This window comes from Thiomonas sp. FB-Cd (assembly GCF_000733775.1).
In the GTDB taxonomy this organism is placed as follows: Bacteria; Pseudomonadota; Gammaproteobacteria; order Burkholderiales; family Burkholderiaceae_C; genus Thiomonas_A.
The window spans coordinates 1,427,782-1,543,124 of the sequence record NZ_JPOE01000005.1; the positions used below are offsets into that span (position 1 = coordinate 1,427,782).

Below are 115,343 nucleotides of genomic sequence, written 5' to 3' on the forward strand. Positions count from 1 at the left end.
GGGCCAGGCATTTCCGTGGTCGTGGCAAGGGCGTTCGTGTCTTGCATGAGTGCGCTCATGGCAACCTCCTAATGAATGCGCTAATTCTAGGCCGCCGACCAATCCGTGCGCGGCCTTGGCTGAAAACACCCACAAGCCTCAGGGCAGCAGTGCCAGCCCCTCCAGGCCAGCCGTCTCGGGCAGGCCGAACATCTGATTCATGTTTTGCACTGCCTGACCCGAGGCGCCTTTGGTGAGATTGTCCTGCACGACCAGGATCATCGCCGTGTCGGGCATGGGCCTGTGTACGGCCAGACGCAGCACGTTGGCGCCCCTCACGCTGCGCGTCTCCGGGGCGTTTCCCGCAGGCAGGACGTCAACGAATGGTTCGTCGGCATAAAAATTCTCATACAGCCCCTGCAGGTCGATCTTGGCACCTTGCGACGTCAGCCGTGCATACAGCGTGGCGTGCATGCCTCGGATCATCGGCACCAGATGTGGCATGAACAGGCAGTGCACGCGCTCGTCATCGTCGGTCAGGCCTGCAATCCGGCGCAGTTCCTGGTTGATTTCCGGGCCATGGCGGTGCCCGCTCACGCCGTAAGCCTTGAAGTTGTCAGCTGCCTCTGCAAAAAGGAGTCCCACTTCGGCCTTGCGACCAGCACCGGAGACGCCTGAGGCGCAATTGGCGATGAGATGGCCGGCGTCGACCAGGCCGGCCGTACGCAGTAGCGGCGCCAGACCCAACTGCACGGTGGTCGGGTAGCAGCCGGGGTTGGCGACAATGCGCGCCCGGCGGATGGTTTGCCTGTTGAGTTCGGGCAATCCGTACGCAGCCTCCTGGAGCAGATCCGGGCAGGCGTGCGGCATGCCATACCAGCGCTCGAACGCGCCGACGTCCCGCAGGCGGAAATCGGCTGCCAGGTCGATCATGCGCACGCCAGCCTCGAGAAGGCCGCGTGCCTGGCTCATGGCAACCCCGTGCGGGGTTGCGAAGAACACCACGTCGCACTGCGCCAGGGGGGCGGTGTCGGGGCTCGAAAAGTGGAGGTCGGTATGCCCACGCAGGCTGGGAAACATCTCCGACACGGCCAAGCCGGACTCTTTGCGTGATGTGATCGCCACAAGCTCGGCATGGGGATGGCGCACGAGCAAGCGCAACAGTTCAACACCCGTGTAGCCCGTGCCCCCAACAATTCCGATCCGCACCCTTTCCATCGATTTGCCTCCGCATTGCAGGCTTCGATGTTAATGCGCGCAGGCGCCTTACGCAGGACGGGTCAGGGGCACTCATCCTGTCGGGCTCGCCGGTCGGCGCCCAATTTGCATGACCGGGAGCGATTCTCGAAGAAAGGCGAGCGTCCAACGAAAAAACAAAGGCCCATCTTTTGGACGGGCCTTTGCGGATTGCGCCAGCTCGGGCTGGCGCAACACTCCATTGCGAAACTCAGCGCTTGGAGAACTGCTTGCGGCGACGCGCGCCGTGCAAGCCGACCTTCTTGCGCTCCACTTCGCGGGCGTCACGTGTGACGAAGCCGGCATTGGACAGTGCCGACTTGAGTGCTGCGTCGTAGTCGATCAGCGCACGGGTGATGCCGTGGCGTACCGCTCCGGCTTGGCCGGATTCGCCGCCACCGCGTACATTCACCTTGATGTCGAACAGCGCTTCGTTCTGCGTCAAGACCAACGGTTGCTTGACCACCATGATCGACGTCTGGCGACCGAAATATTCCTGAAGCGCCAAGCCATTGACAGTGATGTTGCCGTTGCCTTTTTTGATGAACACGCGGGCCACAGAACTCTTGCGGCGGCCGGTGCCGTAATTCCAATCTCCGATCATGGCCGCTCCTTAAAGGTCCAGGCTCTGCGGTTGCTGCGCGCTGTGCGGATGTTCCGCGCCGGCGTAGACCTTGAGTTTCTTAATCATGGCGTAGCCCAGTGGCCCCTTGGGCAACATGCCCTTGACCGCCAGTTGCAGGGCGCGCCCGGGATGCTTGGCCTGCATGTCCTTGAAGCGGGTGGCGTAGATGCCGCCAGGATAGCCCGTGTGACGGTAATAAATCTTGTCTTCCGCCTTGTTGCCGGTGACGCGCAGTTTGGAGGAGTTGACAACGATGATGAAGTCGCCGGTGTCTACGTGAGGCGTGTAAATGGGTTTGTGTTTGCCGCGAAGGCGACGTGCCACTTCGCTGGCGACACGGCCGAGGACCTTGTCCGTCGCGTCAATCACAAACCATTCATGCTTCACTTCGGCCGGTTTGGCGCTGAAGGTTTTCATGGATGTTGGTGCTGCTTGAAGCTTGTGGCCTTTTTGTCCCGCTCTTGGTGACGCTGGCGGGCGCTCCCGTATCTGCTCGCGGCTGTCTGAAGTGCCGGCCTGGAAGACCCCGGGGAGGGCGTGACCTTCCATTCATGCGGCAAACCACGAACTGCTGTTCCGGCGGCCCAAAAAACCGGAGCCCTTGATTCTAGCCAGAATACGTCATGCCTGCCAAGCATTTGGCGCGCCACGTGAGCGGGGGGCCGCTCCGTAGGGAAAACCCTTTTGTTTGCTTTGTGGGCTATTGCGCCTATATTTGTTGCATTGCAGCAAATGAGCGATCACTCCGTCCCCGGACCTTGCTCTCCAATCCAATGATGACATCCCGAGACTTCCCAGCGTTCGAGGGCGCGGTGCAGCCACGCCACGAACTCGATGTATTGCCGTATTTCAACCGGCGCAGTCAGCCGGTGGTTCCCATTCGTGCCATCGGCGTCGAGCACAAGCCGGAGTTGTTCGCCCACTTCCTTGCGCTGGGCGAGGAGGACCGGTATCTGCGGTTTGGGTATGTGGCCAGCGATGCGCAGATTTGCGCCTACGTCAATCGTATCGATTTCGCGCGTGACGAGGTCTTTGGCGTCTTCAACCGCAAGCTCGAACTGGTTGCTGTGGCGCACATTGCCGTGTCGTGCGCGCCCGAAAAAAGCTGTCAGGCCGAGTTTGGCGTTTCCGTGCTTCCGGCGGGTCGCGGCAAGGGCATTGGAACACGGCTATTTCAGCGCGCAGCCATGTTTGCACGCAACCGTGGCATCCAGGCCATGACGATGCAATGCCTGACGCAAAACGCGGCAATGATGGGCATTGCGCGCCGCGCAGGCATGGAGGTGCATGTGGCGGGTAGCGAGACCGAAGCGTATCTCGAGGTGCCGCATCGAAGCCTATTGAGTCATCTGGACGAATGGGTCGAAAACGCCACGGGCCAGCTTGATTTTGTGATCAAGCTTGGATTGCACCGCCCACAGCCAGCGTAAGGTCGAGCGGCTTTCTGAGGCGGTTGCTCCGCAACTCCGGTGCTTGGGCCGCCATCCACCGGCATGCGGCCGCTGGGCGCCGCTCGCGCGGCCCGTTCGGCATCGGCGACCAACACTCTGGGCGCATCGCCCGACTGTGGAGCGCGCCAGGTGGCGGCCAGCGCCGATGGCGCGGCCCGGATCGGCATCTGCGAGGGGTGGACGGCCGGCGACAAAGGCCCTAAGGGCGGTTCAGCGGTGCGTACGGCCACTGGCGAGCTTTAATGCGGCTCCCAGGGCAGCCCAGGTCGCCGGGTCGAAAGCCAGGCCCAAATGTCCCGCGTTTGCGACATGCACGGGCAGGGCGCCTGGAAGCAAGGCTGCCTGTTCAGGGTAGACGAGTTGGTCGCAGGCACTTGAGACGCACCATATCGGCGGCTGCCTCATTTGGCTTTCCCGGGACTGCAGACTCTGTAGCCAGGGGTTGGCCGGCCGCATCTGCAAAGCGTTGAACGTGGCGCCCCAGCGCGCGATCCAGGCTCCCCCATGTGGGGAGCCGACCGTAACCACGGCAGCCACGCGCTGCGCATGGGTTGCATCCTCGGCCAGCCATGCACGCACGGCGAGTCCGCCCATGCTGTGCGCGAGGACGACCGGCGCACGGTCAGTGGACGCCGCAAGCTGCGTGACGGCCGCGTCGATGATCGGGGCGTAGGCGGCGATATCGCCAAACATGGGCTCCAGGTTGACTGCCACCCAGGGCGTACGTTGGGCTTCCAGCCGCGCCAGCAGCGGGTTCCAGAACCCGCGGTTGCACAAATACCCGTGCACCAGGACCACCCCGGGGCCGTTCTGTGGCGTGCCTGGGGAGTCAGGCAGGGTTTGGGCGCGCCAGGGCTGCAGCCACATGAAGGCGCGCATCTGGAGCCACGATTCGGTCACCCACATCCGTGCGCGCGCCGCGCCCGCACAACCGGGCGTGGCGTGGCGGGCGCACCAGAGCGACAACAGCGCCACGTGCAACCCCGTGAGCACCAAATACGCGAGGGGCAGGCCGAACAGTGCGAGCAGGATGCCTTCGACTTCGTGGCCGACCGCAGCAAGGGCGGCGCCCGCGAATACGAGCAACGCAAGTTGGGCGAGCAGCAGGCGGCGTAGCCAGAGCGCTGTCATGAGCGCTCGGTCGTCAGCGCTTCATCATGGCGATCAGGCGCGCGAAGGCCTTCCCGTAGGGCGGGCGCACGAGCGCCGTCCCGGCCAGGCGCGGCTGATACAACACAGGCTTGAGCTTGGTGAAGGTTTCGAAACCCAAGCGGCCGTGGTATTGCCCCATGCCCGAGGGGCCGATCCCGCCGAAGGGCAAATCATCTTGCGCCACGTGGAACAGGGTGTCGTTCACCGTCACGCCGCCCGCGTGGGTGGCGCGCAGTGCCTGGCCTATGCGACGTTTGTCGCGGTCGAACCAGTACAAGGCCAGCGGGCGTGGGCGGGCGTTGATGTACGTGATGGCCTGTTCGACGTTGTCGTAGGGGACCAGCGGGAGCCAGGGGCCGAAGATCTCGTCCTGCATCAACGCAATATCGTCCGGGGGGTCAATGAAGAGGACAGGCGCCAGTCGGTGCTGCAGATCCATGTGCTGCGTGCCAGCGAAGAGTGGATGCAGCTTCACGCCAGCCGCATGCGCATGCGCCTGCAGAGCTGTCAGACGGCTGTAGTGGCGCATGTCGATGATGCTGCAATAGTCAGGGCTGCGCAGGCCTTGCGGGTACAGGCGGCGCGCCGCGCGCTCACATGCTGTGGCGAAGGCCTCGAGCGCATTGCGCGGCAGCAGCACGTAGTCTGGCGCAACGCAAGTTTGCCCGGCGTTGACGAGCTTGCCGTAAACAATTCGGTCCGCGGCAAGCTGCACATCGAACTCCGGGGTGAGCACGGCGGGCGACTTGCCACCGAGTTCCAGGGTGACCGGGACGAGGTTGGCACTTGCCGCCGCCATTACGCGCTTGCCCACGGCGGTGGAGCCGGTGAATAGCAGATGATCGAAAGGCAGGCTGGAGAACGCCGCGGCTTCGTCGGCTCCGCCGGTAAAGATGACCAGCTCGGCCGGGTCGAATGCCGCACGCACAAGGCGCGAAAACTGGGCGCCGAAAGCAGGACTGAACTCGGATAGCTTGACCATCGCCCGGTTACCCGCCGCGAAGGCGCTCGCCAACGGGCCGACCGCCAGGTAAAGCGGGTAATTCCAGGGCGCAATGATGCCCACGAGCCCAAGCGGCTGCGGCAGCAGTTGTGCGCGCGCCGGCCAGAACCAGATGGAGGTGGATGCGCGGCGCGGGCGCATCCAGCTCGCGCCGTGACGCAGCGCGTGGCGGATGGCCTCGAGCGACGGCACGACGTCGAGCACTTGCGTTTCAGCAGCCGAGCGGTGGCCAAAGTCGTCCGAGATGGCTTGGCACAACAGTGTTTCGTTGGCGCGGATGAGCGCAGCCAGACGGCGCAGACGGTCGCGGCGGATTGACCATGCGGGATAGGGCTCGGCGCGGCTGGCTGCGTGCAGGTGCTCGTAGGCGGCTTGCAAATCCGAGGAAAACAGGGGAGGTCTGTCCATGCCAATTCCTCACTTGGTGATTCGCCTTATGCTAAACGTCCGTGTGAACCCCCGCTTCGCTGGTGGCTACGTGCGCCGATAAGGTGTGGTCCACGCGCCAAGTCCACCCATGCCCATGACTGAGTTCGGCCGATGCCCATTCCTTTCCTGCCCGCCTCCGTCCACGTGCTCGAACGTGGATGGCTTTCTGCCAACAGCATATTGTTCCTCGACAACGACGACACGGCAAGCGTGGTGGACACTGGCTACGTGCTGCATGCGGCGCAGACCGTGGCGCTCGTGCGGCTTGCGATGGGCCGCCGAAGGCTGACGCGGATCGTCAATACGCACTTGCACTCCGACCACTGCGGCGGCAACGCCGCTTTGCAGGCAGCGGCGGGTGGAACGGCGAGCTGCACCATTACGGTGCCCGTGGGCGAACTTCACGCGGTGAACGCCTGGGACGAGGACGCGCTGAGCTTCCGGGCAACCGGCCAACAGGCAGCCGGTTTTTCCGCCGCAGCCAGTATTGGCGCAGGCGACAGCTTAGACCTGGGTGGGCTGCGCTGGCGTGTGTATGCGGCCCCCGGCCACGATCCACACGCACTGATGCTTTTTCAGCACGAGGCCCGGATTCTCATCAGTGGTGACGCGCTGTGGGAGCACGGATTTGGGGTCATCTTTCCCGAGATGGTTGGCGAGGCCGGATTCGGCGCCACACGCGAGACGTTGCAAGTCATCGAAGCGCTTGACCCCGCCTGCGTCATTCCAGGGCATGGTGCGCCCTTCGTCGACGTGGATGCCTCACTCGCGCGTGCGCGCTCTCGCCTGCAGGCCTTTGAGGCTGACCCCTCGCGCCACGCTCGTCATGGTCTGCGTGTCCTGTTGAAGTTTCAACTGTTGCAGCAGCCGAGCATTGCCCGCGAAGCCCTTCGCGCCTGGTTCGAGGACGCCGAACTGGTGACGCGCACGGCACGATGCTTCTGGCCAGGCTGCGACATGAGAACTCTGTTTTCGGAAACGTTGGACGGTCTCGTGCTCGCGGGTGCTGCACGACTCGATGCGGGGTTGGTGTGCAACGCAGAGGCGGGCTGAACGCGCCACTTTGTCGAAGAGGGGAAAGCCGGCAGCGACCTTGTGGGCTTGCAGCGCCGTATTGGCGCAGGAGCAAGCTGCAAAGGCGGGCGGCCTAATCGGTCGCGTGCGGCTGGTGCGCGCTGGCGTGACCGTTCACGCCGCCTGAGCGTGCGGTTCAAGTCCTGTTGTTGCGGCCTCCAGCTTGACCACACCGGGAAGTTCGCAATCCAGCACAGCGCGGCGCAACGCCTCAATGGCTTCGGTTCGGGTAAAGCTCTTGCGCCACGCAAGCACGACGCGTCGTGAAGGCACGGGATCGCAGAACGGCACGTAGCAGATCTGCCCTGGTCCATCGGGCGGAGCATTGCCGGGCTCAAACGGTACGGACATCCTGGGCAGAATGGTGATGCCCATGCCGGAGGCGACCATATGCTTGATGGTTTCCAACGAGGATCCCTCAAAGCTCTTGCGTATCCCATCAGACCCTGGAGAGAAGCGCGCGAACTCGGGGCAGACCTCCAGCACATGGTCACGGAAGCAATGGCCGGTGCCGAGCAGCAGCATCGTTTCATCTTTGATCGCCTCGCTCCGCACCGGCGCGCAGCGGGACAGCCGGTGCCCGTGGGGTACGGCAACCAAAAAGGGTTCGTCGTACAGCGGCGCAATCGCCAAGCCATGATCGGGAAAGGGCTCGGCAAGAATGGCAGCATCCAGCTCCCCATTGCGCAGCATCTCCAGGAGCTTGACTGTCAGCTGCTCCTGCAAAAGAAGCGGCATCTGAGGGGTGACCTGGATCACCCGCTTGACCAAGGGTGGCAGCAGGTAAGGGGCAACCGTATAGATCACGCCCAACCGCAGCGGACCTGCGAGCGGATCCTTGCCTCGCTTTGCAATTTCTTTGATCGACGCGGACTGCTCCAACACGCGCTGGGCCTGCTCAATGATCTCTTGGCCAATCGGCGTGATGCTCACCTCGTTGCCGCCGCGTTCGAAAATCCTCACGTCCAGCTCGTCTTCCAGCTTCTTGATGGCCACCGACAGAGTCGGCTGGCTGACGAAACAGGCTTCGGCCGCGCGACCAAAATGCAGCTCACGGGAGACAGCGACGATGTAGCGTAATTCAGTGAGTGTCATAGTTTTTGAAAATTGTATTACAGTTTTCATCAATTACAACTATGACGCGAGCCATGGAACGGGCGCGTGGACAGTGCGTGCTCGACTCAAGCGGCCAGCCAGTCCAAACGTCCACCAAGCCAGCGCTGCAAGTGCTCATGGGCCGCCCCCGGGTCGTGGTGCAGCAGCCACACGGCTGCGTCCCGCGCGGCCTCAAGCAAAGCGATGTCGGTATGCAGGTCAGCATGGCGCAGCATCTGCACACCACTTTGTCGCTGGCCGAGCAGCTCACCAGGCCCGCGCAGCTCCAGGTCCTTCTGGGCCAGCACGAAGCCATCATTGGTGTCGCGCACGGCCAGCAGCCGTGCACGCGCCATCTCGGATAACGGTGGCGTGAACAACAAGAGGCACTCGGAGGCATCAGCACCACGCCCCACCCGGCCTCGCAACTGATGCAGTTGCGACAAGCCGAACCGCTCGGCATGCTCGATCACCATGAGGGTGGCCGCGGGTACGTCCACACCAACCTCGATCACTGTCGTCGCCACCAGAAGGCGCAGCCGGCCAGCCGCAAAATCGGCCATGACTTGTGCCTTCTGCGACGCTGGCATGCGCCCGTGCAAGAGTCCAACCCGCTCGGCATCGTTGCCCAAGGCCGCCTGCAGCTCGGCATGCGTGGCCTCGGCGTTGCGCAGATCGAGGACTTCACCGCCGGCCTGGGTGAACGCCCTGCCGCGGCGCTCGTCGCTGCGTCTGTGGGCAGGCAGCGTGGCGGTTGGTCTCGCGGTTGACTCCTCGACAAGCGGACACACCCAATACACCTGCCGTCCCGCCGCGACGAGGGCACGCACACGGGCAATCACGGCGTCGCGCCGCGCTTCGTCAAACACACGCGTGCGAACCGGGCTGCGTCCAGGGGGCAGGTGCGCGATGGTGGAAACGTCCAGGTCGCCGAACACAGCCATGGCCAGCGTACGGGGAATGGGGGTGGCGCTCATCATGAGCAGGTGCGGCTCCCGCACGCCATCGCCCGCCCCTCCCTCAAGTCCCTCATCCAGTCCCTTCGCGCGCAGACTCAGGCGTTGGGCAACGCCAAATCGGTGCTGCTCATCGACAATGGCCAGCCCCAGACGGTGGAAGCGCACCTTCTCCTGGATCACCGCGTGGGTGCCGACGACGAGCTGCGCCGCGCCGCTCGCGGCGGCCTGCACCGCAGCATCGCGTTCGCGTCGAGTTTGAGCGCCCGAGAGCCACGCGACGCTCACGCCCAGTGGCTCCAGCCAGTCGGCCAGTTTGCGCAGATGCTGGGTGGCGAGGATATCGGTGGGCGCCATCAGCGCGCACTGAAACCCGCAATCAATGGACTGGGCCGCCGCGAGCGCCGCCACCACGGTCTTGCCGCTGCCGACGTCCCCTTGAAGCAGCCGATGCATGGGCTGCGTCAGTGCAAGATCCGCAGCGATCTCGGCTGCACAGGCCTCTTGGTCAGGCGTCAGCGCAAAGGGAAGCGCTTGAAGGAGTCGATCGCCCAGACTCTGGGGGCCATTGCGCGCCGGCAGCGGCCAGGCGCGTAAGGCGGCGCGTGCAAGGCGCGCTTGCTGCTGTGCGATCTGCTGTGCGAGCAGCTCGTCAAATTTGATGCGCTGCCATCCCGGGTGGCTGCGATCTTCCAGCGACGCCAAGGACACCTCGGGTCGCGGCGCATGCAGCACATCGAGTGTGCTGGCGATGTCCGGCAATCGAAGGCGCGAGAGCAAATCGGCGGGCAACCATTCGCGCGCGTCAAGCCTCGCACGCGCGCCCGTGATCGCCTTGCGCAACCAGGCCTGGCTGATCCCGGAGGCCGCTGGATAGACCGGGGTCAACCGCTCAGGCAAGGGCTCATCCGGCTGCGCCGCATGGCACGTTGGATGCACCATTTCCATGCCAAACAGCCCCGCGCGCGGCTCTCCGCGCACGCGCAACAGCTTGCCTGGCGGGTACTGGCGCTGCCAGTTTGGGTAAAAGTGGAAAAACCGCAGGTTAAGCGTACCGCTGGCATCCTGCACCTGGATGCGCAGTTGCTTTCGCACCCCTGCAGAAGCCTCCGCTTGAACAACGCGCGCCTGTACAACTGCCGCGACACCGTCGCGCAGTGAGGCAATTGCCGAAATGCGCGTTTCGTCAAGGTAGTGCAGTGGCAGGTGCAGCGCGTAATCCCAATCGCTTCGCAGCCCCAGGCGCTCGCCGGGTGATGGGCCGGACGAGTGCGTGGAGTCGCGTGGCTGGGCGGGGCCTGTACGTGCGCCACGGCGAGTGCTCTTTCGCGCAGGCCCCTCACAAGCCTGTACCGCAGGGGCTGAACGGCTGCGCGGTGAAGAAGTCATGCAAACATTGTAGAAAGCACCACTTTTGGGCGTCTTCCCGCCGTGCAACGTAGGCGGTGGCCGCTGGCCAAGGATGGGCCGACGGCCAAGGCCGTCCTGAGTGTTGACAGTAGCGTCCCCCTGGGGCAGGGGGGAGCCCCGATCGGCGCCAACACGGCAAGAAGCTCCGGGATGGCTTCAAGATCATGGCGCCAAGACCAAGATCGTCTGCGCGTGACGCCCGCATGCATTCAGTGGGCGTTATCCTCGGCGAGGTGCGGTGATGCATGGAGCGTTCCTCGCCGACGCGAACGCAGGCGCCCCGACTTTGGCGGGTTCCAGGTGCTGGGCCTTGCCGCCTGGCTCATGGCGCGAGAAATCGGCGCGCTTTGCGTGTCAACCGGGCGGCGCGATGTCAATCGACCTGGAGCGCCTGAGAATTTTTCACCTCTTCCATCACCGCATAGGTGTGGGTTTCGCGCACCCCAGGCAGACTGAGTAGAACGGTACCCAGAAACTCGCGGTAGGCGGGCATATCAGCCACGCGCGTTTTGAGGAGATAGTCGAAACCGCCGGCAACCATATGGCATTCCATAATCTCCGGCCGGTTGCGTGCGGCGGCTTTGAACTGCTCAAAGACATCAGGCGTGGTGCGATCCAATACAACCTCAATGAAAACCAGCAGTGACGCGCCCAGTTTTTGCGGGTTGAGCCTGGCCTCGTAGCCGAGGATGAATTTTTCGCGCACCAAGCGGCGCACGCGCTCGAGCACCGCAGTCGGTGAGAGGTGAACGGCCTGTGCCAACGCGAGGTTGGACATGCGGCCATCGTTTTGCAGCAGAGCGAGAATGCGGCGGTCGACGCGGTCGAGGGCGCTTGCGGAGTCTTTCATGGATCAATCTCCCAGTGTTTTGAACTCGAACTCGAATGATGTTCCAGCCGTCATCGAAAATGGGCTCCCTCGTGCGGTGATCCACCGGCAGTCATCAACTTTCGCTGCTTACTTCAGGTAGTCATGCACAACGGTGCCCAGGCCCAAGGTGAGATCGGACACGATGTGGACGCAAGACACGACTTCTCGCACGGGGAGTTGGGACACCGGCGCCAACGCGTGCGCGTGGAGTTCCAGTGCGGCGGGGCCGGTCCACGCGCCCTTCACAGAGACGTCTTCCAGTGAGTAGGTGACGAGCTCGCAAATGCGTGCCGAGCAGTCCACATCGGGAATGATCTTGAGCAGATAGTTCGGCGCCAGCAGGCCCTTGCGCACCTGTTCCGTATCCAGCACTACGTGCTTGTAGCCCATGGTGCCGGTGGCAATGCGTACCGACCCGTAATCCAGCGTGCCCAAGAGCGTGTCAGACTCCACACGCAAGCGCGGCTTGGCCAGCTTTTTGGGGAATCCCCAGATCTCACGACCGCCCGCCAGCGGTGCTTCGTCGTCGAGGAACATTGCGATCTGGTAGGTGCCGGGCTGACCTTTGTAAGTAATCGGCACGACTTGGCCGGATTCGGTGTAGTCGCCGAACCCGGTCGAGTCCGGCATGCGTATGAATTCAAACTTGACGGTGTCTCCGGCAGGCTCGAGCGGTTCGGGGATGATCTCACGCAGAAGGGCGGGGTCAGTGCGATACGTAATGATCAGGAATTCGCGGTCGATGAAGCGGTAGGGTCCCCGTGGATAGGCTGGACTGGACAGGGGCATGGAAAAGGCTGATTGCGCGACTCGTTGGGCTTGCATGGCACATCCTTCGTGGACACAGTATTCAGTCAGTGTTGCGCCGCACCGGAAAGTTCACGGGAGCCATGACGTTTTGCCGATTTTCCGCAGGAGTTGAGGCGGGTGATTCATCCGATTTCTTCCCTTTTAAACGCCTCACTGCATTTCAGTTCAGGGTGTCCAGACCGAATCTGCCACCAAATTTTGCCGATTAACCACAAGAGTTTCGGTCAAGACGATTGAAATGCAATACCGATCTTGGGGGGGGCTCCAGAATCACATGGTTTGCAAGACCGTGTCGGTCGAGAGGGGATTCGCACATACCCGGCTCACTCGCGTGGCGCTGACATGCTCGCATGCTTTAGCTGATTGGGTCGGGCGGCAGCAATGCGTGAGCGTGGATCTGCGCCTTTTGGCAAGCCAGGACTGTGCTTCGGATGCCGCGATAATGCACGAATGAACGTTCCCACTCTCGCTTTCATCGGTGGCGGCAACATGGCCAGCGCTGTCATTGGCGGCCTGATCCAGGCCGGGTCGCCGGGGTCCTCGATCATCGTGGTTGAGCCCTCCGAGGCTCAGCGCGCGCTGCTGCAGGAGCGCTTTGGGGTCTGCGCGTGCGCCGACGCAGGTCCAGAGTTGCGCTCAGCGGCTGTGGTGGTGTGGGCGGTCAAGCCGCAGAGCTTCGTCAATGCTGCAGCCTGCGCACCGCAGCTGTCGGACGCGCTCCATATCAGCGTGATGGCCGGCGTGCGTTGCGAGGCGATCGCGCGTCGAGCAGGGGCGCGACGCATTGTGCGTGCTATGCCGAACACGCCTGCACTCATCGGCCAGGGCATTGCGGGCCTGTACGCAAGCTCTGCCTGTAGCGAGGCTGATCGAGCCCAAGCCGAACAGGTGCTGGCGCCGACGGGAAGCCTGATTTGGGTGGAGGAGGAGGCGCAACTCGACGCGGTGACGGCCATTTCCGGATCGGGCCCGGCCTATGTGTTCTATCTGGTGGAGGCGATGCAGGAAGCGGGCGTGCGTCTGGGTTTGCCGGCGGACACCGCCAAGCGTCTGGCATTGGCCACATTCGCGGGAGCCGCTGCGCTCGCAGCGCAATCACCGTTGTCGCCTGCAGAACTTCGCGCGCAGGTCACAAGCAAGGGTGGAACCACGGCGGCTGCGCTTGCCGTTCTGGCTGAGCGTGAGGTCGCACAGGCTTTTGACCAAGCGATACACGCGGCCGCCCGGCGTGCCGTCGAACTTGGCGATGCGCTCGACGCGGATGGTTGAGCCATGCCGGAACGCGTTGAAAACCGAGCCTCAGGGTCCCACTAAATCTCGACTGGGGCTGTTACGATATAGGGTTGCCGGAGAGATGGATGAGCGGTTTAAGTCGCACGCCTGGAAAGCGTGTAAGGGTTAACAGCCCTTCGGGGGTTCGAATCCCCCTCTCTCCGCCAGTACATGAGACTAAGTGATTGATTTACTTAGTCTTTTTTCTTTTCGGCGTTCTCCGGTATGCCATTGGGTATGCCACGCCGAGTTGATTCTCTTTGGTGCCAAATGTGCGTCGTTGGCAGGTTGCACCGCTGTAGCTACGCAGTAGCTGCGATGAACGCGGGAAAACTTTCCCTCATCCTGTGGTGAATGTTCACCGATCCATAGGAGCCGATCATCATGACCACAGCTAAAGTCTCAGACCGCGGTCGCATCACCCTTCCACTGTTCGTTCGCCGCGTCCTCGGTTTGGAGCTCGGGGACGTCGTACGCTTCGTCGAGATCGAACCCGGCAATTTCGTGCTCAACCGAACGATTGGCAAACCCACTGGCGAGCCGATGTCAGCCAATGAGCTCATTGACGAGATGCATCGGGTGCTGCACGAAGCGCGTTGGAATCCGCCATTGCGCTTGCAAGACCAAAAAGCCAAGAATGCGGATTGATGTCCAAACCTGGGTAATTCTGGCCTGAAGCCATCCCCACTCGCACGTTCACGTGCGAAGGGCGCATTCTGTCCTATTCAACCCCAGCACAACGCAGTACATTTGCAGGACAATGAATCCGGGACTACGTCATGAAGCGCCCAAAGGACGAAACCCTGTCCATCCGTACATCGACAGACATCAAACAGCTTCTGCGCATGGCTGCCGAAAAAGAACACCGCTCCATCGCATCGATGATGGAAGTGCTGATCCTGAACTACGCGCAAGAGCATGGCCTGAAGGCCGATGCCGTCCAAGAAAAGCCGCCAAAGAAATGAAATGCAAGCCCGCAGTCAGCGGGCTTTCGGGAACGATACGGGCTGCTGCCCGGAGAAAAACAGAACAGAATGGATCATTCAGTACATAACAAGATCGTCAGCTTCATCTGGTCAATCGCTGACGACTGCCTCAGGGATGTTTTTGTGCGCGGCAAGTACCGCGATGTCATCCTGCCGATGTTCGTCCTGCGCCGTCTGGACTGCCTGCTGGAGCCTACCAAGGAAGCGGTGCTTGAAGAGGTCCGCTTCCAGCGTGAAGACGCGGAAATGGCCGATCTCGATCCGCACGGCTTGCGTGAGGCATCGGGCTACGTGTTCTACAACACCTCCCGCTTCACCCTGAAGTCGCTGCTGGGCAACCCCTCCCAGCTGGAAGCCAACCTGAAGAGCTACCTCGATGGCTTCTCCGACAACGTGAAGGAGATCGTCGAGAAGTTCGACCTGCGCAATCAGGTTCGCAAGATGGCGCAGTCGGACGTGCTGCACGACGTGATCGAAAAGTTCGTGTCCGACCAGATCAACCTCAGCCCCAACGAGCGCAAAGGCCCGGATGGGCGCACCCAGCCGGGACTGTCCAACCTGGGCATGGGCTACGTCTTCGAGGAACTGATCCGCAAGTTCAACGAAGAAAACAACGAAGAGGCCGGTGAGCATTTCACGCCGCGTGAAGTGATCGAGCTTATGACCAATCTGGTCTTCATCCCGGTCAAGGACCAGCTGCCCAATCCACTGACCATCTACGACCCGGCCTGCGGCAGCGGCGGCATGCTGACCGAGTCGCAGAAATTCATCACCGACCCCGAAGGCGTGATCAAAGCCAATGTGGGCGTGTTTCTGTATGGCAAGGAAATCAACCCCGAGACCTACGCCATCTGCAAGTCCGACATGATGATCAAGGGCAACGACCCGGAGAAGATCAAGTTCGGCTCCACGCTGGCAACCGACGATTTCTCCGGCACGCGCTTCGATTTCATGCTGACGAACCCGCCCTACGGAAAGAGCTGGAAGAGCGACCAGAAAAGCATCGTCGATGGCAAGGACGTGATCGACCATCGCTTTCAGGTCAATCTGTCTGACTACACCGGGCAGGAACACGACTTCTACCCAGCAATCCCGCGTTCGTCGGACGGCCAGCTGCTGTTCATGATGGAGATGGTCAACAAGATGAAGCGACGCAGCGACAGCCCGATGGGCTCGCGCATCGCTTCCGTCCACAATGGCTCTGCGCTGTTTACCGGGGATGCTGGCGGTGGCGAAAGCAATATCCGCCGCCGCATCATCGAGAACGACTATCTCGAAGCCATCATCCAGTTGCCGAACAACCTGTTTTACAACACCGGCATCACCACCTACGTCTGGGTCCTGTCCAACAACAAGGCCGATGCGCGCAAAGGCAAGGTTCAGTTAATCGACGCCAGCAACCTGTACCAGAAGCTACGCAAGAACCTGGGTGAGAAGAACTGCGAATTCACCGACGACCACATCCACCAGATCACCCAGCTTTACTTGGAAATGCCGAACGACGGCATTTCTAAAATCTTCAACAACCGCGATTTCGGTTACTACAAGGTCACGGTGGAGCGCCCGCTTCGACTGGCTGCGCAATTCAGCCCCGAGCGCATCGGCACTCTGCGTTTCACGCCGGGCATGCAGGACATCATGGAGTGGGTGTTCGACAAGTACGGTGACGAGGTCTACACCGAACTGAAGGCCCATACCGAAGCCATCGAAGCGCACCTTGAGCGCGAAGAGATCACCCTTTCACCCAAAAACCGCAAGGAACTGCTGTCCGAAGCCACATGGCGCGAGCAACGCGGCATCATGCAGGCCGCACGGCAACTGGCAGAGAGGATCGGCAACGGCGAATTCCTCGACTTCAACCACTTTGAGGGCATCGTCGATGACGCCCTCAAAGCACTGGGCCTGAAGCTGGCTGCACCGGCACGCAAGCAAATCCTCAACGCCGTCAGCTGGCGTGACGAGCGGGCCGAGAAGGTCATCAAGAAAGTCCACAAGTTCAACGCTGCCAAGCTGGGCGATCTGCTGTTCCAGCTGGGCACGACCCGCGACAAGCTTGGCGACTATGGCTACATGGCGACACCAACCGGCGAATACATCGAGTACGAGCCGGACAGCGAGCTGCGCGATACCGAGAATGTCCCGCTGGCGCTCGATACCAGCCTGTCGGCCTCCAGCGTGATCCATGACTACTTCATCCGCGAAGTGCGCCCGCATGTGGACGAGGCATGGATCGCCATCGACAAGACCGTGATCGGCTACGAGATCAGCTTCAACAAGTATTTCTACCAGCACAAGCCGCTGCGCAGCCTGGAAGAAGTCACGGCGGAAATCCTGGCGCTGGAGGCCGAGACGGATGGCCTTCTCAAGCAGTTGGTGAGCTTTGTATCGGGTGCCAAGCAATGAAGGAAATTCAGGCCAAGACGCGCAGCGTGCGCGAGTTGCTGAGCGACACCAAGTACGGCATCGACTACTACCAGCGCGAATACAAGTGGCAGACCAAGCAGATCGTCGAACTGGTCTCCGACCTCACCACGGCGTTCTTGGAAGAGTACCAGCCGCAGCACGAACGCAAGGACGTAGCCTCTTACGGGCATTACTTCTTGGGCTCCATCGTCATCAGCCAACCGGATGAGAAAAAGCAGATCGTGGACGGTCAGCAACGGCTGACCAGCCTCACCCTGCTGCTGATCTACCTACACAACATCCAGAAAGACCGGCCTGACGCAGTTTCGATCGAAAAGATGATCTTCTCCGAAGAGTACGGGGAGAAGTCTTTCAACCTCGACATCCCCGAACGCAACGAGTGCATGAACGCACTGTTCGATGGCACGCCCTATGACGCGGTAGATCAGGTCGAATCGATCCAGAACCTGATCGGCCGCTACAACGACATCGTAGAAGCCTTCCCCGCCGAGATTGCGAACGACAAGGCACTGCCGTACTTCGTGGATTGGCTACGTAACAAGACCCAACTGGTTGAGATCTCGGCCTATGCGGATGCCGATGCCTACACGATCTTCGAGACCATGAACGACCGTGGGCTGTCGCTCTCAAACACCGACATGCTCAAGGGCTACTTGCTGGCAAGTATCACCGACACTGCCAAGCGGGCCGAGGCTAACAAGGAAATCAAGCACTGGCTGCTGACATTTGCCAAGCGGGACAGCGAGCGCGACACGAAGGAAAGCGAAGCTGATTTCTTCAAGGCCTGGCTGCGTGCCAAGTACGCGCAGGACATCCGGGAGCGCAAGAAAGGCGCGAAGCCGGAAGACTTCGATCTGATCGGCACCGAATATCACCGCTGGGTACGCGCGAAGGACGATCTGATCGGCCTGAATGCCAGCGATGATTTCAACCGCTGGGTGCGCCAAGACCTCCGTTTCTTCGCCCGCGTCTACCTGGAATTACTGGAAGCGTCCGAGACCTTGAAGGAAGGGCTGGAGTCTGTCCGCTTCAATGCGGACCACGGGTTTACCCAGCAATTTCAGGTGTTGCTGGCCCCGCTGCTACCGACCGATGACGAAGCCACGGTCAAGGCCAAGCTCAAGCTGACGGCGGATTACCTCGACTGCTGGCTGAATCGCCGCCTGTGGAATTTCAAGTCCATCGACTACTCCACCCTGCAATACGCGACCTTCCTGCTCACTAAGGAACTGCGCAACCTGTCGCTGGATGCGTTGCGTGACAAGCTGATCACCCGACTGACCAACGATCAAAAGGAGCTGCCGCTCGACGACCAGCCCTACCTCAACAACTGGAATGCCAAGAGCCTGCATCGCCAGTTGGCCCGTTTTACGCACTGGCTGGAAGAGCAAAGCGGACAGCCAGGGCGGTATCTGGAATACATCGTTCGCTCCGGCAAGAACTCCTACGAGATCGAACACCTGTGGGCCAACCACTTCGAGCGCCACACCGATGAATTCGCCCATGCGCAGGAGTTTTCCACGCACCGCAACAAGGTGGGCGGCCTGGTTCTGCTGCCGAAAAAGATCAATGCGAGCCTGAATGACAAGGCCTACAGCGACAAGCTGGAGCACTACCAAAGTGAAAACCTGCTGGCCCGTTCACTGCATCCCATGTGCTACGTCCACAACCCCGGCTTCCTCAACCTGAAGGCAGAAACAGGTCTGCCGTTCAAGGCATTCACCGAGTTCAAGAAGGCTAACTTCGATGAACGATTTAGCCTCTACAAGGGCATTGCCGAACTGCTTTGGTCGGTTGATCGCTTGAAGGAGGTGGTGTGATGCAGCGCTACGAGAGCTACGCACCCAGCGGGGTGAAATGGCTCGGGGATGTTCCTGCGCATTGGGAGGTTCGCCCCGGTTTCACCTGCTTCAAGGAAAACAAGGACCGCAACAAGGGACTGGTGGAAAGCACTGTACTTTCGCTGAGCTACGGGCACATCGTCATCAAGCCAGAAGAGAAGCTGACAGGCTTGGTGCCGGCATCGTTTGAGGGCTACCAGCTTATCAAGCCTGGCGATATCGTCATCCGCACCACTGACCTACAGAACGATCAAACCAGCCTGCGAGTCGGTCACGCCAAGGACGAAGGGATGATCACCTCAGCCTACCTGGGCTTGAGGTGTAATCCCGAAATCAACCCAGAGTATGTGTTTCGATTGCTGGCGAGCTACGACGCACTGAAGGTCTTTTACGGTATGGGCTCTGGGCTTCGCCAGAACATCGACTTCTGGGATTTCAAGCGCCTTCCTATTCCACTGCCGCCGCGAGACGAACAAGACCGCATCGTTACCTTCCTCGACCAAAAAACCGCCGAAATCGATGCCGCGATTGCGAAGAAAGAGCGGCTGATTGAGTTGCTCGAAGTGCAAAAGGCAATACTGATCAACAAGGCTGTCACGCAAGGCCTGAGCCCTGATGCCCCCCAGAGTGAGAGTGGCATCTCGTGGATCGATAAGATTCCCTCGCACTGGCAAGTGAAGCGGGCGAAATACCTGTTTCGTGAGATTGACGAGCGCTCGGTCAGTGGCGAGGAAGAATTGTTGTCTGTCTCACACATGACCGGAGTCACACCTCGCTCCGAAAAAACAAACATCTACATGTTCATGGCCGAGGACTATTCCGGCTCCAAGCTTTGCCGCCCAAACGATCTGGTCTTCAACATCATGTGGGCGTGGATGGGAGCCTTGGGGGTATCTGATCGAACTGGAATTGTCAGCCCGTCCTATGGTGTTTACCGTCAGCTGAAAGAAGGTACTTTTAACAATTGGTATTTGGAACACTTGCTGCGTTCGACACTTTATGTGGCCGAGTACAACAAGCGCTCAACCGGACTGCATTCCTCACGACTGCGGCTCTATTCGCACATGTTTTTTGACATGGAACTTGGTTTTCCTCCACGCGAGGAACAAGACAAGATTGAGTACGAAACAAAAAAACAGATTTCGCAGGCAGACGCTGTGATCGCGGCAGTACGTTCAGAGATAGAGAAGCTTACAGAGCTACGCTCGACTCTTGTGGCAAGTGTCGTGACTGGAAAAGTGCGGGTGTAAAGGGGAAGAAACGTGAGCCAAACAGCGCAAATTGATTACCTCAAAAAGAGCGAGGCATTGCTGGTAAAGCAGATTGATAGCTCCCTTGAAAAGTACGTGGCAGCTTGTGGGCACAATTACGTCAGCTATCCCCCTCCGTCGACGGAACAAAACTTTCGTGACCTGGACAAGTACTGTGGAGATATTGTCGCGGCACTTAGCAATATTTCGGCCTTGGTTTTGGAGGTGAAGTACAACTCGAAAGGCCATTTGAACGACCTCAATCCGGACCAAAACAGTGGATTGGTCGAGTTGCGCTCCCGAGGAGTGCCTGTCTTCTACAGCTATAACGTCGACGAATTGAGTCGTTTGCCTAAAGGGGCAGCACAGCAACTTCTGGCCGTAACTGCGATTGAGCCCGCACATCAAAATTGGAAAACCGCAATTACAGACCCAACACGGAATCTCAAGAGTGCTGTTGATCAACTACTCAATGATCCACCTAAACATGATGCTTTAGCGCTGGCTCTGGCTTGTTTCATCGACGCAGAGCAGAGCATTGTCAATTCGGGCATTGAGAAACTGACGACAAAGGCATTGTTGATTGTCTACGACCGCCACACAGGGAAGCTAGCGACATTGAGCAAGAAAGCAGTTTTATATGTTGTTCAGAATGTAATGGAAAACGAATATCTTGCTGATAGCAAGAATGCGAGGCATTTGGCTGGAACGATAACCGATCTGTTATCGGCTTGGCGTAACGCACTTAGTGCCGCACGTGAAAATAACGACTCCAAAAACCAAGGCTTTGATTCAGGGTCTGGATTCTGAAAAGGGGAGCATATGGTCAGCCAAACCAACGAAGCAGCGCTAGAAACGCACATCGAAAACGCACTCGCCAAGGACGGCTACTGCATTGGCAGTCCGGCTGACTTCGATAGAGAGTTTGCCATCGACAGCAAACTTTTCTGGCAATTCCTTGAAGCCGCTCAGCCCAAGGAACTGGCGAAGCTGAAGGATCGTCCGAACTGGCAACGCCTTCTGTTGGAGCGGTTGAACAAGAAGATCAAGAAGGACAGTGTGCTGGCTGTCCTGAAGAAAGGGCTGGACATCGACGATGCCCACTTCGATCTGCTCTACCGGCTGCCCTACAACGACCTGAACCCGGACGTTGTTGCCAACTTTGCGGCAAACGTTTTCAGCGTTACCCGGCAAGTGCATTACAGCGAGTCCGACACCTTCAAGTCGGTGGACATGGTGCTCTTCGTCAACGGCTTGGCGATTGCCACGCTGGAGCTGAAAAACCCTTGGACCGGCCAGAACGTCCACAACGCCATCAAGCAGTACCGTACCGACCGCGACCCGCGTGAGCCGTTGTTTGAATTTGGCCGCTGTCTGGTCCACTTTGCGGTGGACCCAGACGAGGCCTACATGTGTGCCCAATTGGTCGGAAATGACAGCAATTTCTTGCCGTTCAACAAGGGCTTCAACTTCGGCAAGGGCAACCCGGTCAACCTGAACGGCCACAAAACGGCGTACCTCTGGGAAGGCATCCTCCCGCGCCGCAGTCTGACCAACATCATCGAGCAGTTCGCCAAGTTCACCGTCGAGAAGGACAAGAAGATAGGCAAGGAACGCAAGGCGCTGGTTTTCCCCCGCTATCACCAGCTGGGCGTGGTGCGAGGCATTCTGGCCGACGCCAAGCGTTACGGTGTTGGTCAGACTTATCTGATCCACCATTCTGCCGGTTCGGGCAAGTCCAACTCGATCACGTGGCTGGCCTACCAACTGGTGGAGCTGTACGACGCGGCAGGCACAGACAACGTGTTCGATTCCGTTGTCGTCGTGACTGATCGCCGGGTACTGGATACCCAGCTCAAGGACAATATCAAGCTCTTCTCCGAGACCAAGAACATCGTCGCCCATGCCGAGAGCGCCGCTGAGCTGAAGGCGCATCTGGAGTTGGGTAAGAAGATCATCATCACCACGGTGCAGAAATTCCCGTTCATCGTGGACGGGATCGACGATCTGACCGACCGCAACTTCGCCGTGATCATCGACGAAGCCCATTCTTCGCAGTCTGGCAGCGCCTCTGACAAGCTGAACATGACGCTGGGGGCGGAAGACGAGGAGGTGCCGGAAGACCTGCAGGACAAGATTCTTGCGGCCATGAAAGGCCGCAAGATGAGCCAGAACGCCAGCTACTTTGCCTTCACTGCCACCCCGAAACCGGCCACGCTGGAGAAGTTCGGGCGGCAAGGCCCAGACGGGAAGTTCTACCCCTTCCACCTGTACTCCATGAAGCAGGCCATTGAGGAGAAATTCATCCTCGACGTGCTGGAGAAGTACACGACCTACAAGAGCTACTACGAGGTCCAGAAATCGGTGCAAGACAATCCGCTTTTCGACACTGCAAAGGCACAGAAAAAGCTCAAGGCCTTTGTCGAAGCCAGTCCGCGCACCATCGAAGTGAAGGCCAAGATCATGGTCGATCACTTCATGAGCAATGTCTGGCAGGCCAAGAAGCTCAAAGGCAAGGCCAAGGCTATGGTGGTCACGCGCAACATCGAATGCGCGATTCGCTACTTCTTCGCCATCCGCACCGCCCTGCAGGAGGCCAATGCGCCATTCAAAGCGCTGGTGGCCTTCTCGGGCGAGAAAACCGTCGATGGCATCAAGTACACGGAAGACGGGCTCAACAGCATTTCCGCCCGTGACTTGCCCGAAGAATTCGAGAAGGACGATTTCAAGATTCTGGTCGTCGCCAACAAATACCTGACCGGCTTCGATGAGCCCATGTTACATACCATGTACGTGGATAAGAAGCTGCAAGGGGTACTCGCGGTGCAGGCTCTTTCACGCCTGAACCGCTGCAACTGGAAGCTGGGCAAGACCGACACTTTTGTGCTCGACTTCTACAACACGGTGGACGACATCAAGGCCGCATTCGACCCGTTCTACACGGCCACGACCCTGAGCGAACCGACCAACGTCAACGTGCTGCACGACCTCAAGGATGTGCTGGATAACTTCGGCATTTACGACTGGTCGGAGGTGACGACCTTCAACGAGAAGTTCTTCGCCAGTGCAGAGGCCGAGGAGCTGCACCCGATCATCGATGCCGTGGTGGCCCGATTCGATGCCGACCTCGACGACGAGCAGCGCATCGACTTCAAGATCAAGGCCAAGCAGTTTGTGAAGATTTACGCGCAGGTTGCGGCCATCATCCCGTTCAACAACGCGAACTGGGAAATGTTGCACTGGTTCCTGAAATTCCTGATCCCCAAGCTCAAGGTGAAAGACCCGGATCAGGACAAGCTGGACGAGCTGCTGAACAGCGTTGACCTTTCCACCTACGGGCTAGAAAGGTCTCGCCTTGAGGTGAAGATCGGCTTGGATGCATCAGAAACCGAACTGGAGCCCCAGAACCCGAACGTCCGGGGCCCACATTTTGGTCCAGGCGAGGCTGATCCGCTTGATGAGATCGTGCGAGCTTTCAACGAGCGCCACTTCGCAGGCTGGGAGGCCACGCCGGAAGAACAGCGGGTGAAGTTCATCAACATCGCCAAGCATGTGATGAACCATGCCGACTACAAGGCCCAGGTCGAAGACAACCCGGATAGCCAGAACCGACAGTTGGCGCTGGAGCGCCTGATCCAACAGGCGATCAGCGTCGAGCGGAGGCGGGAGCTGGACCTTTACAAGCGCTATGCGTCTGACCCGGATTTCAAGCGGGCATTTGACGCGAGCGTGTCGAGACTACTTGCTTCAGCTGCGAGCGAAATGCTCTTGGCTGGCACGTAAAGGCGAGGGGCATACACCGGGTCAGTTTTCGGTCGGTGCCAACAAGCAAAGGGAAGCGTTGCTCGCATCCGCCGCAATGCCGTTGCTATTTGCAGCGCGAAAAATAAATGGTGATCTCTATTCTGTTGGCGCTCAAGATGGATGGCAAAAAATGCAGGGCAATACCCCAGTTCGCCCATTGATCGACGTTGGTTGTCAAACAGTTATCGTGACTCATCTATTGGATGGTTCGCTTTGGAGTCTCCATGAATTCCCTGAGGTAACATTCATGGAGATTCGGCCCCAATCTGCAATCACAAGGGATAGCCTTCTCAAAGACCTTCTAGGTTTTGATTCACAGAAAATTCCCTTTTGGATCGACCAAGGCTATAAAGACTCCATGCATTGCATTGGGCGCATCATGAAGTCCATTAAATCCGTCTCGCAGCTTCGAGCTTCGGTAGCCTCGATCGCTGAGCCGGGGAGGGGTGAGAAACTCGATATTGCCGTGGAAAAACAGATGCGCGCGCTTAAAGGGGGGTTATGAATTGATGTTTGCGTCGTCGAAAATGGGCTGTTTAAATTTCTAGGCATTATAAGAATTAAATTATTTATTTTGCAATTAAACTGAAATAAAAATGAACGAACAAGATTGCATGACTGAGAAAGAGTTGTTCCGCAATGGCGATGATTTTGGCCTTGTTCTGAATGGTGATGTCGAGCTCATGCACGAAGATGATTTCTGGATTCTGACTGGGCGTGAGATCATGGCCGACACCCATAAAATGCTCCAAAGCATCTCGTGTGTAAATAATAAATTCAGCACCTATTACAAATTTGGACGCGGGCAAATTCCAGACTCTTCTGAGGAATATGACTTATATGTTGCTATATCGTTCTGTGTGCGCAGGGGTTTTGATCCGTCCAAGCCTATCAGGTGCATCACATCCGTTTTGCCATCCATTTCTGAGTCTTCATCCGTGAAGGTTACCAAGGATAATCTTTGGATCGAGCTTTACGCACCGGATCTGTTCAGGAAATTTCTTGAGACGCCATGGACAATTTATGGGTGAGGCGACAAGTCCAAATTTAAAAAGTTAAGGAGCGCGGCAGCAACGAGAACACGAGCGGCCTTCGTAAGCTCCTCCGTCAAGTGGACAACTCAGAATGAGAGACTTCCTGATTGAACACCCTGGGTCGGAACACCGCCCGCGGCATGCTGTCCAGGGATTCGTGTGGCCGATATTCGTTGTGGTCGGTCAACCAGTCGTCTGCGCTCAACAGCCAGATTGCCTCCATATCGCGATCAATCCCCAGCCGCCTCTGCCACCCCTTCCATGTCCCGCGGTGCAGTCGCCGCCAAATCCACGCCCAAGCTACGCAGCACCGCCAGAATCGTTTTCAGGGTCGGGTTTCCCTTGCCGCTGAGCGTGCGGTACAGCTGCTCCCGTGACAAACCCGATTCCCGAGCCACTCGGGACGGTCCTCGCAAGCGCATCACCACACCGAGAGCATACGCAATCAAGCCAGCGTCATGCGTGGCAAACGCCTGAGTCAAGAAGTTCAGAATGTCCTCATCCGTGCGCAGGTGCAGCGCCGGATCGAACGGCAGTTTGTTCACCATATCTTGTCCTTTCAATGCTCCAAGCGCGGGCCCATCGGAATGACCGAGTCCCCGCGCAGAAATCCGAGGCACCCCCAGATGCAGTGCGCCTCGAACACGACACCACCGCCTCACCAAGGAATGTTCACATCCCATTCGGGCTCGCTTGACTGCTGCGGGGCAGTCTGCTGCGGCTGCGACCACGACTGCGGGCTGCCAGAGCTGCGTGGCTCCCTGCGCTGAGACTGGGGCTGCCCCCAGGAGGAGGATCGTGCTTGCGTGCGCGGCTGCTGCTCACCCCAGGCCTGCGGTGGCGCTGATCTGGGTGCCTGCGGCATCGCAGTGGGCGGATTCATCAGCTTGGCGCTTTGCATCATCTTGGGCAGCGTGTCTGCCGTGCACATGGCGTTGACCGCGTTCTCCCGACGCGGATCCCACGCCTCGACCTGCGACACCAGATTGGTTCCGTGGCACCGATAACAGTGAGTCCAATTTTCATCGCGGTAGGGCGCGTCCTTCTTGTAGTACAAGGGCATGCGCATCCCGCAATTGCGGCAGTAATAGACCTTCAACGGCTTTTGGCTCATGATGGAAATCCTCAAAAAAGAAAAAAGGAAAACCCGACGACAGGTTGGCGATCGGGACGACGGGATGGCGTGAGCCTTCCCATCTGATTAGGGGGATTTCCGTATTTTTTTGACGACAGGCGCGCAGACACGGGGGATCCCCGTGTCTGCGTCCTAGCGCGTCAGTGCGACTGCAGGATCGTCCGCTGGCTCGGTTGGGGTATCCGCTAGTGTGTGCCGCCTGGGCTCGCTTTCGCGGCCAGCTTGGCGCCTAAAGAAGACGCTGCGGCCACCTCCCCACCGGCGGACCCAGGCGACACGTCCGTTTGGAAGAACTCCTCCACCACCGCCGCGCCTTCCTCCTCGCCATCCTCGAAAGCGCCATTGGCCAGACCTGCTGCCGCTGCCTTGTCCAATGCCTCCTGATCCCAGCCCGCCTCACATCGCTCCTGCAACGCCTGCCGCGCTTGGAGTAGCGCATCCTCCAGCGTCATCCCGTCGCGCACAACCAGATCCACGAAGTACACCGCTGATCTGTGGCTTTGCGTCGTGCTCTTGGCGCGCAGCTTCAAGGTCAACGGCAAACACGGCAGCGCGTCTCCTGCCAGTGCCTGGTAGTACGCCAACCGGGCTGACAGCGTGCGAATGCTGTTGTACCCCGTGGTGCGAAAGATGAAACTCCCAAGATCATCGTCCTGCCCCTCGATCTGCACATTCAGCCGTCCATACGGTTTACAGCCATTGACTTCTCCAAACGCACAGTCCTGCGGCGTGGGGCATGGCAGGGTGGTCAACCCGTCAGGCGTGCGCCGCTTGCACGTGCGCCCATCGCCCGAGCACACGGGCCGCCCATTGACCCGGTTGAACGCTGTGTACTCCGCCCGGAAACTCAGGTGTGGATCGGCAAACAGCACCCTCACCGGAATCGCCCGCAGCTTCGTGTCCGCTGCACTCTTGCGTAACACCGCATCGAGCGGATGATTGACCCAGCCTTCACGTTGTTGCACAAGGCTGGTCACGGTAAAGGCATCGTCCTTCTCCGGCAGTCGCTTGCCGTTCTTTTCCACCACCTTGCCAATCGAAATCCGCCCCAGCACTGGGGGCGTGATCGCCAGTCCTTCAATCATGATTTTCTCCGTCAAAGTAAAACGAACCGACGCGAACCCGGTCGGTGCTTCGGGTACCGCGACAAGAGTTCCGGCTGGGCGTTGAGCAAGGCCACCGTATCCAGCGTGACGCTGTCCTTGGCCTTCTTCCAACTCACGGCACCCACGTCGAACTCCGCCTTGGTCGCTTCGCCCATGGCCTGCTGCAGGGTGTGCTTGCACTGACTCTCCTGCACGTCGAGCTGCTCCAGCTTGGCCCGTACTGCCAGCCAGTCCTCGAACACCCCATTGAGCGCAGTGTCACCCCGTAGATCGACCGTGGTTCCCGCATCCGCAGGAAACAAAACCGATAGCGCTAATCCAGCCGACTCAGAGCCATCAGCAGGCGGAGGTGTGTCCGACTCCACGTAGCGCCAGAACCGTGTTTCCAGTTCCATGAGGTTGGCGATGAGCGCCTCGTCACGGTGAATGCGATGCACCTGCAAATCCTGACCTCCCAGAAGCACAGCCACATCGGCTGCCAGTTTCCCCGTCACGGCCAGTTGGTGTTGCACCTGAATTTGCACATACTCCGGCACGCCGTCTTTCCACAACCTCGAGCCATGAATGCCAGCGGTCTTGCATTCCAGGACGGAGACCTCCGTGCTTCCCAGCACTTCCCGGTCGATGTTGGCCAGCATCCAGGGCAGGGTGGGATGCTGCAGTACCGCGTTGATGCGCCGCACCCTGTGTCCGGTGCGCTTGACATAGTGCGCAGCCACAATCGGCTCCAGTAGCGTTCCCCAATACATCGGCGAGCTCTCATCCTCAAAGGCCACTTTGGGTAAACCGACATCCCGGCCGGTTTTGATGAGCCAGAGTTCGAGCGCGCTTTGATAGGGGTTCAAACCGACCGCCGCAGCGGCATCGCTGCTGCCGATCCCCTTTTTGCGGACATCGAGCCAGTCGTCCCGGCTCAGTTCCTTGGTCGACACCAGGCGCAAGGCCGGGCGCGTGACACTGCGTTGTTGCACAGGCATGATGGATTCCTCCAAAGACAAAGAGAGCCCGGTCGGCGCACGCTGCCGGGACATTGAGAACACACATGGCTTCACGCCACGAGCTTGACGGCTTCGTTCCAGGCGGCCTGCTTGAGCTGGGCACCCGGGCCGAACCAGGCCGAGTCCAGCCGGTGATCAACACTGCGGGCGCGTTTGCCGTGATCGACATAGCCAGTCACCGCATTGACCAGTCCCCACGCAGTGCCTTTGGCAGACGACAGATCGGCGCCTTGACCGGCGCGGTATGCCTCCAGCAAAGCCTTGAGCGCTTTGTCCGTGGACGGCACCACACCTGATGCGCCCAACACCCGGTTCACGAAAGCCTCGGCTTGGCTGTCTGTCACCTTGCGCTCGGCCAGCGCCTTCATGCGGATGAGGAAGCCGTCCCAGGAGGACACGGCAATGCCCAGTTGACGCTTGACCGCATCGGCATCGAACGCCGTGCGGTGTGACACCTTGACTGCACCGTCGTTGTCGCCCAGGGCAATGTGCAGGGTGTTGCCGCACACAACACGAACTGAGGTGAACTGCGCCGTGGTCGCCAGCGTGCCATCACAGGCCGTGGCCAGAAGCAGGTAACCGTTCACCCGGTCGTTGCCTTTGAGCAGAGCGGACTGTCCGGTCTTGGCTAGCGCCCAGAACTTCCGGCCGCCTTTGAGAACGCCTGCAGTTTCCAGCGCAAAGCCGGAAACCTCAGTGAGATCCCGGTAGAACTCCAGAATCTCGCGCGGCTGCACCACCTGGAAGCGCGAACTGACGACCGCCAAGGGCGCATGCGAATCCGAGCGATGCAGCACGAGCTGCTCCGGGAAGCTGTGCAAGGTGGCCGAGCCGTTGAAAAAGCGCACAGGTGACGCTTCGATCTGCCAGTCCATCCCAGCAGCGTGTTGCCAGACGTCGATGGGCTGATGCGGGGTGAGCCTGTTGCCCAGGCCGTGCCACGGTTCGGCGCCGACGTAGGCCATATGGTGAATTTCGTGAGCCATGGTGAATCTCCAGAAAGAAAAATGCCCCGCCGCTCACGTTGAGCAGGCGGGGCAGGGGGATGACAGAAATCAAAAAGGATGCAAGGCCAGCAAGCCGCTGGATCAAGGCGTGAACGCGTGGCCGCAGTTCTGACAGGCGTGTGTGCCCAGGTAGCGTTGATCGACGACTTCGCCGACCTTGCTGCCTGCAGCGCACCCGGCTGCGCCACCGAACAGACCGCCGAGCACCGCACCGGCAAGCGAGCCGAGCGCAATGCCGACCGGGCCACCGACGGCACCCACCAGCGCACCGGCTTCGGCGCCAGACAGCGCACCCGACGCGCCGAGGGCAGCGCCTGCGACGCCACCGGCAACACAGCCTGTGCGTTGACCGATGGCGCGACGCTCGACGTTAGGGGAATGACAGACAGGGCAAAACTGATCAAAAGGTTGAGGCATGAGAGTCTCCGAGTTGAGCAAAGAAACCGATTTCTCGGGAGCGCCTTGGGATTGCATTCGCCAAGGGGTCTCTACTTAATGATGTGTGATTAAAAATTATTCAGATCGAGTTTTCTCTTCAAAGTAATGCGCAAAGATGTGATTTTTAAACGGCATTGATGATTATCTTATGGAACTAACTCGATTTTAATGTTGCTTGCCAAGGACGCTTGAAATAAAGGGTGAGATGGGGGCGAGGCAATAGGTTTGAAGGCTTATTCTAATGTCTGATATTCAGGATTACTTATATGTAAGATCAATAAGATCAAATCCGGCCTCTGTTTCTGTGGTGTTGATTCAAGAAAGATGACGATGATCTGCTTGGCGTTAGGACGGGCAAGCTTTCAGAGTTGCCATTCCATCTCCCGTCTGCACTCCAGATAACGTAATACATCAAGATTACGAGCCAATTCGCTTCTATCAAAAGATCGAAGCGTGCCCATGCGCAAGTGGAATTCAATCAGGAAGAATAGGTCAACGGCCGAGTTGGACTTTCTTCATCAAGTCAGATCGCAAGGATGATTGAAAAATTCGCAGAAATTTTTCAATCGATCCAGCGCAGCGATTTTTTTATTTCTAACAGACGCAGCCTGAGGATGTTCTCACGATTGAGCACATCGACTGCTGTCATGATGTAAAGGATGCTCGATGCAAACGCTTGGTATTACGCAATCAACGCAGGTTGAGAACGATGCTCTACAAAAGGAGAACGCTGATTCTCCAGGGTTCAGAGCAAAATTGTTTTTATTGGAAGAGGACATCGAACGCCATGCGGCGAATTTACCGCGGGCTCTCTACGATTTTCCGCAGACGATCCATGAGCGCGCTGTGCTGTCTCAAGTGGTCGATGGTGTGCTGGAAGATTTAGAGACTGCGGGTGCAGACTCAGTTTCGAGGACGTCGATCTGGAATGCTGCCCGTCAGCTCACGAATGTGCGCAAGATGGTCGAGCTCTTATCCGGAACTGAAGGCGATCTGTTTCGCGTCGATCAAGACACCTGGGGGTTTGTCATTCGATCCTATCGACCCTTGGCAAATCGGTTGCGGTTTCTGCTCTCCACCACGGATCCGCGCGTTGCGCAGATTTTTCCGTTCTGTGAACTCGAACCCCATGTCGAAGTGTTCCTGGGATGCTTCCGGGATTTACTTGGAGAGCCAGTCATTGATCAGTATTCGAAATTTGAACATGCTCAAGAGATCGTCATCAAGTTGAATCAAGGTGTGAAGTTTCTAAGAGAACGGGTCCGGTCGGAGGAGTTTTACCGAAAAATTGATGCGCTTCGCCGTAGTTTGCAGAAGAATTCAAAGAGCTTACTGGATTATATCGACGCGCTTTTTGCTGTTTATTCGAAATTGTTGGTTATCCGCTTGGATTTGACCTACAAAAATGCAGGGAAAATAGCGAGTACCGAGGTGGCACACCAGGAGGTACTGCAGGCGATCGTCGATCGTGAGGCGCTTTTTCGCAAACTCGAAGGGCTACCGATCTGCAAATCGCTCGTGGGGTTTGCTTGGAAGCTCGAGTACGGCTTGCATCGCGGTCCGCATTTTCACGTCATGCTCTTTTTCGACGGGCAAAAGTCCCGCCAGGACGGGTCGCTCGCCAAAGCGGCAGGGCAACTCTGGCAGGTGGTGACGCAGGGGAGGGGAGACTTTTTCAGCTGCAACGCGCACAAGGCGCGCTACGGCACGGCACTGGGGATCGGCATGGTCGAACATGATGACTTGCCCAAGCGCGCGAGGTTGCAGGTGGCGGCGCGCTATCTGGTAGACGTCGACTTTGTCCGCCGACTGGTGCTGCGTGGAGCGTATCGCACCCTGGGGCGTGGCGTAATGCCGAATGTGGGTGACAACAAGCTTGGACGGCCGCGTGCAGGTTGATCACCATGCCACGGCAAGGGAGGTGCCCGCGTGCGATGGTTCGTGTGCTTCCTCAAGGAGACGTCGCAAGTTGAACTATCGCATTGCGCTGCGCACTGGACTCTTGGACCGGCTTTGACCGTGTGCGCCCGTTCAGAATGTCCCCTTCATGGTTGTGCCAAGTGCGTTGTACGGATCGCATCGTGAAGTCGCTCGACGGTACGCGAGCAGGCTGCCGCTCTAGCCGGTTGAAGATCGGGCAGGTGCGTTCTTCTCTCCACAGCCAAGCCCAACTTTGCAACAGGCTCCCGGTCGCGCAGCCGTCGCGCCGAGCACTTTGTGGGTGCGTTTTATGAGAAATCCAACAGAGCGTGGATGGGGTGATGTTTATTTACAACATTAACTCATCTGCTTATTGTGCGCGGTTGATCGTCTTTGTTCGATTACAAAATGCGACCAAAGTGACTGCGAAAAATTGCGCTTCACAGGCCATGCATCGGGTGGAAAAATCGATGATGTCGATGCAACAGGGAGGGCAAAACGGGCTTGGAGTCCGCGTAGGGAGTACTGGATTGGAAATTACGGAACGGAGAAGGAAACTTGGCGCGAATATTCCGCGCTAGGTGTCGCGAAATGGGTCGATGTAATTCGACTGAACTGCTCCGTGACGAGAAAGGAATCGAGGGATTTAAATTTTACTGGAGAGATGGTTAATTTGACGCATGAAATAACGGATGGCGATATTCTTGTCGCGCGTGCGCTGCATTATGAAAGGGAGGGCGAAGCACTTGTCATTGACCACGAATTCAACATCGCTACGAGTTTAGTGTCCATCAAGTCAAAACTGACTGAACTGGTTGCATCTGCAGAACCGGCGTGCGTGCATTCATTCGATCGTGCAGGGCAGGGGTTTTACCGAATTACATCTGCCGGAAAAGTCTTTTTGTATTGCATCAGGTTAATTTCAAACAACTTAATTAATAGCAATGGTAGGGCCTATGCGCCAATTTTTAACGTGACGATGACTTTCATTGATGAATTAAGGCCACTAAATGCCTATCGTGATGGCCAATGCACGCTCGAATACGGCCTGAATTTGAGCCGTGTTTTTGAGGAGTTTAAAAAAATATGTAGATCGAAAAAATATTGCGACGACCGAAAAATATATTACAGAAGTGTGCAGGCCAACATTAAAAGTGTGGGAGAGTATGTTAATTCCTTAATTTTTAAATACAAGGATTTTGATGTTATCAGGATCGATTTATATTACAAAAAGTCTGCTTACGAATCCTGCAAGAATGAAAAATCAAATATCTTGGCTCGATTGATTAAAGATCGCTCGCTTTTGGTCAGTCGAATGCGACGCCACAAAATCTTCAAGGGCTTGCTCGGGTGGGTTATGAAACTGGACTTTTCCAATTGTGATGTTTATTGCGTTAGAGCAGTATTTTTCTTCCATTCAAATAACGAACTCAGCAGGGACGAGATTTTAAATAGCATCGGTAATTATTGGACGATCGGAGTTACAGGCGGTGATGGTGATTTTCTCTCTCGGCATAATATGCCGATTCCGCACAGACGGTTTAAAGCGATTCTAGAATTTCCGGTTCAGTCTGTGGCGGAAGACGATCAGGGGAGCATCGATCGATGTTTGGTGGGGATCAATTCACTATTTCGTGGTGATTATTACGCGAAGATAAAAAACGGCAATGGGAATCGCATTTTTTTGCGTGGAGATATGCCCAATTCGGCGACAAAAGAATCCAAGCAGCGAGATTTTTTCTTGAATTCGAATGTGATGGAGTAGCAAGATGATGATCACAGATTTTGCCCTGCAACGCAGTCCGGCGACGTTCCCCCTGACCGATATGCCCGACCTCATCCGCCATGCTATTCAAGCCTTGGCCGATGCTGAGCAAGTGGCCGTCGAGGCTGCAGCTACGGTTGTGCTCGGCATAAATGCGGCCGTTGCGCAAGCGGTTGGCGATGTGGTTTCGCCCGTTGGTCGAGACATCCCCTTGGGCCAGTTCACGATCGTGATCTACCCCTCGGGCCAAAGCAAGACGCCTCTGATCAACGCGTTCCTGGAACCGTTGCGTGCTCTGCAGAACGAGTTTGCCCACGATGGGGATATGCGACGCAAGAAGCACGCTGCTGCGCTCGACGTCCACCGGGAAAAGGCGGAGTACCTCAGACAAGAGCTGCGGCGCGCGCTAAATGAGAAACGCTCTGCCGCTGTTATTGAACTGCAAATCGAGGAATTGGCCGTCCGACAACCGATGCCACCGAAGGTGCCCACTTGGATCCTTGAGGATGTCACCCTTCCATCGTTGCAAAAACATTTGGCAACTGCATGTCCGTTTGCGTTATGCGCGAGTGAGGAGGGCTATAGGGTGCTGGACGAGTTGGTCGGGCGGCAACCCACGCAGGTCGCCGCAGCTTGGGGCGGACTCCCACCACAATCCTTGCGCATGGAGCGCTCGTATTCAGGGAGGGATCCCATTCGGCTGTCAATTTTGGCCATGGTCCAGGGACAACAGTTTGGCAAATTTCTTCAGCGCAGAGGGGACGACGTTTTCGGTTCGGGTGTCATGTCGCGCTTTTTCGTCTGCGAGCCCATGCCAACCGCCGGGTATCGCGACTGGAATACGGCAAGGCAGGTTTCGCGCGAGCCCATCAATGCATTGGTCGAGCGGTTGTTGACGTTGGCGCGACGTGCGGGCAATCGGCTCGTCGCGGGAGAACCACTTCGAGATCGGCTCAAGCTATCGGACCAAGCTAAATTGGTGTGGCGTCAATGTTCTCTTGATTACGAACAATGGATCGGCCCCGGTCGTTGGCTCGCTGCACTACCAGCGTTTGGTTCGAAGTGCGCAGAACACGTCCTCCGGGTGGCGGGTGCGATAGCCGTAGTCGAGTCGGATGATCGGATCGTCAGGGAGCAGCACATGCTCGCCGCATCCAAAGTGGTCTTCTTCTTCGCGCAAGAGGCCCTGCGCTTGTTCGGACCACAACCGCAGGTGCCCCTTCAAGTCCAATGGGCGTCCGAGCTAGAAAATTTTTTGTGGAGTCGCATGCAGTTGATGGGCGGTGTACCTCAGCCCATTGCTGCGAACGATATTCTGAGAAATGGGCCAAAAAACCTCAGACGACGTGAAAATCTGGATGCGGCCACGTCAGTCCTGCAACAGCAAGGCAGGATCATTGTCGCTCCGCGGCCGCATGGCAGTTATGCCGTACAGTTCTACGATCCAGCGGCTTTCATGCCCGCCGCAGTGATGCCAATGGCACGGTTCCCGGCGTGATGAGCGGGTTGATGACTTTGCGGATGGCGCTGGTGTGACGGGGCGGGTAGAAACGCAGTGCGCGGTCGAGAAAGTGTGCGGCCGAATCTGTTGCGCCGATGCAGCCGATTCCATCGTGGCAGTGCCCGCAGCAATACCGCGTGCTAGTGCTTGACCTGTGCCGAGGCATTGAGGATAAAATAAAACTAAGCAGAGAGTCATCTGCGCGTCTGGGCACCAGCATCTTACGGCTGGACAGGTCGCCGCACGCCGTGCTAAATATGCAGCCTCGCCGAACGCTGCTGCCCTCTTTGGGCTTAGATTATGGGTACACCCACCACCGGGTCACCCCTTCATATTCCGGCAGTTCCGCCACCCAACACGGACTTGCTGAGCCACACGAAGCCGTGTGGCGACATAAGCTGCGGTGCCGTAGCGGGCGCACGGGAGTGCTGCTGGCCTAATTGGCTCGTGCAGTCAGTGGCATTGCTCCGACGCAAATTCAAAATATACCGATTTATTATTCAGCCGTTTGACGGCCATGCGGGCTGCGCCCGAGCGAGTCGTGCCAACGATAAAGGGCGCGAAATGTTTCAAAATACCGAAGAAAATCAGTCAAAACCTCACGATCCACTCCACATGCGGCGTCGCCTTGATATCATGGAAGTCGCGAAGCTTCTGGGATATAAAAGTAGAACGACGGTACGCAACCGGATGAATGAAAATCACCCTAGTTATGATCCAGAGTTTCCAAAGCCTGATTATTTCGATTTCGGCACAAATTTCTGGGAACTGGGGGGTATCTTGGCGTACTTGGACTTGAAGCGCGGTCGCTCGGGTCCAAGCCGCCAGGTTCCTCGCCGTTCAACTGGGGATCATTAGTCGTCGATATAAAATTGACGATGGCGATGACTCGGTCTTCGTGAGAAAAGAAGCAAATTTCCTGCTGGAGACTTGTAAACTTTCGAATCAGAAAAGGTGAAGATTGTTGAATGCGCACTTCAGGGCGCATTCCTTTTCGACCTGTGCAGTTATCGTACGCGCTTTTTCTGTTTCAAATGAAAAGACCTGGAAAATCGCTTGTTTGGTTGCGTGTTCTGGCATTTCGGACGGTGCAAACGCCATTTAAGTTTCCATCGCGCGCCACCTTCGACCGAGCGGAGTCATGTGAGAATGCGCTAAATTTTAGTCAAAAAATTAACAAAGGTATTATAATGTCCTACAATTTTAAATATCAATTCCGCAATTGGATTGAGTATCGAAAGTTGGCGAATCTCGTGGAGGTTGATTTTCATCCGCAAGAAGGGGGAAATGGGTTGCCCTATTGGGAGCGTATGGAAGAAGCTAGCAGTCGGACAATTTCGGCATTACGAGAGGCTCAGAAAGCAGGAAAACAGTATGTGCTTTTCACACACGGCTCGTCGACATCGCACAGGGGCAAAACGACGTGCAGATCGCAAGTCCGCTCTGTGATGCGAAGCAAGGAGGCGACGGCGCTCATCATGAGAGGCGCTTGCATTCAGCAAGACAGTGTCTTCCTTGCCGCAATCAGGCCATTAGACAATTCTGAGCAGGAATTGACAGAAACTTCCGATGCTTCTTTCTAACCGCGTTTTGGTGCCGACGCCATATTGGGGCGGCTCAGGGTAATGTGCCGACTGGGCCATGAACCGCCACGATCGGTTGGAGTGCAGGGCGTCTCTTACCAGGTTGGCGCTGCAAGCGGCTCAGTACAAGGTCAAAATGGCAGCTCACGCCGGGCTCGGCGCCAGCAGTGCAGCGGCACATCGAGCAGATCGGAATGCCACCAAACGGCAATCTGAGTCTGCTGCGAGGTGTGTATGGAGTTGCGCACTAAAGGGCGGGATCTGCCAAGTCGTATCCAACCAAGTATTCCAGGCAGCTCTTTGTTCTTTTGAGCAACTCGGTGTTGATTCAGACGGCTTCCAGCTTAAACGTTGTCCCTAGAAGACCCAATTGAGGAAATGCGCAAACTCACTAGGAGTAGTGCTCAGCACGACGCCGAGGGCGAGCCAGATGACTCCCGCTGCATCAATATGAATTCCTAAGACGCCAAGGGCTGTTAGCAGGCGCCGTAGCTCCGCCTCCTCGTGAATTCTTGCTTCGCGATCTTTCGCCACCGAAGCTTGTAGCTTTCCGTGCTCTGCCTTGAGAGTGTGGGTGGTCTGGTCCAGCTGGATCCGGAGCTCTTCAACATTGCCAATGAGGGCGACCACGCGTTCCTCGAGCGTTTTGTCTTGCTAGCCACGCCACTGAAACGCAGTCCCGTTAGCCTCGATCCCCATAGTTGCGGAGCCAGTCGCAAAGTTGATCTTTTCGGAGGCACCCCACTTCGGAAAATCGACGATTGAAGTATGGATCATCTCCCGAAAGCGCGGCAAATTGAAGATGACGCCCTTTTCTTCCAGATTTTTTGCTACGGTCCAGATTCCAAGCAACTGCAGAACCAACCCGGCATAGCGGATTTTGTCGGACTCTTGACCTAGAAGAAAAGGCCCAAGGAGTGCTAGCCCCAGAACTGGCGCCATCGTCAGCCAAACAGATCTAGCAAGGCGATCAGACTGGCACCAACGGGCAATCTTCTTGAGGTAGTCCCCAAGTCGCCTTCCGAAGTCAAAAATTGCTGTGGCCATCGCCATCTCATTTCCTTCAGTTTAGCCGCCGAGGCCACTGACTGCGATCCCAAATCCGTGGTGCAACGCGAAAAAAATAGTAATAGGAGGGAAGTGCAAAGGCGACGATCGCGAATGCTTTGAAATGTTCACAGCCACACCCCAAAGCTAGGGTGTCAATTCTGCGGTTGGCGCGGCGGCAAAACGCTCACGAATGTGTCGGAAGTCCGGAATCCGTCGAGCACGCTTTTGCCATCGAGGAGATCTCCGACGGCGTCTAGAAAATTGGCGGCTGTCTTGCAGGCCCAAGTCGCGCAGTCCGCACTCAGAATCAAGTGAGGGTAAGCACTGAGCCCCGGATCCCTGAACGGGGGGCGGCGAAAGCTCTTGGCTTGCAAGAGCGGGAGAAGGTTGGGTCGGCGTTCGCTCGTTTCCCCACCCCAGGCTGATTTGAAATGGGTGATCTCATTGCGCAGATCAATTAACAGGCGGACGTCGTTTTCCAGCGGGAGCAGTTCGCCGGCCGTCAGCACTCCTGCTTCTGTGAGCACAGTGGTCCAGCCATTTAACGCTCCAGGTTTGCTGGATTTTCCTTTTTGACTTGCCTTCCGTGCATTTTCCTGGGCTTGTGTAGCCGTCACTTCCCAGGCGGAAACGTCTTCCCACTGGCGATTGGCCGTGAGCTTTGTCCACGATGCATACTCAATAACCTCCCACAGTTGGGCTTCAATTGCACCCGCTGATTGGGTGATGGCACCGACGACCAAGGCCATGTGCTTAATTTCTAGCTCTGGAGTCGGTCTATCCAGAGCTTCTATGCCCTGAGCCTCACGCGCGAACAACACTGCCCCGGCAATGAACTGCACTGTGAGTTGTGCTCGAACGCTGGCAGTACTGCAGTCGTTTGCGTGACCTGACTCTGTTTGTGATGCTTCTTGCTCAGTCATCCCCAGCCGTTCTCCATGAGCTCAGATATTCACGATCCCTTTGCATCCTGGGTATCGCTTACAACCCCAGAACGATGTGCCCGCATGCTCTCCCTTTCGTGCGGTGCGTAAGACCATGGACGAGCCGCAGCGGGGGCAACTTGGCGTTCCTGGTGCCTTCAAATCGGGAATCGTCACCGGCGCCAGTGCCGGGCTTTCTTTCATGGCGCGTCGGATCATCGCGTGCAGCTTTTTGCCATCCAGGAGCTTGATGTTTCGGCCTTGCGCAAACGCCATCGCCTCGGATGTGAACGTGCCAGAGGTCACGACGAAACCACCAACAGCGCCCTTGGCAGCCATGACACCGTAGAGCTCACGGACAACGTCAACCCCGACCTTGAACGCCTTCCATTGTTTGCACTGCACCAGGAACTTCTCACTGGCTCGCCGCAGGACAAGATCAATACCTCCGTCTGCACCGCCGCCACCCGTCTCGGTCACGCGGTAGCCATCCAATTCGAAGGCCTTGCCGACAAGCCGTTCAAAGTCCTGCCAGGACATGTAGTCCAGTGCGTCAGCAGCACTGCTGGAAGCCACCTTCTGGAAGAGCTGCGTGCGATGCTTGCGTTGGAAGATTGAGATACCGGCAGCGACAAGGCAAAGAGCCGGCAAAAGGTACTGCCCGAAGATGGCCCAGGTCGAAAAGAACGCGTGTGTGATGACTTGTGCGGCTTGATCGGGACGCGTGGCAACAGGCGCCTTGGAAATCGCATACGTATGGAGCACGACGTAGCTCACCAGGGCGAAGACGAGACTGAGCCACCAAGGGAGCAGGGCGAGCAGGCTGACGAGGTCTTGAAAGGCACTGGACTTGCGGCGGCGGGACATGGTGGAAGTTGGGAAGTGGCGAGCGGGTTCAGTCTGTCACGGTGACGGGAGCTCCTTCACCTCTTGGTTTAAGGGTCGGCGGTAATTTTTGATGCCCGATACGACGGAAGTGAGGTTCCTTGTGACGCGTCTTTGAAGCTAGGCCGAGTAGTGACCTATGCGAAGCCGAGCCCAACCTAGCCGCAACGGTCCCTTCGCATATACCAGGAGATTTGTTGCTGGGTACAAGGGGCCGAGCAATAGCCCGCTCAGGCCCCACCAGGTGCCGAGTAGGGTGACGACTTCAAATTTGGGGAATTTGCGGGACATGCACGGGAAACACAGGTACTCGCATAGTTGGCGATCGCGCCGACCGAAAAAGTAGCTCACATTTGAGCGGAATAACACGAGTTGCGTTGGTCGAAATTTTCCGCATGCTGCACAGGCGTACTGTTTCAGTGGAGGTGTTTCACAGCACGTCTCAGTGCCTCGGGCCAGCAAGAATCCAATTCCGCCGAGCGTGATGGCAAAGAGCCATTCGATCAAAAGCAGTAGCGCGTCAATTCGCGACAACTGCGGCAAATCAAGAATGAACCCATAGGTACTCTCCAGCCGATTGCCGTAGCCGACCTTCAACGGCGGGAATAGCAGCATCACGATCAACGCAGCGGCTGCTAGTTTCAAGATTCGACGCTGTAGATGGTTCATGGTGCCGCTGCCGATCAAGATCACCGAAGCATCGTAACGGAGAGCAGATTTCTACCGAGTGGTGATGGCCCACCATGGCGCGCACGATGAGCAAACGGCACAATGTGTCACCTTCCAGTCCTCAGACATGGCCACGACTAAATCACCACCTCGACGAAAAACGATCAAGAACGTCTATCAATTGCATGTCCAACTGCTCTACGTAGAGCCGAGGGTCTGGCGGCGGCTGTGGGTCCCGGACAACCTGACCCTTACTGACCTGGACCAGGTCATTCAGACCGCCATGGGCTGGACTAACAGTCACCTGCACGAATTCGAGATCGACGGTCAGCGCTATGGCATGAGCCTTGACGAGTACCCCATAGACAAGCCTGCCAAGCTCGATAAGGACTACCGGCTTTCGGAAGTCTTGAGTCAGCACGTCAAGACCTTTATCTACACCTACGATTTTGGCGATGACTGGCGGCATGCTGTAACCGTCGAACAGACCCTCAAACCCGATCCCGCGCTCAATACCTGGCCACAGTGCCTTGAAGGAGAAAACGCCTGTCCGCCAGAGGACGTTGGTGGAGTGCCTGGCTACATGGAATTCCTGGAGGCTGTTGGTGATTCCACGCATGAGGAACACAAGGCCATGCGGAGATGGTTCGGTGGTTTGTTTGATCCAAAGGGTTTTGACATCAACGCGGTCAACATTGCGTTGCGAGACGTAGAGATCTGAGGATGTGGCCGGCAAGGCGGCTCACGCAGAGCTGGGCGCCAACACGGTAGGGCGTATGAATGGAATAGCGTGGGGCCTGACAGGTATTCAAGACATCAAAATCCAATCTCCGGATCGCCCATATGCCCCCATCAATGGGAGTGACGCGCAGTTGTGCGTATTCCAGACCAATCCCGCCACGGGTTCCAGTTCAAACCCATCACTGGCTCCAGCACACGCGACGACGCCCGGGTGTTGCCTACAGGCCCGGAGAGCCGATCATTGACCACGGAGGGGCAGGTCCGCAGGACCCGCTGACCGGTACGCGGCCGGAGCGGGCACTCTCGCCGCAGTAGCGAGAGGCCGGTGTCGACCCACAGGAGTCAGTCGCCGTATTGATTCTGTTGAAAAACTCGGTTCTCGCTGTACGTGGCCTCAACGGCATCAAGGGCGACCTCGCAAATCGATCCAGGAGCGGCGATCGGTGTCCCGGGAAGGGTTGGAGGACCCACTGAAAAGTGGCATCGGACCGCGACTGGGAGTTTTTCAACACAATAGTATTAGAAGCAGTCACTCGTAACTGCCGCCGCTTCTCGAAACTCACCTGGCGTTGCACGAGGCAGCCACCCTCAATCAAGACCGGATAGCGAGAATGCCAAACCGTTGAATCACGGTTTTGTCCATCTCAATTGCTTCAGTTCTCAAAAACGGTGGTTTTTGGTCGCTGCACTTGAGATTTAAGGCTGCTGCGTTTTATATCTTTTTTTCACGCGATTAGATCGTATCAGGTAAGCAGTTACCGCGCCAATAGTTATAAACGAAATGAAAAGCGACATCAATATGTCGTCGGCCGCGACATTAAACAATTTAACATAGTTATCGTAAGAGCCAAAAACTAGCGTTGGCTCAACCGCAATAAAAATAACACCAACTGCGAAGTTAAACCAAATTATTATTATAGTATATTTTATAGCTTTACGCGTTTTTCCATAAATAAGAATTATTGCTGCAATGCAAGCAAGAATGCCGCCGAATGCAGCTCTTAAAAATAGCCAATTAAGGTGTTGTAAAAACTCCGGATCAAGATAATTAAGGGTTTGCTGGGGGAGCGATGATTGAATAACATCAATACGTGATTGGACACCACCGACTGAAAACAATGCAAAAGGCAAAGACAAAAACAACAATATCACTATAAACAACAGCCAACCTCTAATTTTATCATCCGATATAGTGCGCTCTAGTTCATTGTTTAAAGGAGGCTCGAAGCTGCTGAGAAATTTGCGCGTTTCTCTTGTTCTGTTCGCGACTGACGGGGCATTATAAGGCGGTGATGCAAAAGAACTTTCGCTGCGTACTATCTCTGCCTGCCTGTTTGTGTCAGGTAGTTTGGAGAAATCGTTGAATTGCTTAATTTGATTTAATCGTTCTTTCGCTTTCTCGTGTCCGAGTTGCGCTGCCTTTTCATACCAAGCGGAGGCTGCTGTTAGGTCTCTATTTACGCCGAGTCCATATTCGTATAACATCGCTAAATTGAATTGCGATGGAGTATGCCCGGAATCGGCTGCCTTTTGGAACCAATAGGCGGCTCGCTGGAAATCTTTCTGACCATCTTCGCCCTTGATGTAACTTGCACCAAGTCGAAACTGTTCATCGGCCGTTTCCATGTAATATGCCTTTCAATGAAAGCGAAAAATGGCAAGTGATCCGATACGCGCTGAACGGCGGCGGCATTCTCAGAACCCGCAAACTCAGCGGTCTTGTCGCGACGTTCTCGTTCACACCGGATTCTCAGAAAAGGTACTATGCGGAACGTAAAAGTCACCGGCGCTGCGCGGCATTATCGCGCAGCGCCCTGTGGGCTGTAGTGTTAAACCTTACCACCTTGGATTGCCTGCGAACGAACACGAGCACCGACGGTGGCCTCGATGACTTTGTCACGGAGAGTTTCGACTTTGTCTTGCTTTGATATTGGGATATCGAGCTTGCGAGCGATTGGCTCAACAGATTTTCGTGTGGAGAAGTTCGCATCAAGAAACTGCTGCGCCTCTTCTCGGTTCCGAAAAGCCGTAAGTCTTTCGATCACGTTTGCTAGATTGGCATCATGCGTTGGTGTACTCGACTCTTCCTTACTGCGCTTGCGGGTAAGGCGAATTTCGATGTTGAAGGATTCGTCTCCGAGCTTGGAAAAATCATCTTCACTTAATCGCTCAACGGCATCAACGAGCCGCTGCAAGGCGCGGGAGAATTGGAATTTTCGACTAATCATATTTTCCGTTCCTCACAGCACAGATTCGAATTCATCAACAAATTTCTCGATCTCGTTGACTACGTCGGAGTGAGTGCCGTTCGAGTACTGATTCAAAACTACCGGCATTAGATTTTGCGGCGCATCAGCAAATATTGTCTTATTCTCGCGGAAATAGTTCTTGAACGTAGAAACGCCAAGTCGCTTTGTTTGAGAGATGAACTGTCGCTGGGCGGAAATTGGCTGACCGCTCGTAATCTGAATCATCGTAAAGATGACACCCAGAATTTTCGGCGCGATGGTTTCTGTTTCCTTATCCAGCTCGGCGTACTCGTTGAATTCCTTGACGAGTTCATTGACGCTTCGATGCAAGTAATCTATCCCAAGCGTCGATAGATAGTCTGGCTTCGCGGGAATGAGTATCTTCTCACTCGCAACGATTGCATTTTTTGTCACGATGTTGAAGTTCGGGGGGCAGTCCATCAGAACAATGTCGTAGTCCGTGCTATCAGCAAGTGATGCAATAGCCTGCCTAAGTTTTCCGTGAACCTTGATGTAGTTGCGCTTTGCCTGTTGAAGATTGACCCCGCTAAGAAGTGTGGCCAATTCGAGGTCTACGTTTATAAGCCCGAGATGGGAGCAGATAAGATCAATACGTCCGCCGTTGTTACGTGATTTCAAGAAGCGATTGACGCTTGATGGCGCAATGACGAAGTCGGTAAGAGGGGGCGGCTCCGTTCCTTGACTGATCGCATCAAACCAAGACTTGATGGTTCGTGATGCCTTGTAATCGGTATCCCATTTATCTGGAGTAACGAACGAAAACGTCAGACTTGCTTGAGCATCTGTATCGATCAATAGGACCTTCTTCCCGCGATAGGCTAGCTCGCCAGCAAGGTTCGCGGTAACCGTGGTCTTACCGACGCCACCCTTGTAATTAATGACGGCGACAATTTCCATGAGTGCTCCTTAAAAGGTCTAACGTAATGCATCCAGCAAAGTCTGCGGGATAGGCGGGGACGTGATGGATATTCTTGGCATTTCATGCTTCGCAAAGTGGCTTGCAGTTTTGGGTTCAAACTGAATAACTGCATGAAAGCCGCCGGTATAAAAACGCCGTCAAACCCCGCACACTTGTTGTTCTTGACGCGCGCCGCACAACTGAGCTCAAAATTGGACACTTTGCGCCATTCTGTCTCATCACCTGAATTCAGTGCCTCGTCGAGCGGTTGATAGGTTGATCCTAACTGCGATTCTGCTCCACATCCATGGCGTACCTTCCGGCCGCAACGACAGATCTGGAGCGATTTCGCCAATGACAGCTCCTGGCCGACTCCGGCCTTTCGATCAAATCGTGCTGAACGACCGCTCCGGCCAACGACCCGTTTTCCAGGGCGCAGATCAGCCCCATCTCCAGCGCGCCGCGCAGGGCGATCGGCATGCCGGCGCCGGTGGCGGCTTTGGATCGGAATCGCTGGCGGGTTTGAAATGGAACCCTTGAAAGGTTTGATCAGACTACGCACAGTTGTTGGTCTCCAAATTTGCCGATGTTCCGGATGTGACAAACGCCGTCCACTTCTCCATCATCGGCCGACGTTGATCGAGCAGGTCGGTACGGTGATACGCCGCCTCCACCTTGTTGGCCACCGTGTGCGCCAAGGCGCGCTCGGCCAGATCACGCGGATACCCCTGCTCGCTGCACCAGTCCCGGAATGATGAGCGAAACCCATGCGCCGTCGCACAACGACCTGGCGTATCACTCGGTGCATTCACTCGGCGCAAAAAGCTGGTGAGCACCATGTCCGACAGCACGCCCTCCGCATAAGGGGCCGGGAATACGAAGCATTGCTGATAGCCTTCCTGCCCACGAAGAATCTCCAATGCGCGATCCGTGAGCGGTACCCGGTGCGGCATCTTCGCTTTCATTCTGGCTGCTGGAATCGTCCAGATCGCTTTGTCAAAATCGATCTCATCCCACGTCATTCCCCGCAACTCCCCAGATCGGCAGGCCGTGAGAATCAGCAACTCCAGCATGGCGCGCGATTGATCCAATCGCGCACGCCGTCCCAAGTGCTCTGCGACGAATTTCGGAATGTCCCGCCATGGCATCGCAGGTTGATGCTGCACGCGAACCGCCTTGCCCGGTTGTTGTGGCAGCAGGTGATGCACCACGTCCACCGGATTCGATGTGCAAAAACCATGCGCCCATCCCCATGCAATGACTGCATGCAGCCGTTGCTTGATCCGGCTGGCGGTCTCTGCCTTGTCGATCCAGATCGGCCGCAGCACATTGGCGATGTGTGCCGGTTGGATCGTGTCCAGCATCATCCGCCCAATCTCAGGAAACGCATACTGCTCGAGGGTGTTGATCCATTGCTGCGCATGCTTGGGATTCTTCCAGCCTGGGCAAAGCTCCTCATGCAGGATGCGCGCGGCTTCCTCGAACGTGGGTGGTTTGATTTTGCCCTTCGCTGCTTCCAGTGCTTTGAGTTCCAGGGGGTCACCGCCAGCGGCAATCTGTTCGCGCATAGTCAGAGCCCGTTTGCCCGCTTCGGCGATGCCCACCTCGGGATACGAACCCACACCAGCGTTGCGCCGCTTTCCGGTCACCGGACTGACGTACCGGAACACCCATTTGCCCTGGCCTTTGACCGTGGACGGATGCAGGGTCAGGCCCGTGACGCCACCATGGGCGATAGGGCCGTCAGCGAGCTTGAGGTTGCGCGCTTTGAGTTCGGAAATCACAGCCATGATCAGTATCCATCAAGGGGTGGCGGAGTGCATTGGGTATGCCATCCAGTATGCCACGAAGTGCTGATTTCTATTGATCAAATTTGTGCGTTAATGATGCTGTAGGCGATCTATCTTATTGAAAATACTTGGATAAAATGATCGTTGTTGGACGTGATTGATTGCGAAAAAAGCAGACCCTCTCTCCGCCAAAATCATCATGTAAGTTTTGATTTAAAAGTGCCCTTGTAGATTAAGGGCTTTTATTCACACAAAACCTACTGCAGTGCGTTTGCCTTGGTAGGTCATCCGTTGCTTATATGGATGCCTCCCGGCGATCAAGAGCAATCGGCGTTGTGCTGTGAAGAGTCGGCTGCCGCCTTATATCCGGCCTCGATCGCGGGTTGTCTGGTTGCCCAGACGCGCCGCCGGCCCCGATGTCATTCGCGGACAAGCGCCTCATCTCCTAGAGCGGACTGTTGAAGTCCGACAACGGATTCAGGTTTGGCTTGCCCCGGTCCGACCGGTTCACATCACGCTGCGTCTTGCTGCCTCATCGCCTACAAAGGCGGTCCATTCCTTTCATCAAGTAAGAGTTGATCCATGGTCACCGTTCGTTCAGGCCGCTTGCGGCCGCACGCTGCGGTGGCCCCTCTGGTAATCCTGTTGTCTGGCCGTGACGGCCCAGATCGTCCGCGCCATCTTGGCCGCCTGGGCCACGATGACCACGTTGGCCGGGCGCCGCTGCCGGATCTGCTCCAACCATGGCCCCGGTTCCTTGGCGTGCGTGAGCACGGATCGCGCGCCGTGGATCAACAGCGTTCGCACGTAGGCGTCGCCGCGTTTGGAGATGCCCTGCAGGCGGATCTTGCCGCCCGTGCCTCGCTGTGCGGGCACCAGGCCCAGCCAGGCGCAGAACTGGCGCGCCGAGCCGAAAGCGCGGGCGTCGCCCATGGTGGCGATCGCCGCTGTGGCGGTGAGCACCCCGACGCCGGGGATCTCGGCAATGCGCCGCATGTCCGGATCCTGGCGGAGTTGCCATGCCAGACGTTTGTCAATGGCGGCAATGTCCTCGCCCAGCGCCTTGATGCGCCGCACCTGCTCGCGCAGACTGTCGGCCACCATCTGCGGCAGCGCCGTCGAGAGTGCCTCCAGCGCCGCCTCGACCTCGCCCAGCATGGCCCGGCTGCCCTTGGCGAAGACGGTGCCGAACTCGTACAGCAATCCGCGCAGCGCGTTGGTCTGCATGACGCGCATCTTCATCAGCAGCTCGCGCTGGCGATGCAGCGTCAGCGTGGCCTGCTGCGCCAGCGACTTGACTCCGACGAACTTGGTGCCCGGCTGCTGCACCGCCAGCCAGATCGCTCGCGCGTCCGTCGCATCGGTCTTGTTGCCCGACACGAACGGCCGCACCGCCCGGGCGTGCAGCAGCCTCACCTCATGGCCCAGCGCGCGCAGCTCGCGCGCCCAGTGGTGCGCCCCGCCGCAGGCCTCGATGCCGACCAGGCACCGCGCCCGGTTGGCGAAGTGCTCCAGCACCTTGGCCCGCTTGATCTGCACATTGGCAATCTCGCCCGTGAACATGTCGACCGTGTGCATCTGAAACACCAGCTTGGCGATGTCCAGCCCCACCACCTGCAGGCCGTCCATCGTGCCGATGATTTGCCCTGCGCTCATGCCTGTCTTACGATTCATGTCGGGTCTCCGAGGGTGTTTGTGAAGACCGTGGTCTATCACGTCCTGGGCACATCGATGCCGTATCCACTCGGGGACCCACCCCGCCACCCTAGCGGCCAGGTCGACTCCGAACGGCCTCGCGTTCATCTCCATACTCCTGTCTCAGTCCCCGCAGGGAGGGAGGCATCCATCACATCTCCGAGAAACCCCGCCGTTTAGGGCGGGGAGGAAAGGAGCGCCGATCGAAGATCGGTGCTGTGTTGACAATTTACACGGAAAAAGCATAGCATGTGAGGCATGCAGGTCAAGCGCGCCTATCGCTTTCGCTTCTACCCGACGCCCGAGCAAGTTGACGCACTGGCTCGAACCTTCGGGTGCGCACGCTTCGCTTACAACCACATGTTGCGCATGCGCAGCGACGCCTGGATGCAGCGGCGAGAGCGCGTGGGCTACCACGAAACCTCCGCGGCGCTGACCATGCTCAAGAAGACGCCCGAGCATGCGTGGCTGAACGAAGTCAGCAGCGTGCCCGTGCAGCAGGCGCTGCGGCACCTGAACACCGCGTTCTCGAACTTCTTCGCCAAGCGAGCCCGGTACCCGTCCTTCAAGCGCAAGGACGGGCCGCAGGCGGCCGAGTACACCACCAGCGCATTCCGATGGGACGCGGGCCGGCGCGAGTTGCGTCTGGCGAAGATGGACGCGCCGCTGGACATCCGCTGGTCGCGCACCTTGCCACAGGCGGCCAAGCTCACGACCGTGACCATCTCGCGCGACACTGCGGGGCGGTACTTCGCCGCGCTGCTGTGCGACGACGTGGTCACGTCCAGGAAGGCCGCATCCGGCCAGGTCGGCATCGACCTGGGGCTCACCCACTTCGCGATCCTCTCCAGTGGCGAGAAGGTCGCATCCCCCAAGGCCTTTCGCCGCTGCGAAGCGCGACTGGCCGTGCGCCAGCGCCGGCTGGCGCGAGCCAAGCTCGGCTCGAAGAACCGGGCGAAGTTGAAGTTGAAAGTTGCTGCGCTGCATGCGCACATCACGGACGCGCGCAGGGACTTCCTGCACAAGCTCTCGACCCGGTTGATCAACGAAAACCAAGTGATCGCCGTCGAGACGCTGTCCGTGTCGAACATGCAGCGCAACCACTGCTCGGCGAAGTCGATCAGCGATGCAGGCTGGTCAGAGTTCGTCAGGCAGCTTGAGTACAAGGCGCAGTGGAATGGGCGCACGCTGATTGGCATTGACCGCTGGTACCCGAGCAGCAAGACCTGCTCGGCCTGCGGCCGTGTGCAAGGCAGGATGCCGCTCAGCGTGCGCGAATGGACGTGCCCGGAGTGCGGCACGCGCCACGATCGCGACGTGAACGCAGCGCGCAATGTATTGGCCGCAGGACTTGCGGTAGCAGCCCATGGAGAGACTGTCAGTCCTGTGTTGCTGTAAAGCGGCATGGGCAGGGCTCTGTGAAGTGGGAATCTTCGGCCTTCAGGCCGGGGAGCAGTCAATCTTGCCCGTGATTTGTCGCCTCAAGACAGCACCCGCACCAGCTTCGCGCGGTCTATGGGACGACGACTCCGGTAGCCATTCTGCTGAACGCCGAGCGCGTCCCAGCGGGTGTCTGGTGAGCTGCCTCTCGACGTGCTCTATCACCCACCTTCGCCAGGCGCCGCGGGCCGCTTCCCGACGACGGGTGCCTGAACATAGTCCTCGACTTCCTGCCGAGGGGCAACGGCTACGCAGGCTACCTGTACCGCCTTGAAAAGGCCACTTGGACGCGCCGCGCTGGAGGCTTACGTGGACCGGCTTTGCGACTTACGCGAGTACGTCGAGCACCAGGGTCTGCCCCCGAACCCGAATGAATGAGAGCTGCTGTAGGAGTGCGACCGGGGCGAGGAGTGTTATAGATAAGGCCCAATAACATATGAACTTTCAGCAAGTTTTTTGATCCATTGATGATGGAAAAGGAAAACGCAAGGAAGCAAACACTGGAGCAACTTCACGAGCGGCGCAAGCAAGTCGTGAGGTTGCACAAGCGGGGCGTCAAGATCATGCAGATCGTGGACATGACGGGGCTGAGCTACCCGCCCGTTCGAGCGGCCATTGACTTGTACGAGGCTGGCGGCTGGAGCGCCATCCGGCCGACTCGGCGCGGACGCGCCAGAGGCGACGGTCGGGTGCTCAGTCAAGCGCAAGAAGAGACGATCCAGCGCCTGATCATTGACACGCGTCCCGAGCAACTCAAGATGGACTTCCATCTGTGGAGCCGCGCTGCAGTGATGCAACTCATTGAACAGGAGTTCGACATCAAACTGCAGGTGCGCAGCGTTGGAAAGTACCTCACCCGCTGGGGCTTTACGCCGCAAAAGCCCATCAAGCGAGCCTATGAGCAAAGCCCCGCGGCGGTGCAGGCTTGGCTGGAGGGGGAATACCCCGCCATCGAGCAGCGCGCCAGGGCTGAGTAACCGTGTTGAAAGTCAAGCAGTGAAAGGCTGATTTTGAGCGTTCAGATGGTCCCGGGTGATGGCGTTGAGGTGGGTGATCAGCTTGCGCATGCAGGCGATCAAGGCCACTTTCTTGAGCTTGCCTGCGGCCACCAGACGCTTGTAGAAGGCGCGAATGGCGGGGTTGAATCGTGTGGCGGTGAGCGTGGCCATGTACAAGGCACGTCGCACCTCGAAGCGCCCGCCGGTGATGCGTCGTCGGCCTCGGCTGGACCCGGAGTCCTTGGCGTAGGGGGCCACGCCGACCAAGGCACAGATCTGGCGCCGGTTGAGCCGCCCCAGTTCAGGCAGTTCAGCGATCAGGGTTGCGGCAGCGATGCGGCCGATCCCGGCCACGCTTTGCAACAGCTTGGCCATCACGGCATGATGCTGTTCGACATGGCGGACCATTTCGGCATCGACGTCGTCGAGCTGGCGGGCAATCGCCTCGAGCAGGGCATCGATACTCGGGCGCGTCACCGGGCGGGCCAGGCGCAAGCGCTGGCGCTCGGACAACTGCATGGCCACGAGCTGGCGCCTGCGGGTGACCAGGGCTGCGAGATCCTGCTGCTCGGGCTCGCTCAGCGGACGCACGAAGCGCTCGCAGTCGGGGCGCTGGGCCAGCACGGCAGCGAACTCGGCCAGGGTGGCCGCATCGATGCGGTCGGTCTTGGCCAGGCGCTGCATCGCACGAGCGAAGTCACGCGCCATGCGCGGGTTGATGACCGCCACACGCAGACCCACTGCTTGCAACGCGCACGCCAGCGCCGCCTCATAGCCACCGGTGGCCTCCATCAGCACCAGCCCCGGCTGCAGCTTCACCAAGGCGTCGGCCAGAGCGGAATGCCCCTCGGCATCGTTGCTGACATGAGCCAGCTCCGATGGCAAGACTGCTCCCAGGCAAGCCACATCGACATGCGCACTGGCAACGTCGATGCCCACCATCACGGATGATCCAGACATGGTCTTCATATCCCTTCCTTGTGCATGCGAGCAGGCGAAACGCCGCTCAACTAACCGTTCGGGCGTCAGGAAGACCAGCACGGGGTCCGTGCGCAATCGACTCAGCCACGAGCTGGCGAGCACGCTCGCCGACTCCAGGGCGTTTCAGGCTGCACGATCCGGTCCGGTCACCTCAACGGTGATTAGACTGCACCGCGCTGATCTGGTTTAAACATACAAGGGCGGGGAAATTCACTGGGGAGACGAAACCGCGCTGGTCAACACGGACGTGCGCGGCAGAAGCTTTGCCCCTGCGGGCAAAACCCCGGTGGCCATGGCCGTGGGCGGAACGCGCCAGAAGCTCTCGATGATCGCCACGGTGACCAACCAGGGCAAGACCCGCTGGATGATCATCGACGAGGCGTTTGATGCCGACAAGTTGATTGAGTTCTTGCAGGCCTTGATCAAGGATGCGGGCAGGAAGGTATTCCTGATTCTGGACAACCTGAGGGTGCATCACAGCAAGTTGGTGAAGGCGTGGGTCGCCTTACACAACGCGCAGATCGAGCTGTTTTACCTGCCCAGCTACAGCCCCCAACTCAACCCTGAGGAGAGGCTCAACGCCGATCTCAAGCAGGAGATGGGCAAACGCGTGCCGGTGCGAACCAAGGCCAAGTTACGCGAAGCCGCCAACGACCACATGGCGATGCTGGAACAAAACCCGCAGCGTGTGATGAGCTACTTCCAGGACCGGCGCGTTCGCTATGCAGCTTAATACTTCACAGGGCCGGATCAATAGGCCGAGGAGCGGTGCTCCGCGTGGGAGGCGGCGTAGTGCGTCTGGGCAGTGCCCGGGGCTGCATGCCGATCTTGCGACACGCGGCATTGCCGTCCACCGTGCTCGCACACTGCGAAACGGCCCGAGCCGGGATCCACTGCCCGGCGTATGCCGAAGGCCGAGGCCGGATGGTCGATTGCCTCAGCGCGCAGTGGTTCGAAGACTCGATGAGCGCCACGCCAAGCTGAGCCTTGCCGTGACGCTGCATCATCAGACCGACTTTTTCGAGAAATACCAGTCGGTCACTTCCATGCCCTGCTTCGGGCCCTCGGCGATGCGCTCGTTCATCGCCTCGACGGTCTTGGGCGGAGGCACGATGGCCTTGTCGCCCGGACACCAGGCCTCGGGCGTGGCCACGCCGTACTTGTCGCTAGTCTGCAGAGCCTCGAGCAGGCGCACAAATTCGTTGATCGAGCGGCCGTTGCTCATCGGGTAATAGACCATCGCGCGCAGGACGCCGTTGGGGTCGATGAAGAAGGTCGCACGCACCGCCTGGGTGTCGGCGGCGCCGGGGTGGATCATGCCGTAGGCTCGCGCCACCTCCATCTTCAGGTCTTCGATGATGGGGAAGGGTATGTCGACATCGAAGTTCTGCTTGATCGACCGCACCCACGCCAAGTGGGCGAAGATCGAATCGATCGACAGCCCGAGCAGTTCGCAGTTCATCGACTTGAACTTGTCGTGGTTGCGCGCGAAGCCCATGAATTCGGTGGTGCACACCGGGGTAAAGTCCGCCGGATGCGAGAACAGGATCAGCCACTTGCCCTTATAGTCCGCCAAGGTGCGGTCGCCGTGGGTGGTCTTGGCCGAAAATGCGGGGGCCGGCTCGTTCAGGCGGGGAAGGCCGTAGGCAATGGATTCGGTATTCATGTCCATGATGCTCCTTGAAACGGAACCGCTGGCGGGATTGCCAACATCTTTCAAGCATACCGAGGCCGAGTGTCTGCCGCCAATTGTTTTAATCAAGTTGGCTGATAGCCTTTCTCCATGTCATAAAGGCGTAGAAATCAAGACGCTTATGTGACCATTGCCTTGTGATAGATCAAGTCTTCCGTGCCTCAAGCAAGACACGTTCATCCGTTGCTTATATGGATGCCTCCCGGCGATCAAGAGCAATCGGCGTTGTGCTGTGAAGAGTCGGCTGCCGCCTTATATCCGGCCTCGATCGCGGGTTGTCTGGTTGCCCAGACGCGCCGCCGGCCCCGATGTCATTCGCGGACAAGCGCCTCATCTCCTAGAGCGGACTGTTGAAGTCCGACAACGGATTCAGGTTTGGCTTGCCCCGGTCCGACCGGTTCACATCACGCTGCGTCTTGCTGCCTCATCGCCTACAAAGGCGGTCCATTCCTTTCATCAAGTAAGAGTTGATCCATGGTCACCGTTCGTTCAGGCCGCTTGCGGCCGCACGCTGCGGTGGCCCCTCTGGTAATCCTGTTGTCTGGCCGTGACGGCCCAGATCGTCCGCGCCATCTTGGCCGCCTGGGCCACGATGACCACGTTGGCCGGGCGCCGCTGCCGGATCTGCTCCAACCATGGCCCCGGTTCCTTGGCGTGCGTGAGCACGGATCGCGCGCCGTGGATCAACAGCGTTCGCACGTAGGCGTCGCCGCGTTTGGAGATGCCCTGCAGGCGGATCTTGCCGCCCGTGCCTCGCTGTGCGGGCACCAGGCCCAGCCAGGCGCAGAACTGGCGCGCCGAGCCGAAAGCGCGGGCGTCGCCCATGGTGGCGATCGCCGCTGTGGCGGTGAGCACCCCGACGCCGGGGATCTCGGCAATGCGCCGCATGTCCGGATCCTGGCGGAGTTGCCATGCCAGACGCTTGTCGATGGCGGCGATGTCCTCGCCCAGCGCCTTGATCCTTTGCACCTGCTCGCGCAGACTGTCGGCCACCATCTGCGGCAGCGCCGTCGAGAGTGCCTCCAGCGCCGCCTCGACCTCGCCCAGCATGGCCCGGCTGCCCTTGGCGAAGACGGTGCCGAACTCGTACAGCAATCCGCGCAGCGCGTTGGTCTGCATGACGCGCATCTTCATCAGCAGCTCGCGCTGGCGATGCAGCGTCAGCGTGGCCTGCTGCGCCAGCGACTTGACTCCGACGAACTTGGTGCCCGGCTGCTGCACCGCCAGCCAGATCGCTCGCGCGTCCGTCGCATCGGTCTTGTTGCCCGACACGAACGGCCGCACCGCCCGGGCGTGCAGCAGCCTCACCTCATGGCCCAGCGCGCGCAGCTCGCGCGCCCAGTGGTGCGCCCCGCCGCAGGCCTCGATGCCGACCAGGCACCGCGCCCGGTTGGCGAAGTGCTCCAGCACCTTGGCCCGCTTGATCTGCACATTGGCAATCTCGCCCGTGAACATGTCGACCGTGTGCATCTGAAACACCAGCTTGGCGATGTCCAGCCCCACCACCTGCAGGCCGTCCATCGTGCCGATGATTTGCCCTGCGCTCATGCCTGTCTTACGATTCATGTCGGGTCTCCGAGGGTGTTTGTGAAGACCGTGGTCTATCACGTCCTGGGCACATCGATGCCGTATCCACTCGGGGACCCACCCCGCCACCCTGGCGGCCAGGTCGACTCCGAACGGCCTCGCGTTCATCTCCATACTCCTGTCTCAGTCCCCGCAGGGAGGGAGGCATCCATCACATCTCCGAGAAACCCCGCCGTTTAGGGCGGGGAGGAAAGGAGCGCCGATCGAAGGTCGGTGCTGTGTTGACAATTTACACGGAAAACGCATAGCATGTGAGGCATGCAGGTCAAGCGCGCCTATCGCTTTCGCTTCTACCCGACGCCCGAGCAAGTTGACGCACTGGCTCGAACCTTCGGGTGCGCACGCTTCGCTTACAACCACATGTTGCGCATGCGCAGCGACGCCTGGATGCAGCGGCGAGAGCGCGTGGGCTACCACGAAACCTCCGCGGCGCTGACCATGCTCAAGAAGACGCCCGAGCATGCGTGGCTGAACGAAGTCAGCAGCGTGCCCGTGCAGCAGGCGCTGCGGCACCTGAACACCGCGTTCTCGAACTTCTTCGCCAAGCGAGCCCGGTACCCGTCCTTCAAGCGCAAGGACGGGCCGCAGGCGGCCGAGTACACCACCAGCGCATTCCGATGGGACGCGGGCCGGCGCGAGTTGCGTCTGGCGAAGATGGACGCGCCGCTGGACATCCGCTGGTCGCGCACCTTGCCACAGGCGGCCAAGCTCACGACCGTGACCATCTCGCGCGACACTGCGGGGCGGTACTTCGCCGCGCTGCTGTGCGACGACGTGGTCACGTCCAGGAAGGCCGCATCCGGCCAGGTCGGCATCGACCTGGGGCTCACCCACTTCGCGATCCTCTCCAGTGGCGAGAAGGTCGCATCCCCCAAGGCCTTTCGCCGCTGCGAAGCGCGACTGGCCGTGCGCCAGCGCCGGCTGGCGCGAGCCAAGCTCGGCTCGAAGAACCGGGCGAAGTTGAAGTTGAAAGTTGCTGCGCTGCATGCGCACATCACGGACGCGCGCAGGGACTTCCTGCACAAGCTCTCGACCCGGTTGATCAACGAAAACCAAGTGATCGCCGTCGAGACGCTGTCCGTGTCGAACATGCAGCGCAACCACTGCTCGGCGAAGTCGATCAGCGATGCAGGCTGGTCAGAGTTCGTCAGGCAGCTTGAGTACAAGGCGCAGTGGAATGGGCGCACGCTGATTGGCATTGACCGCTGGTACCCGAGCAGCAAGACCTGCTCGGCCTGCGGCCATGTGCAAGGCAGGATGCCGCTCAGCGTGCGCGAATGGACGTGCCCGGAGTGCGGCACGCGCCACGATCGCGACGTGAACGCAGCGCGCAATGTATTGGCCGCAGGACTTGCGGTAGCAGCCCATGGAGAGACTGTCAGTCCTGTGTTGCTGTAAAGCGGCATGGGCAGGGCTCTGTGAAGTGGGAATCTTCGGCCTTCAGGCCGGGGAGCAGTCAAGTTGAGATGAAGGAGGCAGCGCGCAAAAGTATCGCCGGCTACCTGTGGACTGGCTTAGCCGTGCTGGTCTGTCCATGTCATTTGCCGATCCTGGTCGGCGCTCTGGCTGGCACGACCGTTGGCGCCTTGGTCAGCAATCACTGGGTCGTCGCACTGTTCAGCTTGGTGGCTTTGTTTTTCTTTTCTGCGACCCGAGCGTGGATGGCTTTGTCGGAAGGCTCATGCGGTTCTCGGTGCGAGGAAGCGCGTGGCCCCGCGTTGGGAGCAGACAAGGCGAAGCGGCGCACCGTTAAACTGCGTGACTCGTCCTGAATGGGCAGGGCTCTCGTATATCAAGCTTGTACGGCAATGGCTCGACCGAGCGGCTCTGGCACATGTTTTAACCCCTGGTTTTGCATTTCTGCACGGGGTCTTGCCTTCGTCCAGTTTGCGAATGGACGGCGTCAAGCGAAGCCAACGTCGTACGCTCGTTGACAACGCGAGCCCGAAGGCGCCAGCCGCGAACTTTCCGATCGGAAATCACCGACGACGGCATCAATAACCCAGGGCCAATCCCGCAGGGCGGCGGCGATCGTTAGCGCCCTCGATGGCATGCGTAAGGGGATTGCGCAGGATCGCTTCATCTGCGCCCCAGGCCGGAACTGGTTTGAGCGTGTAGCCCATCAATTCCAGTGCCTTGGCGGTTGTTGGTGTCAGATAGCCAGGCTCAACGAACAGTTCATCAGGAAACCATTGCATGTGCAGGCGTGGCGCGTCAACGGCCTGCTGCATGTCCATGCCGAAATCGATCACGTTGACGATGCTGCTGAGCGTCGTGGAGATGATCGTCGAGCCGCCAGGGCTTCCCGTCACCATGAACACCGTGCCATGCCTGAGTACGATGGTTGGCACCATCGAGGAAAGTGGACGCTTGCCGGGTTCGATCGCATTGGCATGACCCTGAACAAGGCCGAATAAGTTGGGCACTCCGGGCTTGGAGGTGAAATCGTCCATCTCGTTGTTCAGAAAGAACCCCGTATTGCCGGCCATCATGCCAACGCCGAACAGGGCATTGATGGTGTAGGTCACGCTAACGGCGCACCCCTTGGCATCCAGCACCGAGTACTGCGTGGTGTGCATGCCCTCGGTCGCCCCCAGGCTGCCCTTAACCTCAGAGGATGGCGTGGCGCGTCCGGGTTGGATTGCAGCGCGGATTCGCGCAGCGGTGGTGTCCGACAACAGGCGACGGGTGGGGTTGTGGACGAAGGCGGGATCGCCAAGGTATGTATTGCGGTCGGCAAACGCGTGGCGCTCGGCTTCAGCAAAATCATGCGTTGCCTGCACGGAACCGTAACCGGACTGGGCCAGGGAGTAGCCGCTGAGGACGCGAAGGACTTCACACAGTGTCACGCCCGATCCTGGTGGGGGTGCCGTGACAACCATGTAGCCTCGATACCGGCATTCGACGGGCTTTGCCCACACGATGGTGTAGCGGTGGAAGTCCCGCAGACGAAGGATGCCGCCATGCCTGTTGCTCGCTGCCACGATCGTCCTGGCGATGGGGCCGGCGTAGAACGCACGCGTGCCATTTTTCTCGATCAGCTCGAGCGTTCGACCGAGTTGCGGTTGTTTGAGTACTTCGCCGGCGTTCCAGGGCCGTCCGTGGTTGAGGAATATTGAAGCCACGTTGGGGTGTGCAGCAAAGTCCTGGGTGTGCGCCCGCAGGATCGTGATATCGCCTGGCTGCAACCTAAAACCGTCGCGCGCCAATTTGATCGCCGGAGCCATCACCTGTCTGAGGCTCATGGTGCCGTATTTGCGCAACGCTGCGTTAAGGCCCATAACCGTTCCCGGAACGCCCACACCCAGGTAAGTCTTGGTGCTTCGACCTGGTATGACATTGCCGTGCGCGTCCTGAAACAACGTTGAGGTGGCCTTGAGCGGAGCCTTTTCGCGGAAATCGAGAAAGACATTGGTCCCGTTCGCGAGGTGAATGGTCATGAAGCCGCCGCCACCAATATTTCCGCAGCAAGGATTGACCACGGCCTGTGCATAACCCACCGCGACCGCAGCATCGACGGCATTGCCTCCTTCACGGAGGATCTCAAGGCCGACCCTGGTTGCGTAATGCTGGTCGGTCACCACCATGGCGTGCCGCGCCATGACGGGCTTCGAAGGCGCTGCCGGTGCATGTGGATTCCCGCTACCCCCGTTGTTCCATGTCGCGATCTCAGGCACCGGCCGAGGTTCGGACGCGTGCGCGGGAACGCCCGCCTGCACGGCCCCATGGGACAACCCGAGGGTGAACAGGCTGATCAGCAATGCATGATGCGCTGCTCGCATGTGATGGCTCCCCGCAAGGATGGCTGCAAACCCGAAAAGCAATGACAACCTGGGCGAAAAGGCTTCGGCTGCGCAGGCTTATATCGCCAAGCATCTATCGGTATGAAAACACTGTACTTCGGTTTTGAGCGGTTCGTACCTAGCATTTGCCAACGTTCAAGCGATCCCATCCATGCACATCCCAGCCACGATCATCGGTTTTGCCCAAGCGCCCCACGCGGGTCAGTCGTTTCGTGGGAGCGTTGACGAGCGGGTCGCGCCGGCGTTCCTGGTGCAGCCTGCTCCAGAAAGTCCGCAACGAGCGCATTGGGCGCAGCTCGTGTCGGGCGCTGTGCGGCATGCAATGGCGGCCTTCAGCAATGTGCGGGCCGCTCCCAGGACCATGGTCTGATCCCCATGTACGCCTATACCGACTTCGACAGACGATTCATCCGGGCACGCGCTGCGCAGTATCGCGATCAGCTTGAGCGGTATCTCGCGGGCGCCCTGGGAGAAGAGGAATTCAAGCCCCTGCGCCTGCAAAACGGCTGGTATGTCCAACGCCATGCGCCCATGCTGCGCGTGGCCATCCCGTATGGTGCACTGACCAGTGCGCAACTGCATGCCCTGGCCGCCATCGCCGAAGAATTCGACAGGGGCTATGCACACTTCACGACCCGCCAGAATATTCAGTTCAACTGGATCCCCTTGGTACAAAGCGCCGACGCGATGGATCGGCTGGCGGCGGTCGACATGCATGGCATCCAGACCAGCGGCAACTGCATCCGCAACATTACGAGCGATGTCTTTGCTGGCATCGCACCGGACGAAATCATCGATCCACGCCCCTTTTGCGAGATCCTTCGCCAATGGAGCACGCTGCATCCGGAGTTTGCATATCTGCCGCGAAAATTCAAGATCGCCGTTGGGGGGGCGCAGGAAGACCGGGTGGCTGCCAGTTGGTATGACGTCGGCCTGCAGGCTGTAGCCGACGACACGGGCCAGGTTGGGTTTAGGGTGCGGGTGGGCGGTGGCATGGGCCGCACGCCCATGATCGGGGCAATCATTCGCGAGTTTCTGCCCTGGTCGCAACTGCTCCTGTACATCGAGGCGATCCTGCGCGTGTACAACGCCTATGGGCGGCGCGATAACATCTGGAAGGCGCGCATCAAGATCCTGGTGAAAGCTGAGGGCGCTCGGTTTGCTGAGGCCGTGGAGCGTGAGTTCGCCGATATCGCGCAGCGCGATGTGGGCGGCGCAGCTCACCTCATCACGCTGCGGGACTTCAACCGTTTTGCGGCCTTGTTCGCACCTCCTCCCGGCATTGACCTGAGCCCGAGTCCGGCTGCCCCCATTGGGATCGTGGAGTCGGATTTGCAGCCCGCATTTGAGCGTTGGAAGCAGCGCAATGTGCATGCGCATCGCCTGAACGGCTACCACGCCGTAACCCTGTCGCTCAAGCGCCCAGGACAGGCGCCAGGCGATGTCACCGCAGCCCAGATGCGCGCGGCGGCGGCCTTGGCCGATCGCTACAGCCAAGGGGAGTTGCGCGTGAGCCACGAGCAAAATCTTGTCTTGTCCTGGGTGCCCAAGGCGAGCCTGCACGCGCTGTGGCGGGATGCGCGCGAAGGCGGCTTCGGCACGCCCAATATCGGTCTGCTGACCGACATGATTTCCTGCCCCGGTGGAGACTTCTGCGCGCTTGCGAATGCCCGTTCGATCCCGATTGCGGCGGCCATCGCCGAGCGGTACGCCGATCTCGATGAGCTCTTCGACATTGGTGAGATCGACTTGAACATCAGCGGGTGCATCAACTCCTGCGGGCATCATCACAGCGGGCATATCGGGATCCTCGGCGTCGACAAGGATGGCGCCGAGTGGTACCAGATCAGCATCGGCGGCTCCGATGGCTCAGGGGTTGGCGGAGCGGCCTTGCCGGGCAAGGTCCTTGGCCCGTCATTCGCCGCCGAAGAGGTGCCCGATGTGATTGAGGCGTTGGTCTCGCTCTACCTGCGCCAGCGCATGCAGGGCGAGCGCTTCGTGGACTTTGCCCGCCGCATTGGCCTCGCCCCCTTGAAGGAAGCGGCCGATGGCGTGCGGCGGACGACCGCGGTCGACGAGGAGTCCCGGGTATGAGATTTGTTGATTCCAAGGCGGACGTTTGGGCCGGCGTCGATGATCCCGACGCTGCCATCGCGCCGCATCGTCTCCTGACCCCCGAGCAATGGCAGGCCGTGCGCCTGTCCTGGCCTGCGAACCTGCCCGTTGGGCTCATTCTTTCCAACAGTCACGACGTGCGTACGCTGGAGGGATCGTTGTCGTGCTTTGCCGCCGTTGCGTTGCAGTTTCCCAAGTGGACGGACGGCCGTGCCTATAGCCAGGCCAGGCTTTTGCGTGTGCGGCTGCGTTACACGGGGGACATTCGCGCCATCGGCGACATCCTCGTGGACATGGCGCTACCGCTGGCGCGAACCGGATTTGACACCGCCGTTCTCCGCGCAGATCAGGACCTGGAAGTGGCGCAGCACGCACTGCGCTTTTTTGACGGCCTTTTATCGTTTCCCGGCACGGACATCAGGCGTGGCGGATCGGTGTATTACCAGGGCGACGCGCTTGACCCTGATCCTCTCTTTCGCAAGGCTGTCGCATGAAGAGCACCGTTTCCATTGATGTGCGGGCAGGCTCGGCAGTCGCCGTGCACGCCAAACCCAGTCAGGGTTTCGATCAGCGCGCCGCTGCCGCTCTGGCCATGCTCAGCGCGGCAGCGGCCGAGTTCCCCGACGCCATCGTGCAAGCCACGAGCCTGGGCGCAGAAGACATGGTCATCACGGATCTGATTGCACGGCACGAGCTTCCGATTGCCATCGGGATGCTCGACACAGGCCAACTGCACGACGAGACCCTTGCCATGGTCGGGCGCACGCAGCACCACTACGGAGTGCAAATCGAGGTCTGGCGTCCGCAGGCCACGGCAGCACGTCAGTTCGTTGCAACCCATGGGGCCGACGCCATGCGCAAGAGCGTCGAGTTGCGCCACGCCTGCTGCGCATTGCGCAAGCTAGAGCCACTTTCGCGCATGCTTGAAGGCCGCCAGGGCTGGATTACGGGCATGCGTCGCGAGCAGTCGCAGCAGCGAAAGCAGATTTCGCTGCGCGAGCGCGACAAGCAGGGCCGTGCGAAGTTGAACCCATTGATTGATTGGACATTGGGCGATGTGTGGCACTACATCAGCCTGGAGTGTGTGCCCTACAACCCGCTGCACGACCGTCATTTCCCCAGCATTGGCTGCTCGCCATGCACCCGCGCCGTGACCGCTGGCGAGGACTTCCGGGCCGGGCGCTGGTGGTGGGAGAGCGACGGTGCCAAGGAATGTGGCCTGCACGTTCAAGGGCGCTCGGCCAGCAGCGAATCGCAGCAGTCTTCCCAGCGAGATACCGGAGTTCACCCATGAATGCCCCACTGAATTTGGAACGGCTACGACCGCAAATCGATCATCGCCACCTCGATGCCTTGGAGGAAGAGGCGATCTACATCCTGCGGGAAGTTGCCGGCAGTTTTGAGCGCACGGCGCTGCTGTTCTCGGGCGGCAAGGATTCCTGTGTCGTTCTGCGCCTGGCCGAGAAGGCATTCAAGCGCCGGCAGGCCGATGGCGTTTACGCGGGCCGGCTTCCGTTCTCGCTCATGCACGTGGATACTGGGCACAATTTTCCCGAGGTCATTGCCTTTCGCGATGCCCTGGCGGCGGGCTCGCCAGACACGTTCATCATCGCGCATCTTGAGGACTCGATCCGGCGCGGATCCGTGCGGCTTGGCCATGCGCTGGAGTCGCGCAACGCCCACCAGAGCGTGGCCTTGCTCGAGGCCATTGAAAAGCATCGCTTTGACTGCCTGATCGGCGGGGCCAGGCGCGATGAGGAGAAGGCGCGCGCGAAGGAGCGCATCTTCAGTCACCGCGATCAGTTTGGCCAATGGCTGCCCAAGGAGCAAAGGCCCGAGCTTTGGTCGTTGTTTAACACCCGCGTGCGCCCGGGTGAGCATTTCAGGGCCTTTCCCATCAGCAACTGGACGGAACTTGACGTCTGGTTGTATATCGCCCGAGAAGCCATCGCTCTTCCCGATCTGTACTACAGCCATGCACGGCAGGTCGTCCGCCGCAAGGGGCTCCTGGTTCCACTCGGCCCCGTGACGCCGCCCCAGGACGACGAGTGCGTCGAAACCATTCGCGTGCGCTTTCGAACCGTGGGCGACATGACATGTACCTGCCCGGTGCAGAGCGAAGCAGCCAGTGCCATGGACGTGATCGCTGAAACGCTGACGGCCACGCTCAGCGAGCGAGGCGCCACACGAATGGACGACCGCACATCCGATGCTTCCATGGAACGTCGAAAAAAAGAGGGCTATTTCTAATGGACCAGCACGAAACAAACGCCGAATTCCGCCACAAGGCGCTGCGTTTTCTGACGGCCGGCAGCGTTGACGATGGCAAGAGCACGCTGATCGGCCGGCTGCTGCTCGACAGTCAGGCCATTCTGGCGGATCAACTTGACGCGCTCAACAGGCGCGCCTCCGGTTCGCCCGTCGATCTGTCGCAACTGACCGATGGTTTGGAGGCCGAGCGTGAGCAGGGCATCACCATTGACGTCGCCTACCGCTACTTCACCACGCCGCGGCGAAAATTCATCATTGCCGATGCGCCCGGGCATGAGCAGTACACGGGCAACATGGTCACCGCCGCTGCGGGCAGCGATGCTGCGGTCGTTCTTGTCGACATCACCAAGCTGGATTTGACGCAGCACCCGCTTCGCTTGCTGCCGCAAACGCGGCGCCACAGTCTGCTGGCGCGTCTGCTGCGCGTTCCGTCGATCGTGTTTGCCGTCAATAAGCTTGATGCCCATGCGGATCCGGAGCGTGCGTTCGAGCGTGTACGCGATGCGCTTGTGCACTTTTCCCAAGAGGCGGGCATCGTGCCCGCAGGCATCGTGCCCGTTTCGGCTTTGCGCGGCGATAACGTCGCTGCAGCCTCGCCCTCGTGGCATTGGTACGCAGGGCCCACGCTGCTGCAGTTGCTCGAGGCCTTGCCCGCTGCGGAGGACCCGTCTTCCGGCCCCCTGATGCTACCGGTGCAATACGTCGCGCGTGGGGGGGCTGGCTTGGGAAACCAGTTCCGGACATTCTGGGGCCGGCTGGCGAGGGGGCGGGTGCGGACTGGTGATCTCGTGAGCATTCAACCCAGCGGCGAGGTGGCGCGGGTCGTGGATATTCATCATGCGGGGTCTGCCGTGGATTCCTGCGTGGCGGGGCAGTCGGCTGGCCTTGTGCTTGACCGCCAGGTGGACGTCTCGCGCGGCGATTGGATCCTGCACGCCGCACCAGGTGCAAGGCAGGCGCCGCACGTCGTGGCGCCTGGTGCGGTGATGGGCGGGCAAGTGTTCGAGGCGACGCTTGCCTGGCTCGATGTGGAGCCGGCTGCAATCGGGCGCAAGTACTGGCTGCGGCATGGGCATCGATGGGTCCCCGGCTGCATCACGGCTATCGTCAGCCGCCTGGACATCCATACCTTGGCTGCCACCGACGCCCAGGTGCTGGCCGTCAACGACATCGGCCGCGTGCGCATTCAGGCGCAATCGGCATTGCCTCTGACGGCCTACGCCGCGAATCGGGTGGCCGGGGCGATGATCGTCGTCGATCCGGCGAGCCACCGCACCAGCGGAGCCCTGCTCGTCGAGGCTGTACGCTGATGGGCCGCGTCGTCTTCATCGGGGCGGGGCCCGGCGCCGCAGACCTGATCACGGTGCGCGGCGCCGGGTTCCTGAGTCAAGCCGATGTGGTTCTCAGCGATGCCCTCGTCGATGGCGCCCTGCGCGAACTCGCGCCGCAAGCAAAGTGGATCGATGTTGGCAAGCGCGGGTTTCGTGGCGGGGTCACGCAGGAGACGATCAACGCGTTGCTGCGCCGCTATGGCTGCGCCCATGCCCTGGTTGTCCGCCTCAAGGGTGGCGATTCGAGCATCTTCGGGCGGCTTGACGAGGAGCTTCGGGCCGTGATCGCTGCGGGGCTGCATGCTGAGGTTGTGCCAGGAATCACTGCGGCGTCAGCAGCAGCGGCGGACACGCGCCGGCCCCTGACGCGCCGCGGGAGCGGGCGCAGCGTGAGTCTCACCACGGCGATGACTCGCGAAGGTGCAGTGCACGGCGGGCGCCGCGCAGATACCGAGGTGTTCTACATGGCCGGGCGGCAACTCGCCAGCCTTTCGCGCAAGCTTATCGCCTGCGGCTGGCCGGCACTTGCACCCGTGAGCGTCGTGTCGCGCGCAGGGTGCGCCGACAGTGTGCACAGCGAGCACCTTCTGGCCCATCTCGGACAGGCAGCGATGCTGCACATGAATCGCCCCACGGTCGTCATCGTTGGCGCCGGGGCTGCGCGCGTGGATTGCACGCACGCCGTGCCTCGACACGGTGCAGCCGGCGAGGGCGCGGAGCATCGTGAACATTCATTGGAGATCGACTGAGCCATGGACATGCGCCTCAACGCGGCGATCACGGATGCCGCCCAGTGGCAAGGCGAGCCGATTGAATGCGACGCCGTCATCATCGGGGCGGGCCCGGTGGGCCTGTTCCAGGTCTTCGAGCTTGGGCTGCTGGACATCAAGGCCCACGTCATCGACACGCTGCCGCATCTGGGTGGGCAGTGCGTGGAGCTGTACCCGGACAAGCCCATTTATGACATTCCGGCCGTGCCGGTGTGCACGGGGCAGGAGCTGACGGACAACCTGCTCAAGCAGATCGAGCCGTTCAAGCCGACGTTCCACCTGGGGCAGGATGTCACGGAGCTGCAGCAGCAGGACGACGGGCGGCTGTTCGTGCGCACCTCCAAGGACCGCACATTCCTGGCCAAGACGGTGTTCATCGCCGCCGGCGTGGGGGCCTTTCAGCCGCGCACGCTGAAGGTGGACGGCTTGGAGGCATTCGAGGGCACGCAGCTGTTTTACCGGGTGAAGAACCCGGCGGTGTTTGCCGGCAAGAACCTGGTGGTGGTGGGCGGTGGCGACTCGGCCCTGGACTGGGCCCTGCACTTTGCCCAGAGCGCCGAGCACGGTGCCGAGAGCGTGGTTCTGCTGCACCGGCGCGACGGGTTTCGCGCCGCGCCGGCGTCGGTGGCGAAGATGCACGCGCTGTGCGAGCAGCACGCCATGCAGCTCGTCATCGGCCAGATCACGGGCTTTGAGCAGCGCGACGACCGCCTGGTCGAGGTGAAGGTCACGGGCAATGACGGCATCACCCGGCGGCTGCCGCTGGACATGCTGCTGGTGTTCTTCGGCCTGAGCCCCAAGCTGGGGCCGATCGCCCACTGGGGGCTGGAGCTGGAGCGCAAACAGATCAAGGTGGACACGGAGAAGTTCGAGACCAGCGTGCCCCGCATCTTCGCCGTGGGCGACATCAACACCTATCCCGGCAAGAAAAAGCTCATCCTGTCGGGTTTTCACGAGGCTGCGCTGGCTGCGTTTGGCGCGGCGCCCTACATCTTCCCGGACAAGAAGATCCACCTGCAGTACACCACCACCAGCCCCAAGCTGCACAAGGTGCTGGGCGTGGATACCCCGGTCTTCGATTGATGGGCGTGCGCGGGGCACGGCACTGAAGGGCCCGGCGCCGCCGAGAACCCGCAAGCGGCGTGAGCCCTGCGAGCGCCGCACGGAAGCGCGAATCCGCCAATTGGCGACGAGCTTCTAGACCACGATTGGCGTGGCTCCGCCGTCCAGGGTCAGCACAGCGCCGTTGACGTAAGCGGCTCGTCGCGAAGCAAGAAAGACGACCATATCGGCCACTTCCTCAGGCTCAGCGACACGCCCCATCGGCAGCGCGCTCACGCGCTGGCTCAGGATGTCCTCGATTGCCTTGCCCGATGAGCGCGCCTCGGCTTCCAGCCCCTCCCGCATGCGGCTGGTCGCGGTGATGCCGGGGTTCACGGCGTTCACACGTACGCCCTTGGCGGCATAGGCATTCGCCAGCCCGGCGCTCGCCAGCATGAGCGCAGCATTTGCCGCCCCACCCGGCAGGTGGACGGGCGACGCCATTTTGCCGCCTGTGCCAACGATGTTCACGATGACGCCACCACCGTTTTGCACCATGCCGGGGAGCACGGCGTCGATGGCGTGCATGTAGGGGAAGAATTTTGCGTCCATGGCGGCATGCCAGTGCTGTGCTGTGAGCTCGGCAGGTGGTGTGCGACGCGCAGCGCCTGCCGAATTGACGAGCACGCCGATGGGGCCCAATTCATCGATGACCTGCCGCACCAAGTTTGAGGCCTGCGTGGGGTCGCACAGATCGGCGCTGACCGCCAGCACTGGCGCCCCCGCGCCTTGCAGCGCTTGTGTGGCCTGCCTCAAATGCTCGAGGTCGCGTGATGCAATGGCAATACGCGCGCCTTCGCTGGAGAATTGGCGCGCACACGCCAAGCCTATGCCTTTGCTTCCCCCGGTGATCAGCACCACCGTACCCTGCAAGCCAAGATCCATCGCCGATTCCCCCGTCGTTCATGACAATTCGGCAATTGTGCGTCCAATGCGCACAACAGGCATGGCGCTGCGCCAGGACAGGCGGGGTCTACCAGGGTGGGTTGAGCAGCACGCCGCGATCCACTTGCCGGATGTCGGTGAGCCCACAAAAGGCCATGGTCAGATCCAGCTCGTTACGGATGATCTCCAGGCATTTCGTGACGCCTGCCTCTCCCATCGCTCCGAGGCCGTAGAGGAACGGGCGCCCGATCAGGGTGCCCTTGGCACCAAGTGCCACAGCCTTGAGCACGTCTTGCCCAGATCGGATGCCGCCGTCCATCCAGACTTCGATGCGCGATCCCACTGCATCGACGATGGGCGGCAGTGCCGAGATCGAACTGGGCGCGCCGTCGAGCTGGCGCCCGCCGTGATTCGACACAATGAGCGCGTCCGCCCCGGAATCGGCCGCGAGCCGGGCATCCTCGGCATCCATGACGCCTTTGAGGATGAGCTTACCGCCCCACAGCTTCTTGATCCATGCCACGTCGTTCCAGTTCAGGCGGGGGTCAAACTGCTGGCTGGTCCACGCCGACAGCGAGCCCATGTTCTCCACCCCTTTGACGTGCCCCACAATGTTGCCGAAGTGCCGCCGGCGCGTGCCCAGCATGCCCAGGCCCCAGCGCGGTTTCGTGGCCAGGTTCAGCATGTTGGCGAGTGTCGGCTTCGGTGGTGCGGACAGGCCGTTTTTCAGATCCTTGTGGCGTTGCCCAAGAATCTGCAGATCCAGCGTCAGCATCAGCGCGGAGCATCGCGCAGCGCGGGCACGCTCGATCAGGCGTTCGATGAAGTCCCGGTCCCGCATGACATACAGCTGAAACCAGAAGGGGGCCTTGGTGTGGGACGCCACGTCCTCGATGGAGCAGATGCTCATCGTGGACAGCGTGAAGGGCACCCCGAGCCTTTCCGCCGCACGCGCGGCAAGGATTTCCCCGTCAGCGTGCTGCATGCCGGTCAGGCCGGTGGGCGCCAGCGCCACCGGCATGGCCACGTCCTCACCAATCATCTGCGTGCGCAGCGAGCGGTTGTCGATGTTCACCGCCACGCGCTGTCTCAGCTTGAGCTTGCCGAATTCCTCTTGGTTCGCACGGTAGGTCGATTCGGTCCACGATCCAGAATCGGCGTAGTCGTAAAACATTCTGGGCACCCGCTTTTTTGCCAGAATGCGCAGATCCTCGATATTGGTAATGACTGGCATGACTGTCTCCGATGGGTACGCAAGAGCGGCCCGGTTGCCTGTTGAGGTGCGTGTGCGCCTGGCCTATTTTCCTGGCAAGGCCGGGATCATCCAGGTGAGCCAGTGCTGCTGCAAGGCCACGAGGATACCCAGCAGCACGGTCAGCAGCACGCTGTGCCAGAAGGTGCGGGCGAAGACGACGCCCTCCTTGCCCTTGAGGTCGGTGGTGGACACGCCCGTAGCGATGTTTTGCGGGGAGATCATCTTGCCCATGACGCCGCCCGAGGAATTGGTGGCGGCCATGAGCACCGGGTTCAGGTTGAGCTGATGGGCAGCCACCACCTGCAGGTTGCCGAACAGGGCGTTGCCCGAGGTGTCGCTACCGGAGAGGAACACGGCGATCCAGCCGAGGAAGGCCGAGACCAGTGGGAAGAGGGCGCCCGTGGAGGCCACACCCATACCCAGCGTGTAGCTCATGCCCGAGTAGTTCAGCAGGAATGCGAGTCCCACGATCATCATCACGGTGGCGATGGCAATGCGAGTCTGCACCCACGTGCGACCCACGCAGCCAAGGAATGCCCCAACGCCGGTGCGCGTCCAGGCCGCCACGATGATGGCCGAAAGAAGGATTGCGGTGCCCGTGCCCAGAGGCTGGAAGTCCCACAGCGCGACATACGGTTTTTGGTACAGCGTAATGAAGACCGCCTTGTTCAGACCCGGCCATAGCACCTTGGTGTCGCCGATCGCGAACACCTTCAGGTTGATCCAGACAATGACGATGACCGACACGACCACCCATGGCATCCAGCCGCCATAACCCACGCGCGCCGTGCCCTTTGCCGCCGCCTGCGTGCGCACCACGGCAAAGGCCGGATCCGGCTCGGGTTTCCACGTCTTGAGGAAGACCACCGTGACAATGAGCGACACCAGCGAGGCCAGCACGTCCGTGAGCTGGTAGCTGATGTAGTTGGAGGTGGCAAATTGCGTCAGCGCAAAGCTTCCCCCCGAGACGACGAGCGCTGGCCACAGCTTGCCGATCGACTTCAGGCCCCCGTACATGCCGACCACGTAAAACGGCAGCAAGAATGCAAAAAAGGGCAACTGCCGACCCACCATTGCCCCCAGCGTATCGGGGTGCATGCTCGTGACCGCCCCCAGCACCGTGATCGGTACGCCCAGCGCACCAAACGCCACCGGCGCCGTGTTGAAAATCAGCGTGTACGTCAGCGCCTCCAGGGCCGGGAAACCCAGCCCGATCAGCAGCGCGCTGGTGATGGCCACCGGCGTGCCAAAACCTGCAATGCCCTCGAGCAGGCACCCAAACGAAAACGCCACCACCAATAGCACCAGGCGACGATCGTCCGGCAAATGATCCAGCATCCATTGGCGAAACTGCTCGAAGCGCCCTGACTTCACCGCCACGTTGTACAGCAGCAGCGCATTGAACACGATCCACATCACCGGGACCAACGCCAGCGCCATGCCCGCGCCCACCGCATTGAAGGCCAGCCCAGCGGGCATGCCCCACACCCCCACGGCAATCAGCAGTCCCGTCACGAGACCCACCAACGACGCCTGCCATGCCGGGCGTCGCAGCACGCCCAGCATGATCAACGCCACGGCAATGGGCACACCGGCCACCAGAAATGACAGCAGCAGGGAACCGCCCACGGGCGTTAACGGCTGCGCAAACACAATCCCCGCAGGCAGGGCGCTCGGCGTCATCATCAAGTCTCCTTTTCGATGCATGGTTGGGAAGGGCTTGCGCTCTCGTGCCCGAACCCACGCGCGAAATTGCGCTGGAAGGGCTTGGCGCCACCTCGAGTCGAGGTTTCGTATGGCCATTAGAAGTCTTTGTGGTCAATTGGTCAGACCACAAGGCGCGATTAGAGATGAACTCCTTTTCCGAGTCAAGGGCATTGCCCGATGGCGCTTGTCGGGAATGGTGGGCGCTTCGGCACCGATTATTATTGGTCAGACCAATCGAGAGGGCCAGTCATGGATATCGTCCGTCTTCCCGACAGCGTCGCCAGCAGTCTCGAGAGGCGCATCCTCGAGGGCTCTCTGCGAGCCGGGCAGCGCCTGCCGCCCGAGCGCGAGCTGGCAGAGCAACTCGGTGTGTCGCGCCCGTCCTTGCGGGAAGCGTTGCAGAAACTTGCAGCCAAGGGGCTTGTTCGCACGCGTCAGGGTGGTGGCACGGTCGTGACGGACAGGTTGCAGGCGAGTTTCGTCGATCCCTGGAAGGATATGCTCAGCGGGCATCCAACGCTTCAGCACGACTTATTGGAGTTTCGCCACATGCTGGAGGGCCAGGCTGCACGGCTGGCAGCGGAGCGCGCGAACGACTTCGATGTCGAGCGCATTGACGCGGCGTTCAACACGCTCGAGGCAGCTTATGAGCACGGGGATCTCGAGGCCTGCATCAAGGCTGATGTGGACTTCCACCAGGCCGTCGCGGAGGCATCGCACAACGTCCTGATTGCGCACCTCAGCGCGAGCCTGCATCGACTCATTCATGATGACGTGGAAAGGAATCTCCACTACCTGCATGGCCACCCTGGCAAGTGGTCTCAGCTGCGCGAGCAGCATCATGAGATTTGGGCCAAGACGCGGGCACGCGAACCACAGGCTGCAGCCGCCGCGGCACGAAATCACATCACCTTTGTGCAGACGACCATGTCGGAGACTGCGCTCGAGGTGTCCCGGCTCGAAAGCGCCAAGCGCCGGGTCCGTAGTGAATCAAAGGCTCCATGACGGGGAGCGCGCCGCTCATGCAGCCGACCAGCGCGACACGTTGATACGACACAATCGCCTTGGCACTCGGCACCCGATGGCCGGATGCCTGGCCTGCGCATCCGCAGGCGAATGCCTCAAGGTCGTCCGTCGGGCAGGTCAGGCTATACGGCGATGAGCCTTGCGGCCACCAAGGCATCGACGTCGGCCTGCTCGGCAGGGTGCCGACGCGGCGCTGGGCCGCCCCATTCACGAAGTGCTCGAGGTCGCCGCGCGCTCGAAGGCTCGGCGCAAGGACACTAGGGCTTGCATCGCCAGAGCCTGGTCTTCAGTGCCCAGATGCGCGAAGGCGCGTGCGAGGTATTCGCCGTGCGCCGGGAATACACGCTCAAAGAGCGCCTGCCCTTTCGGGGTGAGTTGCACGATCTGCCCACGCCCGTCCGTGGGGTTGGGCAGGCGCTGCACAAGGCCCTTGAGATGCAGGCGATCCACGACGCCGGTGAGTGTGCCCTTCGTGATGAGCGTTTTGTCCGCGAGTGTCTTTGCGCTCATGCCGGGCGTGTCGCCCAGGGTGGCCAGCACGTCGAACTGTGCCGGGGTCAGTCCCATGCGCTGCACATGCGCTGCCGAATAGTGCTCAAACGTCTGGTAGGTGCGCGCCAATTCGCGCAGCAAAGGCAGGAAGGATGGCTTGGTGGTCACGATGGGATTGTTACGCAGTCAGCGCGCCGATGTTTGTTCCGGCCCAAGTCGGTGCGAACGGCAGCAAGGGGCCGGGAAGCTCTCGGGCCTCATTTCCGAATGGCATCGAACGCCGCGCCGTCCACTCTATCGGTCAACGGGAAGGTAGAGGGTTTCCTTGATTTCCTCCATCACGACATAGCTATGGGATTCGGCCGATACCGGCAGGCGCTTGAGGATGTCGCCCAGGAGATGCCGATATTCCTTCATGCCGCGCATGCGGAACTTCACCAGATAGTCAAAGCCGCCCGAGACGAGGTGGCATTCCATCACCTCGGGCATGTGCAGAAGCTCGCGGCGGATAGTTTCAAAGACATCGCCGGATTTGGCCGAGAGCTTGATCTCCACAAATACGAGGAGGGTTTTGCCCAACGCTTCTGGGGTGACGCGTGCGTGATACCCGGCGATGACTCCGGTGCGTTCCATGCGCTTGACACGCTCGGTACACGGGGAGGCGGACAAGCCAACCTGACTTGCCAGATCCGTCATGGAAATGCGGCCGTCGCGTTGAAGGATGTCCAGGATTTTGCGATCGATGCGGTCAAGGTCTTGCATTTTTCTGGTCGCGCCACCCGTCAAAAGGAAGAGTCAGTGGAATTCGCTTCAAAAGCATCAAAGAAAAGTGAAAAACGTGCAAGGCTAATCGATATAGTTGCATTATCGTCGATTGATAAGGCCGTTGGCATGAAAGTCATTGTTCTTGGTGCGGGTGTGATCGGCACCACCACAGCGTATTACCTGGCACGGTCTGGGGCCGAGGTCACCGTCATCGACCGGCAGGCGGGTGCCGCCATGGAAACCAGCCAAGCCAATGCAGGGCAGATTTCGCCCGGTTACGCCACGCCCTGGGCCGCGCCGGGGATTCCCGTCAAAGCGCTGAAGTGGATGTTTCAGCGCCACGCGCCCCTGGCCGTGCGCCCTGATGCGAGTCTGTGGCAACTGCGTTGGATGGCTGCCATGCTGCGCAACTGCACGCCATCGCGTTATGCGGTCAACAAGGAACGCATGATGCGCGTGGCGGAATACAGTCGCGACTGCCTGCGGCAGCTTCGCGCTGATACGGGCATTGCTTATGAGCACCGCACGGGTGGAACGTTGCAGGTGTTTCGCAAACAGGCGCAGCTTGATGCCGTGCAGCGCGATATCGCTGTGCTTGAGGAATGCGGCGTGCCCTATGAGCTGCTTGACGGCGAGCAGCTCGCCCAAGTCGAGCCCGCCTTGGCTCAGGCGAGGGGCAGGCTTGTCGGAGGTTTGCGCCTGCCCAATGACGAGACGGGCGATTGCCAGCTGTTCACAACCGGCCTGAGCGAGCGCGCCCAATCGCTGGGCGCCGTGTTCCGGTTCCAACAGACGGTGGATGGCTTGCTCACCGATGGTCGCTCGATCACCGGCGTGCGTGTGGGCAACGCCGTGCTCAAGGCTGACCGCTACGTGCTTGCCATGGGCAGTTATTCAAGGGACTTTCTCCTTCCGTTGGGTCTCGATCTGCCCGTATACCCTGTCAAGGGGTATTCACTCACCGTGCCACTGATCGACGAAGCCCTTGCGCCGCGTTCCACAGTTCTGGATGAGACCTACAAAGTGGCCCTCACGCGTTTTGACCAGCGCATTCGTGTGGGCGGCATGGCCGAACTTGGCGGCTTTGACCTTCGCCTCAATCCCCGCCGGCGCGAAACGCTGGAGATGGTGACGCGCGACCTCTTCCCGGGTGGCGACCTGCCCGCGGCCACGTTCTGGACGGGCCTGCGGCCGATGACGCCGGACGGCACGCCGATCCTCGGACCCACGCGCCACGCCAACCTGTTTCTGAACACCGGGCATGGGACCTTGGGCTGGACCATGGCCTGCGGTTCTGCGCGGATCGTCACCGATCTGGTGCTGGGCCGCAAGCCCGATGTCAGCACAGCGGGCCTTGGCCTTGAGCGCTACGACGAGCGCCGTACCGACGCGCCGCGCCTGCGCCCAGCATCGGCCTGATGCGCGTGCCGGGCCGACGCAGTTCACGGGTTGTCGAAGCGAAGGTCCAGTGTGAGGGGGAAATCCGGGTTGAGCGGCTCGGCCTTGCAGACGATGGGACCGGGCGTGTGGCCATGCTCCCAGAAGCGGGCGCGCCGCCGCGCCTCGGCCTCGTTTGCATTTACCGGAAACGTGTCATAGCTGCGGCCTCCGGGGTGGCTGACATGGTAGGTGCAACCCCCGACGGCGCGTTCGTTCCATCGATCGACCAGGTCGAAAACCAGGGGGCCTTGCGCGCCGATTCCGGGATGAAGGGCTGAGTGGGGCGCCCAAGCCTTGAAGCGTACGCCGGCCACGAACTCGCCCGGGACGCCCGTGGGATGCAGCGGTAGCCAGCGCCGGTTGCATAGCACGGCATGGCGCGAGCCCGTCATGCCGCGTACGCGTACCTGCAGGCGCTCGACCGACGAGTCCACGTAGCGCGCGGTGCTGCCCTCGGCCATTTCCTCGCCCAGGACGTGCCAGGGCTCGATGGCCTGACGCAACTCGATTTCCACGCTGTCGTATGTCACGGTTCCGCAACGCGGAAAGCGAAACTCCATGAAGGGGGAAAACCAGCTGTCCTCAAACGCGTAGCCCGCGGCGCGCAAGTCGCGGCAGATGTCGCGCATGTCCAGATCGACGAAATGCGGAAGCATGAATCGGTCGTGTAGCGCCGTACCCCAGCGCACCAACTGGCCGCTGTCAGGATGGCGCCAGAACCGCGCCACGAGCGCGCGCAGCAGCAGCGCCTGGACCAGGCTCATGCGTGCGTGCGGTGGCATCTCGAACGCGCGAAGCTCAACCAGGCCGAGGCGCCCTGTGGGACCGTCGGGCGAGTACAGCTTGTCGATGCAGAACTCGGCACGGTGTGTGTTGCCCGTGAGATCCACCAGGTGGTTTCGCAGGAGCCGGTCCACAAGCCAGGGTTGCGCGCTGGTTTGCCCCGGCGGGGCTTTCTGGTCGAGTTGTTGAAAGGCGATGGTCAGCTCATACAGCGCGTCGTCGCGCGCCTCATCCACCCTTGGAGCCTGGCTGGTGGGCCCGATAAATGCGCCGGAAAACAAGTAGGAAAGCGCTGGATGGCGTTGCCAGTACGCGATCAGGCTCTTGAGCAGGTCGGGTCTGCGCAGAAACGGGCTATCAGCCGCAGTCGCCCCGCCGAGGGTGATGTGGTTGCCACCGCCAGTGCCCGCATGACGGCCATCGAGCATGAACTTTTCCGTGGCCAGGTGGCACGCGCGCGCCTCGGCGTACAACGTCTCGGTCCGCGCCTCGAGCGCATCCCAGTCCGGCGAGGGGTGGATGTTGACCTCAATGACGCCTGGATCGGGCGTCACGGAGAAGGTCTGCAGGCGTTCATCCCGCGGTGGGGTATAGCCCTCGATGCATACAGGCAGCTCAAGGGCCTGGGTTGTGTGCTCGATGGCGGCGATCAGCGCCAGCCATGACTCCAGGGTCGCGATCGGTGGGAGGAACACGTGCAACGTTCCCGAGCGCACTTGCAGGCATAGCGCGGTGTGGACAATCTCCGCGGGGCGGGATTTGCGCAGGATCACGTTCTTGCGCCCCGGCGCCGGAGCACGCGCAAGGCCGAGCGCGGCGTGAAAGTCGGCAAGGGCATGGCGCGGTGCAAAGGGGTCGGGCGGAAGTTGGAGGTCAAAGTCCTCAGGCGGTGCCCACGGCAAGCTCGCCAACGGCAGACGGTAGCCCAGTGGTGAGTCGCCTGGCACCAGCGTGAGGCGTTCGCCGCGTAGCGGCCAGCGGCTGGAATGCCAGTGGCCGTCCGCTTCTGCCTTGAGTGGAAGCACATAGCCCACAACCGCATTCAGGCCATGCGCCAACCGGGCGACGAGCTTGGCGCGGGAGTCGGCATCGCCGCTTGCGGCGATCAGTTCCTGGACGTTTTCGGGAAGGCGGCTTTCAGCCTGAGCTGCGTGCAAGGCGTCCTCGAAAGCGGGCATCAGGTAGCCGCCATTGAGCCCCAGCACTTCACACAGGCGCTTGCCGAACTGTGCCGCAGCGCTGGGATCGAGCGCCTTGGCGCCGGCTGCGGCCGGTCCCGCAAGCCATTGCGCGTCCCGCCACACGGGCTTGCCGTCGGTGCGCCAGTACGCCGTCATGGCCCAGCGCGGCAACGCCTCGCCTGGGTACCACTTGCCTTGGCCAAAGTGCAACAGCGCGCCGCTGGTGAATTGCGTTGACAGGCGGCGCAGCAGGGCACCGGCCATGCGCTCCTTGTCGGGGCCGAGTGCGGCGGTGTTCCATTGTGCCCCCTGCATGTCCAGCGCGGAAACGAAAGTGGGTTCGCCGCCTTGCGTCAGTCGAACGTCGCCCGCGCGCAGATCCGCGTCGATGCGGCGCCCCAGGGTGCGGATCGATTGCCATTGGGCTTCGGTATAGGGAAGGGTGACGCGGGGGTCCTCGAACACCCGCTGCACCGTCATGGTGAAGTCGAGGCGACTTTCGCAGGGGTCGGTCTTCCCAATAATGGGCGCAGCCGAGGACGGTTGGGCGCTTGCCGCCAACGGGATATGACCTTCTCCGGCGAACAGGCCGGATGTGGCGTCCAGTCCGATCCAGCCGGCTCCGGGCACATAAGCCTCGCACCAAGCGTGCAAGTCTGTGAAGTCGGCGCCAGGCCCGGCAGGTCCATCCAGCGGCTTGACGTCGGCCGTCAGCTGAATCAGATAGCCCGAGACAAAACGTGCGGCAAGGCCCAGGTTGCGCAGGATCTGCACGAGCAGCCAGGCGCTGTCGCGGCATGAGCCCGAAGCGTTACTCAGTGTGGCTTCGCAGCTTTGAATCCCGGGCTCCATGCGAATGAGGTAGGACACCGCGTGCTGCACGGCTTGGTTGGCGCGAACCAGGAGATCGGTGGTTGTGATGTGCGTGGGTAAGTCCGCCCGAAATGCATCCAGCCACGCCTGCTGTCGCGGCCCCACGGGGTCGCACTCCATAAATGGCGCGAGCTCGGTGCGCAATTCCTGCGGATAGGTGAAGGGAAATGGCTCGGCCCACGGTTCGACGAAAAAATCGAAGGGATTGATGACCGTCATGTCGGCCACCAGATCCACCGTCACTTCAAGTTCGCGCGTAGGCTCGGGAAAAGTCAGACGGGCGACGAAATTGCCGTAGGCATCCTGCTGCCAGTTGATGAAATGCCGGGCCGGTTTGGCCGTCAGGGAGTAGCTGAGGATCGGCGTGCGATTGTGTGTAGCAGGACGCAATCGCACCTCGTGTGGAGCAAGTTTCACCGGGCGGTCAAACCTGTAGCGGGTTTGGTGGTGAAGCGCAACGCGGATGGTCATGGCAAACCCAAGTGGACAGTCGTGCGCTTTATCCAGCAACCCTCGTGCCAAAGGTCTGGATGCCTTGCCGGATGCGGCACGCTTTGCGAATGGGGCGTTGGCTGGCATTGGTGTGCCGATTTGGTGCGCATGCGCCCGGTTGTGGTGCGTCGGCGGCATGACTTGCCCCGCGCTTGGATTTGCGCCCCATCGGCGTGCGGTGTTGAGGATGATTTCTGGCATGCGGCTTGCTGTGAAAGGGACCGAACCGTTCCGAGAGAAGCGACATGCAGGCCTATTCCGAGTGCGAGGGCTTTGGCAGCGAGAGCCGGCCAGCCTGGGCGCGTCTGACCACATGGATGCGCGAAACTGGCATGCCAGCGCTCGCGGCCAAGCAGGAAGAGGCACGGCTGGCGTTTTACCGCGAGGGCATCACCTTCGCCGTTTACGGCGAAGGTGGCGGTACCGAGCGCGCGATTCCCTTTGACATCCTGCCGCGCATCATCACGGCTGCCGAATGGGTCCATCTTCAGCGGGGCCTGGCGCAGCGGGTTCAAGCCCTGAACCTCTTCCTGGCCGACATCTATGGGCCGCAGCGCATCATCAAAGACAAGGTGATTCCGGCCCAGGGCATTCTGGACAACTCGCAATATCGCGCCGGAATGCAAGGGGTCAAGGTGCCGCGCGGCGTGTATGGCGCGATCTGCGGGATTGATCTGGTCCGTACCGCCGAGCAGGAGTTTTTCGTCTTGGAGGACAACCTGCGCGTGCCCTCCGGGGTGAGCTACATGCTCGAAAATCGCCGCATCCTCTCCTGGCTGGCTCCTGATCTGTTCGAGTTGCATCGTGTTGCGCCCATCGGCCATTACCCGGAGCTTCTCGACCTGACGTTGCGCGAACTGGCACCCAGTCACACGGACGACCCCACAGTGGTTGTGCTCACGCCGGGACCGTTCAACAGCGCATATTTCGAGCACGCCTTCCTGGCACAGAGCATTGGTGCCGAGCTGGTAGAGGGGCAGGATCTTTTCGTGGACGAGGGCTTTCTTTACATGAAGACGATTCGCGGCCCCCAGCGCGTGGACGTGATCTACCGGCGCATCGATGACGATTTCCTCGATCCCCGCGCTTTCCGCCCGGATTCCATGCTGGGCGTGCCCGGCCTGTTTGACGTGATCCGCGCAAAGCACGTCACCTTGGCCAACGCGGTTGGCACGGGCGTGGCCGACGATAAGTCCGTGTACCCCCATGTGCCAGCCATGATTCGCTACTACCTGAGCGAAGATGCCATCCTTCCCAATGTTCCGACCTTTACCCTGGGTGACACCAAGCAGTGCGGCCATGTACTGGCCAATCTGCATGAACTTGTCGTCAAGGAGGCTCAAGGCGCCGGCGGCTATGGCATGCTCATTGGTCCCAAGGCCAGCAAGAAGGAGCGCGAAGCGTTCGCCGAGCGGATCCGCGCCCACCCCGAAAAGTACATCGCCCAGCCAACCCTGGCGCTGTCGACCTGCCCGACGCTGGTGGACGAAGGCGTGGCGCCGCGTCACGTTGATCTGCGCCCCTACGTGCTGCAAGGCACGAGCATCCGCATGGTTCCCGGCGGACTGACACGCGTGGCTCTGGCGCAGGGATCCCTGGTGGTCAACAGCAGCCAGGGCGGTGGCACCAAGGATACCTGGGTGCTGCAGGAATGAGCGTTCGGTACAAGGAGCCCCCTATGCTTTGCCGCACTGCCTCCGATTTATTCTGGATGGGACGCGCCGTGGAGCGCGCTGAATCCATGGCCCGGCTTCTGGACCTGTCCCGACGGCTGGCCGCGCTGCCGGGCTCGCGAGGCGCCCAGGCGGGACATACCGTGTGGGCGCTGCCATTGCTGGCCACGGGATCCATTCCCCCGGGCATGGCCGGCGAGGACATGAAGCCGGCCGAGATGCTGTGGCGCTGCGTCCTCGACCGCGAGAATCCGTCCTCGGTCCTGGCTTGCGTGCAACTTGCGCGAGACGCGGCGCGCAACCAGCGCTCGGTGGTGCCCGCCGAGGTAGTGGCGCCCGTGCAGCTCATGCTGAGCAAAATGCGCAGCCTCAAGCGCCAGCATCTGGTCAACGGCGGATTGGGGCACGTGATCAGCGAAATCATGGCATTCTCCGATGCCTTTCGGGGTGTCACGTTCGCCACCATGCTGCGCAGCGAGCCTTGGCATTTTTTGCGCCTGGGCACTTTCCTCGAGCGTGCCGACGGCTCGGTGCGCATGTGGACGACCCAGGCCGATCCTGAGTTTTCCCTTGTACGGGATGGCCCCGACAGCCCACATGCCGCGTTTCATCGCGTCGCGATGCTGGAATCGGCCTCTGCGCTCATGCCACTGAGGCGCCTGCACGGCGAGCCCAACCGCAAGGGTGTGACCGACATGCTGCTGCGTCGACCGGATTTCCCACGCTCTGCGTCCTACTGTCTGATTGAGGCGCAAAAGGCTCTCGCATCGCTTCAGGTCAACCCCTCCGAGCCCACCTCGCGTCTGGTTGGCAAGGCCCTTGCCGGCGTGTCGTACCTGGAGCCCAAGGAAGATGCCGAAAGCATGTTTGCATTCGGCGCTGCTCGCCAGTTCGACATTTACGCCGCCGAGGCAGCGGTCGACGAGCGCTTTTTCGTTGCGAAAACCCCGCTGCGCCGCGCAGCCTGAGCCGCTCGGCATGCGTGGCTGGCGCCGGGCCACGTATGCTGCAGCACTCCAACCCACGATTCGACCCATGACTTATTGCTGCGCCGTCAAGCTCAATGCGGGCCTGGTCTTTGCCTCCGACAGTCGGACCCATGCGGGTGTCGACAATATCGGCCGCTTTAGCAAACTGCATGTGCTGGAGCAGCCCGGCGAACGCGTCATCACCATGCTGTCGGCCGGTAACCTGAGCGTCACCCAGGGAGCCATCGAACACCTGCACCGCGCGGTGCGCCAAGGCGATGTGCTGAACTGGACCAACGCTGCAAGCATGGCGGATGTGGCGATGCTCCTGGGCCAAGCCATGCGCCAAGTGCGCGAGCGTGACGAACCCTATCTGGCCAAGAGCGGCATTGACGCCAGCGCATCGTTTTTACTTGGCGGCCAAATCCAGGGCGAGCGCCCGCGCCTTTTTCTGGTGTACTCCGAAGGCAACGCGATTGAGGCAACCGCCGAGACCCCTTTCCTGCAGATTGGCGAGATCAAGTACGGCAAACCCATACTGGATCGCGTGATCCGCCCCGAGATTGGGCTCCTTGATGCGACCAAGTGCGTGCTGGTCAGCTTTGACTCGACCATGCGCAGCAACGTCAGCGTGGGCCTGCCGATCGATCTGCTGTTGCTGCCCATCAACCACTTGCGCGCTGACATGAAATTCCACATCGACGAGCAGGATGCCTACTGGCGAGAGCTCTCCGACCGCTGGGCGGTGGGTGTGCGGCGTGTTTTCGCCGAACTGCCGCCTCCCCAGTGGTATCCGGATACGCAACAGTGACAGCTCGGCCATGTCGACGTAGCTGATGAATCGTCCGCCCGCCTCGAGGATTGTCTTCTGCAACGCCAGCGCCTTGTTGAACACGAACCGGCGAAGCGGCGCATCTGGCGCTGCTGCTGGCCGCTTGGCCGAAGCTCGAACTTGAAGACCTGGAGTCGCTTTAGAGCTGGTTAAAGGTGCAGCACCTCGGCGACCACTTCAAGACCAATAGGGACGCCTGTGGCATCCGCGCTATCCCTCCTTGCCGTGAACGAGGGAGGTTTGCCGCGCAAATGATCAGTACGACTTGTAGGGGAGAAATTTGCCGCTCATGGTGATGTGCACGCGGTCGCCCTTGGGGTCAGGCTCGCGAGTCAGGTTCATCGTGAAGTCGATTGCACTCATGATGCCGTCGCCAAATTCCTCATGGATGAGTTCCTTGAAGGTGGTGCCATACACGCTGACGAGCTCATAGAAGCGGTAGATAAGCGGGTCCGAGGGCAGGCTCGTCGGTAATGAGCCCTTGTACGGCACCACTTGCAGCCATTGCACGGCATCGGCTGGCAAGTCGAACAGATTGCCCAGAATGCCGGCTTGCTCGGCACTGAAGGTCATTTGACCGAGGCAGCCGGCGGTTACCCATTCCTTGCTCAGCCCTACGGCCTTTGCCACGTCGGACCAGCTCAGGCCCTTGGCGATTTTCGCGGCAATAATGGCTTCGGTCACGTCATTGCGGGTCATAAGATCTCCTGCGTTGCATTGCGCCAGCACAGGGTTGTGCCGTTTGCGGACCCTACGGGCCATGCTGAACGTGCAGCAAGTTCCATGCCTTGCGTGGGGCCGCTGGACCGGGCACGGGCGATGCTGGCGTTACCCATCGCCGGCACATTGCTGTGCATAAGCGGCCAGCGCTTCGATGACATTGGGGCACTCGCCCGCCGCAGGAGCAACGCGCACGTGCATTTTGGGGTGGCGGGTTTGCACTTCCCGGACCGCCTGCGGAATGTCGCGTAGCAGGTGGCCGCCCGCACCCAGGAAGAGTGGGACGATATCCAGGCGGCGGCAGCCGCCAGCCCCCGCCGTGTCCAGCGCCGCGCGTAGCGTGGGTTGCATGAATTCAAGGTAGGCCAGCTCCACGCTCAGGTCTGGGCGCGCGCGGCGCAGGCTAGACAGCACAGCCTCAAAGGGACGCGCCCAATCCGGTTGGCGTGAGCCGTGGGCAAGAAGCAGGATGTGTGGCGGTATGGTGGTCTCGATCATGCGAGGCGCCGGCGCATCGTTGCGCTCGGCGGTGGTTGGTCAGGCTGAAGGCCGAATGGAGCGAGTGCGAGCATCATCATGGTCGACGGCATCGGGCGCGTCAACCCTACGCCGCAAACTGAAGATGACGCCAGCGTCCCCAGCGCGCCGGATTTGCCACGGCACACGGCGGGCAGCCACCCACCCCGGTTGCGCCCTACAGGTCATTGGTGCCTTGGCGTGAGCGTACTGCGTGTTCAGCATGGCCAGCAGATGGTCGCGCCCCGCGGTGATCAGGCGGGGTGCAGAAGACCCTTGGTTTCGATGAATCGCACCACCGTGTCGAGTCCGTCCAGGGTTTTGAGGTTCGTCATGGCGTAAGGTCGCAGGCCTTTGGGCCCGGTGCGCATGCGCTCGGTGTCAGCGCGCATGACGTCGAGGCTGGCTCCCACGTAAGGGGCGAGGTCAGTCTTGTTGATCACGAACAGGTCGCTCTTGGTGATGCCGGGGCCACCCTTGCGGGGGATCTTCTCACCGCCAGCCACATCGATGACGTAGATCGTCAAATCCGAAAGCTCGGGGCTGAAGGTGGCTGCGAGATTGTCGCCACCCGACTCGATGAACACGATGTCGGCGTCCGGGAACCGGTCCAGCATACGGTCCACCGCCTCGAGGTTGATGGACGCATCTTCGCGAATTGCCGTGTGCGGGCAGCCGCCCGTTTCGACCCCCATGATGCGCTCCGGCTCCAGAGCCCCTGCCGCGGTGAGCAGCCGCTGGTCCTCCTTGGTGTAGATGTCGTTGGTCACGACCACGATGTCGTAGTTCCCGCGCATCGCTTTGCACAGCATTTCGAGCAGGGTTGTCTTGCCCGAGCCTACCGGGCCGCCGATGCCCACGCGCAGCGGTGGCAGCTGCTTGCTGCGGTTGGGGATGTCGTGCAAAGCGGATGGGGAGTTGATGGGGTTCATGATCGGAACAGCCGTGAGTACTGGGTTTCGTGACGGGAGCTGAGGATGGCGAGCATGCAGGCGAAGCTCTGCCAGTCCTCCATGCGATTCTGCAGGCCTCGCGCCTGAGCGACGGCGGCGGGAATGTCGGGGACGAGCGCTGCAAGCAGCCGTTGGCTGCTGCTCTGGCCGAGGGGGACGACACGCATCGCGGCTTGCACCTGGTTCTCCAGCCAGGAGAAGGCCAGCGCATGCGCGCTGTGTTCGGCGTCCAGCCCCAGCGCCAAGGCGCCGAGGGCGAACGCCAAGGGCCAGGCCGGGGCAGGCAACAGTTGCGCGGCAAGTGCCAGTCCCGGGTGCGCGGGTTGCAGGTTGCGCAGCCACTCCAGCATTGAACGACCCATCTGCAGGGTCTGCTGGCGCAGCTCGGACGTTTCGCGCGTGCTGAGCACCCAAGTCTGGATCGCTTGCAACGCGGCAGCATCGGCGGCCTGCCACGCGGCGTGCGCGGCGCAGGCCGCCGGCAGCTCGCTTCGGGCCAGGGTGAGCTGCAACTGTCCGCGCAGCCAGGTAAGGGTTTGCGCCTCGTCGGCAACCAGCCCAGCGTCTACCGCCGCTTCCACACCTTCGGAATAGCTGAATCCGCCCACCGGTAAGGCGGGCGACGCCAGCCACATCATGTGCAGCAGCGCGAACTCCCTTGACGAGGTCTGCCAGGCTGAGGCCACCGTCGTGGCCTCAGCGTTCAGGGCCATGTTCGTGGCCGTGACCGGCGTGGGTGTGAGGCTTGCCGTGCCCATGGCCATGCGGATGGCCTTGGACGTCGCCATAGGCGCCCGCTTCAGGCTCGAACGCTGCTTGGGCCTCGATGACGATCAGGTGCATGCGCCGCAGCATGTCGGCCAGCACGGGGTCGGGCTCGAACTGCAGCCTATCGGCTTGAACCTCGAGTTGCACATGGCGATTGCCCAGGTGATACGCGGCACGCAGCAAATCCGTCGGCGTGCCGTGCTCGGCGCAGGCGCTCACCTGCAGCACAGTCTGCGGTGCGGCCTCCACGCGGATCAGCGAGCCATCCTCCGCCACCAGCACGTCGCCGCCGCGCAGCACGCTGCCTCGCGGCAGAAACACGGCAATGTGGCGCCCCGCGCTGTCGTGCGCGTCGAAGCGGCTTTTGCTGCGCGTGTCCCAGTCCAGGGCAAGGCTGCTGGCACGTCTCGTCAGCGCGGTGGCCAGACCGCGCCCTTGTCGGATGAATTTATTGACGGTCAGCATCCAGGCATCCTTGTTCTTGCGCGCAGGGCGCCGCGCGTGCCCACCGGCCCTCGAAATGCCTCGGTGACCCGATCCTGAAGCGAAACCGCGGAATCATGTTGGTGTCCTTCGGGTCGGGGTGCGCCGGATTCAGAACAGGAAATAGCGTTGCGCCATCGGCAGAACGCTGGCTGGCTCGCAGGTCAAGAGCTGACCGTCGGCGCGCACCTCGTAGGTCTGGGCATCGACTTGCATGCGCGGCGTGTACGCGTTGTGCACGAGATCGGCCTTCTTCACGCTGCGGCAGTTGCGCACGGCCGCGAGCGTCTTGCGCAGGCCCAAACGCGCGCCGATGCCCAGGCCCAGCGCCTGCTGCGAGACGAAGGTCAGCGACGTGGCGAGCCGCGCGCCGCCAAAGGCGCCGAACATAGGCCGGGTGTGCACCGGCTGCGGCGTGGGAATGGAGGCGTTGGCGTCGCCCATCAGCGCGGCGGCGATGAAGCCGCCCTTGACCACGACGCTCGGCTTGATGCCGAAAAAAGCCGGGCGCCACAGCACCAGATCAGCCCATCTGCCTACCTCCACAGAACCCACTTCATGCGCCATGCCGTGTGCCAGCGCGGGGTTGATGGTGTATTTGGCGACATAGCGCTTGGCGCGGAAATTGTCATTGCGGGTTTCGCCCTGCGCCGCGCCGGCCTGGGGCGGTGCCAGCCAGCCGCGCTGCATCTTCATCTTGTGCGCGGTCTGCCAGGTACGCAGGATGACTTCGCCCACGCGCCCCATGGCCTGACTGTCGCTGGACATGATGCTGATGGCACCGAGGTCGTGCAGCACGTCCTCGGCGGCGATGGTTTCGCGGCGGATGCGGCTTTCGGCGAAGGCCAGATCTTCGGCGATGTTGGGATCGAGGTGGTGGCACACCATGAGCATGTCGAGATGCTCGTCGATGGTGTTGACAGTGAACGGCCGGGTGGGGTTGGTGGACGAGGGGAGGACATTGGCTTCGCCGAGCACCTTCAGAATGTCCGGTGCGTGCCCGCCGCCGGCACCTTCGGTGTGGAAAGTGTGAATGGTGCGACCCTTGAACGCGGCGATAGTGTCCTCGACGAAACCCGACTCGTTGAGCGTGTCCGTGTGGATGGCGACCTGGGTGTCGCTCGCCTCGGCCACCGACAGACAGCAGTCGATCGCCGCGGGCGTGGTGCCCCAGTCCTCATGCAGCTTCAGCCCGATGGCACCGGCATCGATCTGTTCGCGCAGCGCGTCCGGGCGACTGGCGTTACCTTTGCCAAAGAAACCCAGGTTCATGGGGAAGGCCTCGGCCGCCTGCAGCATGCGCGCGAGGTTTTCCGGCCCCGGCGTGCACGTCGTGGCATTGGTCCCGGTGGCCGGTCCTGTGCCGCCTCCGAGCATGGTGGTGACGCCGCTCATCAGCGCTTCCTCGATCTGTTGCGGGCAGATGAAGTGGATGTGACTGTCGATGCCGCCGGCGGTGAGGATCATCCCTTCGCCAGCGAGGATTTCCGTGCCCGGACCAATGACGATGTCCACGCCCGGCTGCACGTCGGGATTGCCGGCCTTGCCGATGGCGGCAATGCGCTGCCCGCGGATGCCCACGTCCGCCTTGACGATGCCCCAGTGGTCGAGGATGAGCGCGTTGGTGATGACCATGTCCATTGCGCCCTCGGCGCGTGTGGCTTGGCCTTGGCCCATGCCGTCGCGGATGGTCTTGCCGCCACCGAACTTCACCTCTTCGCCGTAGCCGCCGGCGCGCAGGGTGTAGTCGTCCTCGACTTCGATCAGAAGTTCGGTGTCGGCCAGTCGCACACGATCGCCGATGGTGGGGCCGAACATGTCCGCATAGGCGCGGCGGGAGAGGGTGGGCATGGGTGTCGGTCCTCGAAGGGTTGCGCGGGGTGATGAGCGCCAGAGTCAGAGTTTGCCCATCACGGCTTGCCGGAATCCCACCACGGCGCGCGCGCCGGCATAGGCCACCAGGGCTACCGTGCGCTGCTGCCCCGGCTCGAAGCGCACCGCAGTTCCGGAGGGAATGTTCAGCCGCATGCCCCGAGCCGCTGCCCGGTCGAAGCGCAGCGCAGGATTGGTTTCCGCGAAGTGGTAGTGCGAGCCAACCTGAATCGGGCGGTCGCCCGCGTTTTCGACAACCATCGTGAGGGTGGTGCGACCCGGATTGAGCTCCAGGTCACCATCGGCGCAGAGGATTTCTCCAGGAATCATGTGCATGCTCCGGGATGGGGCGTCATAGGACAGGCTGGTGCACGGTCACCAATTTGGTGCCGTCCGGAAAGGTGGCTTCCACCTGGATGTCGGCAATGAGCTCCGCCACTCCGTCCATCACGTCGTCCCGGGTGAGCAGGGTGCGGCCAAAGCTCATCAGTTCGGCGACCGTGCGGCCGTCGCGGGCACCCTCCAGGATGGCTGCGCTGATGTAGGCCGTGGCCTCCGGCACGTTGAGCTTGACTCCGCGCGCCTTGCGGCGCTCGGCAAGCAGCGCAGCGGTGAAGATCAACAGCTTGTCTTTTTCACGGGGGGTAAGGTCCATGGCTCGAAAGGTTCTGGGCAATGTTCGCAAGCTTAGCCCTTGCGCGCCGCAGTGCCCGGGCAACGCTTGCGCCGTGGACCCGCAAGAACCATACCTGTGCGTGGCAGCCCGCGCGTGGTGCGTTGCAAGGCGACCGGGTGAATGGCGCGTCATGGTTGTGCGTGCGGGCTTGCGTGCGCGCAGGCGCTTTTGGAGGGCACACCAGCATGGCATCAAGGCCAGGCGCGCATTGGCTGAACAAGGCGCGAGCCTTGGTGCCAGCGATCGGGCTTTCGTTGCGGCTGAGCCGCGTTGAAGGGGCGTGCGAGACGTGGCACAGGACTTGCTGATGATGACGTGGCAATTCGCACAACCTTGGAGGGATACCTAGATGGATCGTCGAACCGCATTAAAAACAGTGGGCGCCACAGTCGCCGCCGCTGCCGCGAGCAGCCTGCCTTTCCCGGCCATCGCGGCGAAGAAATCGCCCATCAAGGTCGGCATCCTGCACTCGCTCTCGGGCACGATGGCCATCTCCGAGACAGCGCTCAAGGATGTGGACCTGATGACCATCGCTGAGATTAACGCCGCCGGCGGCGTGGACGGCCACATGATCGAGCCCGTGGTCGTCGACCCGGCGTCGAACTGGCCGCTGTTTGCCGAGAAGGCGCGGCAGCTGATTTCGCAGGACAAGGTGGCAGCGATCTTTGGCTGCTGGACTTCCGTGTCGCGAAAGTCGGTGCTGCCGGTTCTCGATGAGCTCAACGGCTTGCTTTTCTACCCGGTGCAGTTCGAAGGCCAGGAGGAGAACAAGCACGTGGTGTACACCGGCGCCGCGCCCAACCAGCAGGCCATCCCGGCGACCGAATACCTGATGAGCAAGGACGGCGGCGGCGCCAAGCGATTCTTCCTGCTCGGCACCGACTACGTCTATCCACGCACCACAAACGCCATTCTGCGGGGCTTTCTGCACTCCAAGGGTGTCAAGGATGCGGACATCGCCGAGGTCTACACGCCCTTCGGCTTCGCGAATTACCAGACGATCGTCGCCGACATCAAGAAGTTTGCCTCGGCGGGCCCGACTTGCGTCATCTCGACCATCAATGGCGACTCCAACGTGCCCTTCTACAAGGAGCTTGGCAACCAGGGCATCAAGGCGACGGACATCCCGGTGGTCGCGTTCTCGGTTGCCGAGCAGGAAATCGCTGGCATGGACGCCAAACCCCTGGTCGGTCAACTCACCGCGTGGAATTACTTCGAGTCGCTGAAGAATCCTGGCAACGCGAAGTTCGTCAAGTCGTGGGACCACTGGGTCAAAACGAAGGGACTGAAGGATTATCCCGTCACTGACGACCCGATGGAGGCCTCCTACATTGGCATTCATATGTGGAAGCAGGCGGTGGAGAAGGCCAAGTCCACAAAGGTTGATGAAGTGCGCAAGGCGCTGGTCGGTCAAAAGTTCGCCGCACCGGACGGTTACACGGTGGAGTTGCTGCCCAACCAGTATCTGAGCAAGCCGGTCTTCATCGGCCAGCTCCGCGCTGACGGGCAGTTCGACGTGGTGTGGAAGTCCAAGGGTCTGGTTCCCGGCGAGTCCTGGAGCCCCTACATTCCCAAGCCGAAAAACGCCTGAGTCCATACCCAAGCGGGCCGCGTCGTTCCCGCGACGGCCCGCGCTCCCACCTTTTCACACTCGACATCATGCGATGCTCAGACCTGACCACGTGGCGGCCGCTCAGCGGCCTGCGCATTGCCTTTGGCGTGGTGCTGGTCGCGTTGCTGGCGGCGCTCCCGGTGGCGCGGGCGCTCACCCCGCAGGAGGCTCTGGCGCTGTCGAGTGGCGACACCGACGCGCGCATCGCGGCATTGCACAAGGCGGCTGCGCAGCCCGATGCGCAGCTTGCCGCATTTCTCGCCGATCTCCTGAACAATCGCGTGCAGGTCGACGGCACCATGGTGCAGGTGCAAAGGGGCGAGGCATGGGTGAACCTGGCGACCGGGAAAGTGGTGACGCCGAGCGACAACGCGCAGGGAGTGATCAACAACAACTATGTGCGCAAGGAGTTGCAGTCGGCGCGTGCTGCGCTCGACTTGTTCGCACCCGAACGCGAGCAGCGGATCAAGGCGGTGCGGCAGTTGCAGGACGACCCCACATCGGTCGACCGTACTCTGGTCGAAGAGGCGCTGAAGACGGAGAAGGACCCCGAGATCCTGGAGCGCCTGCAGTTGCTGCGAGCGGCCATTATCTTGACCAGCAAGAATGCGGGCGAGCGCCTTGCCGCCGCTGAAGATCTGGCTGCGAGCAACTATCCGGCGGTGCGCACGTTGTTGCTCGCGCGTCTGGGCACGAGCGACGGGCAATTCGTCGAGCCGGACCCGAAGGTGCGTGCGCAAATCCAAAAGAGTCTCGACTTGATTAACGAGCGCCTGGCCTGGGGGGGGCGCTTGGGCACGCTGTTCTCAGGCATCAGCCTGGGCAGCATCCTGCTGCTGGCGGCGCTCGGCTTGGCCGTGACCTACGGCCTCATGGGTGTGATCAATATGGCGCAGGGCGAATTCATCATGCTGGGTGCCTATGCCACATATGTCATGCAAGGGCTGTTCGAGCGCTATGCGCCAGGGGCGCTTCACTATTCGCTGATCGCCGCAGTGCCGTTCTCGTTCATCGTTGCCGGCGCAATGGGCATGCTGGTCGAGCGCACGATCATTCGTCGCCTTTACGGCCGTCCGCTTGAAACATTGCTCGCGACGTGGGGTATCAGCCTGGTGCTGATCCAGGCTGTGCGCAGCCTGTTCGGCCCCCAGAATGTGCAGGTCGACAACCCGCCGTGGATGTCAGGCGGGCTGCACGTGGTGGCCAACCTGATGTTGCCCTACAACCGCATGGTGATCATCGCTTTCACCGTGCTGGTGTTGCTGGCCATGTGGTTGCTGATCGCGCGGACCCGGCTGGGCCTGTTCGTGCGTGCCGTCACGCAAAACCGTGCAATGGCGTCCTGCGTGGGCGTGCGAACGGCGCGGGTCGACATGCTGGCGTTCGGGTTGGGCACCGGCATCGCCGGACTCGCCGGTTGTGCGCTGACCCAGATCGGGAACGTCGGCCCCGAGATGGGGACGAACTACATCGTGGACTGTTTCATGGTTGTCGTGCTGGGCGGCGTGGGGCAACTCACCGGGACCGTGGCAGCGGCCGTCGGGTTGGGCGTCGTCAATACCCTGCTCGAAGGCGTGGCCGGTGCGGTGCTGGCGAAGATCGCGGTTCTCATCGCCATCATTCTCTTCATCCAGAAGCGCCCGCAGGGCATGTTTGCCCTCAAGGGCCGCAGCGTGGAAAGCTGATATGCGAGGAAAAGCTCCAGTCGCCGCGCTTGTGCGCGGATCCAGCGAAAGGTCGACACGATGAGTGCAGTGCCTACCCATAACCCGTTGTTGGCTTCCAGTGCGCGCTCCTTGGCGCCGCGCGTGCAACTCCAGACGCCAGCAAGCTTTCTTCCTGCATGGGGCTGGGCGGTGCTCGTGGTCTTTGTGCTCTTGACGTGCGTGGCGACGCCGCTTCTTAGCCTGGCGGTACCACAGGGCAGCGCCATGCACCTGTCGCAGTACTGGGTGGGCTTAGCCGGAAAGATTCTCTGCTACGCCATGGTTGCGCTTGCCATGGACCTGGTGTGGGGCTATGCGGGCATTCTCTCGCTTGGCCATGGCCTTTTCTTCGCGCTGGGTGGCTACGCGATGGGGATGTATCTCAACTGGGCCATGAACGCAGCCAGCGGCAACTTGCCCGACTTCATGCAGTTCATGCAGTGGACGCATTTTCCCTGGTACTGGGTGGGCACCGAGCATTTCGCCTATGCCCTCTTTCTCGCTCTCGCAGCTCCGGGCCTGCTCGCCTTCGTGTTCGGCTTCTTCGCCTTTCGTTCACGCATCAAGGGCGTGTACTTTTCCATCATCACCCAGGCGCTGACCTATGCGGCGATGCTGTTGTTCTTCCGCAATGAGACAGGCTTCGGGGGCAACAACGGGCTGACGGATTTCAAGGTGCTTCTCGGCTTTCCAATGGGGACTTCCGGGATGACCGTTTCGCTGTTCGTTGCCAGCAGCCTGACGCTCGCTGCGATGTTCCTGTTCGCGCGTTGGCTGGTGCGCAGCAAATTTGGCCGGGTGCTCACGGCGATCCGTGATGCAGAGAGCCGCGTCATGTTTTGCGGCTATAACCCGCAGTGGTTCAAGCTCGGGGTCTGGACCGTCTCCGCCATGATGTGCGGCATTGCAGGCGCACTGTACGCGCCCCAAGTGGGCATCATCAATCCGAGCGAGATGTCGACCGCAAACTCGATTGAAATTGCCATATGGACGGCCATCGGCGGCCGCGGCACGCTCATCGGCCCCATCATCGGCGCCGTGCTGGTGAATGCCGCAAAGAGCTGGCTGACCGTGGCAATTCCCGAGGCTTGGCTTTACCTGCTCGGCGCCATGTTCATCGTCGTCACGCTTTTTGCGCCCTATGGCATCGTCGGTGTTTGGAAGCAATGGAGGCGACGCCGTGGTTAATCTGGACTGGCGGGAGATCGTGTTCCAGGAGCCCGGTCCGGAACTTGGCGGAGACGCCCAACCCGGCTATGGCCATATGCGCACGGCGGGGCTGGACACGAGCCATGGTGTCGTGCTCTATCTTGAAGACATCAGCGTGAGCTTTGACGGATTCCGCGCATTGAACCGTCTTTCGCTCGCCATCGATACCGGCGAGCTGCGTTGCATCATCGGACCCAATGGGGCGGGCAAGACGACGATGATGGACGTAATCACCGGGAAGACGCGTCCCAACTCTGGCGAAGCCTGGTTTGGCCAGACCATCGATCTGCTCGCTCTCCGCGAGGCCCAAATCGTCGACGCCGGCATCGGCCGCAAGTTTCAGAAGCCCACCGTGTTCGAGGAACTCAGTGTGCAGGACAACCTGGAGCTCGCCCTCAAGGCCGACAAACGTGCGCGCAAGGCCCTGAGCTTTCGCCTCACTGCTGCGCAGCGGGAGCAAATCGAGAGCGTGCTGCTGCAGATTCGTCTGGAGGACCAGGCTGCACGCCGCGCTGGCGATTTGTCGCACGGTCAGAAGCAGTGGCTGGAAATTGGCATGTTGCTCATGCTCGACCCCAAGCTGCTGCTTCTGGATGAACCAGTCGCAGGCATGACCGACGCCGAGACGGACCGCACCGCCGAGTTGTTCGCCTCGCTGGCCGGAAAGCACACCTTGGTGGTGGTCGAGCACGACATGGAGTTTGTGCGCAAGATCGCGCACAAGGTGACGGTTCTGCATGAGGGCAGCGTTCTGGCCGAAGGCAGCCTCGAGCAAGTGCAGGCTGACGAGCGCGTGGTCGAGGTCTACCTCGGTCGCTGAGATGGATACGGGACACACCATGCTCCATCTCGAATCCGTCAACCAGTATTACGGTGGCAGCCACATCCTGCGCAACGTCAGCCTGGATTTGGAAAAAGGGCAGGTGCTCACGCTTCTTGGCCGCAACGGAGTGGGCAAGACCACGCTGCTGAAGTCCCTCATGGGCCTGGTTGGCATTCGTAGTGGAAGCATCATCATGGACGGGCAGCGCATTGACAACCTCCGGCCCGACGCGCGTGCACGCCTGGGCATCGGCTACGTGCCGCAGGGCCGCGAGATCTTCCCACGTTTGACGGTGGAGGAGAATTTGCGCATGGGGCTGGCCACCAAGCCCGCGGGAAGCGACATTCCGGCGGAGCTGTTTGAGTTGTTTCCTGTGCTCAGGCAGATGCTGCGGCGCCGCGGTGGAGACCTCTCCGGAGGGCAGCAGCAGCAACTCGCCATCGCGCGAGCGTTGGCCGCCGGTCCCAGGCTGCTGGTGCTGGATGAGCCGACTGAAGGAATCCAGCCGTCGATCATCAAGGATATCGAGCGGGTGATTCGGATGCTTGCCGCGCGCGGCGACATGGCCATCCTGCTTGTTGAGCAGTACTACGATTTCGCGCAGGCCCTTGCTGATCGCTATTGCGTCATGTCGCGCGGTGAGATCATTCGCGCAGGCGACGGCAACGCGATGGATGCTGACGGCGTGCGGGAGTTGCTCGCGGTCTGAGCGGACTGCCCCGCTTCAGGTGCGCCACACGCGTGGTGTGCAGGCGCCAAGGTGCCAAGCCACCGATCGCCACGCGGACCAGACTTCGGTCAGTGCGTGGTGGATCGGTTCAATGCGCGCTGCCAGCGTGCGCACGACAAGAACCTGCGGGTTCGGTTGCGTGGCCGCTGCATGCATCAGGCCGACGCGGCCGATTCGGCCATCCAGGCATTCCTGGAGCACTTCACGTGCTGCGCTCAAAAGGGCTTGGGCTCGCTCGCTCGCGATGGCGCTGCCCGCTGCGAACCACAGGGTTCCCATTGCCGTATGTCCGGCCAGACCACCCGGCGCACGAAGCAAGACGTCGTCTTGCGCGTCGATCCGTCCGCGCTCAAGCCAGATGCCCGGCAATTCCAAATGCTGCACGACATGCCCGCGCCGGAACGCTTGGCCCGCTGCTGGAAGCCCTATTGCCAGCATGTCCCATCCGATCATTTCGGCTCCGGTCTCCAGCGTGAACACTCCGCGGTTCTCCGCCAGGCAGGCATCGAAGGCCAGAGCCTCCAGTGGAAGCCATTCAAGCCGCGCGCCGGATTGCAGTTGCGCAAGGACCTGCTGCACAGCGGGCTGTCCCAAACTGCGGTAAAAGCGCGTGGCCCCGGGGGTTGTGATGAGAGCGTGGGCGTTTGCGCCGACGTCCACGGTGATCTCAATGCGGTCGCCACCGACCAGGCCACCCGGCGGGTGCACCAGAACATGGTGGCAAATTCCTGGGCCTTCTGGGCGCAAGGCAGCCAGGACCCGCACAGCGCCCGCATGCTGCCCGCGGTCGAGCGTTTTGCCGTTGACCGACGTGTACTGGAGATGCAAAACAGACCGCCAACTTCCTGGCGAATACATGAGCGGCAATGCCCCTGCATCAGGGGGACCGGAATGTGAGAGTGAGGGCATGCGAAAGCAATAGGGATGGCGACGTCGAGCCACCAACTGGCGCGACGCGCTCTTTTGGGATTGAGGAAGCGCAGAAGTGGGAATGCATCGCAGCTTACTGCGATCAAGAGCGTGCGCAAACGTGCACACGGTTCTTTTCCGATTCCAGTGTCGTGCAAGCCGGACACCAGGGCACGTCGCACGCCCCAGTCCTGACCGCGCTATCCTCAGGCATGTCACTCCCGAGCAAGGACGAACCATGATTCTGGAACTCGCCGATATCCGCATCCAACCTGGCCGCCAGGCCGAATTCGACGCCGCCATCGTGCATGGCGTGCAAAGCGTCATTGCCCACGCCCAAGGCTTTCGGGGCTACACGATCCAGAAGGGTATCGAAAGTCCTGAGCGGTATTTGCTGATGATTTCATGGGACACGCTGGAAGACCACACGGTTGCATTTCGTGGCTCGCCAGCCTTTGCGCAGTGGCGCGCCATCGTTGGTCCGTTTTTCGCGGAACCGCCTCACGTGGAGCACTTCACGCTGTTGCCTCAACCGTAGATGCAGCGGGCGCCGAAAATGTTCGAGAACTTCCGTCCTTTTCATATTTCCGCAGGCGATGTGCAAATCGCCGGGTGTGTCGGCGGAAGCGGGCCGCCGCTTTTGCTGTTGCATGGCCATCCGCAGACCCATGTGATCTGGCACAAAATTGCCGGGCGGCTGGCCGAAAACTACACGGTGGTGGCCACGGACCTGCGTGGGTACGGGGCCTCATCGAAGCCACACGGTCAGTCCGACCACAGCACCTACAGCAAACGTGCCATGGCGGCGGATCAGGTGGCAGTGATGCGCAGTCTGGGCTTCGATTCATTCTTCGTCTGCGCGCATGATCGCGGTGCGCGCGTGACACACCGTCTGTGCATGGACTCACCGAATGCCGTGCGCAAGGCCATCCTGCTCGACATCGCCCCCACGTTGGCGATGTATGAGCAAACCAACCGTGCCTTTGCCACGGCCTACTTTCATTGGTTCTTCCTGATCCAGCCCAGCCCGTTCCCGGAGACGATGATCGGTGCAGACCCGGATGCCTATATTGACGCCGTAATGGGACAGCGTTTTGCCGGCATGACGCCCTTCACGCCGGAGGCTCAAGCTGCATATCGGTCGGCGCTGCGCAGCGAAGGCGCGGTGCATGCGATGTGTGAGGACTACCGCGCCTCGGCATCGATCGATCTGGAGCATGACCGGCTGGACCGTGAGCAGGGGCGTCGCGTGCGATGCCCATTGCATGTGCTGTGGGGAAGCAATGGGATCGTTGGGCGACTTTTTGATCCCTTGCACGAGTGGGGCCTCGTGGCCGAGCAGGTAAGCGGTCACGCCGTGGATTGCGGCCACTACATTCCCGAGGAGGCTTCGGATGTCCTCGTGCAGGAGATCACGGCAACGTTGCTTTGATTGGCGTGCCAGTCGCGGGGTTGTTGCTCCGGCACGCAGCGGACGGACGTGATTGGCGCAGGGATCGTCGCCCAGCGTCGTGTTCGAAGCTGCGGCGCGCTTGGCCTGAGGTTGACATCGCGCGCGGCCGCCATTGGGCTGTACGTGCATGCCAGTTTTCGCCGCAGGCCGGGGACGCGATGCCGGATCTGGCGCTAGTCCGCGCCTTCGTCATGCGTATGGCGCCATTGCAGGACGATGGAATTGCGCAGTCCAAGGTCCCATATCGGATGCGCTCGACAATCACAGCGATGCCTTGGCTGACGCGCCGGCGCCGCTCGCTGCAAGCGCATAGCGGTCGCCAGAGCGCCCAAGCGGATTAAACCGATGCGCACACCGCGTAAATCGACTCAGGGGCGGCTCATCGTGGAATCCAGGCGGCGGGGCGTTTGGCAAGAAACGCTGCGAACCCCTCGCGTGCCTCATCACCGCCGCGCACGCGAGTGATGGTTTGTGCGGTCAACTCACGCACTTCTGCCGTGATCGGGCCGACTTCAAGCCCGGAAAAGAGCTGCTTGATCTCGCGCTGCGCATCGGGAGCCCCGGCCAGCAGCTCCGCGGCCATGGCGTCAATGGCCTCGTCGAGCCTGGCAGGCGACACGACGTCGTGCACGAGTCCAATGCGCAATGCTTCTGCGGCATCGATGCGCATGGTGGTCAGCGCCAGGCGTCGTGCCTGGCGGCGGCCTACCGCATTGGTGACATAGGGTCCAATCACCGCAGGAAGGATGCCGAACTTGGCCTCGCTGACGGCAAAGGTTGCGTTGTCCGCAGCAATCGCAATGTCACAGGCGCAAATCAGACCGACTCCCCCGCCAAGGGCGGCGCCTTGCACTCGCGCCACTGTGGGCTTAGGGCAGGAGTCGATGCGCCAGAGCATCGCGGCGAAACGCCGTGCGTCTTCCAGGTTCCATTCGTGCGAGGCCTGACTGGCACGTTGCATCCACTGCAGATCGGCGCCCGCGCTGAAGTGCTTGCCATCCCCAGCCAGCACGATGACGCGTGTGGCGGGGTCCTCGGCAAGCTCCGAGAAGACACGATCGAGTTCGCCGATCATGGCTTCGTCGAAAGCATTGAAGACGGCCGGGCGCGACATGCTGACTTGGGTCACGCCAGCCGACCGTCGGGTCACCAGCAAGGTTCGCAGTGACTCCATCAGTAGGTCTCCAGATGAAGACGGCCTTGGCGTTTGAGCGCCGCCGCAAGTGTCTCCCAAGCCATGCCGGCTTCGGAGACAACATCCTGAAGCGCCAGCATGACGCCTTCTTCCATTGCCTTGAGACCGCAAACATAGATACACGTGTTTGGATCGGCGAGCAGTTCCGCGAGGTCGGCGCCGCGCTCGCGCATGGCATGCTGCACGTAGCGTTTTGGCTGTCCCGGAGTGCGCGAGAAGGCGAGGTTGATATCGATGAAGTCCTTCGGCAGGTTTTGCAGCGGCCCAAAGTACGGCAGCTCCTCCTTGGTGCGCGCTCCGAAGAACAGCATGAGTTTTCCACCGTCAAATTTTCCGGACTGCCGAAGCCGCCGGCGCCACTCCGTCATCGCGCGCATGGGGGCACTGCCGGTGCCTGTGCAGATCATCACGATGTTGGAACGCGGGTGGTTGGGCATCAGAAAGCTGGCGCCAAAGGGCCCGATCACGTGCACCTTGTCGCCGATGCGCAGATCGCACATGTAGTTCGATGCCACGCCACGCACGGCGTTGCCCTGATGATCTTCGAGCACCCGCTTGATCGTCAGTGACAGGTTGTTGTAGCCAGGCCGTTCGCCGTTTCGTGGGCTTGCGACAGAGTACTGGCGGGCATGGTGCGGACGTCCCTGGGCATCCGCGCCCGGCGGGATGATGCCGATGGACTGCCCCTCGAGGACAGGGAAGGGCATCGATCCGAAATCAAGCACGATGTGGTGCGTGTCATAGTCTGTGCCAACTTCCGTCACGCGCACATTGCCCACGACCGTCGCGATGATCGAGTGTTCAGGTGCCTTCGGGCCGTATAAGTTCGTGTAGGCATGGGCGGCTGACCAAGGCGGGATCGTTGCACCGAAGCTGCCACCCTTGAGCGTGGATTGATCGCCCGCGGGCGCAGTCGCTACATCCGACTCAAGCGGCTGTGGGATCTGCGCTGCGCTGGCATCAGCGAGTTGCTCCGCACTGAGTTCTGCTGGGAGCGTGTCCCATGCCAGCTGTTCCGTGACGCTGTAGGCGGCGTGGCGCTGCAGCGTGCGCCAGTTATCGATGGAGCCCGTAGGGCACGGTGAGATGCAATCCATGCACATATTGCACTTGCTGGCATCGACCACATAATTGCGCGAGTCGTGGGTAATGGCTCCGACCGGGCAAGTGGCTTCGCAGGTGTTGCAGCGGATGCAGATCTCAGGGTCGATCAGATGCTGACGGATGAGTGTGGTGGCAGCCATGTCCATGGCGGTCTCCATAAGGCGGTGCGCGTCGGCTCAGGCGGGTCTGCCGTGGGCGGCGCGCACATCGCATGCGATCAATTGAAGCGAACGTACTCGAAGTCTGCAGGCTGGCGATTGATGCCCATCACCGGCGGCGCGATCCAGTTGGCAAATCGACCGGGCTCCACAACGCGGCCCATCAGCGACGCGACGAATACCCGATCAGCCGGGCTGGGAAGCCAGTCATTGACTTTCGCATTCCACTCGGCCTCACTCACGACACGCCCGTCCGGTGCCACCTTGACATCGGCCAGTGTGCCAATGCTGCGGTGGAATGCCTTGTGGGGCACTTTGAGCCGGAAGGCGATGCCGGCCTTCTCGATAACTTTGTTCCAGCGTTCGACCCCGCCAACGCTGTCCTTGATGTAGTCGTCGCGCAAGACCTCGTTGAGCGCGTTGAGCATCGGCACCTCCTGCTCAACCAGGGCGTCGCCGCGCACCTGCAGAACCTTGTAGCTATCGTGCTTGAGCATGTGGTCGTCGGTGCGCTTGCCTTCCTCGAAGCGTCCCTTCAAGCCCGTGGAGTAGAAGGTGGCGGCGTTGCTCGACTGATCGGCTCCAAATAGATCGATCGTGACGCTGAAATGAAAATTCAGGTAGCGCTGAATGGTCGGCAGATCGATGACGCCAGCCGCACGCAGCTTGGCGGGATCGTCAGTCCTGAGTTCGTTCATGATCTGACATGTCCGCTGGATCACGCGCGACACGCCCGATTCGCCAACGAACATGTGATGCGCCTCTTCGGTGAGCATGAACTTGGTCGTTCGGGCCAATGGGTCGAAGCTGGATTCGGCCAAGGCACACAGCTGGAATTTGCCGTCGCGGTCTGTGAAATAGGTGAACATGAAAAACGACAGCCAGTCGGGAGTTTCCTCGTTGAACGCCTGGAGGATCCGCGGGTTGTCCTGTTGGCCGCTTCGGCGTTCAAGCAACGCGGCGCCCTCTTCACGACCATCGCGTCCGAAGTACTTGTGCAGAAGGTAGACCATGGCCCAAAGGTGGCGCCCCTCTTCGACGTTGACCTGGAAGAGGTTGCGAAGGTCGTAAAGGCTGGGAGCGGTGAGGCCGAGATGACGCTGCTGCTCGACCGAGGCCGGCTCGGTGTCGCCTTGGGTGACGATGATGCGTCGAAGGTTGGCGCGATATTCACCGGGGACGTCCTGCCAAACGTTCTCGCCCATGTGGTCGCCAAAATGAATCTTGCGTGCCGGGTCGGCCGGGTTGAGAAAAATGCCCCAGCGGTACTCGGGCATCTTGACGTGGCCGAATTGCGCCCAGCCCTGGGGGTCAACGCTGACGGCAGTGCGCAGATACACGTCAAAGCCCTGGGAGCCATCCGGACCCATGTCACTCCACCAGTTGAGGTAGTTGGGCTGCCACTGCTCCAGCGCGCGCTGGAGCGTGCGGTCCTCGTTGAGGCGCACATTGTTGGGAATCTTTTCGCTGTAGTCGATGTTGGCCATCTTGGTCTCCAATCCTGAAGTAAATCCGGTGAACACAACGCATGGGCAGCGCGCCATCCGGCATCGCGCTGCAGGGTGAAGATCAGACGCGGTTCCAATCGAAGGCCGCTTTGTCGCCCTTGCCGTAGACTTTCAAAGCGCCTTTGTCGCCGACCGCATTGGGCCGCTGGAAAATCCAGTTTTGCCAGGCCGTCAAGCGGCCAAACACGCGTGTGAACATGTTTTCAGGACCGTTGAAGCGCAGGTTGGCCTCCATCCCGGTCAGGGCGTCAGGCGACATGGCCACGCGCTCTTCAATGGCGATACGAATCTCGTCTGCCCAGTCGATGTCGTCAGGGTTGCTGGTCACGAGCCCCAAGGCGAATGCGGCGTCCGCATCGAGCGCCTGGGTTGCCTTGTCACGCACGGCATTGAGTGGTGCATCTTCGCCGTAGAAGCGGCGCTCCAGCCGACTCTGGCCAGTGACCATCGGAAAAAGCCCGAAGTTGACTTCGTCGACAACGATTTTCGGTGCGCGCGCCGGGTCGTCCGGCAGCGCCAGCTGATAGATGCGGTCGCAGGCCAACGCAAGCTCAAGCAGGGTGCCAGCAAAGCACGAGCCGGGCTCCACCAATGCAAACAAGCTGCGCGACGAGACATCAAGCCGACTCAGGGTGCGTCGAAGAAGCCCGATGGTCTCACGCACGAGCCAATGGCCCCGGTTGGCCATCAGCGTGGCGTCAAGCAATCGCACGGCATCGGCTTCGCCCTCGGTCTTGATCAGCCAGGTGCCAATGTCGAGTTCGTTGGTGCGCATCGACAAAATGGCATCGTCGAGTTCGCGCACCATTTGCAGCGGGTACCACGCTGCGCCAAGGGCTTCGATCGCCGCCATGTCCGCAGGCTGGTTGCCGCGCGGGCCCTTGATGGTGAAGGTTGCCGTGCGCTTGGTGCGGTCGATCGCGACGGTGACGTTTGAATAACGCAACACGTCGACCTCAAGGTGACGCTCAATCGGGGTCAGGGCCACACCCTTGCCGCTTGCAGGGCGGTCGCTGGTGGCTGCCAGCTCGAGCGCGCGTTGTTGCACGGTATGCGCGAAAACTGCGGGTTTGGCGATGGCGTCAACGAGGCGCCAGTCCTTCGCCTTTTGACCACGCACACCTTCGGCGGTGGTGCAGAAGATGTCTGCAAGATCATGTCGCACGTGACGCTTGTCGGTGATGCGTGTGAGGCCGCCTGTCCCGGGCAGGACGCCCAGGAGGGGGACCTCGGGAAGGCTGACGGCGCTGGAGCGGTCATCGATCAGGATGATCTCGTCGCAAGCCAGGGCAAGTTCGTAGCCGCCGCCGGCGCAAGCACCATTGATCGCGGCGAGAAATTTCAGCCCGCTATGACGGGATGCATCTTCCATGCCGTTGCGTGTTTCGTTTGTGAACTTGCAGAAGTTGACCTTCCAGGAGTGGCTCGAGAGGCCCAGCATGAAAATATTCGCCCCGGAGCAGAAGACCTTGTCCTTGAGGCTGGTCAACACGACGGTACGGACCTCGGGGTGCTCGAATCGGATGCGATTGAGGGCGTCGTTGAGTTCAATGTCGACGCCAAGGTCATAGCTGTTGAGCTTGAGCTTGTAGCCCGGGCGCAAGCCGGCGTTTTCGTCGAAATCCGCCGCCAGGGTCGCAATCGGACCGTCAAAGCTGAGTTTCCAGTGTTTGTAGCGAGAAGGGTCGGTCCGGTAATCGACCTGAGACGACTGAGTCACTTGAGTGCTCCTTGAACGTGTGGCAACAAAATGCATATCCAATCGAAAGGCAGAATAATGCATGTTTTCGCCGGGAGCAAGCACTTTATTGCATTCTGATTGCGGGTTTACCCCTGGTTTTGAATTGCATCGCGAACGATGTGACGCAGCGTGAGAAACGTGGGGTGGAGCGGCTGGGCGCTGGTGTCGATGCTGAACTCAGCTTTGGAGTAAAACGCTGCGCGTCCGGCAAGAATGCTCTTGAGGTCGTGCATGGCCTCTTCGCTCGACGCCATCGGGCGCAGGTCACCCTGCGCGACGACGCGCTTCATATGGTCCTCTGGGCTTGCCTTGAGCCAGACCGTCGTGCAGTGGGCGAGCAGGAGATTGAAAGTCGAAGCATCGGAAACCAGGCCACCGGGGGTGGCAATGACGGCCTCCGAGTAGATCTGAATGGATTCTTCGATGGCCCTGCGCTCGTAGCGCCGGTAGGCATTCATGCCATAGAGCGACTGGATTTCGGCGACGCTACAGCCCGCGAACTTCTCGATTTCTCGGCTGAGTTCGATGAACGGAAAGCCAAGATCCTCCGCGAGCATCTTGCCAAGGGTGGACTTGCCCGCACCACGAAGGCCAATAAGTGCGATGCGCGAGCTGTGCCTGGCATTTTCACCGCCGGTCCCAAGCATCTCGCCGATTGATACGCGCACGCGCCGTAGCGTCCCTTCATCGCGGTGCTCGAGCAGTTCGCGGATCAGCAGCCATTCGGGTGATGAGGTCGTGATGTCGCCCAGAATCTCGGCAAGCGAGCACTGCAGGGCCTGCGACACCTGCAACAGCACGAGAATGGACGCGTTGCCGATGCCCCCTTCCAGATTCGCGAGGTGGCGCTCAGATACATCAGACGCCAACGCGACCGCCTTGCGCGTGAGGCCGCGGCGGGCACGCAAGGCGCGCACGCGTTCGCCCAGCGCGACCAGAAAGGGGTTGCGTTCCGTATCCGCTTGGGCTGGCTCGCGCATCGACGCGCGGACGGACTGCGCGGGGGCCGTCAAGGCCTCCCCATGATTCATATGCAATATAGTGCTTGACATAGCTGATTGGGAAAACTAAAGTCTGAATACGCAAAATACTGCATATTTGAGGCGGCGGCAAGCGCGACAATGGACAAGGAGCCGGGAAAACATGACATCTGCTGACCTACATCAACACATCGCACAAATTGCGGCGCAAATCCAGGATCTACCGCTCAATGGCGAGCTTGAGGCCTGGCTGAACCGCGAGCACGGCGCGGGAAGTTCCACGTTTGAGCAGATCAAGCGGGCCTGTCAATCGGGTGTCGACGCGGGTTGGCTGTGTCAGCGCGAGTCCGGGGGGATCCGCTATGGGCGCGTTTTCAAACCTTCGACCGAGTTGCGCGGTTTTTCGGTCGACGTAGTTGACATGCATGACGTTGCGGGGCCGCATCACGCGCATCCGACGGGTGAGATTGACCTGATCATGCCGCTTGACGCGGGCGCTGAGTTCGACGGTCGGCAGGCCGGATGGCTTGTCTATCCCCCCGGTTCGGCGCACAGGCCCACGGTCAGCAAGGGTCGAGCCCTGGTGCTCTACCTGTTGCCCGAAGGGCGCATCGAGTTCACGTCCTGATGGGGAGCATGAAGCGATGCGCAACATTCGGCGTGATGGCGGGGTTGGCCGCCTTGTGTCGAATGCGCACATCGGGGCACACCACAGTGCACACTGCGGGCGCGCGTGAAGGCGCTGGCTCAACACAAACCAATTCAAGCCGTGCATGTTGAAACGGCAAACACGCCATCAAAGGAGACCACCTTGAGCGCCGAACAGAACGCACCGCCCTTGCAATCCCGGTTCAACTTCGCCCAGTATCTGTTGGAGTGCAACGCCGGTCGCATCGAGAAACTCGCCTACGTCGATGACTTTGGCGCACTGAGTTATGGCGAGCTTGGTTTGCGCGTGCGCCAGATGGCCGCAGGACTGCGCAGCCTTGGCTTGAAGCGGGAAGAGCGGGTGTTGCTTGTGATGCAGGACTGCAACGACTGGCCCGTAGCGTTTCTTGGCGCCATGTATGCCGGCCTCGTCCCCGTACCTGTGAATACCCTGCTAACTGCTGACGACTATGCCTACATGCTCGAGCATTCACGGGCGCAAGCGGTCCTCGTGTCGGGTGCGGTTCTGCCCGCGCTGACGGCGGCGATGATCAAATCCGACCATGAGGTGCAAAAAGTGATTGTCTCGCACCCGGTGGCGCCGCTGCATCCGGCCGAGGTCGAATACGAGACCTTCGTGAAGGCCCATGCTCCGGCGCCGCGGCCTGCATCGACGGGGCCTGATGATCCCGGCTTCTGGTTGTACTCGTCAGGCTCGACCGGTCGTCCGAAAGGGGCCGTGCATTCGCACTCCAACCCCTATTGGACCATCGAGCTCTACGCCAAGGCTGTGCTTGGGTTGACCGAAACTGACGTCTGCTTCTCAGCGGCAAAGCTCTTCTTTGCCTACGGGTTGGGCAATGCGCTGAGCTTCCCCCTCGGCGTTGGCGCCACCGTCATCCTGATGGCGGACCGGCCAACGCCCGATGCGGTCTTTCGACGCTGGCAGGCAGGGGTCAGTGGCATTCAACCCACGATTTTTTTCGGGGCGCCGACGGGATACTCCGGGATTCTTGCCCATCCGCAATTGCCTGCGCGGGGCGAGGTGGCGCTGCGGCTGGCATCGTCGGCCGGGGAAGCTCTGCCTGCGGAGATTGGCGAGCGGTTCAAGCGCCATTTTGGAGTCGACATTGTCGATGGCATCGGCTCGACCGAAATGTTGCACATCTTTCTATCCAATCGACCGGAGCGCATTCGGTATGGCACGACGGGTTGGCCGGTGGCTGGGTATGAGATTGAATTGCGTGGTGACGGCGAGAAGGCCGTGCCCGACGGCGAGCCCGGTGATCTGTACATCCACGGCCCGTCCAGCGCCCTGATGTATTGGGGCAACCGCGATAAATCGCGCGAGACCTTCCAGGGGGGGTGGACGAAGAGCGGAGACAAATACATTCGCAATGCGGACGGAAGCTACACCTACGCCGGGCGCAGCGACGACATGCTCAAGGTCAGTGGCATCTATGTTTCGCCCTTCGAAATCGAAGCCACACTTGTCCAGCATCCATCGGTGCTGGAAGCAGCTGTTATTGGCACTCCCGATGCGGAGGGTCTGACAAAGACCAAAGCGTTCGTGGTCCTCAAACAAGGCCACCAGGTCAGCGAGGCCGAGTTGAAGGTCTTCGTCAAGGATCGACTGGCCCCCTATAAATATCCGCGCCTGATCGAATTCGTCGACGACCTTCCCAAAACGGCCACAGGAAAGATCCAGCGCTTCAAGCTGCGCCAGCGCGAAGCTGCCGCTGCTTCCCACTAACCCCTCACAACGCGCGATACCACCGATGTCAATGAATTCGGATCACCAAGGAGAGGGTACAAAGCACCAGGCTGAACACGATGATCCGCACTTCGCCGAGATTGACTGGGCTGGGCGACGTGTGCGCATCGAATACCAATGGGTCAGCCGCCATCTGTCCCAGGCTCCACTGCTCATCTTCCTGCATGAGGGTCTCGGCTCGCTGGCGATGTGGAAGGACTTCCCGCGGCGCATGTGCAGCGCTGCGCAATGCCGGGGACTGGTATTTTCGCGACCCGGATATGGTCGATCGACGCCACGCGCTCCGGATGAACTGTGGCAGCCGGACTTCATGCATCGCCAGGCCTGCGAGGTTCTGCCACGTCTTCTCGATGCGCTTGATGTGAGCCCGCAGCGAACCCGACCCTGGCTATTTGGGCATAGCGACGGCGGGTCGATCGCTTTGCTCTACGCCGCAAAGTTTCCTCGCTCCGTGGCGGGTGCCATCGTCGTGGCGCCCCATATCTTTGTGGAGGCGAAATCGGTTGCCAGCATCGAGGAGGCCCGCATGGCCTACCTTGAAACCGATCTGCCAAAACGCCTCGGGCGCTACCACGACGACCCCGATTCTGCGTTTTGGGGCTGGAACCGCATCTGGCTGGACCCGAAGTTCCGCAACTGGTCGATCGAGCAGGAAATCGCCAAGATCCGCTGCCCGACGCTTGCCGTGCAGGGCACGGATGACGAGTATGGGACCCTGGAGCAGATTCGCGGCATAGGCCGACTCGTGCCCACCGCCGAGTTGCTGGAAATCGCCCATTGTGGGCATTCTCCCCATCGCGACCGAAGCGACCAACTCATCGATGCCACGGTGCAGTTCATGGCGTCTCATGCGGAGTAGCTCGCGCCGTCGCGACAAGATTCGTCGTTTTTCGCGAAAGCCGAGCCTCTTGTGTTGCCTTGCCGATTGCCGATTGCCCGATTTGCCGCTCAAGCGCAGCCGGCCTGCTCAAAATCCCAGCCCCGTCCCATGGCGGCGAGGCATCCATGCGGTCAGTCGCAAACGGTTGCTTCCAGGACCGATCAACCTATTGCAAAACGTGAAAACCCCATACTCGGAATATCTCTGCGTCTTTGGCAGGCGTGTTCACCTGCGTCGTTGGGGGCGTGCATCCGCAAAGCCCCTGTTTTTACTGCATGGCTGGATGGATGTATCGGCATCGTTTCAATTCATCGTTGACCATCTCTCTGGCGATTGGAACGTCATTGCTGTCGACTGGCCTGGTTTCGGGCTCTCGGACTGGCTCAACCGGACCTATTATTTTCCGGACTATCTGGCAGTTCTTGATGCGGTCCTTGACAGGTATTCCCCATTCAGGGGGGCGCGGTTGGTGGGGCATAGCATGGGCGGCAATATTGCCTGTCTTTATGCGGGCATCAGACCGCATAGGGTGGAGGCAGTCATGTCCTTGGAGGGTTTCGGGATCGCCCCGACGAGCCCGGCCATGGCGGGTGAGCGCGTGATCAAGTGGCTGGATCAGATCAAGGACGTTCGGCATCCGAAGCGCTATGCGAACCGTCAAGCTGTCGTGACCCGTCTGCTGGGGCGAGATCCCTATCTGACACAAGAGAAGGCGGAGTTCCTGGCGACGCACCTCACGTGCGGGGGGGATGTTGATCTGGCTTGGGCTGCCGATCCATTCCATCGCGTTGCGAATCCCGTTCTTTATCGCCTCGATGAATCCGCGGCGATCTGGCGGAACATTACCTGTCCAGTGATCTGGGTTGTGGGCCGGGAGTCGGCGATCCACGAGGAGTTCGCGGCGCGCCCAGGTGACTGGGATATGCGCCAATCGTGTTTTCTGAAATTCAAGGAAATCTGGGTCGACGATGCAACGCACATGCTGCATCATGACCGCCCGGATGTGATCGCCAGGTTGATCGACCACGAACTCAACGCCGCCCCACCACCCTAAAGGGCTGCGGCCAGGGTCCACGCGTGCATCGCGCGCACGACAGTGATCGAGCGGTCGCCACGCATGCGATCCGAGTACGGCGTGCCCATGCGCGTCAGCCATTTGCACCAATGCGGTGGCATGCTGCAGGAATTTTCTGAAAAAGCACCAAAATCGATTATTAGCGCACCAAAAAAGCGTTAATTGCGACCAGGAAGGCTGCACCACTCGCACCGGGTGATGGTGCCTTCGTTCCCCCGCATGTCAGAGCCCCTGCTTCGAATTTCTGGCACATTTCCTGCTTGAGTGGAATCAGGAGGCGCGATGCATGCGCGCACTAAGGTGGGCTAGGGTTCCGGTCGCAGTCAGTGGCGATGTCTGGTCCAAGAGCCTGCCGGCCCTGCCAAGGCAGGGCTCCACGGAGGGATAAAAGCCCGGGAGGTCGCCGCATCAAGGCGCGCCTCCCGCCCGTGTCCCACACTCTCACCTGGAGCCCGCCATGTCCCTGTTGCGCCAACTGATCCGAAAAATCCTTCCGGTCGCAGGCCTGTTCACCCTGGCCTTGCATCCGATTCCCTCATTTGCCCAAGTCACACTGGGGCTGTCGGACTGGCCGGGCTGGGTCGCGTGGTACGTCGCCGAGAAGGAGGGGTACTTCAAGAAGTACGGAGCCGACGTCAAATTGGTCTGGTTCCCGGACTACATGACCTCGGTCAATGCCCTGTCGGCGGGACAAATCGACGCAAATTGCCAGGCCCTCATCGATACGCTTTCTCCCGTCGAGAAGGGGGTTCCCGCCAAGGTGATCCTCGTCACGGACAACTCCGCGGGCAATGACGCGCTGATGGTGAACAACAGCATCAGGAGCTTCTCCGAACTCAAGGGCAAGACCGTGGGCGTGGAGATTGGCTCCATCGAGAACTACCTCGCCGCCACTGCACTGAAGATGAACGGCATGAGCGAGAAGGACGTGAACTTTGTGAATATGTCCACGGGGGATGCGGCTGCGGCGTTGATTGCGGGCAAGGTGCCGGCGGCCGGCGTCTGGAACCCTTGGATCCAGCGCATTGAGCAACACAAGGCAGGGCATGCACTGTTCACGAGCAGCTCCGCACCGGGTCTGATTCCCGACGTCGTGTACGCGCGCAACGCCGCGCTGGCTGCGCACCGCAAGGACTTCGTCGCCATGACCAAGGCATGGTTCGACGCGGTGAAGTTCATCGAGAAGAACCCGGAGAAGGCAGCCGAGATCATGGCGCCGCACGTCGGACTCAAGCCGCAGGAGTATGCGCTCGGCTTGGCCGGTACCAAGCTCTTTGGAGCGCAGCTGAACCTGCAGGCCATGAGCAAAGGCAACGTACCTGTCTCGCTCTACAAGAGCACGGCGGACACGGCAGCGTTCCTCGTCGCGCAAAAGGCCATCACCGCCACGCCTGACCCGGCCTCATTCATCGACGCCAGCATCGTGAAGGCAGCGATGGCGCATTGACGCCGACGGCCCATGACACAGCCCATCCACCGCAATGCCCAAGCGCATCGCGTCAACGGAGCTCCCATGAGTGCACAACCTCTCGAAGCCGGCGCCGCGTTGCCGCAACTCCTGCAGCCACGCCCCTCGGGGACGCGCCGCTGGAAGGAACGCATGCGTATCCGCGCCACCATTCCCAAAGGCGTTTACGTCCTGCTTTCCGTCTGCGGCTTTTTGCTGCCCCTCATCACATGGCAATTGGTTGCGTCCAGCGGTTGGGTCGGATCGCTCTTTCTCCCGTCACCCGCGGACGTGGTGCAAAGCTTTGCCGATTGGTTGCGCAGCGGGCTATCGGGCGACACGTTCATCAGCATCTACCGCGTGGTCATGGGCTTTTGCATTGCCGCAATCATCGGCGTGCCGCTGGGTCTTTACATCGGAGCCTACAAGTGGTTTGAGGCGCTGCTGCAGCCCATCAATGACTTCGTGCGTTACATGCCCGCCTCGGCCTTCATTCCGCTTGTGCTGTTATGGGTGGGGATCGGCGAAGGCTCCAAGATTGCCATCATTTTCATTGGCGTGATTTTTCAAGTCATCGTGATGGTGGCTGACGCCGTGCGGCGCGTTCCGGAAAACTATCTGGAGGTCGCCTACACGATGGGCGCCACGCAGGGGGAGGTCCTCGGCCTGGTGGTGTGGCGCGGCATTCTGCCCGAGCTGCTGGATATCCTGCGCATCAACATGGGCTGGGCCTGGACATACCTGGTCGTGGCCGAGATGGTTGCCGCCAACAGTGGCTTGGGCTTCCAGATTTTGCAAAGCCAGCGCTTTCTCAACACGCCCAAGATCTTTGTAGGCATCTTTGTCATCGGGCTCATCGGACTGCTGTTCGACCTTGCGTTCCGCTGGGCCTATCGGTTGGCATTTCCCTGGAAACGAGCCTGAGGAGTCTGAAATCATGGCGCAATCGGAAGTGCAGTTCGATGCGGTCAGCAAAAGCTTTGCGCGCCGCAACGAGCCGCCGCTGCTGGTTCTCGACCGCGTTTCGATGCGGGTCGAGCCAGGTGAGCTGCTGGTTCTCGTTGGGGCATCGGGCTGTGGCAAGTCCACGCTTCTGCGCATCCTCGCCGGGCTCGAGAGCTACGACACCGGGCGGCTCATCCTGGATGGTCAGCCTGTTCACGGCCCAGGTGCCGATCGCGCGATGGTGTTCCAGCATTACAGCCTCTATCCCTGGCTGACGGTCAAGGACAACATTCGCTTTAGCCGTCAACTCAAGGTGGTTCGCGAGAACCTCACCAGCAATGACGTCGAGGTCGCGTCTGGCCGCTCCGATGCCTTGCTCCAGCTCATGGGCTTGGCGCATGCAGCAGGCTATTACCCCAACCAGCTCTCGGGCGGCATGCAGCAGCGCGTGGCCATTGCCCGCGCGCTCATGAACCGTCCCAAGCTGCTGTTGATGGACGAACCCTTCGGCGCGCTGGACGCGCAGACCCGGGAAGTGATGCATGACTTGATCCGTCATGTGCACCAGCTTGAGGGAACGACCATCGTTTTCGTCACGCACGACGTTGAGGAGGCGCTGTACCTGGGTGACCGCGTTGTGGTGATGGCGCCGCGGCCCGGCCGCATCGACAGCATTGTCAACGTGCCCTTTGGCAGGCGGCGAGATCAGGACTTGAAGATCACGCCGGAATTCCTGGCCATCAAGCGTCAGATTCTGCAGCGCATTCGAGAGACTTCGGGCATGAAGACCGACCTCGAGCAACTGGATCAGCTCAGCAAGCACTTGGAACAAGGAGAGCACGCATGACGCAGAGCGTCAATCCCGTATGCACCGAAGCCTTCCTTTGGGAGGAGGTGCTTCCCGGAGGCTGCCACTGGTCGGGCTCGCTGCGGCGCGGAACCGCCCTGCGCATTACCGACACGGGCGGTCGGGCCAACCTTTCAGCGCTGTTGTACCGCGCCGACGAGAAGCTTGAGCGGTACAACATGCCTGACACGCTGAAGGCCCAGCACACATCCATGCTCACGCGCGGGCACGCTCTGTATTCCGATATGGGACGGGTCATGTGCTCGATCACGGCCGATACCTGTGGCTGGCACGACACCATTGGTGGGCTGTCGACCGATGAAGGGATCGAGGCCCGGTACGGGAAGGCGAGCTACCAGACCCACCGCAACGCGATGTACCGTAGCGCGGAGGATGGTCTTCTTATCGAACTTGGCAAGTATGGTCTGGGCCGCCGTGATCTGGTGCCCAACGTCAACTTCTTCAGCAAGGTTATGGCCGACCGTGACGGCAGGCTGCACTTCGATCTGGCTCATGGCCGTGCCGGCGCGTGGCTGGACCTGCGCTTCGATATGGACGTGCTGGCTGTGCTCTCCGCAGCCCCGCACGCCCTTGATCCTCGACCGGATTACGCCCCGGCCGACATTGTGCTTACGGCATGGCGTTGCGGACCCGCAGACGCGACCGATCATTGCCGCAACGCGTGCGCCGAAAACCAGCGGGGCTTTTACCGCACCGAGCTACTTTACCGTTGAACCTGACTGTGGACTGAATCGCCATGAGCTCTTTCAATCTCGTCGAAAGCCCCCTCGACCCACAGGCAGCCACGTACGACCACGTCTTGCCAGCTGGCGAGGGTTGGCTGCATCCAATCAAGGCTGGCCAGACGTTTCGCATCCTGGACTTGGAAGGCAACCAGGCCGTGGACACCCTTTTCTACAACGCGGAAGACTTCACGGAGCGCTACAGCGCGACCGAGACCATGAGGCACCAGGGTGCCCTTTACCTTACTGCAGGCAGTCGGTTGATGTCCACCCGCGGCCGCGAGATGCTTGCCATTACGGCCGATACCTGCGGTCGTCACGACACGTTGGGCGGTGCCTGCGCGGCCGAGAGCAATGCCGTGCGCTACGCGCTGGACAAGCGATCGATGCATTCATGTCGCGAGACCTTTCTCAGATGCCTGTACCAGTACGACGGCGGGTTGACCAAGCGCGATCTCACGAGCAATATCAATTTCTTCATGAACGTACCGGTGACCCCAACGGGCGGGCTTGAATTCGCCGACGGCGTTTCCGCGCCGGGCAAATATGTCGAAATGCGAGCTGCAATGGATGTGCTGTGCCTCATTTCCAACTGTCCGCAGCTGAACAATCCGTGCAATGCCTACAACCCGACTCCGGTGCGGCTGCTGATCTGGAATTAGTCCCATCCACAGCCCACCGGGACGGCCCGGTCCGGGTAACCTCATGCACTGCGGGACGACCCGCCGCAGCACGCCATGTTTGACTCTGTCCTGATCGCCAATCGAGGCGTTATCGCCTGCCGCATCATCCGCACACTCAAGCGCATGGGGATTCGCGCCATCGCGGTGTATTCCGAAGTCGATCGCGACAGCGCGCACGTGCGCATGGCCGACACTGCAGTGTGCATCGGACCTGCACCGGCCAGCCAGAGCTATCTCAAGGCCGAGGCGATTCTGGAGGCGGCACGGCAGACCGGTGCAAAGGCCATTCACCCTGGGTATGGATTTCTGTCCGAAAACCCGGATTTCGCCGCGGCTTGCGAGGCCTCGGGCATAGCCTTCATTGGCCCGACGCCAGACCAGATGCGCGCCTTTGGCCTGAAGCACACGGCGCGGCAGCTGGCACAACAAAACGGCGTGCCGTTGCTCCCCGGGACAGGACTCCTGGACGATGCTGGGCATGCCCTGGCGGAGGCACGGCGCATCGGCTTTCCGGTGATGCTCAAAAGCACAGCTGGCGGTGGCGGCATCGGCATGCAACTAATCTGGAGTGAAGATCAGTTGCACGAAGCCTATGCCCGCGTTGATCGCCTGGCGCGAGCCAACTTCAAGGAGGCGGGCATTTACCTGGAGAAGGTCGTGCAGGCGGCGCGACACATCGAGGTGCAGATCTTTGGCGATGGAGCTGGCCATGTTGTGCACTTGGGCGAGCGTGACTGCTCGGTGCAGCGGCGCAACCAAAAGGTGATTGAGGAAACACCAGCGCCCAACCTGCCGGCGCGCGTTCGCCGGTCCCTGTGCGAAACCGCAGTGCGCCTGGCGCAAAGCGTCCGCTATCGCAACGCCGGTACAGTGGAATTTGTGCTGGATGCCGAAACAGGCGCGTTCTATTTTCTCGAGGTCAACACCCGGCTTCAGGTCGAACACGGCGTCACCGAGGAGGTTGCCGGTGTGGATCTGGTGGAGTGGATGGTTCGCCAGGCCGCGGGCGAGTCACCGGGTGTGGGCTACGACCATGTGCCCCGCGGCCATAGCATTCAAGCCCGTGTCTATGCGGAAGATCCAGCCAAAAACTTCCAGCCAGCGACCGGCTTGCTCTCCGAGGTTGTTTTCCCCGACACGGCACGGGTGGAGACTTGGGTTGAACCCGGGAGCGACGTCAGCGCGTTCTACGACCCCATGCTGGCTAAAGTCATCGTGCATGGTGCCGACCGTGCTGAGGCGCTGTCGCGTCTACGCGAAGCGCTATCGGCAACGCGCCTGTATGGATTCGAGACGAATTTGGGATACCTGCGGCAGATCGCGGCGGATGCGACGTTCGCGCAGGGCCAACAGACCACACGCTACCTCAACGGGCTCGCGTACTCGGCGCGTACCGCGGATGTGTTGGAGCCTGGCGTGCAAACCACTCTGCAGGATTGGCCAGGCCGCTTGGGCTACTGGGACGTGGGCGTGCCACCGTCTGGCCCGATGGATGCACTGGCCCACCGCGCGGCAAACCGGCTTCTGAATAACGCCGCCGACGCGGCGACCCTGGAGATCACGTTCGCCGGGCCTACGTTGCGCTTCAACACCGATACGGTGATCGCCCTCACCGGGGCTGAGATGGGGGCGCGACTGGACGGTGAGCCATTGAAGGGGTGGCGTAGCCACGCCGTGCGGGCCGGACAGATTCTTGCGCTTGGCAGTGTGGGCGGTGGCGGTTGCCGGGCCTATTTGGCGGTCGCCGGTGGGTTCGAGGCGCCAATCTACCTCGGTAGCCGGTCGACATTCACGCTGGGCAAGTTTGGCGGCCATGCGGGGCGCACCTTGCGCGCAAGTGACGTGCTTCATGTGGGGCTGAACCCGCAGGCGCGCTCGGGCATCGAGGTGCCACAGTTCGCGCAGCCGACCTATCCCGCGTCCTGGGAGATTGCTGTGCGCTATGGCCCGCATGGCGCCCCGGACTTTCTGACTGACGCCGACGTGGCCATGCTGTTCGCCACGGACTGGGAGGTGCATTACAACTCCAACCGCACCGGAGTGCGGCTCATCGGGCCCAGGCCCCAGTGGGCGCGAGCCGACGGCGGTGAGGCTGGGCTGCACCCATCGAACATTCACGACAACGCCTATGCCATCGGCAGCATTGACTTCACGGGGGACATGCCGATCTTGCTGGGACCCGACGGGCCGAGTTTGGGGGGCTTCGTCTGCCCGGGAGTGATCGTGACAGCCGACCTGTGGAAAATGGGGCAGCTGCGCCCGGGCAATACGGTGCGTTTCGTACCGGTGGGCCTGGACGAAGCGCTCCGGCTCGAGACTGCGCAAGACGCCGCGCTGGAAGATCTGAATGCGCCTCTGGATCCGCCGCTGGCGGCGGCGTCCGCGCTCGAATCCCCCGTCGTTGCATCTGCCGCCAGCTCCGAGCGCGCCGTGGGCGTCGTTTACCGCGTGGCAGGCGACAAAAACCTTCTGGTTGAATACGGGCCACTTGTGCTCGATCTTGAGCAGCGCTTTCGTGTGCATGCCCTGATGCAGTGGCTTGAGGCGTCCGGCTTGCCGGGCATTGTCGATCTGACGCCAGGAATTCGCTCACTGCAGATTCACTATGACAACCGCAGACTTCCGCTGCATGCGCTGCTCGACGCGCTCAAGCGAGCCGAGGGCGAGTTGCCACCCGTGGAGACGATGGAACTGCCGACGCGTATCGTGCATCTGCCTCTGAGCTGGGACGATCCTGCCACCCGTCTTGCGATCGAGAAGTACATGGCCGGCGTGCGCAAGGATGCACCGTGGTGTCCAAGCAATATCGAGTTCATTCGGCGCATCAACGGGCTCGATTCCATCGACGATGTCCTGCGTATCGTCTTTGAGGCAAGCTATCTCGTGCTCGGCTTAGGTGACGTGTACCTTGGCGCGCCCGTGGCCACGCCGCTGGATCCGCGCCACCGACTGGTCACCACCAAGTACAACCCGGCGCGGACCTGGACCCCGGAGAATGCGGTCGGCATCGGTGGTGCCTACATGTGCGTGTATGGCATGGAAGGCCCGGGTGGCTACCAGTTCGTCGGTCGCACCCTTCAGATGTGGAACCGCTGGCGGCAGACGAATGTGTTTACCGATGGCAAGCCCTGGCTGCTGCAGTTCTTTGACCAGATCCGCTTTTTCCCGGTGAGTACCCAGGAGCTGGAAACCATCCGCGCGGACTTTCTGCATGGGCGCTATCAGGTTGACATACGTGAGGATACGTTCCGTCTCGCCGATTATCGGCGCTTCCTCGCCGACCACGCTGCAGGCATTGACGCGTTTCAGACGCGGCAGCGCAAGGCTTTTGCCGAGGAGCGTGAGCGCTGGGCGCAAGCCGGCGAGACCGACTGGGCCAGCGATGCAAGCATCGCTGAGGCGTCGACTGATAGTGAGATCGATCTGCCACAAGGCAGCCGCCGGGTTGCCAGTCACGTTGCCGGCAGTGTGTGGAAAGTCTTGGTTGAGCCCGCCCAGACCGTGAATGCAGGCGACGTCCTGTGCATCCTCGAGTCGATGAAGATGGAGATCAGTGTGGCAGCCCCAGTCGACGGTGTCGTGGAGCGGCTGCTGTGCCGGGAAGGTGGCGAGGTGAGTGCTGGACAGAATTTGGTGGTATTGACGGAGACCTGAATGCCCACGAGCCTGACGTTTTCTGCGCTGCTCAGCGCGTATCGAACCCATGCCCTGACCCCCACGGCGCTCGTGGAGGAGTTGTTGGCCCGCAATGCACGCTATCCCGACCACGCCATCTGGATCACGCCGCCGGAGCGAGGGCGTCTGCTTGCGCGCGCTCGCGAGCTGGAGGCGCGTGGCATGGACGGTTTGCCGCTGTACGGCATTCCCTTCGCGATCAAGGACAACATCGACGTGGCTGATGTGCCAACCACCTGTGCCTGCCCGTCCTTCGCCTACACGCCGCGGCAGTCCGCCACAGTTGTGCAGAGGCTTCTCGACGCTGGGGCCATTCCAGTTGGCAAGACAAACCTCGACCAGTTCGCCACCGGGCTAAATGGCACACGCTCACCCTATGGCGCGTGCCGAAACGCCTTCAACCCCGATTACATCTCCGGCGGATCGAGCGCGGGATCGGCGGTGTCTGTAGCGTTGGGTTTGGCGAGTTTCTCGCTGGGTACCGACACCGCGGGCTCGGGGCGCGTGCCGGCGGCGTTCAACAATCTCGTCGGGCTCAAGCCGACCTGCGGCTTGTTGTCCACGCACGGTGTGGTGCCCGCTTGTCGTTCGCTGGATGTGGTTTCGATCTTCGCGCTCTGCGCGGAAGACGCGCAGCAGGTGTTTGGCGTGGCGTTGAGTGAGGATCCGGCCGATCCCTATTCCCGTGCCGCGCAACCGCATGGATTCGACTTCGGTCACGCGCCGCGTTTTCGATTTGGCGTGCCGGCGCGCAAGGACCTGGAGTTCTTCGGCGATGCCGAGTCCGCGGCTTTGTTTGACGACGCCGTGGCGCGTCTGCGGGATCTGGGCGGCGAGGAAGTGGATCTCGATTTTGCGCCGTTCATCGACACCGCGCGCCTGCTCTATGGCGGGCCCTGGGTCGCCGAGCGCTACCAGGCCATCCGCGCGTTCATTGACGCCCAACCCGAAGCCTTGTTTCCAGTGACGCGCGACATTACCCTGGGCGGCGCCAAGCCGTTGGCCGCCGACGCTTTTGCCGCGCAGTACCGGCTGCGCGACCTCAAGCGTGTGTGCGACCGCGTCTGGAAGGACGTGGATTGCGTGATTACGCCAACCGCAGGCACCATCTACACACGAGCCGAGATGCTGGCCGAGCCCATCGCGCGCAATACCGACCTCGGCCTGTACACCAACTTCATGAACCTGCTTGACTACGCGGCCATTGCCGTGCCCGCCGGTTTCCGCGGCGATGGCCTGCCGTTCGGCGCGACACTGTTCGCTCCGGCGCACCAAGACGTGCCGCTGCTGCACTTGGCGGCGCGTTGGCAACGGACCATTGAGCGGCCCTGCGGCGCTGTTGAAACCACGCCTTCAGCGCAGTCCCCGGCAGTGCCGTCGCCCGTGCCCAGCGGCCAGATGCGCGTCGCGGTGGTGGGTGCCCATCTCAGCGGCTTGCCGCTGAACGGGCAGCTCACATCGCGCGGTGGGCGCTTGGTGGTGGAAACACGCACCGCGCCGGGGTACCGGTTTTATGCCTTGCCCGACGGCAAGCGCCCGGGTCTGATTCGCGTCGCCAGCGGCGGCGCATCCATCGCCTGCGAAGTGTGGGAGCTTCCCGCCAGCACCTTTGGCAGCTTCGTGGCTGGCATTCCCGCGCCGCTAGGTATCGGCAGCGTCATGCTGGAAGATGGCAGCGCCGTCGCCGGCTTCATCTGCGAAGGCATTGGCATCGAAGGCGCACGGGACATTACAGCCTTTGGGGGCTGGCGCGCCTATCTCGCCGCAGCAGCCGCAACCGCGGCCTGACCGAGCCGCGGGAGGGCCAGTTCTGCCGCAGTCCTGATGCGTGCTACGGGGTGTTATTGGTTCTCCTGGAACCCTCCAACACAGGCATATACGGGATGGTTGATGACGCCCGCGGGGGCCACGGTCTCCAGATTGACGCGAGTGTCCGCGCGTGGTCTATCGACGGCGTAGGCGGAGGATTTGC

Annotated in this window: 101 protein-coding genes, 1 tRNA gene, 3 pseudogenes and 1 riboswitch (1 of these 106 running past the window's edge); of the genes and pseudogenes, 54 read left to right on the forward strand and 51 right to left on the reverse strand. The window is 60.7% G+C overall.

Annotated features, from left to right (window positions below):
- The 4 genes from erpA to rplM all read right to left on the reverse strand — a co-directional run.
- Positions 1–47, reverse strand: the beginning of a protein-coding gene (erpA, locus tag CD04_RS0120390; RefSeq protein WP_369792873.1) for an iron-sulfur cluster insertion protein ErpA. It extends 322 nt beyond the left edge of the window; the window shows 47 of its 369 coding nt (coding positions 1–47); it begins with the start codon at positions 45–47; the stop codon falls past the left edge of the window.
- Between the two features lie 91 nt (positions 48–138).
- On the reverse strand, positions 139–1,197 hold the full coding sequence (gene argC, locus CD04_RS0120395) for an N-acetyl-gamma-glutamyl-phosphate reductase (protein WP_031410192.1): 1,059 nt from the start codon (positions 1,195–1,197) through the stop codon (positions 139–141).
- Positions 1,198–1,426: 229 nt separating this feature from the next.
- Positions 1,427–1,819: a 30S ribosomal protein S9 gene (rpsI, locus tag CD04_RS0120400; RefSeq protein ID WP_031410194.1), complete on the reverse strand. Its 393-nt coding sequence runs from the start codon at positions 1,817–1,819 to the stop codon at positions 1,427–1,429.
- Between the two features lie 9 nt (positions 1,820–1,828).
- Positions 1,829–2,257 (reverse strand): 50S ribosomal protein L13, encoded by a 429-nt coding sequence (gene rplM / locus CD04_RS0120405; protein WP_031410197.1) that lies wholly within the window; start codon positions 2,255–2,257, stop codon positions 1,829–1,831.
- Positions 2,258–2,613: 356 nt separating this feature from the next.
- On the opposite strand from rplM, the gene CD04_RS0120410 reads away from it, so the two are divergent.
- Entirely contained in the window at positions 2,614–3,270 is a 657-nt protein-coding gene (locus CD04_RS0120410; protein WP_051849478.1) for a GNAT family N-acetyltransferase, read from the forward strand.
- Between the two features lie 231 nt (positions 3,271–3,501).
- Here the strand turns inward: CD04_RS0120410 and CD04_RS22335 are convergent, their stop codons facing one another.
- Positions 3,502–4,422, reverse strand: coding sequence for a triacylglycerol lipase (locus CD04_RS22335; RefSeq protein ID WP_051849479.1), 921 nt, complete (start codon positions 4,420–4,422; stop codon positions 3,502–3,504).
- 13 nt (positions 4,423–4,435) lie between these two features.
- Positions 4,436–5,854, reverse strand: a complete 1,419-nt coding sequence (locus CD04_RS0120425; RefSeq protein ID WP_031410205.1) for a coniferyl aldehyde dehydrogenase — start codon at positions 5,852–5,854, stop codon at positions 4,436–4,438.
- A 132-nt stretch (positions 5,855–5,986) separates the two neighbouring features.
- Here CD04_RS0120425 and CD04_RS0120430 point away from each other — a divergent pair, with 132 nt between their 5' ends.
- Positions 5,987–6,928, forward strand: a complete 942-nt coding sequence (locus CD04_RS0120430) for an MBL fold metallo-hydrolase (protein ID WP_031410208.1) — start codon at positions 5,987–5,989, stop codon at positions 6,926–6,928.
- Between the two features lie 135 nt (positions 6,929–7,063).
- Here the strand turns inward: CD04_RS0120430 and CD04_RS0120435 are convergent, their stop codons facing one another.
- The 4 genes from CD04_RS0120435 to CD04_RS0120450 form a co-directional block, all read right to left on the reverse strand.
- Complete coding sequence (locus tag CD04_RS0120435; RefSeq protein ID WP_038168622.1) at positions 7,064–8,044, reverse strand: hydrogen peroxide-inducible genes activator; 981 nt, start codon at positions 8,042–8,044, stop codon at positions 7,064–7,066.
- Positions 8,045–8,130: 86 nt separating this feature from the next.
- Positions 8,131–10,389, reverse strand: a complete 2,259-nt coding sequence (locus CD04_RS0120440; protein WP_081858111.1) for an ATP-dependent DNA helicase RecG — start codon at positions 10,387–10,389, stop codon at positions 8,131–8,133.
- Positions 10,390–10,783: 394 nt separating this feature from the next.
- The gene (locus CD04_RS0120445) at positions 10,784–11,260 is read right to left on the reverse strand and encodes an Lrp/AsnC ligand binding domain-containing protein (RefSeq protein WP_031410215.1); all 477 of its coding nucleotides are present in this window, start codon (positions 11,258–11,260) and stop codon (positions 10,784–10,786) included.
- 108 nt (positions 11,261–11,368) lie between these two features.
- Entirely contained in the window at positions 11,369–12,106 is a 738-nt protein-coding gene (locus CD04_RS0120450; protein ID WP_031410217.1) for an acetoacetate decarboxylase, read from the reverse strand.
- Between the two features lie 435 nt (positions 12,107–12,541).
- Here CD04_RS0120450 and proC point away from each other — a divergent pair, with 435 nt between their 5' ends.
- From proC to CD04_RS23965, 11 genes are all read left to right on the forward strand, one after another.
- On the forward strand, positions 12,542–13,360 hold the full coding sequence (gene proC / locus CD04_RS0120455; RefSeq protein ID WP_031410219.1) for a pyrroline-5-carboxylate reductase: 819 nt from the start codon (positions 12,542–12,544) through the stop codon (positions 13,358–13,360).
- 79 nt (positions 13,361–13,439) lie between these two features.
- Positions 13,440–13,530, forward strand: a tRNA-Ser gene (locus tag CD04_RS0120460).
- 217 nt (positions 13,531–13,747) lie between these two features.
- Complete coding sequence (locus tag CD04_RS0120465) at positions 13,748–14,011, forward strand: AbrB/MazE/SpoVT family DNA-binding domain-containing protein (RefSeq protein WP_031410220.1); 264 nt, start codon at positions 13,748–13,750, stop codon at positions 14,009–14,011.
- Positions 14,012–14,142: 131 nt separating this feature from the next.
- On the forward strand, positions 14,143–14,328 hold the full coding sequence (locus tag CD04_RS0120470) for a hypothetical protein (protein WP_031410223.1): 186 nt from the start codon (positions 14,143–14,145) through the stop codon (positions 14,326–14,328).
- A 69-nt stretch (positions 14,329–14,397) separates the two neighbouring features.
- Positions 14,398–16,752, forward strand: a complete 2,355-nt coding sequence (locus CD04_RS0120475; RefSeq protein WP_031410225.1) for a class I SAM-dependent DNA methyltransferase — start codon at positions 14,398–14,400, stop codon at positions 16,750–16,752.
- Complete coding sequence (locus CD04_RS0120480; RefSeq protein ID WP_031410227.1) at positions 16,749–18,593, forward strand: DUF262 domain-containing protein; 1,845 nt, start codon at positions 16,749–16,751, stop codon at positions 18,591–18,593. The genes CD04_RS0120475 and CD04_RS0120480 overlap by 4 nt, the downstream gene beginning before the upstream one ends.
- Positions 18,593–19,864: a restriction endonuclease subunit S gene (locus CD04_RS0120485; protein WP_031410229.1), complete on the forward strand. Its 1,272-nt coding sequence runs from the start codon at positions 18,593–18,595 to the stop codon at positions 19,862–19,864. The genes CD04_RS0120480 and CD04_RS0120485 overlap by 1 nt, the downstream gene beginning before the upstream one ends.
- A 12-nt stretch (positions 19,865–19,876) precedes the next feature.
- On the forward strand, positions 19,877–20,674 hold the full coding sequence (locus CD04_RS0120490) for a hypothetical protein (protein ID WP_031410231.1): 798 nt from the start codon (positions 19,877–19,879) through the stop codon (positions 20,672–20,674).
- Positions 20,675–20,686: 12 nt separating this feature from the next.
- Complete coding sequence (locus CD04_RS0120495) at positions 20,687–23,647, forward strand: type I restriction endonuclease subunit R (protein WP_031410233.1); 2,961 nt, start codon at positions 20,687–20,689, stop codon at positions 23,645–23,647.
- Positions 23,607–24,173, forward strand: a complete 567-nt coding sequence (locus CD04_RS23960; RefSeq protein WP_156030349.1) for a hypothetical protein — start codon at positions 23,607–23,609, stop codon at positions 24,171–24,173. The genes CD04_RS0120495 and CD04_RS23960 overlap by 41 nt, the downstream gene beginning before the upstream one ends.
- Before the next feature lie 109 nt (positions 24,174–24,282).
- Positions 24,283–24,699 carry a hypothetical protein gene (locus CD04_RS23965; protein WP_156030350.1) on the forward strand — a complete coding sequence of 139 codons (417 nt, stop codon included), beginning with the start codon at positions 24,283–24,285 and terminating at the stop codon, positions 24,697–24,699.
- Between the two features lie 233 nt (positions 24,700–24,932).
- On the opposite strand, the gene CD04_RS0120515 is transcribed toward CD04_RS23965, so the two are convergent.
- The 6 genes from CD04_RS0120515 to CD04_RS0120540 all read right to left on the reverse strand — a co-directional run bounded on the left by CD04_RS0120515 (position 24,933) and on the right by CD04_RS0120540 (position 29,365).
- Entirely contained in the window at positions 24,933–25,250 is a 318-nt protein-coding gene (locus CD04_RS0120515; RefSeq protein ID WP_031410237.1) for an addiction module antidote protein, read from the reverse strand.
- A 110-nt stretch (positions 25,251–25,360) separates the two neighbouring features.
- Positions 25,361–25,816 carry a hypothetical protein gene (locus CD04_RS0120520; RefSeq protein WP_031410239.1) on the reverse strand — a complete coding sequence of 152 codons (456 nt, stop codon included), beginning with the start codon at positions 25,814–25,816 and terminating at the stop codon, positions 25,361–25,363.
- A gap of 206 nt (positions 25,817–26,022) precedes the next feature.
- Positions 26,023–26,922 (reverse strand): hypothetical protein, encoded by a 900-nt coding sequence (locus tag CD04_RS0120525; RefSeq protein ID WP_031410240.1) that lies wholly within the window; start codon positions 26,920–26,922, stop codon positions 26,023–26,025.
- Between the two features lie 11 nt (positions 26,923–26,933).
- Entirely contained in the window at positions 26,934–27,920 is a 987-nt protein-coding gene (locus tag CD04_RS0120530; RefSeq protein ID WP_031410242.1) for a YqaJ viral recombinase family protein, read from the reverse strand.
- Between the two features lie 71 nt (positions 27,921–27,991).
- A complete protein-coding gene (locus tag CD04_RS0120535; RefSeq protein ID WP_031410244.1) occupies positions 27,992–28,927 on the reverse strand; it encodes a DUF932 domain-containing protein in 936 nt (311 codons plus the stop codon).
- A 102-nt stretch (positions 28,928–29,029) separates the two neighbouring features.
- On the reverse strand, positions 29,030–29,365 hold the full coding sequence (locus CD04_RS0120540; RefSeq protein ID WP_031410246.1) for a hypothetical protein: 336 nt from the start codon (positions 29,363–29,365) through the stop codon (positions 29,030–29,032).
- 687 nt (positions 29,366–30,052) lie between these two features.
- On the opposite strand from CD04_RS0120540, the gene CD04_RS22835 reads away from it, so the two are divergent.
- The 4 genes from CD04_RS22835 to CD04_RS23975 all read left to right on the forward strand — a co-directional run bounded on the left by CD04_RS22835 (position 30,053) and on the right by CD04_RS23975 (position 35,430).
- A complete protein-coding gene (locus tag CD04_RS22835) occupies positions 30,053–31,285 on the forward strand; it encodes an inovirus-type Gp2 protein (RefSeq protein WP_051849481.1) in 1,233 nt (410 codons plus the stop codon).
- A 454-nt stretch (positions 31,286–31,739) separates the two neighbouring features.
- Positions 31,740–33,071, forward strand: coding sequence for a hypothetical protein (locus CD04_RS23970; protein ID WP_156030351.1), 1,332 nt, complete (start codon positions 31,740–31,742; stop codon positions 33,069–33,071).
- A 4-nt stretch (positions 33,072–33,075) separates the two neighbouring features.
- Positions 33,076–34,569 carry a DUF3987 domain-containing protein gene (locus tag CD04_RS0120560; protein ID WP_031410252.1) on the forward strand — a complete coding sequence of 498 codons (1,494 nt, stop codon included), beginning with the start codon at positions 33,076–33,078 and terminating at the stop codon, positions 34,567–34,569.
- Positions 34,570–35,019: 450 nt separating this feature from the next.
- Positions 35,020–35,430 carry a hypothetical protein gene (locus CD04_RS23975; protein ID WP_197033177.1) on the forward strand — a complete coding sequence of 137 codons (411 nt, stop codon included), beginning with the start codon at positions 35,020–35,022 and terminating at the stop codon, positions 35,428–35,430.
- A gap of 87 nt (positions 35,431–35,517) precedes the next feature.
- Here CD04_RS23975 and CD04_RS24275 read toward each other — a convergent pair whose 3' ends face one another.
- From CD04_RS24275 to CD04_RS0120590, 6 genes are all read right to left on the reverse strand, one after another.
- Positions 35,518–35,673: a hypothetical protein gene (locus CD04_RS24275; RefSeq protein WP_197033178.1), complete on the reverse strand. Its 156-nt coding sequence runs from the start codon at positions 35,671–35,673 to the stop codon at positions 35,518–35,520.
- An 839-nt stretch (positions 35,674–36,512) separates the two neighbouring features.
- Complete coding sequence (locus CD04_RS0120570) at positions 36,513–36,785, reverse strand: hypothetical protein (protein WP_031410254.1); 273 nt, start codon at positions 36,783–36,785, stop codon at positions 36,513–36,515.
- Between the two features lie 24 nt (positions 36,786–36,809).
- Positions 36,810–37,202 carry a hypothetical protein gene (locus CD04_RS0120575; protein ID WP_156030354.1) on the reverse strand — a complete coding sequence of 131 codons (393 nt, stop codon included), beginning with the start codon at positions 37,200–37,202 and terminating at the stop codon, positions 36,810–36,812.
- Between the two features lie 155 nt (positions 37,203–37,357).
- Positions 37,358–38,128 (reverse strand): hypothetical protein, encoded by a 771-nt coding sequence (locus CD04_RS0120580; RefSeq protein WP_156030355.1) that lies wholly within the window; start codon positions 38,126–38,128, stop codon positions 37,358–37,360.
- 21 nt (positions 38,129–38,149) lie between these two features.
- Positions 38,150–38,995: a restriction endonuclease gene (locus CD04_RS0120585; protein WP_031410260.1), complete on the reverse strand. Its 846-nt coding sequence runs from the start codon at positions 38,993–38,995 to the stop codon at positions 38,150–38,152.
- A gap of 138 nt (positions 38,996–39,133) precedes the next feature.
- A complete protein-coding gene (locus CD04_RS0120590) occupies positions 39,134–39,682 on the reverse strand; it encodes a hypothetical protein (protein WP_156030356.1) in 549 nt (182 codons plus the stop codon).
- Positions 39,683–39,809: 127 nt separating this feature from the next.
- Between CD04_RS0120590 and CD04_RS0120595 the strand changes: the two genes are divergently transcribed.
- Positions 39,810–40,403, forward strand: coding sequence for a plasmid pRiA4b ORF-3 family protein (locus tag CD04_RS0120595; RefSeq protein WP_031410264.1), 594 nt, complete (start codon positions 39,810–39,812; stop codon positions 40,401–40,403).
- Positions 40,404–41,119: 716 nt separating this feature from the next.
- Here CD04_RS0120595 and CD04_RS23450 read toward each other — a convergent pair.
- The 5 genes from CD04_RS23450 to CD04_RS0120620 form a co-directional block, all read right to left on the reverse strand.
- On the reverse strand, positions 41,120–42,049 hold the full coding sequence (locus tag CD04_RS23450; RefSeq protein WP_081858112.1) for a tetratricopeptide repeat protein: 930 nt from the start codon (positions 42,047–42,049) through the stop codon (positions 41,120–41,122).
- Positions 42,050–42,252: 203 nt separating this feature from the next.
- Positions 42,253–42,651, reverse strand: coding sequence for a hypothetical protein (locus CD04_RS22840; RefSeq protein ID WP_051849482.1), 399 nt, complete (start codon positions 42,649–42,651; stop codon positions 42,253–42,255).
- 12 nt (positions 42,652–42,663) lie between these two features.
- A complete protein-coding gene (locus tag CD04_RS0120605) occupies positions 42,664–43,590 on the reverse strand; it encodes a ParA family protein (protein ID WP_031410269.1) in 927 nt (308 codons plus the stop codon).
- Between the two features lie 555 nt (positions 43,591–44,145).
- Positions 44,146–45,381 carry a site-specific integrase gene (locus CD04_RS0120615; protein ID WP_038168624.1) on the reverse strand — a complete coding sequence of 412 codons (1,236 nt, stop codon included), beginning with the start codon at positions 45,379–45,381 and terminating at the stop codon, positions 44,146–44,148.
- 597 nt (positions 45,382–45,978) lie between these two features.
- Complete coding sequence (locus CD04_RS0120620; protein WP_031404465.1) at positions 45,979–47,010, reverse strand: IS110 family transposase; 1,032 nt, start codon at positions 47,008–47,010, stop codon at positions 45,979–45,981.
- A gap of 324 nt (positions 47,011–47,334) precedes the next feature.
- Between CD04_RS0120620 and CD04_RS0120625 the strand changes: the two genes are divergently transcribed.
- Both CD04_RS0120625 and CD04_RS0120630 read left to right on the forward strand, forming a co-directional pair.
- The gene (locus CD04_RS0120625; protein ID WP_031410275.1) at positions 47,335–48,474 is read left to right on the forward strand and encodes an RNA-guided endonuclease TnpB family protein; all 1,140 of its coding nucleotides are present in this window, start codon (positions 47,335–47,337) and stop codon (positions 48,472–48,474) included.
- Between the two features lie 512 nt (positions 48,475–48,986).
- Positions 48,987–49,490: pseudogene (locus tag CD04_RS0120630) on the forward strand (winged helix-turn-helix domain-containing protein); the annotation flags it as partial.
- Positions 49,491–49,505: 15 nt separating this feature from the next.
- Here the strand turns inward: CD04_RS0120630 and CD04_RS0120635 are convergent.
- Positions 49,506–50,456 (reverse strand): IS110 family transposase, encoded by a 951-nt coding sequence (locus CD04_RS0120635; RefSeq protein ID WP_369792815.1) that lies wholly within the window; start codon positions 50,454–50,456, stop codon positions 49,506–49,508.
- A gap of 235 nt (positions 50,457–50,691) precedes the next feature.
- Between CD04_RS0120635 and CD04_RS0120640 the strand changes: the two are divergent.
- Positions 50,692–51,228, forward strand: a pseudogene (locus CD04_RS0120640) (IS630 family transposase); the annotation flags it as partial.
- 273 nt (positions 51,229–51,501) lie between these two features.
- On the opposite strand, the gene CD04_RS0120645 reads toward CD04_RS0120640, so the two are convergent.
- Complete coding sequence (locus CD04_RS0120645) at positions 51,502–52,161, reverse strand: peroxiredoxin (RefSeq protein WP_369792874.1); 660 nt, start codon at positions 52,159–52,161, stop codon at positions 51,502–51,504.
- A 516-nt stretch (positions 52,162–52,677) separates the two neighbouring features.
- The gene (locus tag CD04_RS0120650) at positions 52,678–53,709 is read right to left on the reverse strand and encodes an IS110 family transposase (RefSeq protein ID WP_031404313.1); all 1,032 of its coding nucleotides are present in this window, start codon (positions 53,707–53,709) and stop codon (positions 52,678–52,680) included.
- Positions 53,710–54,033: 324 nt separating this feature from the next.
- Between CD04_RS0120650 and CD04_RS0120655 the strand changes: the two genes are divergently transcribed.
- Together CD04_RS0120655 and merE are read left to right on the forward strand one after the other, a co-directional pair.
- The gene (locus tag CD04_RS0120655) at positions 54,034–55,173 is read left to right on the forward strand and encodes an RNA-guided endonuclease TnpB family protein (RefSeq protein WP_031410281.1); all 1,140 of its coding nucleotides are present in this window, start codon (positions 54,034–54,036) and stop codon (positions 55,171–55,173) included.
- Positions 55,174–55,241: 68 nt separating this feature from the next.
- Positions 55,242–55,451 (forward strand): annotated as a pseudogene (gene merE, locus CD04_RS25080) (broad-spectrum mercury transporter MerE); the annotation flags it as partial.
- A 318-nt stretch (positions 55,452–55,769) separates the two neighbouring features.
- Here the strand turns inward: merE and ggt are convergent.
- Entirely contained in the window at positions 55,770–57,377 is a 1,608-nt protein-coding gene (gene ggt, locus CD04_RS0120665) for a gamma-glutamyltransferase (protein WP_369792875.1), read from the reverse strand.
- A gap of 352 nt (positions 57,378–57,729) precedes the next feature.
- Here ggt and CD04_RS0120675 point away from each other — a divergent pair, with 352 nt between their 5' ends.
- From CD04_RS0120675 to CD04_RS0120710, 8 genes are read left to right on the forward strand one after another with little or no spacing between them, the layout of a single operon-like run.
- Entirely contained in the window at positions 57,730–57,948 is a 219-nt protein-coding gene (locus CD04_RS0120675) for a hypothetical protein (protein WP_031410285.1), read from the forward strand.
- Between the two features lie 5 nt (positions 57,949–57,953).
- The gene (locus CD04_RS0120680) at positions 57,954–59,672 is read left to right on the forward strand and encodes a nitrite/sulfite reductase (RefSeq protein WP_031410287.1); all 1,719 of its coding nucleotides are present in this window, start codon (positions 57,954–57,956) and stop codon (positions 59,670–59,672) included.
- Complete coding sequence (locus CD04_RS0120685) at positions 59,669–60,187, forward strand: DUF934 domain-containing protein (RefSeq protein ID WP_031410289.1); 519 nt, start codon at positions 59,669–59,671, stop codon at positions 60,185–60,187. The genes CD04_RS0120680 and CD04_RS0120685 overlap by 4 nt, the downstream gene beginning before the upstream one ends.
- The gene (locus tag CD04_RS0120690; RefSeq protein ID WP_051849484.1) at positions 60,184–60,987 is read left to right on the forward strand and encodes a phosphoadenylyl-sulfate reductase; all 804 of its coding nucleotides are present in this window, start codon (positions 60,184–60,186) and stop codon (positions 60,985–60,987) included. The genes CD04_RS0120685 and CD04_RS0120690 overlap by 4 nt, the downstream gene beginning before the upstream one ends.
- On the forward strand, positions 60,984–61,943 hold the full coding sequence (cysD, locus tag CD04_RS0120695) for a sulfate adenylyltransferase subunit CysD (protein WP_031410293.1): 960 nt from the start codon (positions 60,984–60,986) through the stop codon (positions 61,941–61,943). Before CD04_RS0120690 ends, cysD begins: the two co-directional genes overlap by 4 nt.
- A complete protein-coding gene (locus CD04_RS0120700) occupies positions 61,943–63,274 on the forward strand; it encodes a sulfate adenylyltransferase subunit 1 (RefSeq protein WP_031410294.1) in 1,332 nt (443 codons plus the stop codon). The genes cysD and CD04_RS0120700 overlap by 1 nt, the downstream gene beginning before the upstream one ends.
- Positions 63,274–64,044, forward strand: a complete 771-nt coding sequence (cobA, locus tag CD04_RS0120705) for a uroporphyrinogen-III C-methyltransferase (RefSeq protein WP_038168626.1) — start codon at positions 63,274–63,276, stop codon at positions 64,042–64,044. Before CD04_RS0120700 ends, cobA begins: the two co-directional genes overlap by 1 nt.
- Before the next feature lie 3 nt (positions 64,045–64,047).
- Positions 64,048–65,148, forward strand: a complete 1,101-nt coding sequence (locus CD04_RS0120710; RefSeq protein WP_031410298.1) for an NAD(P)/FAD-dependent oxidoreductase — start codon at positions 64,048–64,050, stop codon at positions 65,146–65,148.
- A gap of 114 nt (positions 65,149–65,262) precedes the next feature.
- Here the strand turns inward: CD04_RS0120710 and CD04_RS0120715 are convergent, their stop codons facing one another.
- From CD04_RS0120715 to CD04_RS0120725, 3 genes are all read right to left on the reverse strand, one after another.
- Positions 65,263–66,051, reverse strand: a complete 789-nt coding sequence (locus CD04_RS0120715) for an SDR family oxidoreductase (RefSeq protein ID WP_031410300.1) — start codon at positions 66,049–66,051, stop codon at positions 65,263–65,265.
- Positions 66,052–66,139: 88 nt separating this feature from the next.
- Positions 66,140–67,285 carry an alpha-hydroxy acid oxidase gene (locus CD04_RS0120720; protein WP_031410302.1) on the reverse strand — a complete coding sequence of 382 codons (1,146 nt, stop codon included), beginning with the start codon at positions 67,283–67,285 and terminating at the stop codon, positions 66,140–66,142.
- A gap of 63 nt (positions 67,286–67,348) precedes the next feature.
- Positions 67,349–68,992: an L-lactate permease gene (locus CD04_RS0120725; RefSeq protein ID WP_031410305.1), complete on the reverse strand. Its 1,644-nt coding sequence runs from the start codon at positions 68,990–68,992 to the stop codon at positions 67,349–67,351.
- A 270-nt stretch (positions 68,993–69,262) separates the two neighbouring features.
- On the opposite strand from CD04_RS0120725, the gene CD04_RS0120730 reads away from it, so the two are divergent.
- The gene (locus CD04_RS0120730; protein WP_031410307.1) at positions 69,263–70,018 is read left to right on the forward strand and encodes an FCD domain-containing protein; all 756 of its coding nucleotides are present in this window, start codon (positions 69,263–69,265) and stop codon (positions 70,016–70,018) included.
- Between the two features lie 228 nt (positions 70,019–70,246).
- Here CD04_RS0120730 and CD04_RS0120735 read toward each other — a convergent pair whose 3' ends face one another.
- Entirely contained in the window at positions 70,247–70,699 is a 453-nt protein-coding gene (locus CD04_RS0120735; protein ID WP_031410309.1) for a MarR family winged helix-turn-helix transcriptional regulator, read from the reverse strand.
- A gap of 126 nt (positions 70,700–70,825) precedes the next feature.
- Positions 70,826–71,293 (reverse strand): winged helix-turn-helix transcriptional regulator, encoded by a 468-nt coding sequence (locus CD04_RS0120740; protein ID WP_031410311.1) that lies wholly within the window; start codon positions 71,291–71,293, stop codon positions 70,826–70,828.
- 129 nt (positions 71,294–71,422) lie between these two features.
- Here CD04_RS0120740 and CD04_RS0120745 point away from each other — a divergent pair, with 129 nt between their 5' ends.
- Entirely contained in the window at positions 71,423–72,715 is a 1,293-nt protein-coding gene (locus CD04_RS0120745; protein ID WP_031410314.1) for a D-amino acid dehydrogenase, read from the forward strand.
- Positions 72,716–72,738: 23 nt separating this feature from the next.
- On the opposite strand, the gene CD04_RS0120750 is transcribed toward CD04_RS0120745, so the two are convergent.
- On the reverse strand, positions 72,739–76,044 hold the full coding sequence (locus CD04_RS0120750; protein WP_031410316.1) for a DUF2126 domain-containing protein: 3,306 nt from the start codon (positions 76,042–76,044) through the stop codon (positions 72,739–72,741).
- A 266-nt stretch (positions 76,045–76,310) separates the two neighbouring features.
- Here CD04_RS0120750 and CD04_RS0120755 point away from each other — a divergent pair, with 266 nt between their 5' ends.
- From CD04_RS0120755 to CD04_RS0120765, 3 genes are all read left to right on the forward strand, one after another.
- Positions 76,311–77,720 carry a circularly permuted type 2 ATP-grasp protein gene (locus CD04_RS0120755; RefSeq protein WP_051849485.1) on the forward strand — a complete coding sequence of 470 codons (1,410 nt, stop codon included), beginning with the start codon at positions 76,311–76,313 and terminating at the stop codon, positions 77,718–77,720.
- 23 nt (positions 77,721–77,743) lie between these two features.
- Positions 77,744–78,706 carry an alpha-E domain-containing protein gene (locus CD04_RS0120760; protein WP_197033180.1) on the forward strand — a complete coding sequence of 321 codons (963 nt, stop codon included), beginning with the start codon at positions 77,744–77,746 and terminating at the stop codon, positions 78,704–78,706.
- A gap of 67 nt (positions 78,707–78,773) precedes the next feature.
- On the forward strand, positions 78,774–79,517 hold the full coding sequence (locus tag CD04_RS0120765; protein ID WP_031410321.1) for a peptidase: 744 nt from the start codon (positions 78,774–78,776) through the stop codon (positions 79,515–79,517).
- 276 nt (positions 79,518–79,793) lie between these two features.
- On the opposite strand, the gene cynS is transcribed toward CD04_RS0120765, so the two are convergent.
- From cynS to ureA, 8 genes are all read right to left on the reverse strand, one after another.
- Positions 79,794–80,237 (reverse strand): cyanase, encoded by a 444-nt coding sequence (cynS, locus tag CD04_RS0120770; RefSeq protein WP_031410323.1) that lies wholly within the window; start codon positions 80,235–80,237, stop codon positions 79,794–79,796.
- A 129-nt stretch (positions 80,238–80,366) separates the two neighbouring features.
- Positions 80,367–80,756, reverse strand: a complete 390-nt coding sequence (locus CD04_RS0120775; protein ID WP_031410325.1) for a sirohydrochlorin chelatase — start codon at positions 80,754–80,756, stop codon at positions 80,367–80,369.
- Positions 80,757–81,028: 272 nt separating this feature from the next.
- Positions 81,029–81,706: an urease accessory protein UreG gene (gene ureG, locus CD04_RS0120780; protein ID WP_031410327.1), complete on the reverse strand. Its 678-nt coding sequence runs from the start codon at positions 81,704–81,706 to the stop codon at positions 81,029–81,031.
- Positions 81,703–82,365: an urease accessory protein UreF gene (locus tag CD04_RS0120785; RefSeq protein ID WP_051849540.1), complete on the reverse strand. Its 663-nt coding sequence runs from the start codon at positions 82,363–82,365 to the stop codon at positions 81,703–81,705. The genes ureG and CD04_RS0120785 overlap by 4 nt, the downstream gene beginning before the upstream one ends.
- Positions 82,366–82,423: 58 nt before the next feature.
- Positions 82,424–82,960: an urease accessory protein UreE gene (gene ureE, locus CD04_RS0120790; protein WP_031410331.1), complete on the reverse strand. Its 537-nt coding sequence runs from the start codon at positions 82,958–82,960 to the stop codon at positions 82,424–82,426.
- Positions 82,961–83,089: 129 nt separating this feature from the next.
- The gene (locus tag CD04_RS0120795; protein ID WP_031410333.1) at positions 83,090–84,829 is read right to left on the reverse strand and encodes an urease subunit alpha; all 1,740 of its coding nucleotides are present in this window, start codon (positions 84,827–84,829) and stop codon (positions 83,090–83,092) included.
- 45 nt (positions 84,830–84,874) lie between these two features.
- Positions 84,875–85,180 carry an urease subunit beta gene (locus CD04_RS0120800; RefSeq protein ID WP_031410335.1) on the reverse strand — a complete coding sequence of 102 codons (306 nt, stop codon included), beginning with the start codon at positions 85,178–85,180 and terminating at the stop codon, positions 84,875–84,877.
- 22 nt (positions 85,181–85,202) lie between these two features.
- Complete coding sequence (gene ureA / locus CD04_RS0120805) at positions 85,203–85,505, reverse strand: urease subunit gamma (protein ID WP_031410336.1); 303 nt, start codon at positions 85,503–85,505, stop codon at positions 85,203–85,205.
- A 370-nt stretch (positions 85,506–85,875) separates the two neighbouring features.
- On the opposite strand from ureA, the gene urtA reads away from it, so the two are divergent.
- The 5 genes from urtA (at position 85,876) to urtE (ending at position 91,585) form a co-directional block, all read left to right on the forward strand.
- Positions 85,876–87,117, forward strand: a complete 1,242-nt coding sequence (gene urtA / locus CD04_RS0120815) for an urea ABC transporter substrate-binding protein (RefSeq protein WP_031410340.1) — start codon at positions 85,876–85,878, stop codon at positions 87,115–87,117.
- Positions 87,118–87,185: 68 nt separating this feature from the next.
- Positions 87,186–88,823, forward strand: a complete 1,638-nt coding sequence (urtB, locus tag CD04_RS0120820) for an urea ABC transporter permease subunit UrtB (RefSeq protein ID WP_081858116.1) — start codon at positions 87,186–87,188, stop codon at positions 88,821–88,823.
- A 60-nt stretch (positions 88,824–88,883) separates the two neighbouring features.
- Positions 88,884–90,032 carry an urea ABC transporter permease subunit UrtC gene (gene urtC, locus CD04_RS0120825; protein WP_031410343.1) on the forward strand — a complete coding sequence of 383 codons (1,149 nt, stop codon included), beginning with the start codon at positions 88,884–88,886 and terminating at the stop codon, positions 90,030–90,032.
- Entirely contained in the window at positions 89,986–90,873 is an 888-nt protein-coding gene (gene urtD, locus CD04_RS0120830; RefSeq protein ID WP_081858117.1) for an urea ABC transporter ATP-binding protein UrtD, read from the forward strand. The genes urtC and urtD overlap by 47 nt, the downstream gene beginning before the upstream one ends.
- Before the next feature lie 19 nt (positions 90,874–90,892).
- Positions 90,893–91,585 carry an urea ABC transporter ATP-binding subunit UrtE gene (gene urtE, locus CD04_RS0120835; RefSeq protein WP_031410348.1) on the forward strand — a complete coding sequence of 231 codons (693 nt, stop codon included), beginning with the start codon at positions 90,893–90,895 and terminating at the stop codon, positions 91,583–91,585.
- A 15-nt stretch (positions 91,586–91,600) separates the two neighbouring features.
- On the opposite strand, the gene CD04_RS0120840 is transcribed toward urtE, so the two are convergent.
- Entirely contained in the window at positions 91,601–92,464 is an 864-nt protein-coding gene (locus CD04_RS0120840; protein ID WP_031410350.1) for an urease accessory protein UreD, read from the reverse strand.
- 289 nt (positions 92,465–92,753) lie between these two features.
- Here CD04_RS0120840 and CD04_RS0120845 point away from each other — a divergent pair, with 289 nt between their 5' ends.
- On the forward strand, positions 92,754–93,053 hold the full coding sequence (locus tag CD04_RS0120845) for an antibiotic biosynthesis monooxygenase (protein WP_031410352.1): 300 nt from the start codon (positions 92,754–92,756) through the stop codon (positions 93,051–93,053).
- A gap of 18 nt (positions 93,054–93,071) precedes the next feature.
- Positions 93,072–93,947, forward strand: coding sequence for an alpha/beta fold hydrolase (locus CD04_RS0120850; RefSeq protein ID WP_031410354.1), 876 nt, complete (start codon positions 93,072–93,074; stop codon positions 93,945–93,947).
- Between the two features lie 400 nt (positions 93,948–94,347).
- Here CD04_RS0120850 and CD04_RS0120860 read toward each other — a convergent pair whose 3' ends face one another.
- The 5 genes from CD04_RS0120860 to CD04_RS0120880 all read right to left on the reverse strand — a co-directional run bounded on the left by CD04_RS0120860 (position 94,348) and on the right by CD04_RS0120880 (position 100,726).
- Entirely contained in the window at positions 94,348–95,142 is a 795-nt protein-coding gene (locus CD04_RS0120860) for an enoyl-CoA hydratase-related protein (protein ID WP_031410359.1), read from the reverse strand.
- Complete coding sequence (gene boxA / locus CD04_RS0120865; protein ID WP_031410361.1) at positions 95,142–96,413, reverse strand: benzoyl-CoA 2,3-epoxidase subunit BoxA; 1,272 nt, start codon at positions 96,411–96,413, stop codon at positions 95,142–95,144. The genes CD04_RS0120860 and boxA overlap by 1 nt, the downstream gene beginning before the upstream one ends.
- Positions 96,414–96,484: 71 nt before the next feature.
- Positions 96,485–97,912, reverse strand: a complete 1,428-nt coding sequence (boxB, locus tag CD04_RS0120870) for a benzoyl-CoA 2,3-epoxidase subunit BoxB (RefSeq protein WP_031410363.1) — start codon at positions 97,910–97,912, stop codon at positions 96,485–96,487.
- An 82-nt stretch (positions 97,913–97,994) separates the two neighbouring features.
- The gene (gene boxC, locus CD04_RS0120875; RefSeq protein ID WP_369792862.1) at positions 97,995–99,689 is read right to left on the reverse strand and encodes a 2,3-epoxybenzoyl-CoA dihydrolase; all 1,695 of its coding nucleotides are present in this window, start codon (positions 99,687–99,689) and stop codon (positions 97,995–97,997) included.
- Between the two features lie 71 nt (positions 99,690–99,760).
- Entirely contained in the window at positions 99,761–100,726 is a 966-nt protein-coding gene (locus tag CD04_RS0120880) for a helix-turn-helix transcriptional regulator (protein ID WP_031410367.1), read from the reverse strand.
- A gap of 91 nt (positions 100,727–100,817) precedes the next feature.
- Between CD04_RS0120880 and CD04_RS0120885 the strand changes: the two genes are divergently transcribed.
- The 11 genes from CD04_RS0120885 to atzF all read left to right on the forward strand — a co-directional run bounded on the left by CD04_RS0120885 (position 100,818) and on the right by atzF (position 115,159).
- Positions 100,818–101,282 (forward strand): DUF4863 family protein, encoded by a 465-nt coding sequence (locus tag CD04_RS0120885; RefSeq protein ID WP_031410369.1) that lies wholly within the window; start codon positions 100,818–100,820, stop codon positions 101,280–101,282.
- A gap of 183 nt (positions 101,283–101,465) precedes the next feature.
- Positions 101,466–103,055: a benzoate-CoA ligase family protein gene (locus tag CD04_RS0120890; RefSeq protein WP_031410370.1), complete on the forward strand. Its 1,590-nt coding sequence runs from the start codon at positions 101,466–101,468 to the stop codon at positions 103,053–103,055.
- 31 nt (positions 103,056–103,086) lie between these two features.
- Positions 103,087–103,935: an alpha/beta fold hydrolase gene (locus CD04_RS0120895; RefSeq protein ID WP_051849542.1), complete on the forward strand. Its 849-nt coding sequence runs from the start codon at positions 103,087–103,089 to the stop codon at positions 103,933–103,935.
- 199 nt (positions 103,936–104,134) lie between these two features.
- Complete coding sequence (locus tag CD04_RS0120900; RefSeq protein ID WP_031410374.1) at positions 104,135–105,010, forward strand: alpha/beta hydrolase; 876 nt, start codon at positions 104,135–104,137, stop codon at positions 105,008–105,010.
- Positions 105,011–105,325: 315 nt separating this feature from the next.
- Positions 105,326–105,432, forward strand: a riboswitch (guanidine-I (ykkC/yxkD leader).
- 56 nt (positions 105,433–105,488) lie between these two features.
- A complete protein-coding gene (locus tag CD04_RS0120910) occupies positions 105,489–106,478 on the forward strand; it encodes an ABC transporter substrate-binding protein (protein ID WP_031410376.1) in 990 nt (329 codons plus the stop codon).
- A gap of 66 nt (positions 106,479–106,544) precedes the next feature.
- Positions 106,545–107,402 (forward strand): ABC transporter permease, encoded by an 858-nt coding sequence (locus CD04_RS0120915; RefSeq protein WP_031410378.1) that lies wholly within the window; start codon positions 106,545–106,547, stop codon positions 107,400–107,402.
- A gap of 13 nt (positions 107,403–107,415) precedes the next feature.
- Positions 107,416–108,270, forward strand: a complete 855-nt coding sequence (locus CD04_RS0120920; RefSeq protein WP_031410380.1) for an ABC transporter ATP-binding protein — start codon at positions 107,416–107,418, stop codon at positions 108,268–108,270.
- Positions 108,267–109,004 (forward strand): urea amidolyase associated protein UAAP1, encoded by a 738-nt coding sequence (locus CD04_RS0120925; RefSeq protein ID WP_031410381.1) that lies wholly within the window; start codon positions 108,267–108,269, stop codon positions 109,002–109,004. The genes CD04_RS0120920 and CD04_RS0120925 overlap by 4 nt, the downstream gene beginning before the upstream one ends.
- A gap of 23 nt (positions 109,005–109,027) precedes the next feature.
- The gene (locus CD04_RS0120930) at positions 109,028–109,675 is read left to right on the forward strand and encodes an urea amidolyase associated protein UAAP2 (RefSeq protein ID WP_031410382.1); all 648 of its coding nucleotides are present in this window, start codon (positions 109,028–109,030) and stop codon (positions 109,673–109,675) included.
- Positions 109,676–109,750: 75 nt separating this feature from the next.
- A complete protein-coding gene (gene uca / locus CD04_RS0120935; RefSeq protein ID WP_031410383.1) occupies positions 109,751–113,350 on the forward strand; it encodes an urea carboxylase in 3,600 nt (1,199 codons plus the stop codon).
- On the forward strand, positions 113,351–115,159 hold the full coding sequence (atzF, locus tag CD04_RS0120940) for an allophanate hydrolase (RefSeq protein WP_031410384.1): 1,809 nt from the start codon (positions 113,351–113,353) through the stop codon (positions 115,157–115,159).
- Positions 115,160–115,343: the final 184 nt, after the last annotated feature.

Bases quoted from the DNA above. Each gene is read 5' to 3' on its own strand.
- argC (WP_031410192.1), bottom strand. From the start codon at position 1,197: ATGGAAAGGGTGCGGATCGGAATTGTTGGGGGCACGGGCTACACGGGT.
- rpsI (WP_031410194.1), bottom strand. From the start codon at position 1,819: ATGATCGGAGATTGGAATTACGGCACCGGCCGCCGCAAGAGTTCTGTG.
- rplM (WP_031410197.1), bottom strand. From the start codon at position 2,257: ATGAAAACCTTCAGCGCCAAACCGGCCGAAGTGAAGCATGAATGGTTT.
- CD04_RS0120410 (WP_051849478.1), top strand. From the start codon at position 2,614: ATGATGACATCCCGAGACTTCCCAGCGTTCGAGGGCGCGGTGCAGCCA.
- CD04_RS22335 (WP_051849479.1), bottom strand. From the start codon at position 4,422: ATGACAGCGCTCTGGCTACGCCGCCTGCTGCTCGCCCAACTTGCGTTG.
- CD04_RS0120425 (WP_031410205.1), bottom strand. From the start codon at position 5,854: ATGGACAGACCTCCCCTGTTTTCCTCGGATTTGCAAGCCGCCTACGAG.
- CD04_RS0120430 (WP_031410208.1), top strand. From the start codon at position 5,987: ATGCCCATTCCTTTCCTGCCCGCCTCCGTCCACGTGCTCGAACGTGGA.
- CD04_RS0120435 (WP_038168622.1), bottom strand. From the start codon at position 8,044: ATGACACTCACTGAATTACGCTACATCGTCGCTGTCTCCCGTGAGCTG.
- CD04_RS0120440 (WP_081858111.1), bottom strand. From the start codon at position 10,389: ATGACTTCTTCACCGCGCAGCCGTTCAGCCCCTGCGGTACAGGCTTGT.
- CD04_RS0120445 (WP_031410215.1), bottom strand. From the start codon at position 11,260: ATGAAAGACTCCGCAAGCGCCCTCGACCGCGTCGACCGCCGCATTCTC.
- CD04_RS0120450 (WP_031410217.1), bottom strand. From the start codon at position 12,106: ATGCAAGCCCAACGAGTCGCGCAATCAGCCTTTTCCATGCCCCTGTCC.
- proC (WP_031410219.1), top strand. From the start codon at position 12,542: ATGAACGTTCCCACTCTCGCTTTCATCGGTGGCGGCAACATGGCCAGC.
- CD04_RS0120465 (WP_031410220.1), top strand. From the start codon at position 13,748: ATGACCACAGCTAAAGTCTCAGACCGCGGTCGCATCACCCTTCCACTG.
- CD04_RS0120470 (WP_031410223.1), top strand. From the start codon at position 14,143: ATGAAGCGCCCAAAGGACGAAACCCTGTCCATCCGTACATCGACAGAC.
- CD04_RS0120475 (WP_031410225.1), top strand. From the start codon at position 14,398: ATGGATCATTCAGTACATAACAAGATCGTCAGCTTCATCTGGTCAATC.
- CD04_RS0120480 (WP_031410227.1), top strand. From the start codon at position 16,749: ATGAAGGAAATTCAGGCCAAGACGCGCAGCGTGCGCGAGTTGCTGAGC.
- CD04_RS0120485 (WP_031410229.1), top strand. From the start codon at position 18,593: ATGCAGCGCTACGAGAGCTACGCACCCAGCGGGGTGAAATGGCTCGGG.
- CD04_RS0120495 (WP_031410233.1), top strand. From the start codon at position 20,687: ATGGTCAGCCAAACCAACGAAGCAGCGCTAGAAACGCACATCGAAAAC.
- CD04_RS23965 (WP_156030350.1), top strand. From the start codon at position 24,283: ATGACTGAGAAAGAGTTGTTCCGCAATGGCGATGATTTTGGCCTTGTT.
- CD04_RS0120515 (WP_031410237.1), bottom strand. From the start codon at position 25,250: ATGGTGAACAAACTGCCGTTCGATCCGGCGCTGCACCTGCGCACGGAT.
- CD04_RS0120520 (WP_031410239.1), bottom strand. From the start codon at position 25,816: ATGAGCCAAAAGCCGTTGAAGGTCTATTACTGCCGCAATTGCGGGATG.
- CD04_RS0120525 (WP_031410240.1), bottom strand. From the start codon at position 26,922: ATGATTGAAGGACTGGCGATCACGCCCCCAGTGCTGGGGCGGATTTCG.
- CD04_RS0120530 (WP_031410242.1), bottom strand. From the start codon at position 27,920: ATGCCTGTGCAACAACGCAGTGTCACGCGCCCGGCCTTGCGCCTGGTG.
- CD04_RS0120535 (WP_031410244.1), bottom strand. From the start codon at position 28,927: ATGGCTCACGAAATTCACCATATGGCCTACGTCGGCGCCGAACCGTGG.
- CD04_RS0120540 (WP_031410246.1), bottom strand. From the start codon at position 29,365: ATGCCTCAACCTTTTGATCAGTTTTGCCCTGTCTGTCATTCCCCTAAC.
- CD04_RS22835 (WP_051849481.1), top strand. From the start codon at position 30,053: ATGCAAACGCTTGGTATTACGCAATCAACGCAGGTTGAGAACGATGCT.
- CD04_RS0120560 (WP_031410252.1), top strand. From the start codon at position 33,076: ATGATGATCACAGATTTTGCCCTGCAACGCAGTCCGGCGACGTTCCCC.
- CD04_RS24275 (WP_197033178.1), bottom strand. From the start codon at position 35,673: ATGGCGTTTGCACCGTCCGAAATGCCAGAACACGCAACCAAACAAGCG.
- CD04_RS0120575 (WP_156030354.1), bottom strand. From the start codon at position 37,202: ATGGCCACAGCAATTTTTGACTTCGGAAGGCGACTTGGGGACTACCTC.
- CD04_RS0120580 (WP_156030355.1), bottom strand. From the start codon at position 38,128: ATGACTGAGCAAGAAGCATCACAAACAGAGTCAGGTCACGCAAACGAC.
- CD04_RS0120585 (WP_031410260.1), bottom strand. From the start codon at position 38,995: ATGTCCCGCCGCCGCAAGTCCAGTGCCTTTCAAGACCTCGTCAGCCTG.
- CD04_RS0120590 (WP_156030356.1), bottom strand. From the start codon at position 39,682: ATGAACCATCTACAGCGTCGAATCTTGAAACTAGCAGCCGCTGCGTTG.
- CD04_RS0120595 (WP_031410264.1), top strand. From the start codon at position 39,810: ATGGCCACGACTAAATCACCACCTCGACGAAAAACGATCAAGAACGTC.
- CD04_RS23450 (WP_081858112.1), bottom strand. From the start codon at position 42,049: ATGGAAACGGCCGATGAACAGTTTCGACTTGGTGCAAGTTACATCAAG.
- CD04_RS22840 (WP_051849482.1), bottom strand. From the start codon at position 42,651: ATGATTAGTCGAAAATTCCAATTCTCCCGCGCCTTGCAGCGGCTCGTT.
- CD04_RS0120605 (WP_031410269.1), bottom strand. From the start codon at position 43,590: ATGGAAATTGTCGCCGTCATTAATTACAAGGGTGGCGTCGGTAAGACC.
- CD04_RS0120615 (WP_038168624.1), bottom strand. From the start codon at position 45,381: ATGGCTGTGATTTCCGAACTCAAAGCGCGCAACCTCAAGCTCGCTGAC.
- CD04_RS0120620 (WP_031404465.1), bottom strand. From the start codon at position 47,010: ATGGACGGCCTGCAGGTGGTGGGGCTGGACATCGCCAAGCTGGTGTTT.
- CD04_RS0120625 (WP_031410275.1), top strand. From the start codon at position 47,335: ATGCAGGTCAAGCGCGCCTATCGCTTTCGCTTCTACCCGACGCCCGAG.
- CD04_RS0120635 (WP_369792815.1), bottom strand. From the start codon at position 50,456: ATGGTGGGCATCGACGTTGCCAGTGCGCATGTCGATGTGGCTTGCCTG.
- CD04_RS0120645 (WP_369792874.1), bottom strand. From the start codon at position 52,161: ATGAATACCGAATCCATTGCCTACGGCCTTCCCCGCCTGAACGAGCCG.
- CD04_RS0120650 (WP_031404313.1), bottom strand. From the start codon at position 53,709: ATGGACGGCCTGCAGGTGGTGGGGCTGGACATCGCCAAGCTGGTGTTT.
- CD04_RS0120655 (WP_031410281.1), top strand. From the start codon at position 54,034: ATGCAGGTCAAGCGCGCCTATCGCTTTCGCTTCTACCCGACGCCCGAG.
- ggt (WP_369792875.1), bottom strand. From the start codon at position 57,377: ATGGCGCGGCACGCCATGGTGGTGACCGACCAGCATTACGCAACCAGG.
- CD04_RS0120675 (WP_031410285.1), top strand. From the start codon at position 57,730: ATGCACATCCCAGCCACGATCATCGGTTTTGCCCAAGCGCCCCACGCG.
- CD04_RS0120680 (WP_031410287.1), top strand. From the start codon at position 57,954: ATGTACGCCTATACCGACTTCGACAGACGATTCATCCGGGCACGCGCT.
- CD04_RS0120685 (WP_031410289.1), top strand. From the start codon at position 59,669: ATGAGATTTGTTGATTCCAAGGCGGACGTTTGGGCCGGCGTCGATGAT.
- CD04_RS0120690 (WP_051849484.1), top strand. From the start codon at position 60,184: ATGAAGAGCACCGTTTCCATTGATGTGCGGGCAGGCTCGGCAGTCGCC.
- cysD (WP_031410293.1), top strand. From the start codon at position 60,984: ATGAATGCCCCACTGAATTTGGAACGGCTACGACCGCAAATCGATCAT.
- CD04_RS0120700 (WP_031410294.1), top strand. From the start codon at position 61,943: ATGGACCAGCACGAAACAAACGCCGAATTCCGCCACAAGGCGCTGCGT.
- cobA (WP_038168626.1), top strand. From the start codon at position 63,274: ATGGGCCGCGTCGTCTTCATCGGGGCGGGGCCCGGCGCCGCAGACCTG.
- CD04_RS0120710 (WP_031410298.1), top strand. From the start codon at position 64,048: ATGGACATGCGCCTCAACGCGGCGATCACGGATGCCGCCCAGTGGCAA.
- CD04_RS0120715 (WP_031410300.1), bottom strand. From the start codon at position 66,051: ATGGATCTTGGCTTGCAGGGTACGGTGGTGCTGATCACCGGGGGAAGC.
- CD04_RS0120720 (WP_031410302.1), bottom strand. From the start codon at position 67,285: ATGCCAGTCATTACCAATATCGAGGATCTGCGCATTCTGGCAAAAAAG.
- CD04_RS0120725 (WP_031410305.1), bottom strand. From the start codon at position 68,992: ATGATGACGCCGAGCGCCCTGCCTGCGGGGATTGTGTTTGCGCAGCCG.
- CD04_RS0120730 (WP_031410307.1), top strand. From the start codon at position 69,263: ATGGATATCGTCCGTCTTCCCGACAGCGTCGCCAGCAGTCTCGAGAGG.
- CD04_RS0120740 (WP_031410311.1), bottom strand. From the start codon at position 71,293: ATGCAAGACCTTGACCGCATCGATCGCAAAATCCTGGACATCCTTCAA.
- CD04_RS0120745 (WP_031410314.1), top strand. From the start codon at position 71,423: ATGAAAGTCATTGTTCTTGGTGCGGGTGTGATCGGCACCACCACAGCG.
- CD04_RS0120750 (WP_031410316.1), bottom strand. From the start codon at position 76,044: ATGACCATCCGCGTTGCGCTTCACCACCAAACCCGCTACAGGTTTGAC.
- CD04_RS0120755 (WP_051849485.1), top strand. From the start codon at position 76,311: ATGCAGGCCTATTCCGAGTGCGAGGGCTTTGGCAGCGAGAGCCGGCCA.
- CD04_RS0120760 (WP_197033180.1), top strand. From the start codon at position 77,744: ATGCTTTGCCGCACTGCCTCCGATTTATTCTGGATGGGACGCGCCGTG.
- CD04_RS0120765 (WP_031410321.1), top strand. From the start codon at position 78,774: ATGACTTATTGCTGCGCCGTCAAGCTCAATGCGGGCCTGGTCTTTGCC.
- cynS (WP_031410323.1), bottom strand. From the start codon at position 80,237: ATGACCCGCAATGACGTGACCGAAGCCATTATTGCCGCGAAAATCGCC.
- CD04_RS0120775 (WP_031410325.1), bottom strand. From the start codon at position 80,756: ATGATCGAGACCACCATACCGCCACACATCCTGCTTCTTGCCCACGGC.
- ureG (WP_031410327.1), bottom strand. From the start codon at position 81,706: ATGAACCCCATCAACTCCCCATCCGCTTTGCACGACATCCCCAACCGC.
- CD04_RS0120785 (WP_051849540.1), bottom strand. From the start codon at position 82,365: ATGATGTGGCTGGCGTCGCCCGCCTTACCGGTGGGCGGATTCAGCTAT.
- ureE (WP_031410331.1), bottom strand. From the start codon at position 82,960: ATGCTGACCGTCAATAAATTCATCCGACAAGGGCGCGGTCTGGCCACC.
- CD04_RS0120795 (WP_031410333.1), bottom strand. From the start codon at position 84,829: ATGCCCACCCTCTCCCGCCGCGCCTATGCGGACATGTTCGGCCCCACC.
- CD04_RS0120800 (WP_031410335.1), bottom strand. From the start codon at position 85,180: ATGATTCCTGGAGAAATCCTCTGCGCCGATGGTGACCTGGAGCTCAAT.
- ureA (WP_031410336.1), bottom strand. From the start codon at position 85,505: ATGGACCTTACCCCCCGTGAAAAAGACAAGCTGTTGATCTTCACCGCT.
- urtA (WP_031410340.1), top strand. From the start codon at position 85,876: ATGGATCGTCGAACCGCATTAAAAACAGTGGGCGCCACAGTCGCCGCC.
- urtB (WP_081858116.1), top strand. From the start codon at position 87,186: ATGCGATGCTCAGACCTGACCACGTGGCGGCCGCTCAGCGGCCTGCGC.
- urtC (WP_031410343.1), top strand. From the start codon at position 88,884: ATGAGTGCAGTGCCTACCCATAACCCGTTGTTGGCTTCCAGTGCGCGC.
- urtD (WP_081858117.1), top strand. From the start codon at position 89,986: ATGGCATCGTCGGTGTTTGGAAGCAATGGAGGCGACGCCGTGGTTAAT.
- urtE (WP_031410348.1), top strand. From the start codon at position 90,893: ATGCTCCATCTCGAATCCGTCAACCAGTATTACGGTGGCAGCCACATC.
- CD04_RS0120840 (WP_031410350.1), bottom strand. From the start codon at position 92,464: ATGTATTCGCCAGGAAGTTGGCGGTCTGTTTTGCATCTCCAGTACACG.
- CD04_RS0120845 (WP_031410352.1), top strand. From the start codon at position 92,754: ATGATTCTGGAACTCGCCGATATCCGCATCCAACCTGGCCGCCAGGCC.
- CD04_RS0120850 (WP_031410354.1), top strand. From the start codon at position 93,072: ATGTTCGAGAACTTCCGTCCTTTTCATATTTCCGCAGGCGATGTGCAA.
- CD04_RS0120860 (WP_031410359.1), bottom strand. From the start codon at position 95,142: ATGGAGTCACTGCGAACCTTGCTGGTGACCCGACGGTCGGCTGGCGTG.
- boxA (WP_031410361.1), bottom strand. From the start codon at position 96,413: ATGGACATGGCTGCCACCACACTCATCCGTCAGCATCTGATCGACCCT.
- boxB (WP_031410363.1), bottom strand. From the start codon at position 97,912: ATGGCCAACATCGACTACAGCGAAAAGATTCCCAACAATGTGCGCCTC.
- boxC (WP_369792862.1), bottom strand. From the start codon at position 99,689: ATGCATTTTGTTGCCACACGTTCAAGGAGCACTCAAGTGACTCAGTCG.
- CD04_RS0120880 (WP_031410367.1), bottom strand. From the start codon at position 100,726: ATGTCAAGCACTATATTGCATATGAATCATGGGGAGGCCTTGACGGCC.
- CD04_RS0120885 (WP_031410369.1), top strand. From the start codon at position 100,818: ATGACATCTGCTGACCTACATCAACACATCGCACAAATTGCGGCGCAA.
- CD04_RS0120895 (WP_051849542.1), top strand. From the start codon at position 103,087: ATGAATTCGGATCACCAAGGAGAGGGTACAAAGCACCAGGCTGAACAC.
- CD04_RS0120910 (WP_031410376.1), top strand. From the start codon at position 105,489: ATGTCCCTGTTGCGCCAACTGATCCGAAAAATCCTTCCGGTCGCAGGC.
- CD04_RS0120915 (WP_031410378.1), top strand. From the start codon at position 106,545: ATGAGTGCACAACCTCTCGAAGCCGGCGCCGCGTTGCCGCAACTCCTG.
- CD04_RS0120920 (WP_031410380.1), top strand. From the start codon at position 107,416: ATGGCGCAATCGGAAGTGCAGTTCGATGCGGTCAGCAAAAGCTTTGCG.
- CD04_RS0120925 (WP_031410381.1), top strand. From the start codon at position 108,267: ATGACGCAGAGCGTCAATCCCGTATGCACCGAAGCCTTCCTTTGGGAG.
- CD04_RS0120930 (WP_031410382.1), top strand. From the start codon at position 109,028: ATGAGCTCTTTCAATCTCGTCGAAAGCCCCCTCGACCCACAGGCAGCC.
- uca (WP_031410383.1), top strand. From the start codon at position 109,751: ATGTTTGACTCTGTCCTGATCGCCAATCGAGGCGTTATCGCCTGCCGC.
- atzF (WP_031410384.1), top strand. From the start codon at position 113,351: ATGCCCACGAGCCTGACGTTTTCTGCGCTGCTCAGCGCGTATCGAACC.